At 61.0% G+C, this 111,678-nt stretch carries 114 protein-coding genes and 6 pseudogenes (1 of these 120 cut by a window edge); 51 read left to right on the top strand and 69 right to left on the bottom strand.

Translation table 11 applies throughout. The features are described 5' to 3' along the window. Position 1: 1 nt before the first annotated feature. From B9A95_RS32020 to B9A95_RS10205, 3 genes are all read right to left on the bottom strand, one after another. The gene (locus tag B9A95_RS32020; protein ID WP_139806659.1) at positions 2-280 is read right to left on the bottom strand and encodes a hypothetical protein; all 279 of its coding nucleotides are present in this window, start codon (positions 278-280) and stop codon (positions 2-4) included. Between the two features lie 102 nt (positions 281-382). Beyond that, positions 383-1,045: a hypothetical protein gene (locus B9A95_RS10210; protein WP_084047026.1), complete on the bottom strand. Its 663-nt coding sequence runs from the start codon at positions 1,043-1,045 to the stop codon at positions 383-385. Beyond that, positions 1,042-1,407 carry a RusA family crossover junction endodeoxyribonuclease gene (locus tag B9A95_RS10205; protein WP_084047024.1) on the bottom strand — a complete coding sequence of 122 codons (366 nt, stop codon included), beginning with the start codon at positions 1,405-1,407 and terminating at the stop codon, positions 1,042-1,044. Before B9A95_RS10205 ends, B9A95_RS10210 begins: the two co-directional genes overlap by 4 nt. Before the next feature lie 766 nt (positions 1,408-2,173). Here B9A95_RS10205 and B9A95_RS37050 point away from each other — a divergent pair. Continuing rightward, complete coding sequence (locus B9A95_RS37050; RefSeq protein WP_425429933.1) at positions 2,174-2,617, top strand: DUF7669 domain-containing protein; 444 nt, start codon at positions 2,174-2,176, stop codon at positions 2,615-2,617. A gap of 5 nt (positions 2,618-2,622) precedes the next feature. Here the strand turns inward: B9A95_RS37050 and B9A95_RS10190 are convergent, their stop codons facing one another. The 3 genes from B9A95_RS10190 to B9A95_RS10185 all read right to left on the bottom strand — a co-directional run bounded on the left by B9A95_RS10190 (position 2,623) and on the right by B9A95_RS10185 (position 4,637). Next, positions 2,623-3,006 (bottom strand): hypothetical protein, encoded by a 384-nt coding sequence (locus B9A95_RS10190; protein ID WP_084047018.1) that lies wholly within the window; start codon positions 3,004-3,006, stop codon positions 2,623-2,625. Between the two features lie 1,120 nt (positions 3,007-4,126). Further along, entirely contained in the window at positions 4,127-4,258 is a 132-nt protein-coding gene (locus B9A95_RS36185; protein ID WP_281255840.1) for a hypothetical protein, read from the bottom strand. Positions 4,259-4,403: 145 nt separating this feature from the next. Beyond that, entirely contained in the window at positions 4,404-4,637 is a 234-nt protein-coding gene (locus tag B9A95_RS10185) for a hypothetical protein (RefSeq protein ID WP_139806657.1), read from the bottom strand. A gap of 2,827 nt (positions 4,638-7,464) precedes the next feature. Here B9A95_RS10185 and B9A95_RS10175 point away from each other — a divergent pair. Further along, on the top strand, positions 7,465-7,713 hold the full coding sequence (locus tag B9A95_RS10175) for a hypothetical protein (RefSeq protein ID WP_139806656.1): 249 nt from the start codon (positions 7,465-7,467) through the stop codon (positions 7,711-7,713). 79 nt (positions 7,714-7,792) lie between these two features. Beyond that, positions 7,793-7,999 carry a hypothetical protein gene (locus tag B9A95_RS10170; protein WP_084047010.1) on the top strand — a complete coding sequence of 69 codons (207 nt, stop codon included), beginning with the start codon at positions 7,793-7,795 and terminating at the stop codon, positions 7,997-7,999. A gap of 615 nt (positions 8,000-8,614) precedes the next feature. Here B9A95_RS10170 and B9A95_RS36180 read toward each other — a convergent pair. Together B9A95_RS36180 and B9A95_RS36175 are read right to left on the bottom strand one after the other, a co-directional pair. Continuing rightward, positions 8,615-9,025, bottom strand: coding sequence for a transposase (locus B9A95_RS36180; protein ID WP_281255845.1), 411 nt, complete (start codon positions 9,023-9,025; stop codon positions 8,615-8,617). An 84-nt stretch (positions 9,026-9,109) separates the two neighbouring features. Continuing rightward, the gene (locus tag B9A95_RS36175) at positions 9,110-9,565 is read right to left on the bottom strand and encodes an IS630 transposase-related protein (protein ID WP_281255839.1); all 456 of its coding nucleotides are present in this window, start codon (positions 9,563-9,565) and stop codon (positions 9,110-9,112) included. An 870-nt stretch (positions 9,566-10,435) separates the two neighbouring features. On the opposite strand from B9A95_RS36175, the pseudogene B9A95_RS37045 reads away from it, so the two are divergent. Further along, positions 10,436-10,696: pseudogene (locus B9A95_RS37045) on the top strand (transposase); the annotation flags it as partial. A 138-nt stretch (positions 10,697-10,834) separates the two neighbouring features. Further along, positions 10,835-11,059, top strand: a complete 225-nt coding sequence (locus B9A95_RS35305) for a hypothetical protein (protein ID WP_245808238.1) — start codon at positions 10,835-10,837, stop codon at positions 11,057-11,059. A gap of 1,024 nt (positions 11,060-12,083) precedes the next feature. Here the strand turns inward: B9A95_RS35305 and B9A95_RS10150 are convergent. Together B9A95_RS10150 and B9A95_RS10145 are read right to left on the bottom strand one after the other, a co-directional pair. Further along, positions 12,084-12,416 (bottom strand): recombinase family protein, encoded by a 333-nt coding sequence (locus B9A95_RS10150; protein ID WP_084047002.1) that lies wholly within the window; start codon positions 12,414-12,416, stop codon positions 12,084-12,086. A gap of 31 nt (positions 12,417-12,447) precedes the next feature. Then, entirely contained in the window at positions 12,448-12,762 is a 315-nt protein-coding gene (locus B9A95_RS10145; protein ID WP_084046999.1) for a hypothetical protein, read from the bottom strand. Between the two features lie 997 nt (positions 12,763-13,759). Between B9A95_RS10145 and B9A95_RS10135 the strand changes: the two genes are divergently transcribed. From B9A95_RS10135 to B9A95_RS10125, 3 genes are all read left to right on the top strand, one after another. Then, positions 13,760-14,731: a sensor domain-containing diguanylate cyclase gene (locus B9A95_RS10135; RefSeq protein ID WP_170928560.1), complete on the top strand. Its 972-nt coding sequence runs from the start codon at positions 13,760-13,762 to the stop codon at positions 14,729-14,731. Between the two features lie 491 nt (positions 14,732-15,222). Continuing rightward, a complete protein-coding gene (locus B9A95_RS10130) occupies positions 15,223-15,708 on the top strand; it encodes a hypothetical protein (RefSeq protein ID WP_084046991.1) in 486 nt (161 codons plus the stop codon). After that, on the top strand, positions 15,705-15,899 hold the full coding sequence (locus tag B9A95_RS10125) for a hypothetical protein (RefSeq protein WP_084046988.1): 195 nt from the start codon (positions 15,705-15,707) through the stop codon (positions 15,897-15,899). The genes B9A95_RS10130 and B9A95_RS10125 overlap by 4 nt, the downstream gene beginning before the upstream one ends. 383 nt (positions 15,900-16,282) lie before the next feature. Here the strand turns inward: B9A95_RS10125 and B9A95_RS10120 are convergent, their stop codons facing one another. The 3 genes from B9A95_RS10120 to B9A95_RS10115 all read right to left on the bottom strand — a co-directional run bounded on the left by B9A95_RS10120 (position 16,283) and on the right by B9A95_RS10115 (position 20,268). Next, the gene (locus B9A95_RS10120) at positions 16,283-19,096 is read right to left on the bottom strand and encodes an AAA family ATPase (protein WP_084046986.1); all 2,814 of its coding nucleotides are present in this window, start codon (positions 19,094-19,096) and stop codon (positions 16,283-16,285) included. 646 nt (positions 19,097-19,742) lie between these two features. Further along, the gene (locus tag B9A95_RS32015; protein WP_139806654.1) at positions 19,743-19,952 is read right to left on the bottom strand and encodes a hypothetical protein; all 210 of its coding nucleotides are present in this window, start codon (positions 19,950-19,952) and stop codon (positions 19,743-19,745) included. Positions 19,953-20,073: 121 nt separating this feature from the next. Continuing rightward, entirely contained in the window at positions 20,074-20,268 is a 195-nt protein-coding gene (locus tag B9A95_RS10115) for a hypothetical protein (RefSeq protein ID WP_084046984.1), read from the bottom strand. A gap of 34 nt (positions 20,269-20,302) precedes the next feature. Between B9A95_RS10115 and B9A95_RS32010 the strand changes: the two genes are divergently transcribed. Together B9A95_RS32010 and B9A95_RS10105 are read left to right on the top strand one after the other, a co-directional pair. Further along, positions 20,303-20,746: a hypothetical protein gene (locus B9A95_RS32010; protein ID WP_139806653.1), complete on the top strand. Its 444-nt coding sequence runs from the start codon at positions 20,303-20,305 to the stop codon at positions 20,744-20,746. 1,515 nt (positions 20,747-22,261) lie between these two features. Further along, positions 22,262-22,705, top strand: coding sequence for a response regulator (locus B9A95_RS10105; RefSeq protein WP_084046979.1), 444 nt, complete (start codon positions 22,262-22,264; stop codon positions 22,703-22,705). Between the two features lie 108 nt (positions 22,706-22,813). On the opposite strand, the gene B9A95_RS10100 is transcribed toward B9A95_RS10105, so the two are convergent. Further along, positions 22,814-23,023, bottom strand: a complete 210-nt coding sequence (locus tag B9A95_RS10100) for a hypothetical protein (RefSeq protein ID WP_084046976.1) — start codon at positions 23,021-23,023, stop codon at positions 22,814-22,816. Between the two features lie 203 nt (positions 23,024-23,226). Here B9A95_RS10100 and B9A95_RS32005 point away from each other — a divergent pair, with 203 nt between their 5' ends. Continuing rightward, positions 23,227-23,631 (top strand): response regulator, encoded by a 405-nt coding sequence (locus B9A95_RS32005; protein WP_139806652.1) that lies wholly within the window; start codon positions 23,227-23,229, stop codon positions 23,629-23,631. A gap of 193 nt (positions 23,632-23,824) precedes the next feature. Here the strand turns inward: B9A95_RS32005 and B9A95_RS10090 are convergent, their stop codons facing one another. Further along, on the bottom strand, positions 23,825-25,816 hold the full coding sequence (locus B9A95_RS10090; protein WP_084046970.1) for an FAD-dependent oxidoreductase: 1,992 nt from the start codon (positions 25,814-25,816) through the stop codon (positions 23,825-23,827). A gap of 204 nt (positions 25,817-26,020) precedes the next feature. Continuing rightward, positions 26,021-26,269: a hypothetical protein gene (locus tag B9A95_RS10085; protein WP_139806651.1), complete on the bottom strand. Its 249-nt coding sequence runs from the start codon at positions 26,267-26,269 to the stop codon at positions 26,021-26,023. A gap of 103 nt (positions 26,270-26,372) precedes the next feature. Between B9A95_RS10085 and B9A95_RS35295 the strand changes: the two genes are divergently transcribed. Beyond that, complete coding sequence (locus tag B9A95_RS35295) at positions 26,373-27,578, top strand: hypothetical protein (protein ID WP_245808237.1); 1,206 nt, start codon at positions 26,373-26,375, stop codon at positions 27,576-27,578. Between the two features lie 454 nt (positions 27,579-28,032). On the opposite strand, the pseudogene B9A95_RS37040 reads toward B9A95_RS35295, so the two are convergent. Next, a pseudogene (locus tag B9A95_RS37040) lies at positions 28,033-28,119 on the bottom strand (ABC transporter permease); the annotation flags it as partial. Between the two features lie 21 nt (positions 28,120-28,140). Beyond that, entirely contained in the window at positions 28,141-29,706 is a 1,566-nt protein-coding gene (locus B9A95_RS10070; protein ID WP_084046960.1) for an ABC transporter substrate-binding protein, read from the bottom strand. 614 nt (positions 29,707-30,320) lie between these two features. Here B9A95_RS10070 and B9A95_RS10065 point away from each other — a divergent pair. Then, positions 30,321-30,503 carry a hypothetical protein gene (locus B9A95_RS10065; protein ID WP_139806650.1) on the top strand — a complete coding sequence of 61 codons (183 nt, stop codon included), beginning with the start codon at positions 30,321-30,323 and terminating at the stop codon, positions 30,501-30,503. 965 nt (positions 30,504-31,468) lie between these two features. Here B9A95_RS10065 and B9A95_RS10060 read toward each other — a convergent pair. Both B9A95_RS10060 and B9A95_RS10055 read right to left on the bottom strand, forming a co-directional pair. Next, positions 31,469-32,458: a serine hydrolase domain-containing protein gene (locus B9A95_RS10060; protein WP_084046955.1), complete on the bottom strand. Its 990-nt coding sequence runs from the start codon at positions 32,456-32,458 to the stop codon at positions 31,469-31,471. An 816-nt stretch (positions 32,459-33,274) separates the two neighbouring features. After that, positions 33,275-34,153 (bottom strand): EamA family transporter, encoded by an 879-nt coding sequence (locus tag B9A95_RS10055; protein WP_084046952.1) that lies wholly within the window; start codon positions 34,151-34,153, stop codon positions 33,275-33,277. 103 nt (positions 34,154-34,256) lie between these two features. Here B9A95_RS10055 and B9A95_RS10050 point away from each other — a divergent pair, with 103 nt between their 5' ends. Next, complete coding sequence (locus B9A95_RS10050; RefSeq protein ID WP_084046949.1) at positions 34,257-35,174, top strand: LysR family transcriptional regulator; 918 nt, start codon at positions 34,257-34,259, stop codon at positions 35,172-35,174. 70 nt (positions 35,175-35,244) lie between these two features. On the opposite strand, the gene B9A95_RS33535 is transcribed toward B9A95_RS10050, so the two are convergent. After that, positions 35,245-35,418 (bottom strand): hypothetical protein, encoded by a 174-nt coding sequence (locus B9A95_RS33535; protein WP_170928558.1) that lies wholly within the window; start codon positions 35,416-35,418, stop codon positions 35,245-35,247. Between the two features lie 246 nt (positions 35,419-35,664). Between B9A95_RS33535 and B9A95_RS10045 the strand changes: the two genes are divergently transcribed. Continuing rightward, entirely contained in the window at positions 35,665-35,847 is a 183-nt protein-coding gene (locus B9A95_RS10045; RefSeq protein ID WP_139806649.1) for a hypothetical protein, read from the top strand. 480 nt (positions 35,848-36,327) lie between these two features. After that, positions 36,328-37,626, top strand: coding sequence for an IS701 family transposase (locus B9A95_RS10040; RefSeq protein WP_084046943.1), 1,299 nt, complete (start codon positions 36,328-36,330; stop codon positions 37,624-37,626). A gap of 642 nt (positions 37,627-38,268) precedes the next feature. On the opposite strand, the pseudogene B9A95_RS37035 reads toward B9A95_RS10040, so the two are convergent. From B9A95_RS37035 to B9A95_RS31995, 6 genes and pseudogenes are all read right to left on the bottom strand, one after another. Beyond that, positions 38,269-38,328, bottom strand: a pseudogene (locus B9A95_RS37035) (GlyGly-CTERM sorting domain-containing protein); the annotation flags it as partial. A gap of 137 nt (positions 38,329-38,465) precedes the next feature. Beyond that, positions 38,466-39,239, bottom strand: coding sequence for a 5'-3' exonuclease (locus B9A95_RS10025; RefSeq protein WP_084046938.1), 774 nt, complete (start codon positions 39,237-39,239; stop codon positions 38,466-38,468). A gap of 187 nt (positions 39,240-39,426) precedes the next feature. Next, complete coding sequence (locus B9A95_RS35290; RefSeq protein ID WP_245808236.1) at positions 39,427-39,759, bottom strand: hypothetical protein; 333 nt, start codon at positions 39,757-39,759, stop codon at positions 39,427-39,429. 545 nt (positions 39,760-40,304) lie between these two features. Further along, the gene (locus B9A95_RS36170; protein WP_281255838.1) at positions 40,305-40,439 is read right to left on the bottom strand and encodes a hypothetical protein; all 135 of its coding nucleotides are present in this window, start codon (positions 40,437-40,439) and stop codon (positions 40,305-40,307) included. Positions 40,440-40,468: 29 nt separating this feature from the next. Then, positions 40,469-40,726, bottom strand: coding sequence for a hypothetical protein (locus B9A95_RS10015; protein ID WP_084046936.1), 258 nt, complete (start codon positions 40,724-40,726; stop codon positions 40,469-40,471). Continuing rightward, positions 40,723-40,935: a helix-turn-helix domain-containing protein gene (locus tag B9A95_RS31995; protein WP_139806648.1), complete on the bottom strand. Its 213-nt coding sequence runs from the start codon at positions 40,933-40,935 to the stop codon at positions 40,723-40,725. Before B9A95_RS31995 ends, B9A95_RS10015 begins: the two co-directional genes overlap by 4 nt. 543 nt (positions 40,936-41,478) lie before the next feature. Here B9A95_RS31995 and B9A95_RS10005 point away from each other — a divergent pair. Further along, a complete protein-coding gene (locus tag B9A95_RS10005; protein WP_084046931.1) occupies positions 41,479-41,697 on the top strand; it encodes a hypothetical protein in 219 nt (72 codons plus the stop codon). Positions 41,698-41,756: 59 nt separating this feature from the next. Here the strand turns inward: B9A95_RS10005 and B9A95_RS10000 are convergent, their stop codons facing one another. From B9A95_RS10000 to B9A95_RS09990, 3 genes are all read right to left on the bottom strand, one after another. Next, positions 41,757-42,857 carry an SGNH/GDSL hydrolase family protein gene (locus B9A95_RS10000; protein ID WP_084046928.1) on the bottom strand — a complete coding sequence of 367 codons (1,101 nt, stop codon included), beginning with the start codon at positions 42,855-42,857 and terminating at the stop codon, positions 41,757-41,759. Further along, positions 42,854-43,972, bottom strand: coding sequence for an acyltransferase family protein (locus B9A95_RS09995; protein WP_170928556.1), 1,119 nt, complete (start codon positions 43,970-43,972; stop codon positions 42,854-42,856). The genes B9A95_RS10000 and B9A95_RS09995 overlap by 4 nt, the downstream gene beginning before the upstream one ends. A 378-nt stretch (positions 43,973-44,350) precedes the next feature. Further along, entirely contained in the window at positions 44,351-45,391 is a 1,041-nt protein-coding gene (locus B9A95_RS09990; RefSeq protein WP_084046924.1) for a chemotaxis protein CheB, read from the bottom strand. A 334-nt stretch (positions 45,392-45,725) separates the two neighbouring features. On the opposite strand from B9A95_RS09990, the gene B9A95_RS09985 reads away from it, so the two are divergent. Continuing rightward, positions 45,726-45,965, top strand: a complete 240-nt coding sequence (locus B9A95_RS09985) for a hypothetical protein (RefSeq protein ID WP_084046922.1) — start codon at positions 45,726-45,728, stop codon at positions 45,963-45,965. Positions 45,966-46,299: 334 nt separating this feature from the next. On the opposite strand, the gene B9A95_RS31990 is transcribed toward B9A95_RS09985, so the two are convergent. Continuing rightward, entirely contained in the window at positions 46,300-46,578 is a 279-nt protein-coding gene (locus B9A95_RS31990; protein WP_139806647.1) for a hypothetical protein, read from the bottom strand. A 598-nt stretch (positions 46,579-47,176) separates the two neighbouring features. On the opposite strand from B9A95_RS31990, the gene B9A95_RS09975 reads away from it, so the two are divergent. The 4 genes from B9A95_RS09975 to B9A95_RS09960 are packed head-to-tail and all read left to right on the top strand — an operon-like array spanning position 47,177 to position 49,047. Next, positions 47,177-47,992: a phosphotransferase family protein gene (locus B9A95_RS09975; RefSeq protein ID WP_084046916.1), complete on the top strand. Its 816-nt coding sequence runs from the start codon at positions 47,177-47,179 to the stop codon at positions 47,990-47,992. Positions 47,993-48,034: 42 nt separating this feature from the next. Next, on the top strand, positions 48,035-48,517 hold the full coding sequence (locus tag B9A95_RS35285) for a transposase family protein (RefSeq protein WP_139806646.1): 483 nt from the start codon (positions 48,035-48,037) through the stop codon (positions 48,515-48,517). Further along, entirely contained in the window at positions 48,441-48,839 is a 399-nt protein-coding gene (locus B9A95_RS09965) for a transposase family protein (RefSeq protein ID WP_084044997.1), read from the top strand. Before B9A95_RS35285 ends, B9A95_RS09965 begins: the two co-directional genes overlap by 77 nt. 25 nt (positions 48,840-48,864) lie before the next feature. Then, entirely contained in the window at positions 48,865-49,047 is a 183-nt protein-coding gene (locus B9A95_RS09960; RefSeq protein WP_084046908.1) for a hypothetical protein, read from the top strand. Positions 49,048-50,101: 1,054 nt separating this feature from the next. Here the strand turns inward: B9A95_RS09960 and otsB are convergent. Both otsB and B9A95_RS09945 read right to left on the bottom strand, forming a co-directional pair. After that, positions 50,102-50,821, bottom strand: a complete 720-nt coding sequence (gene otsB, locus B9A95_RS09950; RefSeq protein ID WP_084046904.1) for a trehalose-phosphatase — start codon at positions 50,819-50,821, stop codon at positions 50,102-50,104. After that, positions 50,818-52,191: an alpha,alpha-trehalose-phosphate synthase (UDP-forming) gene (locus B9A95_RS09945; protein WP_084046901.1), complete on the bottom strand. Its 1,374-nt coding sequence runs from the start codon at positions 52,189-52,191 to the stop codon at positions 50,818-50,820. Before B9A95_RS09945 ends, otsB begins: the two co-directional genes overlap by 4 nt. Positions 52,192-52,589: 398 nt before the next feature. On the opposite strand from B9A95_RS09945, the gene B9A95_RS09940 reads away from it, so the two are divergent. The 4 genes from B9A95_RS09940 to B9A95_RS09925 all read left to right on the top strand — a co-directional run bounded on the left by B9A95_RS09940 (position 52,590) and on the right by B9A95_RS09925 (position 56,265). Then, positions 52,590-53,210, top strand: coding sequence for a hypothetical protein (locus B9A95_RS09940; protein ID WP_139806645.1), 621 nt, complete (start codon positions 52,590-52,592; stop codon positions 53,208-53,210). Positions 53,211-53,982: 772 nt separating this feature from the next. Next, entirely contained in the window at positions 53,983-54,777 is a 795-nt protein-coding gene (locus B9A95_RS09935; protein ID WP_084046898.1) for a thymidylate synthase, read from the top strand. A 10-nt stretch (positions 54,778-54,787) separates the two neighbouring features. After that, positions 54,788-55,300 (top strand): dihydrofolate reductase, encoded by a 513-nt coding sequence (locus B9A95_RS09930; RefSeq protein WP_245808235.1) that lies wholly within the window; start codon positions 54,788-54,790, stop codon positions 55,298-55,300. A gap of 179 nt (positions 55,301-55,479) precedes the next feature. Then, positions 55,480-56,265 carry a metallophosphoesterase family protein gene (locus tag B9A95_RS09925; RefSeq protein WP_245808234.1) on the top strand — a complete coding sequence of 262 codons (786 nt, stop codon included), beginning with the start codon at positions 55,480-55,482 and terminating at the stop codon, positions 56,263-56,265. A gap of 243 nt (positions 56,266-56,508) precedes the next feature. Here B9A95_RS09925 and B9A95_RS09920 read toward each other — a convergent pair whose 3' ends face one another. Further along, a complete protein-coding gene (locus tag B9A95_RS09920; RefSeq protein ID WP_084046894.1) occupies positions 56,509-57,051 on the bottom strand; it encodes a hypothetical protein in 543 nt (180 codons plus the stop codon). 458 nt (positions 57,052-57,509) lie between these two features. Here B9A95_RS09920 and B9A95_RS33530 point away from each other — a divergent pair, with 458 nt between their 5' ends. From B9A95_RS33530 to B9A95_RS36160, 4 genes are all read left to right on the top strand, one after another. Beyond that, positions 57,510-57,674 (top strand): hypothetical protein, encoded by a 165-nt coding sequence (locus B9A95_RS33530; RefSeq protein WP_170928555.1) that lies wholly within the window; start codon positions 57,510-57,512, stop codon positions 57,672-57,674. Positions 57,675-58,134: 460 nt separating this feature from the next. Continuing rightward, positions 58,135-58,869 (top strand): MBL fold metallo-hydrolase, encoded by a 735-nt coding sequence (locus B9A95_RS09915; protein WP_084046891.1) that lies wholly within the window; start codon positions 58,135-58,137, stop codon positions 58,867-58,869. A gap of 443 nt (positions 58,870-59,312) precedes the next feature. Next, on the top strand, positions 59,313-59,768 hold the full coding sequence (locus B9A95_RS36165; RefSeq protein ID WP_281255837.1) for a hypothetical protein: 456 nt from the start codon (positions 59,313-59,315) through the stop codon (positions 59,766-59,768). Positions 59,769-59,852: 84 nt separating this feature from the next. Then, on the top strand, positions 59,853-60,263 hold the full coding sequence (locus B9A95_RS36160) for a transposase (RefSeq protein ID WP_281255844.1): 411 nt from the start codon (positions 59,853-59,855) through the stop codon (positions 60,261-60,263). A gap of 538 nt (positions 60,264-60,801) precedes the next feature. Here the strand turns inward: B9A95_RS36160 and B9A95_RS09905 are convergent. From B9A95_RS09905 to B9A95_RS09890, 4 genes are all read right to left on the bottom strand, one after another. Continuing rightward, positions 60,802-61,756 (bottom strand): IS630 family transposase gene (locus B9A95_RS09905; RefSeq protein ID WP_139806467.1). Its coding sequence is split into 2 segments (ribosomal slippage): positions 60,802-61,404 and positions 61,406-61,756, totalling 954 coding nucleotides; the frame shifts between segments, so codons are not numbered across the junction. A 123-nt stretch (positions 61,757-61,879) separates the two neighbouring features. Then, the gene (locus B9A95_RS09900; RefSeq protein ID WP_084046888.1) at positions 61,880-62,584 is read right to left on the bottom strand and encodes an N-acyl homoserine lactonase family protein; all 705 of its coding nucleotides are present in this window, start codon (positions 62,582-62,584) and stop codon (positions 61,880-61,882) included. Positions 62,585-62,650: 66 nt separating this feature from the next. After that, a complete protein-coding gene (locus B9A95_RS09895; RefSeq protein WP_084046885.1) occupies positions 62,651-63,214 on the bottom strand; it encodes a dihydrofolate reductase family protein in 564 nt (187 codons plus the stop codon). A 65-nt stretch (positions 63,215-63,279) separates the two neighbouring features. Next, on the bottom strand, positions 63,280-63,693 hold the full coding sequence (locus B9A95_RS09890) for a VOC family protein (RefSeq protein WP_084046882.1): 414 nt from the start codon (positions 63,691-63,693) through the stop codon (positions 63,280-63,282). Between the two features lie 694 nt (positions 63,694-64,387). On the opposite strand from B9A95_RS09890, the gene B9A95_RS09885 reads away from it, so the two are divergent. Continuing rightward, on the top strand, positions 64,388-64,954 hold the full coding sequence (locus tag B9A95_RS09885; protein WP_139806644.1) for a DUF2239 family protein: 567 nt from the start codon (positions 64,388-64,390) through the stop codon (positions 64,952-64,954). Positions 64,955-65,199: 245 nt separating this feature from the next. On the opposite strand, the gene B9A95_RS09880 is transcribed toward B9A95_RS09885, so the two are convergent. Genes B9A95_RS09880 through B9A95_RS09855 form a run of 6 tightly spaced genes read right to left on the bottom strand, consistent with a single transcriptional unit; the run spans position 65,200 to position 70,052 of the window. Beyond that, entirely contained in the window at positions 65,200-66,318 is a 1,119-nt protein-coding gene (locus tag B9A95_RS09880; RefSeq protein ID WP_139806643.1) for a vWA domain-containing protein, read from the bottom strand. Between the two features lie 2 nt (positions 66,319-66,320). Continuing rightward, positions 66,321-67,325, bottom strand: a complete 1,005-nt coding sequence (locus B9A95_RS09875) for an ATP-binding protein (protein WP_084046878.1) — start codon at positions 67,323-67,325, stop codon at positions 66,321-66,323. Continuing rightward, a complete protein-coding gene (locus tag B9A95_RS09870; RefSeq protein ID WP_084046876.1) occupies positions 67,322-67,906 on the bottom strand; it encodes a hypothetical protein in 585 nt (194 codons plus the stop codon). The genes B9A95_RS09875 and B9A95_RS09870 overlap by 4 nt, the downstream gene beginning before the upstream one ends. A gap of 15 nt (positions 67,907-67,921) precedes the next feature. Next, entirely contained in the window at positions 67,922-68,476 is a 555-nt protein-coding gene (locus tag B9A95_RS09865; protein WP_084046874.1) for a DUF2239 family protein, read from the bottom strand. Positions 68,477-68,481: 5 nt separating this feature from the next. Further along, positions 68,482-68,832: a GIY-YIG nuclease family protein gene (locus tag B9A95_RS09860; protein ID WP_084046872.1), complete on the bottom strand. Its 351-nt coding sequence runs from the start codon at positions 68,830-68,832 to the stop codon at positions 68,482-68,484. Then, positions 68,829-70,052: an MFS transporter gene (locus tag B9A95_RS09855; protein ID WP_084046870.1), complete on the bottom strand. Its 1,224-nt coding sequence runs from the start codon at positions 70,050-70,052 to the stop codon at positions 68,829-68,831. The genes B9A95_RS09860 and B9A95_RS09855 overlap by 4 nt, the downstream gene beginning before the upstream one ends. A gap of 709 nt (positions 70,053-70,761) precedes the next feature. Here B9A95_RS09855 and B9A95_RS34550 point away from each other — a divergent pair. The 3 genes from B9A95_RS34550 (at position 70,762) to B9A95_RS09850 (ending at position 73,184) form a co-directional block, all read left to right on the top strand. Further along, positions 70,762-71,079: a hypothetical protein gene (locus B9A95_RS34550; protein WP_212648296.1), complete on the top strand. Its 318-nt coding sequence runs from the start codon at positions 70,762-70,764 to the stop codon at positions 71,077-71,079. A gap of 4 nt (positions 71,080-71,083) precedes the next feature. Continuing rightward, positions 71,084-72,095, top strand: a protein-coding gene (locus tag B9A95_RS34545) for an IS630 family transposase (protein WP_212648295.1) whose coding sequence is annotated in 2 segments (ribosomal slippage) — positions 71,084-71,554 and positions 71,556-72,095 — 1,011 coding nt in all. Because the reading frame shifts where the segments join, the coding sequence is not laid out codon by codon here. 119 nt (positions 72,096-72,214) lie between these two features. Further along, positions 72,215-73,184 (top strand): IS630 family transposase gene (locus B9A95_RS09850; RefSeq protein ID WP_139806410.1). Its coding sequence is split into 2 segments (ribosomal slippage): positions 72,215-72,568 and positions 72,570-73,184, totalling 969 coding nucleotides; the frame shifts between segments, so codons are not numbered across the junction. Positions 73,185-73,481: 297 nt separating this feature from the next. On the opposite strand, the gene B9A95_RS09845 is transcribed toward B9A95_RS09850, so the two are convergent. Continuing rightward, the gene (locus tag B9A95_RS09845) at positions 73,482-74,780 is read right to left on the bottom strand and encodes an IS701 family transposase (RefSeq protein WP_084046868.1); all 1,299 of its coding nucleotides are present in this window, start codon (positions 74,778-74,780) and stop codon (positions 73,482-73,484) included. Between the two features lie 1,001 nt (positions 74,781-75,781). On the opposite strand from B9A95_RS09845, the gene B9A95_RS35280 reads away from it, so the two are divergent. Further along, on the top strand, positions 75,782-76,114 hold the full coding sequence (locus tag B9A95_RS35280) for a transposase (RefSeq protein ID WP_245808233.1): 333 nt from the start codon (positions 75,782-75,784) through the stop codon (positions 76,112-76,114). A 145-nt stretch (positions 76,115-76,259) separates the two neighbouring features. Here the strand turns inward: B9A95_RS35280 and B9A95_RS09835 are convergent, their stop codons facing one another. Together B9A95_RS09835 and B9A95_RS33525 are read right to left on the bottom strand one after the other, a co-directional pair. Beyond that, positions 76,260-77,270: a transposase gene (locus tag B9A95_RS09835; RefSeq protein ID WP_212648294.1), complete on the bottom strand. Its 1,011-nt coding sequence runs from the start codon at positions 77,268-77,270 to the stop codon at positions 76,260-76,262. A gap of 142 nt (positions 77,271-77,412) precedes the next feature. Then, positions 77,413-78,036 carry a hypothetical protein gene (locus B9A95_RS33525; protein WP_084046867.1) on the bottom strand — a complete coding sequence of 208 codons (624 nt, stop codon included), beginning with the start codon at positions 78,034-78,036 and terminating at the stop codon, positions 77,413-77,415. 182 nt (positions 78,037-78,218) lie between these two features. On the opposite strand from B9A95_RS33525, the gene B9A95_RS09825 reads away from it, so the two are divergent. Continuing rightward, on the top strand, positions 78,219-78,773 hold the full coding sequence (locus B9A95_RS09825; RefSeq protein ID WP_084046864.1) for an RNA polymerase sigma factor: 555 nt from the start codon (positions 78,219-78,221) through the stop codon (positions 78,771-78,773). Next, positions 78,770-79,465 (top strand): anti-sigma factor, encoded by a 696-nt coding sequence (locus B9A95_RS09820; protein ID WP_084046862.1) that lies wholly within the window; start codon positions 78,770-78,772, stop codon positions 79,463-79,465. Before B9A95_RS09825 ends, B9A95_RS09820 begins: the two co-directional genes overlap by 4 nt. A gap of 187 nt (positions 79,466-79,652) precedes the next feature. Here B9A95_RS09820 and B9A95_RS09815 read toward each other — a convergent pair whose 3' ends face one another. From B9A95_RS09815 to B9A95_RS35275, 3 genes are all read right to left on the bottom strand, one after another. Then, positions 79,653-80,099 carry a CHRD domain-containing protein gene (locus tag B9A95_RS09815; RefSeq protein WP_084046859.1) on the bottom strand — a complete coding sequence of 149 codons (447 nt, stop codon included), beginning with the start codon at positions 80,097-80,099 and terminating at the stop codon, positions 79,653-79,655. A 34-nt stretch (positions 80,100-80,133) separates the two neighbouring features. Then, positions 80,134-80,871 (bottom strand): cupredoxin domain-containing protein, encoded by a 738-nt coding sequence (locus tag B9A95_RS09810; RefSeq protein ID WP_084046856.1) that lies wholly within the window; start codon positions 80,869-80,871, stop codon positions 80,134-80,136. 150 nt (positions 80,872-81,021) lie between these two features. Continuing rightward, positions 81,022-81,258 (bottom strand): hypothetical protein, encoded by a 237-nt coding sequence (locus B9A95_RS35275; RefSeq protein ID WP_170928533.1) that lies wholly within the window; start codon positions 81,256-81,258, stop codon positions 81,022-81,024. On the opposite strand from B9A95_RS35275, the gene B9A95_RS09805 reads away from it, so the two are divergent. After that, a complete protein-coding gene (locus B9A95_RS09805) occupies positions 81,164-81,457 on the top strand; it encodes an aldo/keto reductase (protein WP_139806641.1) in 294 nt (97 codons plus the stop codon). The two genes, B9A95_RS35275 and B9A95_RS09805, sit on opposite strands and share 95 nt — an antisense overlap. A gap of 343 nt (positions 81,458-81,800) precedes the next feature. On the opposite strand, the gene B9A95_RS33515 is transcribed toward B9A95_RS09805, so the two are convergent. Beyond that, positions 81,801-81,962: a hypothetical protein gene (locus B9A95_RS33515; protein WP_170928552.1), complete on the bottom strand. Its 162-nt coding sequence runs from the start codon at positions 81,960-81,962 to the stop codon at positions 81,801-81,803. A 623-nt stretch (positions 81,963-82,585) separates the two neighbouring features. Between B9A95_RS33515 and B9A95_RS09800 the strand changes: the two genes are divergently transcribed. The 3 genes and pseudogenes from B9A95_RS09800 to B9A95_RS37030 all read left to right on the top strand — a co-directional run. Continuing rightward, positions 82,586-85,669, top strand: coding sequence for an ATP-binding protein (locus B9A95_RS09800; RefSeq protein ID WP_170928551.1), 3,084 nt, complete (start codon positions 82,586-82,588; stop codon positions 85,667-85,669). Continuing rightward, complete coding sequence (locus B9A95_RS09795; RefSeq protein ID WP_084046852.1) at positions 85,666-86,079, top strand: response regulator; 414 nt, start codon at positions 85,666-85,668, stop codon at positions 86,077-86,079. The genes B9A95_RS09800 and B9A95_RS09795 overlap by 4 nt, the downstream gene beginning before the upstream one ends. A 671-nt stretch (positions 86,080-86,750) precedes the next feature. Next, positions 86,751-86,831 (top strand): annotated as a pseudogene (locus B9A95_RS37030) (hypothetical protein); the annotation flags it as partial. Positions 86,832-86,866: 35 nt separating this feature from the next. Here B9A95_RS37030 and B9A95_RS34540 read toward each other — a convergent pair. Continuing rightward, positions 86,867-87,064, bottom strand: coding sequence for a hypothetical protein (locus B9A95_RS34540; protein ID WP_139806639.1), 198 nt, complete (start codon positions 87,062-87,064; stop codon positions 86,867-86,869). Between the two features lie 26 nt (positions 87,065-87,090). Here B9A95_RS34540 and B9A95_RS09785 point away from each other — a divergent pair, with 26 nt between their 5' ends. The 5 genes from B9A95_RS09785 (at position 87,091) to B9A95_RS09775 (ending at position 90,385) form a co-directional block, all read left to right on the top strand. Continuing rightward, complete coding sequence (locus B9A95_RS09785; protein WP_170928550.1) at positions 87,091-88,362, top strand: serine hydrolase; 1,272 nt, start codon at positions 87,091-87,093, stop codon at positions 88,360-88,362. 231 nt (positions 88,363-88,593) lie between these two features. After that, positions 88,594-88,902 (top strand): hypothetical protein, encoded by a 309-nt coding sequence (locus B9A95_RS31985; protein ID WP_139806638.1) that lies wholly within the window; start codon positions 88,594-88,596, stop codon positions 88,900-88,902. After that, a complete protein-coding gene (locus B9A95_RS31980) occupies positions 88,899-89,159 on the top strand; it encodes a hypothetical protein (RefSeq protein ID WP_139806637.1) in 261 nt (86 codons plus the stop codon). Before B9A95_RS31985 ends, B9A95_RS31980 begins: the two co-directional genes overlap by 4 nt. A gap of 487 nt (positions 89,160-89,646) precedes the next feature. Further along, positions 89,647-89,868 (top strand): DUF805 domain-containing protein, encoded by a 222-nt coding sequence (locus B9A95_RS31975; RefSeq protein ID WP_139806636.1) that lies wholly within the window; start codon positions 89,647-89,649, stop codon positions 89,866-89,868. Between the two features lie 79 nt (positions 89,869-89,947). Further along, entirely contained in the window at positions 89,948-90,385 is a 438-nt protein-coding gene (locus B9A95_RS09775) for a hypothetical protein (RefSeq protein WP_425429930.1), read from the top strand. A 447-nt stretch (positions 90,386-90,832) separates the two neighbouring features. Here B9A95_RS09775 and B9A95_RS09770 read toward each other — a convergent pair whose 3' ends face one another. Beyond that, positions 90,833-91,777 carry an IS110 family RNA-guided transposase gene (locus tag B9A95_RS09770; RefSeq protein WP_084046840.1) on the bottom strand — a complete coding sequence of 315 codons (945 nt, stop codon included), beginning with the start codon at positions 91,775-91,777 and terminating at the stop codon, positions 90,833-90,835. Between the two features lie 923 nt (positions 91,778-92,700). On the opposite strand from B9A95_RS09770, the gene B9A95_RS09765 reads away from it, so the two are divergent. Next, the gene (locus tag B9A95_RS09765; protein WP_084046839.1) at positions 92,701-93,078 is read left to right on the top strand and encodes a methyltransferase domain-containing protein; all 378 of its coding nucleotides are present in this window, start codon (positions 92,701-92,703) and stop codon (positions 93,076-93,078) included. A gap of 464 nt (positions 93,079-93,542) precedes the next feature. Here B9A95_RS09765 and B9A95_RS09760 read toward each other — a convergent pair whose 3' ends face one another. From B9A95_RS09760 to B9A95_RS09750, 3 genes are read right to left on the bottom strand one after another with little or no spacing between them, the layout of a single operon-like run. Continuing rightward, entirely contained in the window at positions 93,543-95,138 is a 1,596-nt protein-coding gene (locus B9A95_RS09760; RefSeq protein WP_084046836.1) for a flavin-containing monooxygenase, read from the bottom strand. A 36-nt stretch (positions 95,139-95,174) separates the two neighbouring features. Next, positions 95,175-96,023, bottom strand: coding sequence for an SDR family NAD(P)-dependent oxidoreductase (locus B9A95_RS09755; protein ID WP_084046834.1), 849 nt, complete (start codon positions 96,021-96,023; stop codon positions 95,175-95,177). Beyond that, positions 96,020-96,856 (bottom strand): alpha/beta fold hydrolase, encoded by an 837-nt coding sequence (locus tag B9A95_RS09750; protein WP_084046831.1) that lies wholly within the window; start codon positions 96,854-96,856, stop codon positions 96,020-96,022. Before B9A95_RS09750 ends, B9A95_RS09755 begins: the two co-directional genes overlap by 4 nt. Before the next feature lie 175 nt (positions 96,857-97,031). On the opposite strand from B9A95_RS09750, the gene B9A95_RS09745 reads away from it, so the two are divergent. Next, positions 97,032-98,030, top strand: a complete 999-nt coding sequence (locus B9A95_RS09745; protein WP_084047148.1) for a transposase family protein — start codon at positions 97,032-97,034, stop codon at positions 98,028-98,030. A gap of 504 nt (positions 98,031-98,534) precedes the next feature. On the opposite strand, the gene B9A95_RS09740 is transcribed toward B9A95_RS09745, so the two are convergent. From B9A95_RS09740 to B9A95_RS09730, 4 genes are all read right to left on the bottom strand, one after another. After that, positions 98,535-99,737 (bottom strand): MFS transporter, encoded by a 1,203-nt coding sequence (locus B9A95_RS09740; RefSeq protein ID WP_084046829.1) that lies wholly within the window; start codon positions 99,735-99,737, stop codon positions 98,535-98,537. A 111-nt stretch (positions 99,738-99,848) separates the two neighbouring features. Beyond that, positions 99,849-100,511 carry a MerR family transcriptional regulator gene (locus B9A95_RS34535; RefSeq protein ID WP_212648293.1) on the bottom strand — a complete coding sequence of 221 codons (663 nt, stop codon included), beginning with the start codon at positions 100,509-100,511 and terminating at the stop codon, positions 99,849-99,851. Between the two features lie 171 nt (positions 100,512-100,682). Beyond that, entirely contained in the window at positions 100,683-100,814 is a 132-nt protein-coding gene (locus tag B9A95_RS36155) for a hypothetical protein (protein WP_281255836.1), read from the bottom strand. 93 nt (positions 100,815-100,907) lie between these two features. Further along, positions 100,908-102,797 (bottom strand): tetratricopeptide repeat protein, encoded by a 1,890-nt coding sequence (locus B9A95_RS09730; RefSeq protein ID WP_084046826.1) that lies wholly within the window; start codon positions 102,795-102,797, stop codon positions 100,908-100,910. A 486-nt stretch (positions 102,798-103,283) separates the two neighbouring features. On the opposite strand from B9A95_RS09730, the gene B9A95_RS09725 reads away from it, so the two are divergent. After that, entirely contained in the window at positions 103,284-103,490 is a 207-nt protein-coding gene (locus tag B9A95_RS09725; RefSeq protein WP_084046825.1) for a hypothetical protein, read from the top strand. A gap of 723 nt (positions 103,491-104,213) precedes the next feature. On the opposite strand, the gene B9A95_RS09720 is transcribed toward B9A95_RS09725, so the two are convergent. From B9A95_RS09720 to B9A95_RS09700, 5 genes and pseudogenes are all read right to left on the bottom strand, one after another. Further along, the gene (locus B9A95_RS09720) at positions 104,214-104,765 is read right to left on the bottom strand and encodes a DUF6428 family protein (RefSeq protein ID WP_084046822.1); all 552 of its coding nucleotides are present in this window, start codon (positions 104,763-104,765) and stop codon (positions 104,214-104,216) included. Positions 104,766-104,972: 207 nt separating this feature from the next. Further along, positions 104,973-105,299, bottom strand: a complete 327-nt coding sequence (locus B9A95_RS09715) for an ArsR/SmtB family transcription factor (RefSeq protein WP_084046820.1) — start codon at positions 105,297-105,299, stop codon at positions 104,973-104,975. 60 nt (positions 105,300-105,359) lie between these two features. Further along, the gene (locus tag B9A95_RS09710; RefSeq protein WP_281255835.1) at positions 105,360-106,070 is read right to left on the bottom strand and encodes an NAD(P)-binding domain-containing protein; all 711 of its coding nucleotides are present in this window, start codon (positions 106,068-106,070) and stop codon (positions 105,360-105,362) included. A gap of 40 nt (positions 106,071-106,110) precedes the next feature. Beyond that, positions 106,111-106,404, bottom strand: a pseudogene (locus B9A95_RS37025) (FAD-dependent oxidoreductase); the annotation flags it as partial. A 435-nt stretch (positions 106,405-106,839) separates the two neighbouring features. Then, a complete protein-coding gene (locus B9A95_RS09700; protein ID WP_084046815.1) occupies positions 106,840-107,298 on the bottom strand; it encodes a MarR family winged helix-turn-helix transcriptional regulator in 459 nt (152 codons plus the stop codon). Between the two features lie 90 nt (positions 107,299-107,388). Between B9A95_RS09700 and B9A95_RS35265 the strand changes: the two are divergent. Both B9A95_RS35265 and B9A95_RS35260 read left to right on the top strand, forming a co-directional pair. Further along, a pseudogene (locus tag B9A95_RS35265) lies at positions 107,389-107,682 on the top strand (N-acetyltransferase family protein); the annotation flags it as partial. 49 nt (positions 107,683-107,731) lie between these two features. Then, positions 107,732-107,875 (top strand): GNAT family N-acetyltransferase, encoded by a 144-nt coding sequence (locus B9A95_RS35260; protein ID WP_245808248.1) that lies wholly within the window; start codon positions 107,732-107,734, stop codon positions 107,873-107,875. A gap of 767 nt (positions 107,876-108,642) precedes the next feature. On the opposite strand, the gene B9A95_RS09690 is transcribed toward B9A95_RS35260, so the two are convergent. The 4 genes from B9A95_RS09690 to B9A95_RS09675 all read right to left on the bottom strand — a co-directional run. Then, positions 108,643-109,416, bottom strand: a complete 774-nt coding sequence (locus tag B9A95_RS09690; RefSeq protein WP_084046813.1) for a transposase — start codon at positions 109,414-109,416, stop codon at positions 108,643-108,645. A gap of 28 nt (positions 109,417-109,444) precedes the next feature. Further along, on the bottom strand, positions 109,445-109,786 hold the full coding sequence (locus B9A95_RS09685; RefSeq protein WP_084046811.1) for a YciI family protein: 342 nt from the start codon (positions 109,784-109,786) through the stop codon (positions 109,445-109,447). A gap of 488 nt (positions 109,787-110,274) precedes the next feature. Then, on the bottom strand, positions 110,275-110,943 hold the full coding sequence (locus tag B9A95_RS09680) for a hypothetical protein (protein ID WP_084046809.1): 669 nt from the start codon (positions 110,941-110,943) through the stop codon (positions 110,275-110,277). Between the two features lie 282 nt (positions 110,944-111,225). Then, positions 111,226-111,678, bottom strand: the 3' end of a protein-coding gene (locus B9A95_RS09675; protein WP_281255834.1) for a winged helix-turn-helix domain-containing protein. 2,208 nt of this gene lie beyond the right edge of the window; only the last 453 of its 2,661 coding nucleotides appear in the window; its start codon lies off the right edge, out of view; it ends in the stop codon at positions 111,226-111,228.

Genomic DNA, 111,678 nt, shown 5'->3' with positions numbered 1-111,678 from the left:
ATCATTTTTCCAGTTGTTGCCATGTGGCCATCCCAACAATATCTGCAATGAAGCTGTGGGCAACTTTTGCATCTGTTGCAACTGAGCCGTCCTCATTCTTCATCTGAAGCGCAACTATGTCTGCCCCCAGATGAATTTCTACACTGTAGGACCATTCATCCACAGACTCTCCAGGATTTCTATTGAAGGGATTACGCCTCAACTGTAAGCGTGTTACCGCTCGAGGGTTGATGACGTGCTCTCCAACAAAAATCCATCCATTGAGACCAGTGACTTTCATGTCATTAGTGTAACCGTGAAAAAGGCACCCGCCCGGGATGCCTCGACTCTTCTTGGACTCTACAAAAGCGCTAGCAGAAATGCGCCAGATTAACAACTACTACTAGTCAATCTCTGCAGCTCTTCTTGCATCACGTGGAGGGGGGTGCTCCGCCGGCTCATCGCGCAGTTGAACTGCCAGCGTCAGGACAGCGATGGCATAGCTCACAGCCCGCTCACGATGCCGCTTCCAACGCCCGCCTTCCCGCACGAGGCTCGCCATGCATACCTGCCGCTCGTGCCGCGGCTTGTCGAGCATCTTGCCGAGCTGTTTTTGCTCTGGCACCGGGCTCCGGCTCATCGTGGTGATCAAGGTGCCCACCTCGCCCTCTGTGAACTCTCCGGCAGATGTCTGGAGGTAGCGCGTCGGCATGGGCGTGTTGCTCCCCAGTGTCAGAAACTCTGGCCCGTCTTCTGACGGCTCGTAGTGGAAGCTATACGGAATTTCCACCTCCCGCACGTCCCAGCCTCGCAAAGCTTGATACCAGCGTTCGGCATACTGCCGCGCTTCCCTGGCCTGCGTGCGGCCGCTGGTGAGCGCCTGAATGGTCTGCCGCGGGGTGAGCTTCTTACGTCCGGCCCGCTGCTTGGCTGTAGCTGCCCGGGCTTCCTCCGCCTGACGCTGGGCAGCTTTCTGAGTAGGTGTCTGGAGGGCCGCCACGATGAGGTCCTCCGTCTTGAACTTGGACACGGCCACCTCCTGGGGGCGTGAAGGGGCGAGGGTCATATCGTCTCCAGGCGCACGAACATGCCCGGCGTATCCGACTGGGTGGCCGTTACGCTCAACGCCCGCACCCGGCAGTCATCCATGCCCAACGCGTCGAAGAGCGCGTCTTCCAGCAGCTTCACAGCGTTCGAGAGATCCCGGCGGCGCGGTTCGCCCGCCTTCGTCTCCCAGTGACCGTGGAACTGAAGCGTGAGGGCCAACCGCCCCCGCGCAGGCAGAGCAGGCCGTTCCTGCAGCACCAGGTGCTTGACGTGGGCCTTGAATGCGCGGCCTTCCGGCGTCAAGGTCCGCCCACCGCCCCGACGGTTGAAGTAGGCGTTGTTCAGCGAGAGGGCTTCACCCGGAATCCAGAGGGAGAGCATCACGCGGCCTCCCTCTGTTGCCGGGAAAGGTACTCGCTCAACTTCTCCGCATACGCCGTCCGCATCCGCATGAACGTGGCCAGACGGTCAGAGAGGGAGGCGGTCACGACGTATCTCCAACCATAGAAAGAGGCGCAAATGCGCCTCTGAGAGACGCCGCCACGTGCTAAGAAGAAGTGCCGAACGCCAGTACCATGTCGCCCAAATTTAGAGCGCTGAACTTTGTGGGTCTGGCCCTCCTCCTGATAGGTATGTGGATTGTCCAACGCCCATGGGACACAGTGGCTTTCCCCTTGCGGCTTGTCGGCATCATGGCATCCATCGTAGGCCTGCTGATATTTAACCTGTTCATTTACCGAATGCTGCGCGGACGACCAGTCGCGCCGTTCATAGGGGTCCCACTCGCGCTCTACACAATTTTTTTTACCGTGATTGAACTTTTGGCCGTTTGGCATTGAATGTAGGGGTGACAGCGAGGGCGTCACGAGGCACCGCCTTCCTGCCCGGCCTGGGCGAGCGCGGCGCGGGTCAGAAGATCCATCTGGTCAGCAACTTTCAACATGGCAAGCACCTCAAAAAGGAGTGATGTCGAGATCCGTCAGCGCACGTTTCGTCGCCCTGTTCAGGTACAAGACGGCCAGCGCGCAGCAGTGAAACGCCTCGCTCAACCCCGCGGCTGCGCCAGTAGGCGTAGATGCTCGGCGGGTAGGGCAACACAGGGGTGATGGTCTGGAAGTCGGGTATAGCGGGCGTGTAGACGCGTGACATGACTGGGGAACTTAGTGTGGCCGAAGCGGGAATTGCCGGTCCAGGCGATTGCGCTGGTTTTTCCGGCTCTAATAGACCGCGTCGTGCTCGCGTGGCCCCACGCACAGCGACGTCCGGGATGTGCGCGAGGTACGCCTCAGCCGCCTGCCGAGCACGAAGCACCGCCCGTCCCACCACGACGCTGCACAATCGACTTGTGGTCAGCTGTCGGGACGAAATTCTGGAAGTCGCGCGGATACTCAGTCAACGACAACCCGATCAGACTTTCCGCGTAGATGACGTTGTGACGGCCATGGTAGATCGAGGAACCAAGTTCTTGGAATCCACGATCCAGTACCACGTCATGGTCGTGATGTGCGTCAACGCCAAGGGCCGAGACGCAGGCAAATATCCCGACTTGGAACATGTCGCGCGACGGCGCTACCGCCTCGTTCAGAAATGAGTACCTTACAGCGCACCGCCTTCCTGCCCGGCTTGGGCGAGCACGGCGCGCTCCCTGTCCGTCAGGCCGTACATACCGTCATTGGCAAACGGGCCCGTCTTGCTGATCGGGTCCCTGTGCAGTTCAGTCCCCAGGGCCAGCAAGGTGTGCGTGTTCATGTTGTGCTCGGAGGGCGCGTAGGTGCTGCGTCCGTCGCAGTAGCGGCGAGAGTAAAAGTGCAGCTTGATCGCCACCTGTTCCACCGCCCCTACCCGCTTCCGCAGCCGCTTGAGCTCCTCCGCCTGGCCCAGCACGAGGCGAGCGAGGGAGAGCGAATGGGTGAGGAGCTTCCAGGGGCCCAGGGCGACGCCCTCGTGCTGCACCGCACCCTGGCTGTCGGCGGACGTCAACTTTAACGTCGGTGCAAAAGCCCTGGCGCGGAGAAACGGACGCCACCGAACTGCTCCACCCTGCCGCCTGCCGCCCATGCCTCCACAGTCGCTTGAGCGTAGGGTACGTTCCCGTCAGACGTCCAATCCTTTTTGCATTCACCTCCTTTCTTCCTGGCTGCGAAGCAGAGGACAAGTCCCATTTCGGGGCCAGTCCAGAGAGCCTTCTACCTCCTTTTGGAATATATAAATTCAGTCTCTGACGCCCGGCTCCCCACCTCCCCCTCGCCGTCCTCGCGCCCTTATTTTGGCTCTGCATCCCTGCTTGACCCCAAGCTTTCGCCCCCTGTCTTTCCCTCGTCCTGTGGACCGTACCCCTCCGCCACTCGGTATGTCTTCAGCACTCCCTTGATTGCTGGGCTTCTGCCAGGGCCCGCAGCCTGTGCACACCCAGTGGTGGGGATGATTCCTGTAACGGGCGACTCACGCATCCTTCAGTGCGGCTGGCGTGGCGCGTGCAGGAGCTACCGGGCGAACGGTAATCCGTACTGCTGCGGTGTACACCTCGCCGACAACCGTCCTAACGGGCACCCTGACCGCGAACGGTATGCCCTGAAGGGTTGAGGGTGTGGCGGACGTTCGTCTCAAAGCTCAACGGAGCCAGCCGATTCTGAGTATCTATTGGAAAGTTGACCTCTGGCAGGGCAGTCATAAGGTGGGGCTCCTGGCTGGCGACAGCCCTTCGAAGAGGATGACCTGGGGACCCTCCAGGAAAGCTGCGCTTTCATCTGGAGGGTTCAGCGGAAGAACCCAGAAGTGTATGAAGTGAACCCAATCGAGCGGACCGCAGGGCAAGTCACATGTGGGTTGTGGTGGAGTGGGCGGCAAACCCAGCGGGTGGAGCGTAGCTCACGCTGGAATGCAGTCGGCGGCGGTTGTACAGGTCCGCAATAAAGAAATTGATGTGTCGCCGGGCATCGTCCAGATCGACGTACCTCTTGCAGGTCGACCTCCCCCCGCTTCAGCGTCTTGTAGAAACTCTCCATTTTGGCGTTGCCATAAGGGTAGCCCGTCCTGGACATGCCTCGCGGACCACCAGCGGTCCACGTACGCTTGGTCCGCATATCGCACCCCCTGGTCATCAGTGGTGCGGCAGACCAGGCGCAGGGCAACGCGCTTGCGGCGCGTTGCCCTGCGCTACCAACGGCAACTTCGCGTCCAGAAACGCTGGCATGGACCAGCCCACGACCTCACGGGTAAAGCTGTCCAACATGCAGGCCAAGTCGATAAAGCCTTGCTGAACGCGTATGTAGGTCAGATCTGGCAGGCAGATCTGATTGGGCCGTACCGGAACGACTTCACGCCGCAGTTTGGGAAAGCGTTTCTCGCTGTGGTTGGAATCCGTTGTCGCCCTGCATTTAGCGCTTGGCGCGGCACAAGAGCCGGCGTTCCCGCATGCCACGCTTGTGATTGACCGGACGGCCTCGCCTTACCAACTCACGGGTGATACGCCGGTATCTGTTTCCGTTGAACTCCTCCATCACGGCCTCAATGTCCTGGGACAATGCCTGATTGGCGTCCACTTCCTCCCGGCCCTGTTGTTCGTAGAACCACGAGCGACTGACCCCATTCAACTCGCACAGACGACGCACCGACTCCTGGAGATGCGCGACTCACGCATCCTCGATCATTTGATGTCTTTTTCCGAACGGTACGTTGCCAACGACTTTTTAGGATTGTGTTTTCCAAGGACGACGGCCTACAGAACCGCTCCAATTCGGCGATCCGTTGTTCCAGCCCTTGACCGGGCTTGGCTTGGTCGGTGAAGGCCGCCTCTCCCAACCCGCCCTCCTTCTGCCAGCGGTGGATTAGAGAGCGTGTTCGCGGCAGAGCTGGGCGGTTGTCTTTTGACCCCGCTCATTTGATTCACGATGTCAAGCTTGAGCTCACGGTTGTGGGTGCGTCCGGACATACGGGCTCCTTCGGTGCCGTCAGCCTACGGGCTGACGGGGACGAAATGCTTGGCCTCTTGGTCCAGTCCTCAGGGGTCAGTCCAGCTGGAGTAAGGAGGAACGGAACGCCTGGGGGAAGCGGGGTCTGCGAAGTCGCGCCTCCCGCTCTCCTCCTGGTCCGGATACAGTTGTTCGAAAAGAGCCCGCCGAGGATATAAGGAGGCCGGAGTGGGAGCCAGGGGGTCAGGGATACGGACGGAGACGTCTTGATGGCTCCGTGATTGTATATATTACCTTTTGACGCTTCCAGTGTTGTTACCAGGAATCCACCCGGTACACCCGATTCCCTCCCGATTACCCCGTTCTTGGGCTGAAACACTACGGCCTGTAGAAAGCTGCCCTGCAGGCGACCGCACCCTCATGGGCAATCCAGAGGGGCAAAAAACCCTGGTAGCTGCCACCTTCAACTCCGTCTCGTCAGGTTCACCGTGGCAATCGACGGCATGGAGGGCACCAACGTCTACACGTCTGTGCAGCGTGCAGCGCCGGGCGTGTCCTTCACGTGTGTTGAGGACAGTCAGGCAACCGAGAATGGCGCCTGTTGAGTTCAAGGCAGCGTTGGTATGCGAGTTTGGATCCGGCCTTTCGGCACCCTTGTATTCGGCGACACCGCGCCTGGCTCTCCGTTGGGTGGGGGTGCAGATTCAGCTCTGGTCACCTCGGGCTGCCTTTGTCGGAGCGGCACCTCACCCGACCGCGTGATACACGCCCTCCACCCGCGTTATACAGACTTTGTCAGCGTTGACCTGGAGATCCGGAAAGCCTGCGAAGGTGTCGCGCGCTTGAGCAATGAAAAAAATGGCAAGCTGCTGTGTACGTTGGCACGCAGTTTTTCACACCCTTCAGGAGGCAAGGATGCGTCGAGCATGATGGGCGAGTGCAGGGCTGCTTTGGAGTTCCGCGTTGACATGTTTGCCCCCCTTCCCCTTCCTGGAGCTGAGGGTGCTTGGCAAGCGCTCTCAGCGGGGCAGACCCACGCGGTGCTGTGTTCGTCTGGGCAGGCGTGCAGCGGACTTGCGAGGGCTAGGTAGGGCTGGAACCGGACCAGCTGGCACGGCTGCTGGCGTGGGCGAACGGTGCACGTCCACAGCGACGGAGCGACGTATGGACGGTCCAGATCCGGAGCGATCGGAAATACACCGTTCGGGCGTCCTCTGGAGGCAGCGTTTTCACGCTGGGAAGACAACCAGACGGCCACTGAGACTGTGGAAGACGAACTGAGCGCTGCGCTGGAACGCACGCGAAGTGGACCCGTGGGGAGGGCGCAGCGCAGCGCTGCCCTAGGTATCTACAACACGGCGGCCTTTGCCCCCGCGGGCTGTGAGGTGCACTGGCGGGTAGGGGTAAGGACCAGAAGGGTGCCCATATGCGCAACGAGGTCCGTACCCCCAGCCTACAGTTCACGGTGGTGCGGACCAGCGACGGGACACTCCGGGCCGACAGCAACAGTCCGAGGGGCGCGCGCGCGCCCCTCGGACTGTGTGGGCGACTGCCAGTACGTGTTGCGCGCGGAATAAGTGACGCTGAGACAGGCAACCCTGGGCAGAACTTCCCCAGGGTTGCAGCCCGGAGCTGGTGACGTTGAGACGGGGCTGGGCGGCACCAGGACGGCCCTCGGTGCATAACCTTGACGACCTTGGCGTCAAGCAAGGCGTTGCAGATGCGGATGGAGGACGTCTCGTCAGAGGCGAGCGTCTTGTTTTGCACTGGAAGGTAGCCCTCCACGCTGAGCTTGGGGCTGAGCGCTTCCCATCCCAACTGGTCGGTCACGCGGTAGAGGTTGCCCACCCGTTTGCCCAGGTTGATTGGGCTGCCCTCGGGACTCCGCCGCTGCGGCATGGTCACGTAGAAGTGCACGTCCCTATTTCCCGTGCACTTGAACATCAGGCAGGCCTGGCCCGTCTACTCGGCATCTGGGAGCACGGTGCTCACGCTCCGCAGGATGTAGAGATCTAGAGATCGCGAAACTTCCAGTCAAACGATGCTGTGCCCTTAATGTGGCGTTCATCCATCTGGGCGTGAGCAGCGGCGGGCAGGCAGAGGCCGAGCGGGGCCAGGCCCAGGGGGAGATGGGGGCTGTCAGCCGGAATAGAGCGGCGCCCCGGGCGTAGCCGGAGGCGTACCAATCAGGGAGGGTTAGAACCGCAGGCCGGGCTGGCGGGGAGGTCGATGGCCATGGTGTAGAGCAGGGTCACGGCGCTCCACGGCCCGAGGGGGGTGACCCGCGGGGGCGGTAGGCCCGCTTCTCAGGAGCGCGGGACTTTCCCCGGGTGCCGGCGGCCTTGCGTGTCTCGCGGACCGTCTTGCTCCTCCTCGGGATTTGTTGTCGGCTTCACGGGTAGGCGTTGCAAGCGGAGCGTTGTGCTTCGGCCTGGTGGCCGGCCCCAGACTGCAGCCTCAACGAATGTGCAGATGCCTGAGCACAACAGTGCGTCCGGTGGGATGATTGGGGATGCACTATCTCGAAATGCCTCAAGCCCATACCGCACTGCACTTCGCTCGCCTCTGGTTTGTCCTCTGCCTGGACCGGGACATGTCGCGCGCTCAGGCCGAAGATTTTGCGATGATGCAGGCGGTAGATCTACTGAGCAACACGATTCGCGATACCGACTCAAGGACAGAGGCGGGATACTGGATTCGGCGTGACCTGCAAAGCCTGCAACCGAACAACGTCAACCCACTGAACCGGGCCAGTCACATCGATACCCGCAGTTGACTGCAACCCACGCGCTCAGGCGTACCTTAGTGCTTGGCTGGTGACAGTAGGTGTCGACGCTCAAGTGTAGGGTGAAGGCATGGACATCCATCAAGAAAAAATGGAAGAGGCGCTGACCAGAGCGCTTACACCGGGCTTTCAAGCCTTACAGGTACTTGACCGTATGAAACGCGATGGAGACCAGCACAACTTCAACCTGTCGGACGAAATGGCCCATGCCAAAACGGCTGCCCAGAAGAATGCCCTCCAGGCGGCCAGGGAAATTATCAGTGCTCTGGAAGGGTAATCTCCACAACACCGTCTCCTTCGCTCAAACGGCAAAGCCCCCGCCGAGCGCGGGCGCTTCCGCTTTATTTCGTCCTTCGACTCAATACCTGAGATTTGCAGTTCTGACTCAAGTGGTGAAAAGCCTGTGCCTGACGACGGCAGTGGACCTGTTTTTCAGAAAAATCATGGGCTGGGCGATGAGTGAACGTCTTCACACGCCACTGGCCACGGCGGCGCTGAACATGGCCCGGTGGGTCACTTGCCACGGGTGTAGGCTTGCAGACCCCTGGGTGATGAGAGAACAGTAACCTGCCCTGGTCGAGGTTCACCTCGACATCCTCGAGCCTGGGAAACCGCTCACCTGTGGCAAGGGACCCACTGGCAGCGAGGGCAACCTGAAGCCAGGCTGCTCCACCACTCCGACCGGGGCCGCCCGTACAGCAGTGGGGTCTACCGACCAGCCTTGGACCGCCTGGAGGCGGTCCAGAGCATGAGCACCAAAGGACAGTGGTAGGATAACACTGTGTAGGAAAGCTTCTTCTCAACTTTGAAGGTCGAACTTGATCTGCGTCAGCGCCGCGGTGGCTGTGCCCACACCGCAGTGACGTGTTCGAGTGGATTAGAGCATTTGACATCAGAAGATGTCGGGGAAGGCGTGCGTGAACCAGCCAAAAACGTCTCGTAGCGAAACGGCGTTCAAAGCGTCCCAAATGCCCTGAAGCAGAGCAGTCCGGTCTCGCCACTCACGGGCACGGACGAGGGCTTTGACTTTAGAGAACATGCCCTGGGTCGGGTTGAAGTCAGGGCTGTAGGGAGGCAGAAACAGGACCATACAATTCCGGGCTTCGATGTGCGTCCGAATGGGTGCACGGTGATGTGCCGAGAGATTGCCCTGCACCACGACCTGTCCTGGGGTCAAAGCTGGGCACAGGATTTCTCGGACGTACCACTCGAAACTCACGCCGTTGACAGCACCGTCCAGGATCAGGGGCGCAAAGGGACCACTCGCCTGCAGCGCGCATACGAAGTTTGGTTCCGTCCCCAGTTGCGGGGGACGGAAGCGACCGCACGCTGTGTGTGGTGCGCGCGACCATAGCCTCGGGTCATGGCCGTGTGGAAGCCGCTCTCGTCAAGAAAGACCAGACGGGCAGGGGTCTGCAGGTACGGCTTCAGGTCGTTCAGGAACTGCTGACGCAGTTCCTCCTTCTGTGCGCACGCGACCCGCGTTTTTTTTGTAGGTGACGCCATGCCGACGGAAGACTCGGTCCACCGTTCGATAACTGATCTTCAGTCCTGTCACAGCTTCCAACTTGCGGGCATGTTCTTCGAGGGTGGCGTCCAAGTCCTCCTCCAGTTGCTGGAGGACTTGCTCATGCTCGCTGTGCACCCGTGGGCGACGCCCAGTCGGGCGCTTCACGTGCGTCAAGGTGCCTACCTCGTGTTTCTTCAGATACAACGCGATCGTTCGCACATCGACGTCGAACGTTTCAGCCACCCGCTGATGGTTCTTCTCCTTCAGCGCCGCTGCGACAATCCGTTCTCGAAGATCAACGCTGTATCTGCGTGCCCCGACCCGCTTCTTCACCCTCTTATGATGTCAAATGCTCTAGAGCATTTGTTTCAAGTTCGCTCTACTCGATCAAAAATGAGTCCTCTTTTTGACAAATGCTCTCAGGTGTTTTACAGCCAGCAACGACGTCACTCGTCGCCCTGCCACCGCTCCCCTGTGGCCTTCGAGGAGCAAACCACCCATCCTGAACTGCGCCTCCTCTAAACCGGCTCTTGCACGCTTTTGGTGCAACCCGTCTGGCCCTGGTGCCACGAAGCATGATGACCATTCCCGACTGGTGGTCCCCTTTGATGTTTCCAGAAAGTCCTCTGGAGATCACCTCTGTCACGTGCAGTGCTGAGCAGCCTCTGATGACCGCTCGGGTCTCCAGCCGTTCAGCAACCTGTCCGTCCTGTCAGACCGTTTCCAGCAGTCTCCCCACAGCCGTTACCCGCGCACGTTGGCCGATTTACCCTGACTCGGGCGTACTGTCCACCCTCAACTCCGTGTCCGAAGGTTCCGCTGTCGGGAGAACACCTGTCTTGGACAGGTGTTCTGTGAAAGGCTCCCCGACATCGCCAAGCGGTCTGCCCGTATGACCCACCGCCTCGCTGCAACTCTTCAGGAGTCAGCTCTTCAAGGTGGGGCGAGCGTCAGTCGGCGCATTGGTCGGATTTGGGGCGTACAGCGTTCCCGCACCACTTATCTCCAGGGTCATGCGGCGCATGACCCCTGTCCCTCCCCCATCATCCCTCAAGCATGTTGGAGTCGACGATTTCACTTCAAGTGGGGAACACGTTACGGCATCCCTGTCATTGACCTGGACACGGGCAAACCTGTTGAGATGCTGCTTGACCGTACAGCGACGACCCTGCCCACTGGCTCCGAGGTCATTCTGAATTCGAAGTGGTGACTCGAAATCGGTCCACAGAATATGCACGAGGCGTTACCAAAGGGGCCCCTCAAGCCCAACACGTCCTGGACCGGTGGCACCTGGTGAAAAACCTGCGCGAGGCGCTGGAACGTCAGGTTCAAAGACCCCGGGAGAGTCTACAGCGAGTGCTCGGGTCGGAGGGGAAGCACACGGTGCTTCCCCTCCATCCTGCTTCAGCAGAACGGTCGAGCCAGGAGGCGACGGAGCGCAAACAAGCACAATATGCCGAATTCTATGCGCAATCCCAACAGGGCCACAGCATCGCCGAGATTGTCCGCACCTCTGGCGTCCACCGGGCCACGGTTTACCGTGCCATTCGCAGTCAGGGACAGGTGAGTCGCAGACGGCATGCCCGGCCCCCAAGCATCCTGATGCCATTTCAAGACCCTCTGGCAGAGCGCTGGGCGTGGGGCTGCCACAACGCCAGTCAGCTCTACCGCGACCTCGTTCAGGCGGGCTATGCGGGTCCAAAACGTCGGGTCAGCCTCTGGGCGCAGGAACGGGTGAAGCCCCCGCACCAACGACGCCGGGCCCGTTCAGAACCCCTGCTGTACGAAATGGGCACCCTCAGGCTGGAGCCAGTCCTCCAGCCCTGACGGTCAAAGCAGCCTCCTGACTGCTGTTCTCGTTCCCGGACGAACTGGAGAATGATCAGCAGGCACTTCTCAAATGGCTCCACGCCTGCCCCCTGTGCCGGACTGGGGAGTTGGTCCATACGTTCCGCACCATGCTGCGAACCCGTCAGGGTGAAGCTTCCACACCTGGGCCGAAAAGGTTATCGCGAGTGGAATGACGGATCTGATCAACTTTGCCAAGGGTCTCCAGCGAGAGGGGTGAGCGCTACAAGCAGCGCTCACCGTGCCCTATAGCAATGTTCCAACCGAAGGCGCAGTCAACCTGCTGAAGACCATTAAGCGGCAGATGTATGGCCGCGCTGGGTTTGACCTCCTTCGGCTGTGGGTCCTCTCGGGGGAGCTGGCTGCACCAAAAGCGTACAAGCGCCTAAACCCTTGCAACTCCAGTATTACCGGCTGATGTCCTGAGACCTGGAGTGTCGGTGAGTGGTCACATTGGCGCTTCTTAAAGAGAAGAGGCAAATTTTTTCGAATCGCTTAAGCTGATGTATGCAATGGACGTATTCTGGCGGACACTCCATCTCCAATCTTGAAGAGCTCCGGGCATTGATTGAGCAATACGATGCCTGGGGACTCTCACTTCCCGAATTTCAGCAGCGGGCGGGGTATCACTCAGATGGGGATGCTGAGTACTCGATCACATTCTCCTGGGGAAATAGAAATACGTCACTGGAAGAGTCGTGGGAGCTGATTCAATACATACACAAGTACTACCAATCCAAGTGAGGCGCGAGTCCTGATGTCCTGACAAATTCTATGCAGGTAAGAGGAAAACAAGTGTCCAGTCAATTTGGAGCGTGATCAGAAGGGACGGCTGCGGATATGCTTGGACAAATGCCCTCAACGGCATGGTGCGTTTGTTGGACGCCCCACCGCCACATGTCCTGGGCCAAGGTGCTATTTGGTCAGACAGGGCAAAGCAAGGCTTCTCATGGACCGCTTCCACACCCAGAGCCGTCAGAGACGAGGCTGACGACAGCTCCAGTCAGGCGTGAGGTCTCCCGAGGACGGACGAGCTCAACGCCCCGAGCACCTCACCTTCAGGGCCCAGAAGATGCAGTGAGGCTTGTTGCACACGAATGCGACGCAACAAGATCTCCATTTGCAAATCATTGCGGCTCAGTCGGTCACTGTCACTGACCAGCAAAACGTCGCTGGGACGCAAACTCTCTACCGCCCGGTGCAGCACTGGACGCTGAAGATGATCTCCGCTGCTCATCTCAATGTAGATGACCTGACAACCAGCAGTCATAAGCCGTGTGGCCTGCGTGAAGGGCAGCTCCAGCAGTTCCGCCGAACGGACGTACCCGATCAACATGAGGTCTCCTGGCTTTTGAGGCGTCTAAACTTCAGGGCGTGGAGTAGAGTTCGCCACCCCACAACTGCACCTCATTCCCGGACTGCTCACCCCGCTGCCCCGCGTCTCTGTCCTTGCGGATAAAACTGGTCAGGACGAAGCGGCTCGGCTCCAGCCCATCAAGGATGTATTGTCCGTGAAAGTCTGTCGAATGTTCTTGCCTGTGCGTCCCACCAGTGAACGTAACCTTCACTTGGGTACCTGCCACTACGCTGGCCTCGCCTGACTCGTGGACGACACCGCAGAAGTGCCGATCGGCTGAGTTGACCTCTCCTTGCCACTGTCCTTTTAAAACCAATGTACTCATATGCTGCTCCTCTTGAACCTCGGTGTGACGGAACAACGCCGAAACCTGTACATCCGTTCGCCTTTGGACGACCCGGTAGTGCAAAACTCGTGTGCGAGTTGCATTGCAGGTTTAGGGGATGAGTGGAGCGACCGCACCACCCATCCGTTCATAACGTCATTCCGGTGAATTACCGCGTTGGTCTTACGCGCTGAGCACAGGAGTATCCAGACTGGAAGCACAGGTGAACATGGCTGCTTCGGCTCTCGCCAGGCCCAGCAACCTCTCCCTCCCGAGGTCCATCTCGGTGGCGCCCTCACCAAGGACGGCTGTACTGATTTCTCGCTGCCACTCTTTTCCAGTCCAGGTGTAGCCGCCGGCTTTGGCCTGGTATCTCAAGGCAAACGCGTCGCCATGAAGGGTCAGATGAACGGTGAGGCGCCCCGGACCTTGCAGGGACGCGGGAGAAAGAGGCATGACGAGTGAATCTGGGGTTGCCGTGCTGACGGGAGGAACTGAGGTCAGTGCAGCGTAGGGTGTGAAATTTCTATCCGTCATGTATTATTTCCGATCTTAAGAATGCAGACGTGTTAGGCAGAGCTATATGATGTGTTGATTTAACCGCATCTCTTATTAGAGCAGATGCTTCGTACTAAAGCCCACCTTCGCGAACTTTGTGAGGTGTTGATATGCTCTCATCTCCAGAGAAAATGTGATTGCCCAGACTGCCCTTTGGAATGACGCAACTCGTCGTTCTTGGACAGATCGGACCTTCCGAATAAAGGTGTCTTCACGCTGTTGAAGCGTGCTTGAGTCAACACACGGGCATGGTAGGGAGGTTACCCCAAGTGGGGCTTAGTTTCTCGCATCGCCTTTCCCCTTCGGCCGACCTTTCCGCACTCCGGCGGGAGGAGGGGTCGCTCCGATGCGACCGAGGTACCCTATGTGGGCCTTCTTTACTCCTTCTCCTCTCCGACAAGCGCCTCATGCGCAACTCCAGCGCTACAGCCTGCTCCTCATGGCGGCGGTTCCCATATTGGCGGTCTTGCTGCAGATCGTGTTGGGAGACACCCACAACCTCAGCTACGGTCTGATTCTCGTCGGGATTGTCGTGATGGCCCAGACCTTGAGCCAAGGGCCAACGCCTCTGGGTCCCCTGCTCCTCCTTCTGTTTCTGCCTCCCTTCCTGGTGGGATTCAACCGCCCAGTGCAAGTGGAGTCGTTGTTCAGTTCAGGCTTCACCGCCTACAGCGCCTTACTGGTCCTCCCTACCGTATTGGCCGCTGTCTCCCTGGGCGTGCGTGGCGTCTTGCTGTTCGCGTTGTACGGCCTCATCATCGGTGGGCTCTGCTTTAACCTCATGCCTCTCGAAGGCATGGCGATCGTCTGGAGTACCGTCACTGCCCTGGTCGCCGGTGGCATGCTGGCGTGGCTCCTGAACTTCACCGAGCAGGCCCTGCAGCGGATGGCGTGCTCCGCACTGACCGACCCCTTGACGCAGTTGGGGAATCGGCGTGCCTTTGAGGCAGCCTTGCTGCAGGCGTGGCAAGCTGGACCGGAACGGGTCGGTCTGGCGTTTGTGGATCTGGACGGCCTCAAAGCCGTGAATGATCAGCAGGGCCACGACGTGGGTGACGCGCTTATCCAGGCGCTGGCCCGGGCGGTGCAGGCCCAGCTTCAGGAGGGTCAGACGGTGTTCCGTCTGGCGGGAGACGAATTTGTGGTGCTGTGCACCCACGGGGACCTCTCGCGCGTCTGGCATCAAATTCGCGATGCTGTCACGCAAGTTCGCCAGCACGGTTTTCCGGATATGGACGTGAGTGTGGGCTTATCCAGTGGAACCACCGCCGGAAGTATTGCTGCTCTGATGCAGCGGGCAGATTCAAGGATGTATGCGGAGAAGCGGCGCAAAGCAGACCGGCGTGCAGCCACCGGGAACAGGGGGACAGTGATCTCCTGGAACGGCATTGAGCGACGAAAAATGCAGTGAACTCCGGAGCCAGCGTGGCTTCTACCGCTTGACGATGCCGGTCAACACCTGAGCGTGGGGGGTGATTCTGTCCCTCCGCCTGGGACTCGTGTCGATGCTGGGGGCACATTGGGGTGCCTGAACTTTGGGTGAGAGAGCCTCCGGAGGGCTGGCCCTTTCGGGGCATGTCTCCCGAGTTCTTAACCCAGCACCTGCCCCGACTGCAGCCGGAGGAGGGCGAGGACGACCTCAACGGGGTTCACGAATGACTCCACACGCCCTGTACCTCTTGATCGGCCTGCCGATCAGCATCAACCGGCCCGCGTTCTCGCTCCATGAACAGATTGCGTGGTACCACCGTTTTTCCAGAGCTGAGCAGGCGCAGGATGTGTTTGAGTACCTATTCCGCGTACTGACCAGCACCGTGCTGCTGCGCTGGCTTTGGCCGCTCTACCCCTCCTCCAAACCATCATGTGGTTCGAGGAACGCGCTACCAGCCAGGAAGGAAAACCTTGAGTCAGGTTATTGGCCCCATCCCAGACGACCTGCGGGAGCTTGCTCTGTCCCGCGCACCCTCTCAAACCCCTGAGGACCTTGAGCGCATGAAAGGCAGCGAGCATCTCCTGCTCGACAGCGGTTTTGCCGCCCACCTCGCCCACATGCTCGATATTCCCAGCCTCAGCCCGGCCGTGACAGAACGCGCGGCCGATGTGGCCACCGCCGTGGAGACCGAGTTAAAGAAGATCCAGGATCTTGTCCCGGACCAGGAACTGCAGATTCTGAAGCGGTACGCGGAAGCCCTGCGGTTCATCGCAGAGGTGGGCTTCTTTCAGTCGCGCTTCCTGATTGAGTACTTGCGGCAGGAAATGGTGGACCGTCCGAGGGCCGGGCGCCTGGGCGTGACGCTCGAGCAGCTGCCCATGACGGTTCAGCTCTTGAAACTCGCCCGGAAGAACAGCGACGGCACCCCCTGGGTGGAAGGCGAGGCCTGGCGATGACCGAAGTGCTGCGGCACAAGAAACGTTGCCAGAGCGAGGACGAGAATCAACCGATCCAGACCGGGTGCGTCGCGGGAACAGGCACCGGCTTCGGTGCAACTGCAGGAGCGGGTGTGGTCTCCCAGGGATTGGCCGGCACCACGGGGGCAGCAGGTGCGGCGACTTCCCGCATGGGCTTGAAGGCCGCGTGAATCTCCACCAGGAAGGGTTGCGTCCCGGCCCACCTCCCCTAGCGTAGGGTCGCCAGCAGGTACGGGAGCGGTGCGGCGGTGTGTTCAGCGATAGACGTGCATATCTTCCGGCAGCCGGAGCGCACAGCTCAAGGCGTAGGGCAGCCGCCGTGGGAGACGTGTCAGTGCCCCTCCCGCGCCGACTGCCTACAGACCAAGCCGGTACAGCGCCTTCCCGAAACGTCCCCTCCAGCTTGGAGCCGGAAAAGGGGAAAGCTGCGCCAGCTCCAGCGCCCGCAGGTCACGCGCAAGACGGTGCAGGAGCGGTTGAGCGGGAGCATAGAGAGAGTCTAGAGGCGGGCAGCGTCACTCGGCGCCGCTGTGGCGTGGCGCCCGGGAGCCGCTTATCCCGAGCCTTCCCCCGTCAGCCACCCCTGCCCCAGCGGGTCGGCGAGCATCCCTACGCTGACCCACTCGCCTTCCGAGTTCGGCGCGAGCTTCAGGCGCACCTGCATGTCCGGATTGAGGACGTAATAGCCCTGCTTGACGCGCTGCCACAGCCGCCGGGCAGGGGTGTACGAGCTGCTCACCTCGGCCCGCGCGAGCACCTGGTTGAAATAGGAACGCTTGCGCCGGGCTTCGGAGAGCACGTTCAGGGGGAAGTGTTCGAGGTTGCCCTGCAGAGCGTTCACGAAGAAGCCGGTGCGCCGCTCGTACAGGTCACGTGGGGTCAGGCCCGGGTAAACCAGTTTCGAGGTGTAGTACGGCAGCAGCGCCAGCATCACGCTCAGAAAGTAGAACTCGGCCCCCTCGTGCCCCAGGCGCACCAGCCGGTCCCCCACCCGCACGTCGAGGGCCGTGGGGCGCAGGCCGTTCCACAGGGAACCGAGGACGTTCCCCGCGTAGTGCGGGTCGCGCATGGCCCGCCCAAGCGCCAGCATATGCGGCGTGCGCCCGTGCAGGTCGGTCTGGGTCACGTCGGCGCCGCGCTCCAACAGGGCGGTGACCATGGCCGTGTGGCCCGCCTCCACCGCCAGCATCAGAGGGGTCAGGTTCTCCAGGGTGCGGTGGTCCACCCCGTAGCGGTCGGTATCCGCCAGAACGGTCCGCAAGTTGCCCGCCTCATAGGGCTTGCGGTACTTGTCCGCAACGGCCTGACGCTGGATACGACGGTCCTTTTCCGAATTGCGGAGGAACGACTGCGCGGGTTTGATCTTCAAACCCGCCAGTTCTTCCAGCAAGCGCTCGTTCAGGCTCAGCAGAGCGTAATCGGTGAGTTCGCGTGCCCGCTTTACATCGCCGGGATGGGCTTGCGCGTCCGCCTGCATCTTTGCGAGGACCGCAGGCGTCCAGACCGACCACGGCACCTCCTTCTGTTGCAAAATCCGGCGGCGGATATCGCGGGCCTGCTCCTTCTTGCCTTGGAGTTCCAGCTTGCGGGCCTCGCGTTCCCAGTCACCCCGCGACGCCTTCTGTCCCCGGAACTGCTCAGCCTCGTCGCCCAGTTCCACTCCCAGCAGCGTTAGCAGTGGGTGACGGGCGTCGGATTCCACCAGGATCACACGCTCCACAGCGCGGGTCACAGCCACGTAAAGGGCATTGACGTAGAACTTGTAGATTTCCAGCGACTTGTCGGCCTTGTCCTTTGCTCGGGCGTAGATCAGCTCGTCCCGTTGCAGGTCGGCGGGTGTGACCCCCTCGGCGATGTCTGTATATGTCTGCCGACTCCCACTGATGAAGTTGTGCAGGATGATGCCCGGATATTCCAGCCCCTTGGCCTCATGGACTGAGAAAACCAGCGGGGTGCCGAAGGCTTTGCGCGCCGCTGCCCGGTCCTCGTCGCGCAAAACCAGCACGGCGTATTCGGTTGAGTCGCGCGTCTGCTCGTCCAGGTGCTTGCGGACGCGGGGCTCATCGGGCAGCAGGGTGACCGAGCCCGGCTCGCCGGTCACCGCCTGCACCAGGAAGTTGCTTTCGCGGTCCACCGAGCCGAAGCGGGCGTGCTTGACCTTCAGCAGGTCGTTCGCCACGCGCGTTACCCGTGATGCGTTGCGGAAGTTGGCCTGCAGCACGTTGACGGCTTGCCGCTCAGCCAGGTCCGGGTCCTTCCACAGCAGCGTCTTGACCGCCGCCCAGGAGAAGAAGTTGGGATGCACGATCTGGTTGGAGTCGCCGCACAGCAGGAACTGCCCCGGCACCCGCAGGGTCCTGAGAATCAGCGCCAGTTGCGCCGCCGTCAGGTCCTGAACCTCATCCACCACCACGAAGTCGTAGGTGGGCTGGACCACCGGCAGGTAACGGGAAGCCACCAGCGAAGCGTCGTACAGCCCGGCCTCATCCAGCCACTTCAGATACCGGGAAAAGAGCTCATGCACGGTGGGCCGCTCCCCCGCACCGTAGATGCTCTGGCGGATGCCCAGGGCGAGGTAATCCGCGCGTGACAGGGGACCGTTGGGTGAACTGCTCAGCACGCCCCGGAACTCCTCGAACAACTGGTGGGCGTCGGTAAACTTCAGGCCAGGCTGCCTCGCCATCCAGGTGCGGAAGTTTTCAAACGCCACCTCGCGGCCCCTGGGCAGGCGAATGGTTCCCAAAAAGTCCGCGAAGGACAGGAACGAGACTTCCTGCGCCGGATTCTCAAAGCCGTGCGCTCCGTACAGCTCAGCGGCACTCTGCGCGAGGTAAGCCGAGAGGGTCACGTACAGCGCCTGCCCGGGCACCTCGCGCAGTTTCTGCAGCGTCAGCGCGGTCTTGCCGCTGCCCGCCGACCCCACCAGGATGAGCGGCGGGGGCGTGCGGTACACCGCGTCCTGGGTGTCGTCAAAGGAAATCACCTTGTCCAGCAGGTGAAACTCCTGCCGAGTGGGGTGCAGGTAGCGCACGGGGGTGGCCCCAGTGGTGGCCTGGGCCACGTCGAACACGGGCAGCTTGGCCTCGTCGATGGTTGCACCTCGCAGAAAGCGCGACTTGTCGTAGGCGTGCTGGTGAATAACCTCTAATGCGAGACAAGCGGTTTCCGGTCCCCGTTCGGTGTTTCGCTTCACGAAGGTCAGCAGCAGGCGGTTGGCGGCATCAAGCCTCGCCCGGTAATAGTTTCCCTGCGCCAGCTTCTTGACATCGGGCGTCTTGAAGTCGTCCCGCTCGATAGCTTCTTGCACCTTGCGGAGCTGCTTCTCGACGTGAGAGGCGTCAAGGTCACGGTAGGTGAGAAAGCGCATGGGCGGAGGATAGCGGGAAGGCGGTGGAGTCGCTCCAGGGGCTGCACAAATGTGGATGCCTGGAAGACGGGGGGCCGGGAAGGTGGAGGAAAGTGAGTTGCGTCCCGCAGCCCCTCACCCCATGACGCCTCTCCTGGCGAGGAGAACGCACAAACACTTTGCCCTGTGAGTTCTGCTCCCCAGATTAAAAAGGCCACCATTGTCGTCCAGGACGCCTTCTTCGATCCGGAAGCGCTCACCGTACTCGTCAAAGGTTTCGGTACCGGTTGATTCGTCACTGACCCGGTGCCACCGCTCTGGCCCGCCCAATGGGTGGGCCAGAGCAGCGTAAAGCGGACCAAAGTGTGCCCTGCGAGGGTCACGCTCTGAAAGCAGCGGACTTCCCGTGAAGCGAGTTTGACACCGCACGTTGCGGCTATCGTTCCAGAGCCCACTTTGCACATGGGCCAGCACGGTTTGATAGAGTCGAAAAACGTCCCCGGTGGCCCGTTTTGTCGTCACAAATAGAGAGTGTCCCTACCAGAGACGCATTCTCATGAAGTTTGTCAGGCCGTCAGGACTGGACCCATTCTGGATGCACCGAAACGACTGCCCACCGAGAAATGTGGCGGCAGAGCGAAGCATGAGGCCGGCCGGGTGATCCGCCTCAGCGGCTAAGGAGTTCTCTGTGGAGGATGTCCTTCTCCTTATCGAAGAGGTCCTCTCCATAACCTGCATCGAGGAGGAAATTTTCAAGGGTCCTCATGGCGAGGTCGGCGGCGGCTTGTGGGGTCATTCCGTCTTTACGAGCCATGCGGTTGTTCATCACGGCCAGCTGTTTTGCTGTTGCCCAGGCCAGTGGTGTGTCTCTACTCATATCTCACCCTATCCCTAAGAAGGTGACTGCACCCATGACCGATGCCCCAATACAACCGGCTGCTGAGAAGTGGGCCGATAGGGCCCGGGGATGAGGGGGCGGTGATCAGGGGTGCAAGCGACTAATTTTTAGGCTCGACATAGAGCTGGGACATACCATTCTTTGTCAACTCCTCGGCCGTGTCTTCGATCAGTCGCAGCTCATCTTCGGATAAAACCTTCTTTTCAGCCAGGACTTGCAGCAGTACCCTGAAGGCATATGCCTGCTTCATTGCTGCTTGGAGCTGCTCCCGGTCCACATAAACTTTGTCGCTCATCCCTCACTCTAGGCCGAAGGAGGTGACCGCATTCATGATTGACCCACCAATACCACCGGCCGCCGGGGAGCTGGGTGCGGCCCTCTCCGGCAAGGACAAGGCGGTCGCCGACACCTCCCGGGTCACCTTCAACATGTGGAAGGCAGGCGTGGCCGAAAAGTACAGCGGGCGCTACCGGGTGTTCCCCAACATCCGCCTGAACGACCTCTTCTACATCTCCGCCCTGTGGCGGCTATTGAGCTGGACGGCGCGAGCGACGACAGTGAGCGCACTACCGGGAAGCGGTGAAAAACGTGGCGTTCCAGTCCGCAGCACTGCCCCTGGTAGAGCTGCGGGCAGATCACACCTGTACCCCGGGGCCTTTCCGGGCGGCACTGGCCCTATACCTGTACCGCGCAACCACAGCGTAAAGCAAAAAAGCCCGCTACCGCCCATGCCGGAGCACATGGGGAAGCGAAAGGCACAGCGGTCATGTTGAGGACCGCAATAAGCACGAGGGGAAGCATGCCGGTGCAACGGTGCCCGTCCCTTCTCCCAGCAGAAAAGCGGAACCCGCCCAGGGCCGGGGCCTGGACGGGTGGGTGAGAACGTGGGAGGGCAGCGCATAAGGAACTGCATGATCATGAGCGTGGCGAACACCACCCCAGTCATCAAAAGCGGCATCGAGAGGGCGCCGCGGCGCCCTCTCGATGCCGTGCCCCTTCTCCCGGCACTTCAGAACCCGGCAGCGGTCGGGGGCACGTCACCCTTGAGCGAACAGCGTATTCCTCCGGGGCGCTGCCTGGACCGGTACGCCCAGGTCGTGAACCAGAAAACAGCGTCTGTGGCGGAATACGCAGAAATCCGTGAGGAATTCCACGGTGAAATTATCCGCCCCAGCGTGCGGAAGGAGACGAACGGGCGTTGGCAGGCCGTCCCGTGGGTGTAGCCTCCCGCTCTGCCACCCCAGCTCGGAAAATCGCCATGATGGTCCCGCCGAAGTACCGAACACCAAGGGGGCCTGCTGTTCTTCAGTTGGAAGGTGGAGGGGGACCCCATGCACGTTTACCCCGTCTCCTTGCTCCTGCCAATGAATGACCCGCCCGCACCCCGGCCCACAGGCGGGCGCGAGGAAGGATGGTGGAAAATGGCAGAGAGCATATCTTAAGAAGACAATGAGAATATGTGGAAAAAACCAAATAGGACTTTTACACTTTTGCTACGTGGATGATCCGGGCAAACGACTTTGGCGTTGAGTTGGAAGAGAACGGTGAAGTCCTGTGAAGCACCTAGCGTATCGACAGGTACGTCAAGCCGAAACGCTGGCTCAAATCGCAGGAGTACGTTGCGATCTGGCAGATGGGTGATGGGCGCTCCCTACGGCTCAGCCGCAGTGACATCACGTATCCCTGGACGCCACAATGGCGCGACGCTGTTCGAGCTGCTGAGCTGCGAAAGGCATAGTGGACTCCCGCCTGCACCGAGGCTTCAGGCGGAACGAGGGGCGAACAGCGGTTGTGGATACGGGGCCCGATTTGGGACGCGACCTCAAGGAGATGTTCCATCCGGGCCAGCCTTGTGAGTGCGGTGAGCACAAACAGCGTCCCAAACTTGAGCGGCTGCCGATAATGGTACTCCGTTGACTGGCGGGAACCTGATGGATGGCGCCCGTGTTTCTGGGGTCAGCGCGGTACGGAAAGAGTGGGAATCCCCCGTGTTCTTCGCCAGCACTTTCAGACTCAACGGAGTACCAATAACTACTCAAGTGCTGCGCTTCCTGCAAGGACCAATAGCTGATCAGCAAACTTAACCAGCTTGAGGGCCAGACCGCCGCCCCGCTCGCACGTCCGTTTTTCAGAAGGTGGACGTTTTCCGTCGGGCCAGAAGTATGCGCCTGGTCCCCACCTGCCCTATTTGACGACTTTAAAGACATCTCGGGTTGGCTCACTGGCAGGATAAGTACGCGCTCCACGTCGAACAAGACTTCGAGTCATAATGGCTGGGTGTGGCAGAGATGACCCGCTTATTCCGTGTCGCCATCATTGACGACAGCCTCCCCGACCTCCTCCTCGCTCAGGAGGCCTTCGAGGGGCTTGAGCACCCTGTGTTTGTGCAGACCTATTCTTCGAGCAGCACGGCAGTGAAAGCCCTCCAACGGGCTGGGGCAACTCTCCCGGACGTGATCTTGCTGGACATCAACATGCCCACCATGAACGGCTTTGACGTCCTTAAAGTCCTGAAGGCAGATGGCCGCCTGAGCCTCATTCCTGTCGTTATGCTCACCACGTCCAACGAAGAGAGGGATGTCCACCAGGCCTACTCGCTGTTCGCAAATTCCTACGTCGTCAAGTCGCCCAGCTTCGGTACGTTCGTTGAGCAGGTAGAGACCTTCGTCGTGTTCTGGAGAAGCAGCCGTTTGGTGAACTGGCCTGAGCGCCTCCTTCCGCCAAAGCCTTGACGCTCTGTGGTAGCAGAAGTTTTCCCCCCGCTTACAGCACAGCCCTCGACAACCTGTGGGAGACCACCGCGTACCACATCGGCGACTCCCCCTCGCCCGATCAAGTGATCAGCAACACCTTGCGTGCGGAGCGCGGCCACACCTGTGCCGGGTGGCCTCGCCTGGGCGCAGGATACGGGCCATGAAGCCGTCGTCGGTGAGGAGTTCCAGCAGGACCTGGGGCAAGCGCTCAGCCAGCTGCCAGCGGAAGTTGCGGAAGAGGCGCTCTACGCCAGGAATGTAGGCGCCGTCCTTCAGCCACACTCCGTATTCGTTCATGCTGCACTTTTTCTCCCAACCCCACGAGAACGTCGGGACGCGGAGTACAGGCTCGAGGCCGAGTTCGTCGAGCCGTGTACCGGGTGGTTTTCTCAAGCAGACGACTGCGCTCCTTCTCCCGTTGTTGCAAGAACGTTGTGAGATAGGGCGCCTTACGCTGCCCTCAACCGAACACCCTTCGTGGTGCGGGCCGAGGTGGAGCGATGAGTCCTTTCCCCGAACATATCCTGATCGTTGGCCCCAGGGCCTTGGATGTCCTGCACCTCTGCCTGCTGTTTGAAGAAGTGGGCTTCCCCGGACAACTCCATACCGTGCCCAGCGTCATGGATGCCAGGGCCTTCTTACAACGGAGAGGACCCTACTGGAAGTCGCCTCCAGTGGACCTGCTCGTAATTGACCTGAGCCTCCCGGCAGACGCCGGTGAGGAGCTGATCCAAACGCTCGCCGCACAACCCCTTCGGCCCTTCATCGTCGCCCTGGTGCCGCCGGGCAAGCAGGCCTCCGCCGAGACGCTCCCCGTCTCCATGAGGTGCCCGCTTGCCCCACATCACCGGGAGGTGCAGGCCATCCTCACTGCCCTGGAGGACGAAGAGAAACTGCGCGCGTGAGGGGAAAGAGGCCGTGGTCCATGCCGTCCGTTCTGGTCCTGAGCAGCGGGGACCCGCCTCCCATCAGGTGCTGGTGGGCCCGGGAAGCGGTAGCGCTGACCTGCTTGACGTCGCCCCGGAGCGCGGGCTGGAAAACGCTGTGCGGGCGGCCGCGGCGTTTGGGCACGGGGCGGGTTTGACTCCGGCCTGGGCCTTACCCCTGACGCGCCGTGAACGCCCCGCTCCCCCCCCAGTTCTGCTCCGGCGCCGCCCTCGCGATAAAGCGGCCCGTGCGCCGGGCCAGGGCCATGCAGGTAATCATGGGATTGACGCCGGACGCACTGGGAAAAGCGCTCGCGTCGCCGATCCAGACGCCGGGCAGGGCGTGCAGTTCGCCGCGCGTGTCGGCCACGCTCGTCTCCGGGTCCCGCCCCATCCTTGCCGTGCCCATCTGGTGCGCGCTGAAGACGGGATGGCCGCCGTGCCCGATAGGCTTGCGCCGCAATCCGGCGAGAAAAGCCTCCAGGCTCTCCCCACGCTGCCAGGGCCGCACGCCCGGCACAAGGGAAAAGATGCGCTCGGCCCCCGCCGCTTCGAGAATGTGAGCGACGGTGGCCTGACCGTGCAGGAAGTTCTCGCGGTCGAGAGGATCGGTGAGGGCGTAGTTCACGACGGCCTCGCCGCCACCGCCCAAGGTCACGCGCCCGTGGCCCCGGTCGCGGGTGAGGTGAATCAGGGTGACGCTGCGGGCATGGTCGGCCATCAGGTCGCGGTGCGCCCGCGCGCCGCCCCACGCTGCCGCCGCCGCAAAGAGGCCAGTGGTGTACTGGGCCGTCTCGATCAGGTAGCCGTACCCCTCGCGCCGACCTGCAAACTCGTCTACCAGGGCCGCCTGCGTCGGTCCCCACCAGTTGCGCTGGTCCTCGGCAAATACGCCTGTTAGCGCTCCGCAGGGGTGCAGGCGGAGGAAGTCGCCTACCGCCGGACCGCCCACCCCGGAGCGCAGCAGCAGGGCGGGCGTCTCCAGCGCTCCGCAGGCGAGGACGAGCTGAGGCGCGCGGACGGTCAACGTCTCTTGCCCCTCCCCCAGCGTGGCGACCAACCCGGCAGCTTGGCCTCCCTCGATCAGAATGCGCTGCGCGCGAGCGCCCTCCACGATGCGCGCGCCGCGGCCTACCGCATCCTTCAGGTACGTCTTGAGCGTGCTCTGCTTGCTGCCCGTCGCGTCTCCGAAGCCGATGTGCCCGGCATGCTGCGGATCGTGCCGCGTGGGGTCAGCGTTGCGAAACGCCCGGCGCGTGCGGTAGCCCAGGGCCTGCGCGCCCTCCAGCATCCGCTCGTGGGTGGCGCTCAACTCGCTGCAACGGTCGTTGGCCGAGATGCGCGTCATGACGGCGTCCACATCGTTCCCAAATGAGGGGCTGTCCAGCCCGTCCAGGCCCAGCTCGGCCCACTCGCGCCGCAAGTCCTCCGGGGGGCGCACGCAGTTCATCCAGTTGACGGCGGTGCCGCCGCCGAGCGTCTGACCCGAGATCAGGGAGACGTTGCCTTCGGCGGTGGAGGTAAAGCCGCCGCGCCAGTATAGGTGGCGGTAGGCCCACAGCTCCGAGTGGCCCAGCTCGGCGTCCGCGTACTGCCGCCCGGCCTCCAGCACCACCACGCGCAGGCCCCGAGCGCTCAGCTCTCCGGCGATCACCCCGCCCCCGGCCCCGGAGCCGACGACCACCACGTCCGCCTCCAGCGTCTCGCCGCCCCGCAGCGTCAGGGTAGGCACGTCACGCTCGGTGTTTCCTCCCGAGAAGGTGGGTCCGGCGTAGCCGAACTGCCGCCAGAAGGGGTTGGCCTGCCCCGGCTCCGTATGGGCATAAGCGAGCATCAGCAGCAGGCGGCGAAGCTGCTCAATCCCCACAGCGGCCTCTGGGCTTAGGCGGGACAGCCCACGCAGGAGGGCTTCGCGCAGGGCGAGGGGCAAGCCGGGCCGCAGGCCCACCCGGCCCAGGACGCCCAGCAACCGCCGGACACCCTCCTGCTCGCTGTGGGGCAAGTCCAGCAAGAAGGCCTCGGCGACCCGGTGCGCGCCCGCTGCGCTGCCCGAGGAGGCGTAGAAGCCGTGGGGATCGTGGGCGCGGGGCAGCGCGGGCACGAAGGTATCGGCCAGGGTGAGCAGGGTGCGGCGCTGCGCGGCAGTGAGGGGCGTGGGCGACATGGGAAACTCCTCCGGGGCGCGAGGGGGAAACAGCGGGAGGGCGGCGCGCTCCCACCCCCAGCCGGAGCGTAGAGCGGGCGGCCTTGCTAAAGGCCCCCAGTCTTGACGAGCGCGCTGAAGCTGTCAACGTGGCGGAGAAGCCGCGTTCCGGCGGCGCCTGCCTCACGCCCAACCGTTCACGGGTGGCCCGCCCCACGTCCTCGATCACTTCTCAAACGCGGGGCACGAGCGCGACTTCGTGGAAGCGGTCCTCCTCACGTTGCTGGGCGGCCAAGCGGCGGGCAGCGTCCCACCGCTGAGAAACTCGGCATTGCCGTACACGTGGTCCCAGTCAGCGTCTGTGGTCAGCGTGTCCACAAACACGGCCAGCCGCTGCGTCAGCACCACGAACACCGCCACCTCCTCGCCCGCACGATAAGCGCGGATGCGGGTATGGGCAGAGGGAGGTGCCAACTCTTCGGTGTGCGTGGGGCTGCGCTCGCGCGGGCACTGTAAAGGGCCAAGGGGCGCTCGGCGCGCCATCCCGCCATCATCCCGCTCCGCCTACGCTCAGGGCATGAAGAGCGCGCGTCCCCCCGTCCTGCGTCCCCTCCTGCTCCTGGCGGTCCTGGGGACGCTTGGCCCCGCTGCCCCGGCCGCCACGGTGCCCGCCGCCCTGACGGGCGAGTGGTATCAGGGGCAGGTCTATCCGGCGGCGGTGTACACGGTTGGAACCAAGGGCTACCTGGACGCCAACGGAGGCTCGAACCGCCTCGTGCTGCGGGCAAACGGCTCGTATGAGCTCGCCCGCATCAGCTCCAGCATGATTCCCGGCACTTTCGGCATGAGCGGCCACATGATCTCGTGCGAGTCGGTTGGCGTGTACTGGGAGCGAGGCACCTTCCGGATATCGGGGCAGCAGCTCACTTTGCACCCCAGCGAGGCGCATGGAGTCAACGGCGCGGCGCCCACGCGCCTGAACGCCGGGTGCGTCCGCTTCGCGGGCATCCGCAACGAACGCGCCAACGCCGCGCCCCGCCCCTACACCTGGAAAGTAGGCGCAGGGGCGCTGCTGCTCCAGACTGGGGACACCAGCCTGGAGTACGCGCGGTCCACCCCGCATCCGCCCGCGTCCCAGGCGAACCCCACGTCCGCTCCGGCAACACCGGCTCCCCGCCCGGCGGCCGCCACCCCGGCCCGGAGCCGCCGGGTCGTGGACCGCCGTATTCACCACGGACGGCGGAACCCGGCTGGACGCCCGCTTCAGCATGGACGACGACCGGGGTGTGGCGGGCGTCGTGTACTCACCCCAGGGCGACGTGCTGGGCTGGGTTCAGGGCCAGAGCGCGTCCGGCACGCTGGTCGTCACGCTCAAGGTCAACGACGACCAGACCGTGGAGCTCCGCACTGCCGGGCGGTTCTCGGGGGAGACCTACGAGGGACGCTTTCAGGCGGTGAACGCCGCTGGGCAGGCGATGGGCGGCGGCACGCTGAAGCTCCAGCGCCGCTAGAACACCTCCCCACCTCCTGCACGCGCCGCCCGCCGCACGAGCGGATGTGGCCGCAGCGCAACTGGCTGAGCAGGTCGGCGGAAAAGTCCGCCCGCGTTGCCACCGCCTGCCGCACACTGGAGTCGGCCGACGGTTGCAGGCCAGAGGTGACGGGAGGCAGGGATGGGCTGCGAGCGCCGCGCGGACCGACAGGTCAGAACGAGGCGTTCGTCCAAGCCCGGTTGGGCCATCACGCGCCACCTCGGGCCGCCCCCCCACGGGCGTGGGGTTAGGGCAGGTTAAGGGATGGAGATGGGGAGGCGAAGGGAACGACTGCGCCAACACGGCGGAACACTTACGCCTCCCGACTTCCCGCACTGCGCGGACAGTACGCCTTTGCGAAATGTGAGGGAGGCGCGGCGGTAGCAGGCAGGCGAGGACCAGCACGTACCAAGCAGCCCCACCGACAACACGCCCAACGTGACTCCTGACCTTTGCCCCGCCTGTGCGTCCCCTGGGGTGTACTGGGTGACTCGGGAGACGGGGGCGGTCGCTTTCCATGTCGCCGAAGTGGAGGCATTTCTGAGAGCACTCCCGGAGGACGACAGCCTGAAATACCAACACTGAAAAGAATCCTTGAAGCCCGGGGCTCTGCGCTTCAAGCCCTCCACGCTGTGCGCCTATGGCGCACATGAACCAGGGCGACCTCCATGCTTGATTCGACAGGCTGGAGCTGCCGGTGATTATGTCCGGCAGGCCCACGATGCCCGGCACCGCCATGCTGTTGAGAGAGGGAATCACACCCGTCTGCACCGCCGAGGCGATCCCTGGGTGTGCCGCGTCCCTCTGTCAGGGTTACTTGCCCCCGACCCGGACCAGGTTGAGGGACCCCACGGTACCCAGCGGCCCGGTAATCCAGTTTTTTACCCGAGCGCGTGCGGCGGCCGGGGCCGCGCTGTGCACGATGGGGAGCCGTACGTTGGCGTTGTATGTCAGTTCCTGGAGTTGTGCGTATATTCCCGCCTTCGTCTGCCGGTCAATTGCCGCGCGGCCCCGGCCCAGCAACGCGTTAATGTTGCCGGGGTCAAAGCCAATATCAACGCTGCCTGCCTTCCCGTAAAAGGCGCTGTAGAAGTTATCGGGGTCGCTGTAATCCCCGCTCCAGCCATACAGGAACATGTCAAAGCGGCCCTTCTGCCGGTCTTCAAGGTACTTCGCCCAGTCCTCGGTCCTCAGGTTCACCTTGATGCCGATGGCACCCAGGTCGGCGGCGATCGCTTCCGCGACAGGTTTGGGCTGCGGGAAGTAGCTGCGGCTGATGGGCATGTACCACAGGTCCACCGAGAAACCATTGGGGAATCCCGCCTCTGCGAGCAGCCGCCTGGCCACAGCCGGGTTGTAGGTCACCCTGGGAATGGTCTTGGCGTTTGCCCAGCTCAACGCTGGCGGCAGCAGGCTGTTGTCCGTGGCACCCAAGTCACCCCAGAAAGCGTCCACGATCGCGGGGCGGTTGACGGCGAAGCGAATGGCCTCACGCACCTTGGTGTTTCGCAGGGCAGGGTGCCGAACGTTCATGTTCAGCAGGCCCACGTTGAAAGCCGGCGGCAACACCAAGCGCAGGTTGGGATCGGCCTTGATTGACTTTGCCACCTGGGGGTCGAGGTTACTCGTGAAGTCGATGGTCCCGGCCCTGAGCTCATTCAGCCGCTGGCTGGGATCCTTGATGAAGCGGAAGAGAAGTTGATCGGCGGTGCTGCGCGTACTCCAGTAGCCTGGGTTGGGTTTCAACACCAGGCGGTCCCCGGTGCGCCAGCTCACGTACTGGAAGGGGCCGGTACCCACCGCGCCGCCCGCTGGGGTGCCGTAGTTCCCCCCCAACCGTTTGACGGCCGACGGCGAGGCGATCCCGAAGTAATCGGTGCCCAGCAGGTCGGGGAAGGCGGTGACGCCGCGGGTGAGCGAGAAACGGACGGTGTTCGCGTTCACCTTGGAGATGCTTTTCAGTAGGCTGCCGCTCTCGCCCTTGTACCCGCCCATCAGCTCACCCCAAATCTCGAAGGTGCCGCCGTAGCGGTAAGGATTCTTCTTGTCCCACCAGCGGTTCACGTTGAAGAGGACGGCGTCGGCGTTAAAGGGTGTTCCGTCGTGGAATTTTACATTCTGCCGCAGGGTGAAGGTCCACTCGGTCGCCGAAGTGTTGCTCTTCCATGCGGTGGCGAGGCCAGGGACCGGTACCGCGGTACCGGGTTGGAAATGCACCAGTCGGTCGTAGATCTGCACCTGCCCCTGAAGGCTGGGGCTGTCACTGGCGTTGCCGGGGTTGAGGTTTACGGGCTCGCCAGGCGCGCCGTAAACCAATGTGCCCGCGGCTAGCGCCTGACCGAGCAGCAGGGTACTGAGCAGGAAAAACAGATTCTTCATCGCGCTCCTCTCATGCGGGGACAGGGCCTTGAGCGCCGCCACGAGGGACAAGTTTTATCACCTGATCTCGCGCAAGACCACGCACATGAAGGAAATCCAGCCATTCGGACTTGGGAAAGCGGTCCCGTGGAATTGGGCAGAACGGCGACCTTTTCACTTCAGGCCAACCGTGGGGGGAGTCGCCCCTGACCGGAAGCGGCTGCAACCACTTTTTTCCCCGGACATCCTCTTGATCACGGCGTCAGTTCGCACCGGTCCTCTGCACCCCGGGTCACGGGGAAAATGGCATGCACGCAGAACGTCCCTCTGGAATTCATACCGATTGATGCCGCGATTAATAAGTCACGCCCTGTTACACGGACTCCGGGAAAGCAGTAACAAGATCAAAAAGCTTACCCTGCCCCACGAATCCGCTGAGTTCTGGGAGATCTACCGCCGGAGTACGTGTGCGGTCGAGCGACGACGCAGCCAGCTGCTCGCCTTCCTGGCGGTAAGCTACGCAGAAGCGCTGCGACTTCCGGGCTATGCCGAGCAGGAAGCGGATTCTCGGTGCCTACCGTGAACGTGGGGTGGGTGGACTCAAGCTTCAGCGGCACCAGAAGAGGGGCGCCCGCATGCCCTTGAGCGACCCCGAACTCCTGCTGCTGCCCCAAACCATTCGGGCAGACACCGCCGCTGGCGGTGTCTGGAATGGCGCACGCGTGCAGTCCTGGGTGCAGCAGGAACTGGGCACAGAGCTGCATCTCAGCCGCTGCGCTGCCGGCTGGACCGCGCGGGATGCAGCCTTCAGCGTGTAGCCTTCAACGGCCCCGGCCTCGACAGCTCAGGGCCGATCAGGCCACCCAGGATGCGTTCAAAAAAAGTCCTCCCCGCCGTGATCCAAGTAGCCCAGGCAGGTCTTGAAGGAACTGAACGACGCCGAGAAGCGGGCATCGAGGAGCACCGTGAGGGGTTAAGGCCCCTGGTGGGCAGGCGCCGGGCCAAGCGAGGCAAAGCGCCCACTGTGCGCGCCCAACACCGTTACGGGTGGCTGTACGTCTGTGCCTGCGTCTGCCCGCAGGTGGGAAAACGCCAGGACGGGCTGTGACCCACGGTCAATACCGCGGCGTTCCAGGGGGAAGAGCCGGGAGACCGTCCTGGTCCTGCACGCCCTGCAGTTGCAGTGCCCGCCGGGCATTCGTCTGGCCGCCTCCCTGTTCCGCAGCGCTGCAACCTGTCAAACGCCTCTGGTCCTTGAGCGGTGCGCTTCTGAAGCATCAACTCTTCCAAACCCCCGAAGCCCTTAGTTGCTCGCCGTGCCGCGTCGCCGTCTGGAGCACCAGAGGGAAGCGCGTTTGCTCCCTCACCCTCTGGTGGCCCCTATAATACGAGACCAAAGTGATTCCCGTATGTGGCAAAGTCGGTGGTGAGGCTATAAAACTCGTCTGTGAATACCCAGTGCGGAGTGGCTCTCATGCACCAAAAGGCGGAAATCACTTTAGTTCCGTATAACCGGTGAACCGGAACGCATAGGATACGGACTGCCACCGGGTCTTGAGGGTCCCTCCCACCCGGTTGCCCAGGACCTGCAAGTTGGTCACGATCTGCTTGAGCCATCCGGTGTCATTCGAGGCGGTCGGCCGGGAGGGGGATGGAGATGTGAGCGGTGACATGCGTTCCAGTTTTCGTTGCGCTGCCTCCTGATGCTCGTGCTCAAGACGGCCCGAACTGATCCTCAGGTGTACGGGCACTCCAGAACGGCGTGCCCTGAGTGTGGCGGCACTCAGAAACTGCCAGGCGCAACCTGAGTTTCTGTCAGGTCATGCCCCACTGCCGGAAGCACGAGTTCTCGAATCACGTAACGGTGATTCGGATGGTCAACGGTCTCACCCGTCATGACGACGACAAGTTGCACTTGTGGGAAAACCGCAATGTACTGGCCGCCCCACCCGGTCGCGTACCACGCTTCCAGTCCAGCCTCCCGCGTGACCCACCACAGGTAGCCGTACCACGCGATCCCTTCCATCCACTCGTACGCCCTCACTTGAGGTTGGATCGACGCTTGCAGCCACGCCCCATCGACAACTGACATACCGTTCCACATTCCACGCTGCAGCACCAGCTGGCCAAACCGCAGCGCATGGAGCGGAGTGAGGTGGACGTAACCCGACCCGAACGGGCGTCCCACCTTGTCGGTCGGCCACGCATGCAATTCGGCCCCGATGGGGTCAAGCAGGCGCGAGCGGAGCGCTGTGTCGAGTCTTTCGCCAGTGGCCCGCGCTAGGACTTCACCGAGCAGGTGCGTACTCGCATTGGAGTAATGGAAGGTGGCACCAGGATCAGCGACGAGCTTCTGGGTTAACGCAAACTTGACCGGGTCATCCGCGGAGAACCACGCGTCGTCGTACGCTGGGTGCGTCAGCTCCGACTGCAGGCCCGCCGTCATCGTCAACAGATGCCTGATCGTCACGTGCCGCCAGCGCAGGTCAATCACGTCGGCAGAGAATTCCGGGAAGAAGTCGAGGACTGTCCCCTGCAGATTGTTGAAGATGCCTCCGCACATGGCACCGAGCAGGCTCTTCGTCACAGACTGAAAATCCTGTGGGTCCGCCGAGGTGCAGTTCCAGTACTGCTCAAGGACGAGTTGCCCACAGCGCGCCACCAGCAGACTCCTCACGTGCGGCAGTCGAGCGGTAACGTGGTCAACGGCGGCTTGAAGCCGTGCAGCATCCATGGCCACGGTGGCTGGAATCAAGCTCGAATTGGGCGTCATTCAAAGAGCGTAGCGTCCCCGGCAAACGGGCGGAACTGCTCCTTGGCGATGGCTCCACTTCCCTGGCTCCCGCAGGAAACGGGGTTTTTCCCGGGCACCAAGTGCTCCCCAGAAGGGCCCTCGCAGCGGCTCTCCCGGACCACCGGTGCGGCGTGCAGCAGGTAGCAGGTGCGCGGGGGGCCAGGACCGCACTGCCTGGCTCAATCTCCAGCAACCGCCGGGCCAGCGAAGCCGGTTTCTCATCTGCCCCTGCGCAGCCCACGCCTCCAGCAGCTCCAGTCCAACCCGACGGGGGACCACGGTGGCACCTGTGCCCATCCAGCACGTGTGCGGGTCCGTTGGACATCAGTTGCACCGCTGTGCCGCGCGCGTGGCCGCTCGCGCTTGCCACGCCTCCACGGGTTGCGGCCCTTCCAAAGGCATGCTCCCGTAAGGCTTCGTCTTCCAGTCCCGAGTGTTGCTGGTGATCATGTGGGTTGGTGGACACCCTGCTGTTCTCCCTGCACGGGGGAAGTCATTCGCGGCACTCCGTCTGTCATCTGAACAGGACGCTCCGGAGAGGGCCGCGCACGCTGCGGCTGCTGGCGTGACGCTGAGGCCACAACGGGAGAAGTCCTGAAGCGCGCCGTGCGCGGCCCTCTCCGGAGCAAGATCAGCGGGAGTCTCACGGTCCTCCTCCCTCCCTGCTACTGTACTGGCGCTCTGACGTCGGGCACCGTGCCCTGCTCGCGCGTGTCCAACCGCTCCGTTCCAACTGCCCCCCGCTTGCCTGTGGCCAGAGCGTTGTGTCCCTGCCCGAAATCCCATGCCGGCTCCTCAGGGTGCTGGACTGTCAATCCGCACCCCTGGGGCCGTCCAGGCGGTTGCTCCGCTCGCCACGGCCACCAGCACCACGGCGGTCCACTGACCCACGGACAACACCTCATGCAGGAAAAGTGTGCCGCACAGCGCCGCCACGGCAGGCTCCAGGCTAAGGAGCACGCTAAAGGTTCTGAGCGGGAGGCTGCGGAGCGCCACGAGCTCCAGCGTGAAGGGAACTGCACTTGACAGCACGGCCAGCGCCGCTCCCGCCAGCACCAACCCTGAAGTCAGGTGGTCCCAGTCACCGGAGAGACCAACGAACGGGAGCGCGGTCAATGTGGCGATGCCCATGCCCACAGCCACACCCGTGCCGCTGGGCAGAACCTGAGATACCCGGCTCCCCAGCACCACGTAGCCCGCCCAGCAAGCACCGGCCAGCAGGGCAACGAGCATGCCCACACCGTCCGTTCCCTGGCCGCTCCAGGGGGTAATCATCGCCACACCGGCGCCTGCCAACGCCACCCAGACCACGTCCAGTGCCCTACGTGAACCCACCACCGCCAGCAGGAGGGGTCCGACGAACTCTAGCGTCACGGCCAGACCCAGGGGAATGCGGGCCAGCGCAAGGTAAAAGAGCAGATTCATGCTGCCCAGCACCATCCCGTACGGAAGGACGGCCCGCCACTGCTCGGGGGTGAGCTGCCGCAGGGAGGGGCGGAAGACCAGGCACAGCAGGAGGGCCGAGAGGCCAATGCGCAACCCAGTTGTGCCGATTGCCCCGACCACGGGGAACACACCCTTGGCGATGGCTGCCCCACCCTGCACGCTCAGGACCGACAGGAGTAGGGCGGGGCCGGCAGGCAGGGTGGGAAGCGGCTGGGCGAGGCGGAGCATGGAGACCAGTCTGGCCGGGTGGGACAGGGCTGCCCACCCGCGTCAGCCGTCGTTGAGGCAGACAGCCACCGGAACTTCCGGGGACCCTGCCATACAGTGGGGCATGACCCACGGACCGACCCTGATCCAGTTGCGGGCGTTCATCGCGGCCGCAGAGGCCGGGAGCTTCGGACAGGCCGCAAATGCCCTGGGTCTGGCCCCCAGCAGCGTCAGCGAGAGCGTGCACGCGCTTGAACAGCTGCGGGGAGAGCCGCTCTTCCGGCGCTCTCCCCGGGGCATCACCCTGACTGCCGCTGGGGAACGTGCCCTGCCGCACGCCCGGCTGGCCGTACAGCACAGTGAAGACTTCACCCTGGCTCTGAATGGGAACGGGGCAGCGCTGGCGGGAACCCTGCGGGTGGCGGCCTACCGCAGCCTCGGGGTGCACCTGCTGCCCCCGGTACTGTCGCTGCTGCGCCGGCGTCATCCGCACCTCCGGGTCCAGATCCTTGACGGCACGTCAGGCGAGGGCGGGGAACACCTCATTGAGGACGGGCGGGCCGACGTGGCCTTTACCGAACTCACCGCTCACACCTCTCTCTTCACCCTGCCGGTGGTCGAGGACCAGCACGTGGTGGTGTTGCCGAAAAGACGCTTGTCCAGGAGCCTGACGTGGGTGGACTTCCAGGCGCAGCCCCTGCTCCTGTTCCCAGCGCATCACGCCTGCAACGCTGAGCTGCACCGCCACCTTCACACATTTCTCACGCCAGACACTGTGGTGGAAGAAGTTGCTGAGGACGAGGTGATGCTGTCGATGGTGGAGCATGGCCTGGGCTGGGCCGTTCTGCCCCACCTGGCCGCTTTGCCCCTCCGGCAGAGCTTGATGACGCAGCCCTTGCCCGTACCCCTCGCAAGAACGCTGGGCGTCGCCATCCAGCCGGGGCGGGCTGGGCTACCGCATACCCGCGCCTTTCTCGACGCCTTGCGGATGTACCGGACGACGCCAGAGTTCGGGAGACTGCAGAAGTTCCTGTCAGAGTAGGGTGGCGAAAAAGGCGGCAGGTACAGACCAGTTCAGCCCAAGGTGGGCCCCTCTACAGGCAAGCGCCAAGTCACCCCACCAGGCGTCCACGTCGTGGGGCGGCCGACAGACCCAGGGTGTACGCCTCGTCAGCTTGTCTTACGGCACCGTACTTATACACGTGCACGCTGCGCTGAAGGGCCGTGAAGAAGCCCAGTACCAGCCGTGGCGTCAACTGCTCCGTGAAATTCTGGAATCCAGTCATGTCCCTTGAGAGCCACGAGAGTCTCCCCCGTGGGGTCAGGCGGGGTTACTTACCTGACATTCTTCATTTTGGGGAAAGGAGGTCCAGAACAGCTTCCCGCCTCATATTGAGGGTGTAATTCAGGGCAGTGACCGTGCCAGACGACTTTATTCTGCCAGGCCCACCTCCTGTTGCCGCAAGCAGCATCGGGGGGCGATCCGCCGCTTTCTCAACCACCAACGTTGGCGTTTACGCACGCTCCTGCAGGTGATGCGCCAACGTACCTTGGATACGTTCCAGGCGTACCTCCGTCGGCACATTGGCGTCCACCGCCAACCCAGGATCATCGTGGAAACCGCATCTATCCCCAAAGAAGGCGTGTTTGCTGAACTGGAGGGCTGGATTCACACCCTGAATGGCATCAGGGGTCTGCACGGCGCGCTGCCGTAGCTCTGTCGCGGGAAGCTCCGCCTGCCCTGGGGCTTCAAGATCTGGCGTGGTCGAGCCACGTCCCCTGTGCCAGGCCCGGCTTTGCGGCTGGTCCGGCAACTCCTCCCGGAAATGCGCTCCACATCCAAACAGCTAGAAGCTGCCAAGATCACGATCCAACTTGAATGACCTGATTTTGGTATTTGCGTAAACACCCGACCCAGAGCCTGTTTTCTTGCTGGTCAGCGGAGAGACCTTTGATCAACTTCGAGCACCCTTCCCGGCTCTCTGCTGCCAGGCTGGATCTGGAATCTCGGAACTGGGGATGCGGCTACCTCGTCATCAATAAACGTCCCACACGTACTTCTTCAGCCTGTTTGTTCGCTCGCCACAGAACCAGACCTTCTATTTTGGATGGGCATCTTTTCACCCTCTAGCTGTACTTCGGGGAAATTCAGGAGGAACTAGGGAGGCCAGCATCGGTGATGCTGGCCTCCTGCTATGCCACGTTCTTTGCCCCCTTGGACCCGACATTTTCCCACCTGGTTCGCACCCTTTCTGACGCACTTTCGCCACCGTGCAGGGCGCACTTGGGCACCGTTGTACGTGCGTGGACTGTGCAGCGGTGCGTCCCGGAAAAGCATGCAACCTCTGGCTGCTGTGGTGGCTCCTGGAAAAGAAGACCACCTCCAGCACTTCATCACCGACAGTCCCTGGCCAACTCGTCCCCTGGAAACGCTGCTGGCCGAGCGGGCCCAGCAAATGCTTGGAGGCAAAGACGCCGTCTTGATCATTGACGATACCTGCCTGACCAAATTTGGGACGAAATCCGTGGGGGTTGCTCGCCAGTATTCGGGACAGGTGGGCAAGATCACGTCCTGTCAGTGTCTGGTCTCCCTGACCTTAGCCCAGCACGAGGTCCCTGTTCCCCTGGCCCTCCGGCTCTTCCTGCCACAGGACTGGACCAGCGATCCGGCGCGTCTCCAGGCTGCTGGTGTTCCAATGGAACACCAGCAGCCACAGACCAAATGGGCGTTGGCACTCCAGGAACTGGACCGGGTACGCGAACACGTCACCTTCGGCATGGTCTTGGCGGACGCTGGGTATGGCGTGACGGCTCAGTTCCGCCATGCCCTCACCACGCGCGGACTGCTGTGGTCGGTGGGTGTGACTCGCACACAGACGGTCTATCCCAAGGACGTTCGCTTAATCCCTATCCCCAAGTTCTTTCGTGGCAGAAGACCCAAGCACCCCACCCCCTCCGAAGACCGGCAATCGGTGGAGGACGTCCTCAAAGGTGCTGCATGGCAGCACCTGGTGTGGCGACACGGGACCAAGGGTCCCCTCTCAGGACGCTTTGCCGCTGTGTACGTGCGTCTCGCCGATGGAGAGGAAAATGCCCAGGGCCAGCACCTTCCCGGGCAGGCGGCCTGGATCATCCGTGAACAGCGACGGGGAGAGGAACGCAAATACTACGTCTGTAATCTCCCCGAGAACACCTCTCTCTCTCGGCTGGTTGAGGTGACCAAGCGCCGCTGGGCTTGCGAGTTGACCCACCGGGAGCTGAAGGACGAAGTCGGTCTGGACCACTTTGAGGGCCGTTCCTGGCAGGGCCTCCATCACCACGCCGTGCTTTGCATGCTGGCCCTGACCTTCCTTCAATGGTTGCGATTGACCCAGCCCGATGACCTCAAAGGTGACACTGTCCCCGCTATTCGAGCGGAGGTGGCAGGGGACCTGCCCCTGCCACCTCCGTGCCAGCAATGCCGCGCCTGCACAGCTTTATTCAGCGGTCCCTGAATTTCCCCGAAGTACAGCTAGCGTCTTCTCGTGGACGCCGGGTGGCCACCACGGTCTTCTTCTCTGAAATCTGGCGTTGGGGCTCCATTTTACGGTGGGGATGCGGGCGGACCGCGCACGGTCAGCGTGTCAAAGACATCACGGCGCCGCTGCGCCGCGTCTTCCTCCAGGGTCTCCCGGACCTTCCCTTGCGGCTGTACTGGGTTTGGCTTCCCGCCAAACGGGGAGAACGGCAGGAACAACGCTTTCTTGTGTCCTCCAGGTTCACAATGCCCAGGACCGCGAAACACAGGGCGGCGTAGGTGGAAGATTGAAGCGCTCTTCAAAACGTTGAAGAGTCGCTTGGCCTGCCTGGGGTGCGCTCACTCGGTGGGCCCGCATGAAGTGTGCCGTATGGATGCCGCTTTTTGAATTTGAGAGGGCACGAGAACAGTTTTTTACCGTCTCGAACGAGGAACGACGGCATGCTGCTTAAAGTGAACGACGTCAATCTTCCCGGTCCGCCTACCAAGGCCTGTGGTATAGCGATGGGGCCTGATCGCTGACGTCCCGCAAGAGCATGCCAATATTCTCTGCCGGCACGCCAGCAAGTGGTGCTGTACCACGCTCAAGGACGATGAGGCGTGCCAAGCTCTGGTGGCCTCAAGGGCGCCTCAGGAAGTGCGCTCCACCCAGTAGGAAAATGGCCCACCAGTTCCAAGCGGCTCATTCGCTCATTCTCCGTCGCCATCCTTGCGCCCATGTCACTGGATGAGTGGAACGGTTTGCGTGTTCACAGGCCAACACAGCCAGGTCCGGTGCCTTTACCACCGCGTTGACACTCGCTGCCGCAGACAAGCTCACTCCTCGCCACGGGGTTTGCGGGGGGCGCCTGAACTTCCAGCGGTGGCGGTGGAGATGCGCCGTACAGGTGCGGTACTGACCAACCGGGTCAGTTGCATGGCGGCGTGAATCGCTTCAGGCGTTGTCTCCTGTAAGCCGGCCTGCGTGGTCCGGTCGAATGACCCCAGTTCGCTGTAGACCCCTTCCACCGTCCCGCAGCGCGCCACGACCTTCTGCGCCCGTGCGGGCCCCACGTTCCGGACACCAGGGATATTGTCCGATTCGCACCCGCACAGCGCCTTATACAGCGCGAAGCGCTCACGTGGAAATCCGTACTTCGCCTCGTAGTCCATTTGGGTAAACCGCTTACGGGTGCCTGGGCTGTACACCTGCACCTCGTCCCGCACACACGCGTGCAGGTCGGCGTCGGTCGTCACGATCACGACATTCCCTGGTGCACGTTCCGCAAGTGTAGCCATCACATCGTCTGCCTCATGGTCCGGTGCTGCTGCGCAGATGCACCCGAGCGCCCCCATCAGCTCCGCACCCCGCCTCAGCAACGCTTCAAGTTCCGGCGGTTTGCTTCCCCGCTGTCCCTTGTACGTGGGTTCAAGCCGCTTCCGGAAATTCGACGGAGAGTCCAGGGCCGCGATCACGTGCCTGGGCCCAAACACATGCTGGTACTCACGCAGTCGGTCACGCAGCACGTTCTGAGGGTGAACGCCGCCTGTGGCGAAGTAGGCCCGGACAATCAGGTTGCTGGCGTCTAGCAGCAGGTCAGGCGCGGTCATGGTTGTGGAATCTTTCGTCGAGCAAGCCGCATGATCACTCCCTACAGTAGCGGCATGTCGGGGAGTGGGCCCCAGATCAGGTTGGTGCAGGTGAAGGGCGTACTGGACGACTTACTGAAGAGCCATCGTACATGTCGGAGTACCCAACGTGAGTGGGCATGGGGGCTTTCAGTGCGTCTGAAAAAGGTCAGGGTGGACCTTTGGCCGAGCGGCGGACCATCAAGCGGATCCTCACCTCGTAGACAGGGTTCTCCGCTGTCTCCGGCAGCGCTTCATCGTCCCCGGCCATGCGCCTGGATTTCCAGGGCCAGGCAGAGGTCCGCTCGACGACCCAGCGGCGTTTCAGCACCACATCAGCACCACGAATCCCGCGGGCACCTCCACACGTCGTGGAGGTGCGCCTTTCGGTGCCCAGGTGCTTTGCCGGCCTGACCAGGGATTCCAGCGTCCAGCCGAGAAACGTTCCCTGTTCTCCTGCCAGTTTTCCGGTGTATCCCGCATCCGCCCACGGGTGCTTCATTCGGGGAAAAACATTCGGCGCCCCCTCGCAGGAGGAGGACCGCGCCCGCGCGGGGGAAGGACGTCCGCTTCATGCACTTTGATCGCCATGACGAGGCAGGGCGTATCCACGAGCAGATCACGCTTCCGTCCATTGACCTTCTGACCGCCGTCGTCACCACGTGGCCCCCCCGCCTCGGTGGTTATGACCGATTGGCTGTCAATCATTCCAGCACTTGGTGTCTCAGGGCGTCCTTCTCGCACCCGGACGACCTTCACGCAATTTGGTCTGCAACGTTTCCCACACGCCTTGCCGCCTCCACATCCTGTGCGCGTGGTCGGTTGTTTGCCAGGGGGAAAGATCGTGAGGCCGTCGCCTGCCAGGCCACGACCTCCGCGGAGGACGGAGAAGATGCTCTCCAGAATTTCTTGCAAAGACCACTTGCGCGGTCGACCCACAAGCAATTCAGGTGGGGTCAGCGGCTGGAGGACGTTCCACCTCCGCCCCATCATCCCTCCATCCTCTAATCAGGCAAAACCCGCTCCAGCACGTTTTTCAGTCGCACTTTAGCGCATGGCCCAGATCATTCCCAGCACGAGCAACGCTGCTGGGACGCCGAACCATTGAGCCGCCTCTTTGCTTGGCCAGAACAGCCAGCCGATCCCAAAGGCAGCAGCCCAGATGCCGGTGAGGATCAGCATGGTCCGCATTGAGGGGGGTTTGGGCGATTTCATTGCCTTGCCAGCAGGGCATGCATCTCTGCCCGCCGCTGTCGCCCTTTCTCGGTGATGACGGATGTCCCAAAGGCGCGACCGTCACGGGTCGTGAGGCGATCAGCGACGAGAAGACCGGCCTCACCGAATGCCGTTTTGGGCTTGACCTCCTCGGGGAGAAGCGCCATCCGGTCCTGGAGACGAATGGGGCCGTCTGGCATGACGGCAATCATTTGATCGATGGTCTGGAGCCCAGCCTTCTGGCCGCCGGTCACTGCTGCGCCTTCGGCCGGACCACGATTTCGAGACCAAGCATGTCGAGGGTCTTTCCCACCCATTCCCGGGGGAACGCCTTTTTACCAGAAAGGGCCTGGGTGACTGACGGCTGCTTCACGCCCAACGCTTCTCCTAATCGTGCCTGAAACCCCCGAGGTTGCTCAGCAACCTTCTGCCGGATCGTCGCTTCAAGTTCTGACCATTCCATTCTGCCAGCATACATAGGCTTTTAGCTATTGACAACACATATCCAAAAGCCTATTATTTTGGCAGAGTAGGGCGCCAACCCCGCGAAAAGCAGCTGCTCTTCTGACTCCATCACCTGTGAGCAAAAGGAGAACCATGAACATTACCACCCCCTGCCAAAACAGTCGCCGACGAAGCCCGCGTTGCCGACCTTGAGTACAGCGTGATTCGCGCCGCCCAACTCGTGACGCTGGGGTGGGACCACGACGGCAACCCGAGTACGATCGTGGACGACGAGAACATGAACTTCGTGGAGGCCTCCCACCTGCTGGGCCGCGCTTCCCACGTCGAGAAAAGAAGTCATCCTGCCCACGCCCGCTCTCATCGGGAACCCCACGGCTCACCAGGGGCACCGCACCCTCGGCCGCCTGGGCGACTGCAGCCACTCCGCCCTGGCCAGCGAGGTGCTGGGCCACACGGTGACCAGCCTCGCGGCGCTCGCGGCAGAGGACGCGGCCACGGTGCGCAGCTACGCCTTCGGGCAGCTCGGCCTGGAGGTGGCGGCGTGAAGCAGCTTGAGTTGATGGGCGTGACCCTCGCCGGCTGGAAGGCCGGAGGCATGGTTCACCTGGCGGCGGCCGCCGAAGGAGAGGATGCGGAGATGCGCGCCTCCCTCCTCACGGCGCTGCTCGAGTTGAAGGGCATGACGGTGGAGGTGGCACCGTGCCGGGCCACCGACGGGAGCCTGATCCTCGTGAACGTGAACGCCGAGGTGGCCGCGTGAAGCGGGCGCGCATCGTCTCCCGCTCGGCCTTCCCGGTGCCAGTGGGCACACGTCCTTCGTTAGGGGCTGGGGCAGCCACCCTGGCTTGCGGGCCACCGGGGCAGTCCAGCGCGTTTGAGGACCTCGAGCCACCGTGCGGCAGCTTCCCGGTGACCCACCAGGTTAGGATGGAGGCCGTCGGTTGTGCGGATGCGCCACGTAGACGTGTCTACGAAGGTGCTGCCCGTATGCTGGGCCACCCACTGTGTATCGGCGGCGTGGGCTCCGTTTAGAGCGGCTTCCAGAAAGACAGGAGCCCTCGGTTGTGCGCGGTGCAGGCGGCGGATTAGCCTTTCCAATGCCTCGCGGTACTGAGCAGAGTCCGCTGCCACATCGTTGACCCCTTCGCCGATTACCACGGCCTGGAACGCTGGCAAACGGGCCGGCCGTTCCTGCGCCCAGGCCTGCATGTACTCGGGAGCTGCGGGAACGCCGCCGCTGCCACCCCGGGTCACGCCCACGGCTCCGAACGCCGCGATATACGGCTCTGCACCCAGCGCCTGTGTGGCGAGCGTGGGATAGGCGAGACTGGCAGCACTGTTCACTGACGTGCTTCCACCCTGCTTGCCGCGCGCCAGGATGCCCGCAAAGATGCTCGTTCCAATCCACAAAACGGGAGGACACGGACTTTGCCAGGGCGTAAAGCGCGCAGTGGTTTCTGGAGTGGACAGGGAACGGAGGGCCAGTCCCGCCTTTTTTTGCCACAGAGGATCGTGCTCGTGGATGCCATCGACAATCAGACGAAAGCGGGTGATTCGCTCCGTTGGAAGGTTCGAGGCGAGCAGGAGACGCGAGTTGCCCTGCATTGGGACGGAGAGGCGGCGTTCGGGTTTCTCCTCCTGAAGGAGGACCAGCGTGGGAGACAGCGTGCTGGCCGGTGAACGAACAAATTCGGCCCAGACGGCAGAAGCCCCCGTAACTTCAAACTGAACTCCGCTGCCCTGGTTGATGGTCAGGGCAGCGGTGCCGCCGGACACACGTTCTGGAAACCAGCGTCCGAAAAAGTGAACCTGGGTGACCGCCGGTATATCCACCCAGTTCGGGGGCCTCCAGGCGACTTCCCAGAAGGAGAGTGCAGCCAGAAGGGTCACGAGGGTGGCCAGACCACGTCTGTTCTTCATGCCTGGTTTCGACGAAAGGGCCGGGTGGTTGCGCGTCCACGCTCAATGGCACGGCGTTCGACATACTCGTATCCCAGGTGCGCCACGCCGAGAGTCAGTGCAAACGCTGTGAGGATCAGGACAGGCAGTGGCAAGAGGCCAGCGCCCAATCGAACTACGACGGCCAGGACAAGCGCGTGATACAAGTACAGACTGAAGCTGACGCGGCCCAGCCACAGCAACCCGGGCCGTTCCAGCCACAATTGCCAGCGCTTCCACCCCAGGGCCAGCACGATCAGGAGCGCCGCACCCAGCAGCACGGCGTAGTCGTTCAGGGCCAAGCGGCCGAGGAGGGGCTGCGGCGCGTATCCGTACCACTGCACGGGAATGATCAGGAGGGCCAGCAGCAACAACGCTGCGCACATGGCGTCGTTCAGTCGAGTAACCCAAACCGTGAGGGCCTGGCGGTGGTGCGAGAGGACTGCGCCGAGGACAAACATGGGAAGGTAACGGAGAAGGCCGCGAAAGACGTCAGTACTGTATGGCGACGCCGTCCAGTACCACCCTATGGAAAGGGTCCCCAGTGAGACGATGATCAGGGGGCGCTGACGGGCCAGGAGCAGGACCAGGGGCAGAAGCAGCGACACCCACATTTCCCACTTAAGGCTCCAGACCACCGGGATATAAGTAGAGTTCATGAGGTCCATGGAGCCCAGCATCAATACATGTTGTGCGTAGGCGTCAACTGACGCTCCTTTCCAGATGGCATTGAACCAGGTGCTGGTACCGCTGACATCTTTGGCGCCAATGAGCGCGGCAGAGCAAGCTGCTAGAGAAACGGCCACCATCATCGGCACCCAGATTCTCCACAGTCGACGGACAATAAACTGTTCCATGTCGAATTGCAGGCCCTGCCAGCGGGGTAAGACCAGCACGAAGCCTGAGAGGACAAAAAAGAGGCTGACTGCTTCACTGCCTGCCCATAGGAGGTGCAGAGGAGAGTAGAGCAGAATCCCGACCCACCCCCCCGCCGTTTCTGGATAAGGATAAAAGGCAGGAAGGGCCACCAGGTAGTGGTGGACAACCACGATCAGGGCGGCCAGACCACGCAGGCTGTCCAGAGCTGGGTAACGCATGAGAACAGCATATCGTTCCCAGTTTTGGAAACCCTCGCCCGACACAATTCCACCATCTTTGCGACGTTGATGCCCAGGTCGCGAGCCGTGCCTGGGAGGTTGCCTCTGGTTCGGGCGAGTTGCACTGCATCTCCCCCGAACCCGGCGGTATGAACTCTGCAGTTCGTCATCATTGCGCATTCAAGTGGACGAGGCTTCATCTCCTCCTGCGGAAAACCGAGTCACCCTCACCTCGCTACTTTGCGCCCAACCGGCCGGACAGCGGCACGCCACCCAGCGCCTGAAAGAGAAGAGGGTGGGCTTAAAGCCCACCCCTTGAGGAACATCATGATCAGAACGTTTCACTATTCGAACGCACTTGCAGCTCAGGAACGCGCTTCAGTCGTCCGCCGTAGCCTGCACAACCTTTTCCACACTCAGCCGCTCCTGACCCAGCGCCAGATCCCGAATGCTTTCGCTGGTCGTCAATACCTCGTCGGCTTTCGTAAAGAGTGCCTGTGCCTGATCCAACTGCCCAGCCTCCTTGCACTGCTCGCCCAGCGTACGCAGCAATATCGCTTCTTCCTCCATTGCACGAAGCATCTGGTAAGCCTTGTCCTCCACGCTCTTGGAGACTTCCGAGAGCAGTACGTTTCCGGTATACGCGTGCCCGGTATGGCAACGGTACCGCATAGTCTTGCCCTCTTTGATCTGTACGAGGACACCGTGACATTCCGGGCAGGTGAGCAGCGAGGGTACTCCGAGTTTCGTCACTCCAAGCTTGAGCGCACTGTCCTGCTGAGCAATGCCCACTTCAATCTCCAACCGCTGAAGCTCTTCGTCATTCATAACGTTCGTTTCCCTCCCCTCATGCATGTTCCGAACCAGTCCATTGAGCAAGGGTGCCAGATCAATCAGGGGGACGACATAGTCAACGTCTACGGCCTCCAGTGCACTTCGGGGCATCGAGTCGAATTCAGCATCCAGCGGATCTTGCACGATGGCGATTCCGCCGCGCCGCTTGATGTTGTAAAGCCCTGAGCTGCCATCATCAAGCATTCCCGTCAACACGACGCCAATCGCCTGAGGCCCGTACAAGTAGGCTGCCGAGCGAAACAACGCGTCAATGGACGGGCGGGAACGGTTTTCCTTGGGGCCCTTGGTGACCGCGACGTATCCAGGCTCCACGAGCAGATGATGGTTGGGGGGCGCGAGGTAAATTACTCCAGACTGCAGGGCTTCTCCATGCTGAGGGTGACGGGTAGGCAGGGGACCGGATCTGCCAAGGATCTCCGGCAACAGGCTGGGGTGATCTGCCTGCAGGTGCTGGACGATCAGGATGGGCGCGGGAAAGTCCGGGGGCAGTTGGCTGCAGAGCTTCTGGAGTGCAGGGATGCCACCGGCAGAGGCACCGATGACAATCAGGGGTGACTGCGGCATATCTAACGAGTATTCCGCAAGGTGCCGAGTAGGCTCCCAATTTCCAACAGACTCCAAAGGACGGAAACAATCGTGAGTTTTACAGGTGTACTGGGGTGATGCCATCCACCCATTCCGCAGCCCCTGAGGAACGCGCAGACCTCGCCAGCTTGGAGTTCCGCATCCGCTCCGGCCGGCAAGACGTCGTGGCCGTTGGGAGTCCCTGCTGACCATCCGAGAGCGCCAGCTGTACCGCGCCGATCACAAGACCTTCGGGAACTGCTGCGAGGCCGTGTGAGGCTGGCCCCAGCGGCGCGCCGAACAACTGACCGACGCGGCGCCAACACCGCAGGCGATGACAGGCGTTGCTTTACAGCCGGAGAACGAACCGCAGGCCCGCGAACTGCGCGAGGCGGCGAAGACCGTTGAGACGTTGGATCCTGAAAAGGTGGTGGCCGTCGTCAAGTACCTGAAGACGGTGGCTGGCACGAACAAGCCCAGCGCCAGTCAGGTGAAGGCCGCGGCCGAGGTGGCGGCAGCCACCGGTACGCATGGAGGGTGGCTCACCAAGAGACCGGGGCAGAGCCCTGCATGAAGTGACGGGCGAGCAATGGGCAACAGTTCTGGTAGAGAACGTCACCTCTGGGACGTACGAACAGCTGCAGCGGCAGCACACCGCGGAGAGCGGTAGAGCTGCACTACCCGGCAGGGTGGACGGACTGGTGCACGACCTACGCCGCCCAGCACCTGACCTCCACCCAAGAGCTGCGCACCGTGGTGAAGCAGGACGCGAGCGGGAATCCGAAAGCGCAGGCGCGGATCATCGATACCGAGACGCACGCGACAGCGGCGTGTGGTGATCCGGCGAACTGGCTCAAGAAGGCCGTGACGAATCTCGTTGAGGAAGTGAAGGGCTGGTTGTCAAGTCTTCAGTGCGAAGTTTGGAGGTCGTGCAACTCCTGCACCAGCTGGGCCGCGTCGCACGCCGTCAGCCCTCCAACAGCTGTAGGCGAGGGATTGACCTCGGTGGTACGCGTACCTTCTCCAGACGGCGAACAGGCAACAGGCACTTTGGCAGGTACGGTCACAACTGCTGGAGGGGGAGTGTCGCTATGGTGCGGGAGATGTTGAACGCCACTCCACACCGCCGGGATCACGAAAGAGAGCAGGGTGAGGCCCAGGTGGATGGGCAGGCGCTTCGAGGACATATCTCCAGCTTGCACCGCTGCTTCTTGCTGTTCTCTGGCAGCGGCGGACAGCCGTGAACCCCTTCCCGACTGGGCAGGCCGCCGAGGCATACCCTACGCACATTGACCTGACTCTGTTGGAGGACACCTGGGTTCGGCCGGGAATAGAGCATTTGTCCGAATTCCGCCGTGAGTGGAAGGGCATCCCTCACGGCTTCATTCTTCCCACTGGTCGTTCAGATTCGCTCGCTCTGCTCGGTCAAAAAGAAGTGGTTTTTTTGACAAGTGCTCTAAACAGCGCTACCAGATTGGCCGTAACTTGTCCTACCCTCTTAAATCACGTCAGGCAGCACCTTTCTTCACTCCTCAACCGGCCCGACGGCCTCCCCTGCCTCGCGGTTGAGGGCGTCCTTGTCTTGCAGCAGTTGCTGGATGGTGACAGCGAGTCGCAGGTTATGAGGTTCTGCCGCCGCGCCGTCTTTTTCCAGCCCTGGACACGCTCCATAAGGGAGTCGTTCTCCTTTTCCAGACTGTGGTTTTTCCGTTGGAGCAAGGCGGTCTTCGTTTGTGACTATTCAGCACGGTGTGCGGGGCTGTCCTGAAGCGTCACAGTAAACCTATGGACAGCAAAACGAAGAACCGAAAAACCCGCGAGCAGATTGCCGCCATGGCTGCTCGAGCCTTTAATGGCGTCCCCCTTGCCAATGATGATACCGCCGTACGGGAACTCAAAGACGGCTGGTTCAACGCTGCCTTTGAGGTGCGGCTCGCCGACGGCCGCGAAGTCGTCCTCAAAATCGCCCCCCCACCTGGAGCGGAAGTCATGCAGTATGAGAAGAATATTATGGCCTCAGAGGTCGCCGCCATGCGCCTTGCTCGGCAGAACCCGGCTATTCCTGTCCCCGAAATCTACTTTCACGACCAAGCGAAGGATTTGTGTGACGCCGAGTATTTCTTCATGGAGAAAGTGGACGCGGACACCCTGAAGCACGTGAAGAGCACCTTACCGCCCGAGACATTAAGTGAAGTCGAACAACAGATCGGCGAAATTATCCGCGAGGTCAACACGTTCGCCGGCACGTACTTCGGGTATGAGGGCAACCCCGAATTGCGAGCACCAACATGGCGAGAAGCCTTCCTCAAAATTTTTGAATCTGTCCTGAAAGACGCAGAGCGCAAGAAGGTCGAGTTTGACTTTGGGTATGACGAGTTTCGTGGGGTGATTCTGAAACATCTGGCTGCGCTGAACGAGGTCACGACACCCTGTCTGATTCACTGGGACGCCTGGAGCGCCAATTTCTTCGTAAAGGAGGGCCAGGTGGTCGGCCTCATCGATTTTGAGCGTTCACTGTGGGCTGAACCATTGATGGAGGCGCAGTTTAGGCCCCTCTTTGGGGAGGGCATCACTAGACCTCTTGCGAAAGTCGTAGGCTAAGCTGGGAGGGTGGAGCGAGACCGTCTGACACGCACGCTGAAGATGAATCGCAAGCAGTTCCGTCGACGCACCGGGGTCTACCCGGAAACGTTTGCTGAGATGGAAGAGGTGCTGACCCTACGCGAAGGACAGAAAAAGAAATCAGGCCGCCCCGCCGCGCTCAGCGTGGCGGAACAACTGCTGATGACCCTGGAATTCTGGCGCGAGTACCGGACCTTCGCCCACCTGGGTGACGACTGGGGTGTGCACGAAGCCACCGTGCATCGCACGGTGGAACGCGTGGAAGCGGCTCTGATTGCCAGTGCACGGTTCCAGCTGCCCAAGAAACGCGTGTTTCAGGAAGCACAACTCGTGTACAGCATCGTCGCGGTCGATGCTTCCGAAGTGCCCTGTGAACGGCCCAAAAAAGCAGCGCGCGTGGTACAGCGGCAAGAAAAAGCGGCACACCCTGAAATTTCAGGTGCTGATGTGCACAGTGACGCAGCGCATCCTGGGCACCGCCACGAGCGCTGGGGCGGTTCATGACCTAAAGCTGTTTCGTCAGTCAGGCGTTCGTTTTCCTCACCAAACGGCGCTTATTGGAGATGCAGGGTATCAGGGCCTGTGGAGAAGCCACAGGCACGCCCTTACCCCCCATAAGGCGACGCAGGCGTCGCCTCTGTCCGCGGAGCAGCGCCAGGACAACCGTGTCCTCGCGCATACCAGGCAGGCAATCGAGCATATGATCCGTCGCATGAAGATCTTCCGTGTGCTGAAGGGCGTGTACCGACATCGGCGGCGTCGGTTTGCACTCCGGGTTCAGCTCATCGCAGCGCTGTGCAACCTCACCCAAGCCTGCCGATCGTGACTTTCGCAAGAGGTCTACTCAGCAGATGCACGGATACGGCAAGACGGAATTTACTTTGGCCGAGCAGCAGCGCTCCCACCTCTACTCCCTGCACCTGGCACTGGTCATGCACGTGGAGTGCTATTACCGCAACTATGACACTGATGGCATCTTTAACTTCTCGCGGGAGTTCATTCGCAACATGATGAGCTGGCTGTTGGACAACTGAAGACCCCTTGTAAAGTTGACGGTGCGGAGTCCGTGACTGCTTGGCAGGAATATAGCTGCCTTGCTAAGCAGTCACGTTCAGACATTCCGAAGCCCACCGGAATGCGACGTTGGTCGAGCATACTTACAGGCTTGAAGAGGCGACATGCTCGAAGGTCAGTTTTAAAATGGTGGACCAGTGACTCCGCAAGCACCACACCAACCATAAAAAATGCCGGTTGTCTGCGAACGAAGTGAAGAGCAGAGACAGCGGTTTCTCCATGACCTGACTCCGCATCTCACTCATCCAGAACAACTGGTCCTCCTCGACGAAAGCTGCTTCAGCACAGCGATGATCCGTGGCTACGCACCTGCTCATCGTTCTGAGGGGACCCATGGCCGTGTTCCCGTAATCTCGGACATAACCAGATCTTGATTGGTGCCCTACAACTTACGGGCCAGGTGATCCCGGTTTTCTCGAGCGGGGCGGTCAACGGTCCATCGTTCGAGCGGTAAATCTACCATCTAATCTGGTCCACCTTATATTCACTACCAATCATTACCATTAACCATATAGCATCTTACCATTGGGGGTTCGCTTGAACATTCATTGAGGTACAGGGCCGTCGGCTCTTGTTCCTTCTATCTTATAGTCTGGTCTTCAATCCTATTGAGGCGGTGTTCTCCAAGATCAAAGCAGTCGTAAGAGCACAGTCTTTCCGAACAGCCGACGGCCTCATACCGGCCACTGAAGTCACCCTGAAAGCCGTTCGTGCGCATGATCTCCACGACCCGTGCCACCAGGCTGACCCTTTGGCATCTTTACGACAAATACCCTAAAGCAGTTGAATTCTCGGCCCATGCATGATTACCAGTGGGTCACTTGCCACGGGTGTAGGCTTGCAGACCCCTGGATGATGAGAGAACAGTAGCCTGCCCTGGTCGAGGTGAACCTCGGCATCCTCGAGCTTGGGAAACCGCTTACCTATGGCAAGGGACCCACCAGGTTCTGAATCGGCGGCACTGCCCGTGCACCGCCTCACCGTGCCCAGGAACAGGCGGCGTAGGGGCTGCGGTCAACTCTTTTCCCCTCCCCCCCAGGCGCGCAGCAGCGCCACCACCTCTGTCGGGCCACCGACCCGGAACTGTGCCTCGGTCTCCCCCTCCCCCACCTTGACGGTCACGCCACCCAGTTTCCGTAGGGCCGTGAAGCCTTCCTCGTCGGTCAGGTCGTCACCGATAAAAACGGGCAGGAGGTCGGAACGCTCCTGGGCCAGGCGGACCACAGCGCGGCCCTTGCCAAAACCTGCCGGACGAAACTCGCGCACCTTCTTCCCGGCGATCATCTCCCACCCGGGGGGGAGGGGCAAGGCAGCCAGCTGGGCCTCGACTCCAGCCTGCTGTGTTCCCAGTACCTCGCGGTAGTGAACCGCCAGGGTCCAGCCCTTGTGCTCTTTACGAAGGCCAGGCACCTCTGGCAGGGCTTCAGTCAGGGAGCGCAGGGCCTGGACGTCGGGCGGCGCCGTTTCCTCGCCGGGCCACTCCATTCCGTGCAGACCGATCACGGGCAGGCCCGGCAAAGTCAGGAAGGCGGCGGCTTGCTCCGCCTGGCGGCCCGTCACGATGGCGGCGTGGTGGTGGGGGTGCGCGAGAAACTGGGCCAGCGCCTCCCGCGCTCCGGGTTCAGGCACAGCGTCCTCGGGTCGGGGCACGATGGGGGCCAGCGTGCCGTCATAATCGCAGATCACCAGCAGGGCGCGCTCCGCCAGGGCCAGAAGTTCGGGCGACAGCGTCATGGCGCGGCGATGTCCCGCATGAACTGCTCGGCCCAGGTCCGCAGGTCGCTTTGCCGCAGGCGTTCGCGCAGGCGCTGCAAGCGGGCCTTCTTCTCGCTCAGCGGCATGTTCAGGGCCTGCAACAGCACCTCGGTCAGACCTTCGGGGTTGTAGGGATTGACCTGCAGCGCCTCGGGCATTTCCTCGGCGGCCCCCGCGAAACGGGACAGGACCAGCACTCCATCGCGGGCGCTGGCCGTAAACTCCTTGGCCACCAGATTCAGGCCGTCGCGCAGGGGCGTGACCAGCATCACGTCGGCGGCGCGGTAGTGGGCGACGAGTTCTTTTCGGTCGATGCCCCGGTAGATGTACTGAATGGGGGACCAGCCGTCGCGGGTGTGCTTGCCGTTGATGCGTCCCACCAGGCCCTCCACCCGCGAACGCAACTGCCGGTAGGACTCGACCTGCTCGCGGCTGGGCACCGCGATCTGAAGCAGCGTGACCTTTCCGCGCGCTTCCGGGTGCCGGTCCAGAAACGCCCCAAAGGCTTCCAGGCGTTCGGGAATGCCCTTGGTGTAGTCCAGGCGGTCCACCCCAAGCAGAATCTGCGTCTGCAGGGTGTGGCGGAGGCGTTCGGCGGCGTCCTCCACATCCGGCCTGGCAGCCAGCTCCTCGTAGGTGCTTACCTCGATCCCGATGGGACGGGCAACCACGCGCGAGGGCCGGTCTTTCCAGCGCACCGTGTCACCCTCGGTCTCTGCGTCCAGCGCCCGGCAGCAGGCCGCCTGAAAGTGCTCGACATACTCGCTGGTGTGCATGCCGATCAGGTCTGCACCCAGAATGCCGTCCAGCACCTCACAGTCCCAGGGCAAGGTTCGGAAGACCTCAGGCGCGGGCCAGGGAATATGCCAGAAAAAGCCGATGCGGGCGTCGGGTAGTGCCTCACGGATCATGCGGGGTACCAGAGCCAGCTGGTAGTCCTGGACCCAGATGAGATCACCCTCCCGGTAGCTGTCCACCGCTGCCTCGGCAAAGCGGCGGTTCACGTTGACGTAGGCCTGCCACTGGTCGGCCTGGTAGCGCGTGCGCTCGATAAAATAGTGGCTCATGGGCCACAGGGCGCGGTTGGAAAACCCATGGTAAAAGTCCCGCACCTCGGCGTCGCTCAGGCGCAGACGCTTCAGGCGGTAGCGGGGGTGGCCCTGGGGCAACTCCACCTCGGACACCTCGGGGTGCTGCTCGCCCCAGGCAATCCAGGTACCGCCCGCATGTTGCAGCGCCGGGTCCAGCGCAGCGGTCAGGCCCCCAATGGACGGCATCCACGTGAGGTTCTCCTGCTCATCCCGCTGCGGGGCATACGGTTCACGGTTGGAAATGACAATCAGACCCATGGGTGTCCTTTCGGGCGCGGGAGCGGGCCACGCGGCGTACTCCCCACTGCGCCAAGCACATTAGGGCGGCGCCTGCGCTCATGCCTGATATGACCCTTGGCCTTCCGGTCACGTTCGCTTTCCTGCCTGATCGTTTCCCCTTGACCCCACCTCCCCCGACGACGGCTAGAGGAGCGCGCCAACACGGGGAACATGGGGTTAGAGCAGTCCTTCAGCGGAGGTAAGGGATGATGGATGCCAAGAGCGTGGCGCTGCTGATGTGCCGGGACTGCCAGGGGACAAGACAGACAAAGAGAACAGGCAGGTCAACCAGAACGGCGTCCAACCGTGTAGGGGAAAGCGTCCGGGAACAATCACCGTCTGATTAAGGGCTGATAAAGATTGCCTACCGTGGCCCCGTGTCCATTCTCTCGCGCTTTCTCTCCCTGACACTCTCTCTAACCCCTATCGCTGCATCTGGAACAGTTCGCGCAGTCGGAATACAAGGCGAGATCCGGAACTTCTCCGCCTGGGAGGCCAGCAACGGCGCAGGTAAAACGCTGGTGCTCCTGACCAACCTCGCCCAGGGCAAGATCGTCGGCCTCGGAACCCTTGAGGGTCCCCGCTTCAACCTCACCGTCCCCCAGAGCTTCAAACCGGACCTCCATCCCCTTGGTGCCTGCCCTGGCGTCATCAGCAACCCGAGTGAACCCAACACCTATACCGCTGAGCAGTTGATGCTGTTCTCCGCTGAGCACAACACCGTAGTCCTGATCATGCAGGCCGACCGCCTCTACGAGCCCACCCGTCGATCCCAGTGGCTATACAGCGACCGAATTGCGACTGTCAAGGGCCGCTGCACGGGCCTTAACACGTACTACGACCTCACGCTCCGTGCAGGTTGGAACGCAGTGATGACTGTGAGCGAGTCGGGAAGGTTCTCTGTGAAGAACGCCTCCCTGAGTCTCCCCTACTGGGTGAGCACCAAGCCGCTCACGCCCGCTCGCACCCTGTTCCCCAAAATCTTCGGCAGCAGGTAAGTACGGGTTGCGTCCGTTTCGTGAACACACCGGAAGACCGCCGGTGTGCTTCCCTCCACACCCGGAACCCGTTTTTCTCCTTCTCGCTCTGCTTGGACTGAATAGCTCCGCAAACGATTCGATTGGAGTCGGTATAGTGGTACTCCGTTGAGTCTGAAAGTGCTGGCGAAGAACACGGGGGATTCCCACTCTTTACGTACCGCGCTGACCCCAGAAACACGGGCGCCATCCATCAGGTTCCCGCCAGTCAACGGAGTACCAATAGGTAGCGTCCGGGAGAAGCGTAGGGGATCAGACGCCTTGCCCCTTCCCTCCTCCTGAAGATGGGACCACGCTCCGCCGCCTGGTGTGGGCTTCCGGCTCGTTGCCCTGCCAACGAAAAAGGTACCTCGCCCTGTGGAACGTCCACCAAGGCCTTTCGGCTCTCCAGACCGAAGCGCTTGGCCCCCCAGATCGGGTCTGCCGGACAAACGGGCTCCATCAGCAAGGCGGTTTGGCCCCTGAGATCCTGAGTGGTGTTCGGACAAGACTCGAGAGTGGCGAGTGGACTTGGAACGTATATTCCCCAGCCGTCTATGTCGGTTTGCGGCAGCCGTTCCTGTCACGCTCTGCGTTAGCGTGCATCTGACGCTTGTGGTTGCGCCGCTTTCACAGATATTCGGGAGATGGTGATCGCGCAAGCGCCAGACTTCAAGACGATTGACCTTATAGAATCCAGAGGAATGGGAGCGTGCCCCCTCCCAACGCCAAGCACGCCAGGAGACCCTCAACCTTGCAACCGTACCTCGACCTGCTCCGCCACATCCTCGACTCCGGCGTCGACACACAAGACCGCACTGGAACCGGACGCCGACGCGTCTTCGGATACCAGATGCGCTTCGACCTCGCCCAGGGTTTCCCACTCGTTACCACCAAAAAAATTCACTTCAAGGGGGTGGTGCATGAGCTGCTGTGGTTCCTCCAAGGCAGCAGCAACATCCGGTACCTGCAGCAGCACGGGGTCAACATCTGGGACGCCTGGGCAGACGAGCACGGTGAACTCGGCCCCGTGTACGGCGTGCAGTGGCGCAGCTGGCCTGATGGGCGGGGCGGCACGATCGATCAGATCTCGCGTCTGATCCAGGGGCTGCGCGACAATCCCTACAGCACGCGCCACCTCGTCACCGCTTGGAATCCGGCAGAAATTGAGGACATGGCCCTACCCCCGTGCCACACGATGTTCCAGTTTTTCGTCTCGGAAGGCCGCCTGAGTTGCCAGCTCTACCAGCGCTCCGCGGACGTGCCGATTGGCGTGCCGTTCAACATCGCCTCGTACGCGCTCTTGACGCAGATGGTCGCGCAGGTGGTGGGACTGAAACCCGGCGAGTTCATCCACACCTTCGGCGACGCGCACATCTACCTCAACCAGATGGACGGCGTCCGCGAACAGCTCACGCGTGAGCCCCGTGCCCTGCCACACGTTCGGCTCAACCCGGACGTGCGTGACCTCTTTGCTTTCCGCTGTGAGGACCTGCAGCTGCTGGGATACGATCCACATCCGCACATCAAAATGCCCGTCTCGGTGTAGGGAGGTTCTGTTGAAGCTCACCAACCCCCGCCTGAGCTTGGTCGCCGCCATGACCACGCCAGGGCGAGTGATCGGGCGCGGCCTGGAACTGCCCTGGCGCCTCCCTGAGGACATGAAGCACTTCCGCCGCCTCACGCTCGGCAAACCAGTGATCATGGGCCGCAAGGTCCACCAGGGCATCGGCAGGCCCCTCCCAGGCCGCCACAACATCGTGCTCACCCGCGACCACGCGTATGAGGCGCGCGGATGTACCCTCGTGTACACGCCTGGAGACGCCCTGCAGGCCGCTGGGGACGCGCCGGAAATCATGGTGATCGGTGGGGCCGAGGTCTACAGCTTGTATCTCGACCAGGTCAGCCGCATGTACCTGACGCTGGTTCACACCGATCTGGAGGGGGACACCTTCTTCCCTCCTGCTGGAGAGGCCCAGGTAGACCTCTGGAAGACCCTGGGCCGGGAATTTCGGCCAAAAGATGAACACCACGCGTATGACATGACGTTCCTTACGCTGGCGCGCGCCTGACTCTGGCAGAGGATTTGGGTCACTACGCCTGGGGGAAGACCGGGTGATGGCAATGGGCTTTACCAGATTTGGACCTCCCTGGGGAAACGGTGCCGGTACAGTTTCCGGTTGGTCCCAGCTCAGCGGGCTACCGAGCTCAAGTTGCCACAACCGGGGCTCCTGACTCCTTACCATCTTTCTTGAATTCTTCGCTGGTCCGCTATCATGTTCTTGTGCGGCTCCTGGTGCTTTCTGACATCCACGCAAACTATCCGGCCCTGGATGCAGTCTTAAACGACGCTCAATCCCGGAGTTTCGACCGGGTGATTCATCTGGGAGACGCCCTTGGGTACGGCCCTCATCCTGTTGAAGTCGTGACTGCGCTGCGCGACCTCGGCGCCACATGCATCCTGGGGAACCACGAACACACGATGTTGACGTACGTCGACAACCGACGTACGAGCCAGGACAAAGAGTTGGCCCTGCCGCTCACATGGCAGCTGTCACAGTTGTCCAAGCTTGACCTCGCGTTGATCCGGTCCTGGCCAGATGGAGTGGACGACTCCCCCTTAGGCGCGCGTTACCGCCACGGTACGCCCGTTAGCATGGATACCTATACCGATTCGGTGAATGCTGCGCGCGACGCCTTTGCCCGGTGGCAGGGCCGCCTGGGTTTCGTGGGCCATACGCATACCCCCGCCGCCTACGCCACGCTCAAGGGGCCGGTGGGCGACTGGGTGAAGGTGCGGACTTTTCCCGAGGGTGGGAGTTACCAGGTACCACGGGGCGCCCGAGTCATTCTCAATCCTGGCAGCGTGGGTCAACCGCGAGATGGCAATCCACACGCGAGTTACGGCATCTACGACAGTGTCAGTGAAGTCTTCGAGGTTTTCCGGGTGCCTTACCCAGTCGCGCTTACGCAGAAAGCTATGCGGGAGGTGGGCCTCCCTGAGAGGCTCGCTGCCCGGCTTGCTCTAGGGCAGTGATGAACGCTCCTCATGTTGGAGTGCTCGAACAACCGGAGATGACCGCGAAAGATAGTGCAGGGAATTCCGGACAACAGCAGCCCACGGAAAGGGACACAGCCGCAACTGCCTGTGTCCCTTCCGCTATCCCTTCTGCTCCGCAGGGGGGAAACGGACCAGGATGCCCTGCTGGTGTGGCTGACCCGGCAATGACGACAGGGCTCAGGCCAAGCAATACCCCTCTTCATAGGATTAAACGACGCCTTAGCGCTTAGGGAGTAGGGCATGGAGCGCACCGAGGAGGACGTCCGCCGGCCGATCAGTGTCGCTCATGTATGTCCCGTTGGGCGTGGTGAGGGACACTTCATGTGAGGCACGCAGGTGGGATGGGAGCAGGGGTGTGACGTGGAGGACGGTGGCGCCCCGTGGGGCAGGCAGGAGCGGGCCAATGGCGATGGTGGCCCATTGGTGCAGGTGGGCCGCTTGCACTTCTGTGAGGTCCGAGCCGGGCGCACGCTGTCCAGCACGTTGGAGGCCGTTTGAGGTTTGGTTGGCAGCGGTAGGCCAGAGCAGCGGCGCAAGCTCGGCGATCAATTCACCCATGGTGACCAGGTTGCCGCGAACGTCATACAAGTGACGGCGGTTAAACACAAACAGCGTGACCCGGTCTGCGCCATACGCCGTTAAGGCGGCGGCTGTAGGTTCGTCGACTGGAAGCCGTGCAGCACGGACACGCCCTTGGGCCTCCTGCTGCTGGATCAGAGCAATGAGGCGCGCTTCGGGCATTTCAGGAGGGGGAAGGGTCATCGCAGCCTTTCTATAGATGAGGGGCTATACGAATGATGTATGGCGTAGAGCGGGAGACCCAGAGGAGCATGACGGGGCCTCGGCATATGCGGGCAGGGTATCAGGGCTGGCGCTTCTCCACAGCCCCCTCCATTCCCTGTAGACAAAAAAGGCACCCACCAAGGTGTGCGCCGCGAGAGGGGACATTCATTCCACTTCGCCAACCTGGCCTACAGCTGACGCCAGCCCCACGCCCCTCATCGTGTCCCAGGGAGCCGCGTCCAGTTTGAGGATGGGCCAACGCCCCGTTACTACTCAGCGTAAGGCGGGACGACATGCTGAGCAGTGACGGTCTGCGTTACTCAGGGCGGAGCATGCCAAACAGTTCCGGGCGGAAATGCATGACCTCCTCAGCCGTCCTGAACCTCGGGGAAGGACGGGCCTCGTCACCGCCTGGACCGTCTTGCTGGGGATCAATCATGAAGTCTGTCCTTTTCGAGCGTATCCACCCGCGAGAGTTCGGCCACAACTCCAGCGAGACCGCCTGCCAAGTCCTCCGGGGCGACCTCCTCAAGGATCAGCCAAGCACCGCCACTCCAGGCCCTACAGGGACAGTTCTGCTCGCCGCGCCGGAGCAACGGTGACATTGATATCCTTCTCCCAAAGCGAGGGGCAACGCCCCTATTTACACCCTGCCACCTGGACTCCCGATCTGGACGGCATATCCTGCATGAGGACCACGTGGGTGTCCACGGGCACCAGGGCGCCCAACCCACGCGTCACGCTCGCGGAGGCCAGCAGGTCTTTTAGGAGTTATACGCAAGAGTGATTCTCACGCATATAGTTATGAGAGTCATATCTATTTAAGTCCTCCCAGACGTGATCTATATCCTCATCACACATCTAGCCACATACAGGAATCACTTTGATTCCGTATTGGGTGCCTTCAGTGACGAGGCGCAGGTACGGTTCACCCTTTGAATCCAACTGCCGCGGGTACTTGCGCGCCAACAGTTGCGAGAAGCTTGTCACGGTCTTCCAGGCTTCTTGCAGGTCGACGTTATGGGTGTCAGGGATTGGGCGAACCGGTGGTAGCCTCTGCCCATGGCAGAGCCGATCAAGATGAGTGAACACGTTTACGCCCTGCCCATCGGTGCAGTCCTGATGGGCACACCAACCACCATCTTTCCGGCCCTGATCCTGGATGAGGCCCACGGGGCCACGCTGGTAGACACCGGAATTCCAGGGATGGAAGGCCTGTTCCAGACCGCGCTGCGAACCCTGAAACTTAGCTGGACCGATGTGAAGCGGATTATCGTGACGCATCACGATCTCGACCACATCGGCTCCCTGCCGGCCATCTTGGCGGCCTCTGGCGCTGAAGTGCTGGCCCTGGAGGCCGAGGTGCCGTACGTTCAGGGGGAGAAACCGGGCCAGAAGCAGCCTTCTCCAGAGATGCTCGCCAGCATGCCTCCTGAAATGCAGGCCGTTTTCGCCAACCCACCAAAGGCCCACGTCACTCAGGTGCTGCACGATGGCGAGGTGCTTGACTTTGCGGGCGGTGTGAAGGTCATCGCCACTCCTGGGCATACGGTGGGCCACCTGAGCTTATATGTTCAGCAGGACGGTGTATTGATTACCGGAGATGCGATGACCAGTGCTGGCGGGCAGCTGAACGGGCCGGTGGCGCGCATGACGCCTGACATGGGTCAAGCGCTCAAGAGCGTGCAGAAATTGGCCCAGGAGTCAGCGAAGGCGGTACTGACTTACCACGGTGGACTGGTATTGGAAGACGCTGCTGCGCAACTCGTGCGGGTGGCGGCAGAGGCGGACAGCTAGGATCTGAGCTCAGTACGACAAACGTTCGGTCCGGGCGATGCCCCGTCAGCCCTTCAGGGTGCAGTTACCCTTCGGCTTTTTGGGATTCATACACGTATGACTTTATGCCTTTTCGACTAACCCAGATTCCTTCAGGAGGAAGACTTGACTGATCGTCACGCTCAACATCCCAAGGACGGCTGAGAATAGTCCCAGCATCATCGCCAACAATCCAACCGCTGCGGTCAGTCCAATAGATACGAATGTTTAAATATGTACAACTTTGTACATATTTAAATAGAGGATGACTCTCGTACTAAGCTGTTATCTCCTCACTGCTCATCACAACGTGGACTGTCGTGCTGAGCAGTCCCGACGTCCCAAAGCACGTGTCATGCTATTTAAGCGCTCTCTAACCTACAGTCTGGTTTAAATGCTCTTAGGGCATTTGACATAGTAAGAGGATGAAGAAGTGGGTAGGGGTACGCGGATACGGCGTCGATCCTCGAGAACGGATTGTCGCAGCGGCGCTGAAGGAGAAGGACCATCAGCGGGTGGCTGAAACGTTCGACGTCGATGTACGAACGATCGCGTTGTATCTGAAGAAACACGAGGTAGGCACCTTGACGCACGTGAAGCGCCCGACTGGGCGTCGCCCACGGGTGCACAGCGAGCATGAGCAAGTCCTCCAGCAACTGGAGGAGGACTTGGACGCCACCCTCGAAGAACATGCCCGCAAGTTGGAAGCTGTGACAGGACTGAAGATCAGTTATCGAACGGTGGACCGAGTCTTCCGTCGGCATGGCGTCACCTACAAAAAAAACGCGGGTCGCGTGCGCACAGAAGGAGGAACTGCGTCAGCAGTTCCTGAACGACCTGAAGCCGTACCTGCAGACCCCTGCCCGTCTGGTCTTTCTTGACGAGAGCGGCTTCCACACGGCCATGACCCGAGGCTATGGTCGCGCGCACCACACACAGCGTGCGGTCGCTTCCGTCCCCCGCAACTGGGGACGGAACCAAACTTCGTATGCGCGCTGCAGGCGAGTGGTCCCTTTGCGCCCCTGATCCTGGACGGTGCTGTCAACGGCGTGAGTTTCGAGTGGTACGTCCGAGAAATCCTGTGCCCAGCTTTGACCCCAGGACAGGTCGTGGTGCAGGGCAATCTCTCGGCACATCACCGTGCACCCATTCGGACGCACATCGAAGCCTGGAATTGTATGGTCCTGTTTCTGCCTCCCTACAGCCCCGACTTCAACCCGACCCAAGGCATGTTCTCTAAGGTCAAAGCCCTCGTCCGTGCCCGTGAGTGGCGAGACCGGACCGCTCTGCTTCAGGGCATTTGGGACGCTTTGAACGCCGTTTCGCTACGAGACGTTTTTGGCTGGTTCACGCACGCCTTCCCCGACATCTTCTGATGTCAAATGCTCTAGACAGGAGAAAAACGAGGTTTTCACCTGGGTAAAATCGACGTCAAGGAACAGCTTCCCGCACGCCCCAATTACACAGGGCCAGCAAAACCTCGCCATCAGGTCCACCGGGAAGTTGAGCGCGAACTTTTCCGACAGAGCGGGTGACGTCCAATCCCTGTACTGTTTTTCAAGGACAGCAGCGTGGGTAGGGCCTAGAGCATTTGTCCGAATGACGCCGTGAAGGATGACCTTCCACTCACGGCGCCATTCTCCCCAATGCGCCTTCAAATTCGCCCACCCTGCTCGGTCAAAAAGAAGCCTTCTTTTTGACAAATGCTCTAAGGTGGGCTCAGGCCCCAGCCCTCAGTTATCCTTGATCAGAAAGAGGGTAAACACCAACTTCGAATTTCAAAGACCATCACCGGGTGCAAGGATTGCCCCGCTGGCAGCAAGGAACACTTCTGGCATGTACACCTGGATGGCGAAGACGTCACCTCGGAGCTTTGCCTCCGAGCCCCTTGGAAGGCTGAACCTAGAGCATTTGTCATAAAGATACGGAGGGATAAGCATGTCGGAACCAGGCGTTGATGTCCTGTGCACGAACCGCCTGCAAAGCGGCTCCAATGGCAGAGATGAGGCCGTCGACTGTTCGACAAGCCTTCGCTCTGACGGCCGCCTTGACCTGAGAGAACATCAGCTCGATAGGATTAAAGTCTGGACTATAAGGCGGAAGGAACAGGATCCGACAACCCTGTGCTTCAATAAGTGTTGGAACAGACGCTCGATGATGAGACGACAGGTTGTCCATGACAACGACCTGTCCTGGCTGCAGGATAGGACAAACCAAATGGCGGATGTACCATTCAAACGATGGACCGTTGACGGCACCAGTCAAAACGAACGGGACCATCGGTCCCGTAAGTTGTAGAGCACAAATCAAGGTCTGGTTGCGTCCGTGATTCCTGGGAACATAGCCATGAGCTCGCTCAGTCCTGTGCGCACGCGCGTATCCTCGTGTCATGGCGGTGTGAAAGCCACTCTCATCCAGGAACACCAGCTGTTCTGGATGAGTGAGATACGGAGCTAAGTCATTGAGAAACTGCTGTCGCCTTTCTTCACTTCGCTCGAACGCGACCAAAGTTTTTTTTACGGGTGATGTGATGCTTGCGGAACACTCGATCCACAGTTTTGAAGCTGACCTTCAACCCTGTCGCTTCTTCGAGCATGCGAGCATGCTCGATCAATGTCGCGTCGTCATGCGCCTTGAGTTGTTGCAGCAGTTGCTGTTCGTGTAGGGGTGTGACCCGTGGGGGACGACCAGAAGACCGACCCACCTCGTGCAACGTTCCCAGGCGCTGCTTTTCCAGATAGGTATCTACGGTTTCGATGCGCATTCGGTACAACCGGGCGACCTCTTTCCGAGTCTGACCGCCTTCGACCGCCGCGACCACCCGTTCCCGCAGATCCAGACTGTACCCTCGCCCCCCAACAGCTTTCATGCTCTCATTATGACAAGTGCTCTAAAGGTCGCTCCTTCTTCGGCATTCGCGCAGCGAGCGACGTGGCTGCTCAGCCACGCTGGGCCAGCGTGGCCAGCCCTCTCCTTTAGGCGGACTCCCTCCTCAGTCGAAATACTCCGGCAACTTTTTCAGGCCTTCCCACTGCGCTCTGTCATGCCCAAAAATGACGAGGCCAATCTGCTCGCGCTCCGTTAGCTCAAGCAGTTTCACTGTACTGGCGCGAATCGCTTCGGCGTCCGGATTTTTTCCATCGTCCTGCCCGTTACGGCTAAAGTCCTCGCCGAAGGGGACCGCGTCAATCGGCAATAACGTCGCCCCCGTTTTAGGCAGGCGCACCAGCACCGATTGATGTCCCGGTACATGTCCGCTCGTCTCAATCAGTTCCAGCCCTGGAAGCAGTTCCGTGTCTCCGTGCACCAGCCGAATACGGTCCATGGGCTGATCCCATTGAGGGCGATTGGCTACAAAACGTGGGTTGCTCTCAGCATCTAGATGATGCAAGCGTTGAACAACATACTCAGCTTTCGTAAACGCCGCATGTCTTCCTGAATGATCGATGTCATAATGCGTCGAAACCACCATATGGATATCATCCGGCTTTAAACCAATGCTCGCCAACTGCTCGACAACGTCTTGCCCATTTACAAAGTCTGACGCTTCTTCGGGAATAAATTCTGGAAGACCAGTGTCAATCAAGATATTTCTGTTGTCATCCGTCTGCACGAGGTAGCAAACAATTGGAATCTGATACTCCGGCATCGATCCAACCTGCATCAGATAAAGGCGCTTCACCGCTGTCTGGTTCATCCGTTCCTCCCTGAAATTGAATGTGTTCTTACTGAATGGGCTTTCCTACCTCTTGCCAGTCCAGCTTCAAGCACCCGCTGGAGCAGAGATTGGAGAGGGTGGCGCGTAGGTCAACAGGACCACGCCCGCGCCCAGTTCCCTGGAGGCGGCGAGTTGCAACGTCAGTTTGTCCGCACCTGTAAAGAACCGCTTGCCCCGTCCCGCCACCACGGGGTACACCAGCAGGCGAAGTTCGTCCACCAGGCCGTGCTGCAACAGGGTTTGTGAGAATGTCCCGCTGCCATACGTCAGGAGATTGCCGCCTTCCTGCCGTTTCAACTGCACCACCTCCGCGATCACATCCTCACCCAGCGCCACGGCGTTCCATTCCAGGGTGTCCAGCGTGGTTGTGGCCACAAACTTCGGCAGGCTGTTCATCCTCTCGCCGAATTCCCCTGTCTCTGTCGCAGTCGGCCAATACTCCGCGAAGCCCTCGTATGTCACACGACCCAGCAGGAGAGCATCACTCTCAAAAAGTTCACTTTGCTTGAACTCGCCAATGGCTCGACTGGAAAAGCCCTGCTGCCACGAGGTGGGATTTTCCATGACACCATCGAGGGACAGGAACTCAGTCACGATCACCTTACGCATAAAGTCTCCTTTGCTGCTTGTGAGGGGCCATTTTCCGGCACCCTGGCCCGATCAATGGAAGCCTTTTAGTGCCGGTTGCCGATCTGTTGAATGCCCCATCCATTTCCATCGGGATCGTTGAAGAAGAGGAAGCCAACGTAATTCAAGTCCTCACCTGGCGCGGCCGGGCGTGGGCCCGTTGGCCCAATGACCTGGATCTCCCCAACCTTTACGTTCCGCTCCAGGAGTTGGGCGCGAGCGGCCTCCAGATCGCGGACCACCAGTTGGAGGCCGTGGAGGGACCCCGGGGTCATTCGGGACATCCCTGTCCCCAGAACGATTGAACACCCTGAGCCTGGAGGCGTGAGCTGGATCACCCGCCGAGTCTCGCTCACTTGCGTGTCGTGATCCACGGCGAAGCCCAAGGCATTAGCGTAAAAGGCACGAGCACGTTCAACGTCACTCACGGGAACCACGACCACCTCAAGCGTCCAGTTCATGCTTCTTCCTCCCCTGTCCACCTTCTGGTTCCTGGTTGAGGACCTGTGTTGAAAGGCTTTGCACCCTCCATAACCCGGAGGTGTGGCACGGTCGATCGTGAACAAACCCCTCGGATGACACTGCCAGTCGACTCCCCTATCACCAGACCAGATGTCCGCTGTGCGCGCTTCCATACCCTCGCCCACAAAGTTTTGCCTCCACCTTCATCTGCCCTGTCGCTTATGCCGTTAAGCCTCCGTGCTGGTGCGGCTGTAACAAAGCACCTGAAGGTTCTTTTGTTCACGACGTAATTGTATCAGACGTCAGGTTTGAGTGGACAATGTCCCTGGAAGGTACGGCCCTCCATTCCACCCTCTTGACGCTGCTCCCCAAAACCAGTGGGCCGCTTCATCTTCGCAGAGTTCCAGGACACAATCTTATGAGGCTGGAGCAAGACGGCCAGTTGCAGGGTGAGGAGGAAACCTATTCGACCCCGCTCGCGCGGTTTCACGGCTCTGTCAGACCAGTGACCGTACCCCAATACCCCTTCTGTGGGTTGATGCGTTTGGGGCCAAACAACGGCGGTGACCCAGCGGCACAGCCCAGCAATTGCCACACACAAGCAGGTGCAGATGCTCGCGAGGGCTTTGCCAACTGATCTGCAACTTGCCTCAGCCTTTTTGACAGCACAATATTACCGGGATAAAATCAAGTGTGAACGGGTCCTATACTGCTTTCCTCGGCTCACGCCGGCTCGTTACGGGCGCACTTTCTGACGTCCTTGCCCGTGTGAAGTCTATGCCGTCCGACCCCAACGCCGAGCTCCTTATTTTTGAAGATAGAACGGGTCAAAGCGTCGATTTCGATCTGCGTGGCGACCTCCAAGACGTGCTCGCTCGCGCTCAACCTGAAGCAAAACCGCCTGGACGGGGACGGCCTAAACTTGGCGTCGTCTCCCGCGAGGTGACGCTGCTGCCCCGGCACTGGGAATGGCTCGAAGCGCAGCAGGGTGGCGCCTCTGCCGTCCTGCGCCGACTTGTGGACGAGGCGCGGAAGCAAGACCCCAGCGCCGAACGCGTGCGTGCTGCCCAGGGGGCTGCTGACCGCTTCATGGCCGTTCTTGCCGGTAATCTGGCCGGTTATCAAGAGGCGTCGCGCGCCCTGTACGCCCGTGACGCTTCCGCTTTCAAACACCACACGCAGGGCTGGCCCGAGGATGTGCGCGAGCACGCCTTATCCCTCGCCGCGCCTGCGTTCACACCTGATCCCCCCAGTGCCTGAGCAAGCGTCCAGGGAGCAAGCGGACGGTCAGCATCAGTCGTCTGCCCCTGATGTTGTCCTTAAGTGCTGAGGCGAGGAGGAGTTGGTTCAGCAAAGGCACCGCGGCGCTGCCGTTGAAGCAGCGCGGCGGCAGGAGTTGAAGGGACAGGGCTGCATTCCCTCGCAAGCCGACGCGAAGGTCACGAATGGCAAAGTACAGGCAGGGTGGTTGCGGACCCCGAGGTGGGGCTTACCGATGCTGTGTCTCAGGTCGGAGGACCAAGCCGCAGCACTTCACCAAAAGGAAAGAGGTCGTCGGGCGCGCCGCCGTCAGGCACAACCCACACCACAGGCGCGTGAGGAGCTTCCGGCGGGAAGCGTCCGTATCCGTCCGTGAGGTAGACGATGAGTTCCGTTCCCTGAGCTGCAGCCGCGAGGGCAGGGCGGAAGTCGCTGCCCCCACCACCTTTGGGTGGGGGGAAGGGGGTACTCCCACTCAAGTCGTGTGGACCATGTACCTCTGCGTCCGCGTAATACAAACTGGCGTGCAGGTGCGGGTACACGCCGGTAATGCCGCGAACTTCCGTCAGCAGCGTCCGCAGGCATGAGTTCGTCACGCTACCAGAGGTGTCCACCACGACCACGAGCCGTAGCGCGTCCTCCTCAAGCGCTTCCAGGTAGAGGCGGCGACCGATGAAGCGCCTGTCAAACCCACCGAAATCCACGGGGGAGCGGACCAGGAAGCGCCACAGCCGAGCCTTCCAGTCGAGTTGGGCGATCTCCAGACCGTCAAGTTCGCGCTGCAGGCCGAGTCCACCCTCACCCCCGCCACCCCCCAGGGCCTTGGCCGCACGGGCCAGCGCGCGTACCCTCGCCCAGGGCACGCCGCTTCCCGTTCCGCGCCCGTTCCCCTCCCGCGGCGTGTTGCTCGGCGGATCGCCGATCAGGTCGTCCGTCTCAGTGACGCTCTCTTCAGGCCGGTGTTCCAGAGCGGCGTACACGTCCTCTACCCGCCGACCTTCGAGGAGAAGCGAGCGGCCGGTGACAGGCAGCCCTGCGTTCGCCACCAGGCCGTGGACGACGATGTCGGCCGCTCGGTTCCAGCGCTTGGCGTCGCGCCCACCGCGCCGCGGTCCATGCTCGAGCGCGAGGTGGAGCACCTGGTGCAGCAGGAGCGCGTCGAGTTCCGCCGCCGGAAGTGTGGCGGCGAGTTCGGGGTGGATGTAGACGCGGTGCCCGTCTGTCGCTGCGCGCGCCACGCTCCATGACGGTAGGATCTCGGCGTGGAGCGTGAGCGTGGCAAAGAACGGAGAGCGCCCCGCGAGGCGTCGGCGGGAAGCCGCGACGAGACCTTCGAAGGCGGCCTCAGCGGGGTGCACCGTCACGTTCAGGCCTCCTGTCCGGTGAGCGTGCGGTGCACGAGGTCCGTGAGGGCGGCGTCACGCTCCATCAGCTCCGTAAGGGCGGCGAGCTGGCCGGTTGCCTGAAGGCGGCCAACGAGGTGCGTGACGAAGAGTTGCGTCCACTCTGGGCTGGCGGCGGTGAGCCACCCAAGCGCCCGTGCGGCACGGTCGGCGTCGCCGGCGCGGTCCGCGAGGGCAGTGACCGTGGCGTAGGAAGCGCTGGGTTCGGCTGGGAACACCGCATTTGTCGCCTCACCCGCGAGGACGCGCTCCAGGTCGGGGAGGGAACCGTACAGGTGCGCGAAAGCCATGAATTCTGCCGCCGCCCCCTCCCCGATGGCGGGCGCAACGTCGAGGTCCGCTGCGTGCAGGTCCGAGGCCACCGACCAGCTGCGCGGGCTGGGCCACGCGGGTCTTGCAGGGTCCAGGGCGTGCAGCAGTTCCGAGCGATACATGAGGAAGGCGATGACGTGCGGGTGGATGCGGGCAGCGTGGGCATAGGCGCGCCAGGCCGCGAAATCGGGGCGCACTTCGAGGTGCACAAAGCGGTTGGCAAGAGGCGCAGGCATATCAAAGACGCTGGCGCGGTCCTCCTTGCGGTTTCCGGCGGCCCACACGAACCAGCCGTCCGGTAACGCGTAGCTGCCGACGCGGCGGTCGAGGATGAGTTGCTGCGCCATGCCCTGCATGGTGGGCGGGGCCATGTTGAGTTCGTCGAGGAACAGCACACCACGGCCCGAGCGGGGCAGGAACTCTGGGGGAAACCAGCGGCTCACGCCGTTTTCAGCGACAGGGAGTCCGCGCAGGTCGGTTGGGGCGAGCTGGGAGAGGCGCACGTCGGTAAATTCGAGTCCAAGTTCGCGCGCGACCTGCGAGACGATACTGGATTTGCCGACGCCGGGGGGTCCCCAGATCATGGTGGATACGGTGAGGTCCCGGCGGACGAGGGCAGAGAGGTAACCGTGCAGTTCTTGTGGCGAAAGGGTCATGCGGACTCCTTTGATGAACGTGCGGCGGCACGCACAAGCGGATGCGGATCATGGGTTAGGGTGCTGCGCACCGCACCGGGCAGCTCTGGGCGCGCGGCAACCGCGCGGCGCACACCGTAATCGGCGTCACGTGCGAACTGCGCAATGAGGGGCAGTGGCAGCGCGGGCTGCCGGGCGATGCGGGCGCGCACATCCCAGTTGTCACTGCGGGCAAGGGTACCGAGGGCTTCCCACGGGAGACCATTCCGGCAGGCGAGGGCGCCCTGAACGTCTGGGTCAGGGTGGCGAGCGGCGAGGACAAGGAGGGCGTCCGGCGCACCCGGGCACGCGATGAGGGCGAGCAGGGCCGGGGCGGGCCAGCGGGCCACATCAGGCGAGCGGGCAAGGAGGACGAGGGGAAGCGCGGGGTTGTGCAGTACTTCTTCGGGGTGATCGGCAGCGAGCGCACCAAGAACGGTCACCGGAGTGTTGGGATGGCGGGCGACGGCGGCACGGATGAGAAAATCCTCATGGTGGGCCAGGGTAGTCAGCTCCTCGGCGTTCGCTTGCGCGATTGGCAGAGGGGACTCAGAGGTCAGCATGGAAAGCTCCGTGGGTCAGGAGGCGCCGGAGATGAAGGCTGGGGCGGCGAGATGGAGGGCGTGCGCACGTATGTCGTCGGGCCAGTCGCGGGTGAAGCGTTCGTACTCCTCCTCCTGTCCGGCATACAGGGCCCTGGACGCGGCCTGGTAGTAGGGCAAGTTGCCGGCGAGGGCCGTCATAAAGTGCTGTGCGGCCTCCTGCGCGGCCTGAGCACGGGAGGTATTCCGCTGCATCGCTTCGTCCATAAGGCGGCGCAGGACAGCGCCGGACCCTTCGGGTTGATCGTTCAGCCAGTCCCAGTGACGTGGCAGCAACGTGACGCTGCGTGGGGTGCGGACGGGGCGAGCGCCAACAGGAGGTGGATCGGGCAGAGCCCGGCGGAGGATGTCTTCCACGTTGCCCCGCAAGTCGAAGTCGGTGGTGCGGCCGTCGCCGTCGTTCACCAGCACGAGGGGGAAGTTCGGGGCGAGGCCGCTGAGGCGAACAGCGAGGTGGGCAAGTACGTCAGCGAGCGGCGCGGTGATCAGGCGGCGCTCGCCGTAGAACGCAGTGTGGGTGGACTGGGTCATGGGCGTCAGTAACACTGCTCGGGCGGCAGGGCGAGCCGGTCACGCCACAGGTCGAGAAGTTCTGCGAGGTCGTCGGGCGCAACCTTTCCCGAGACGTCCGGCTCAATCTCGTCGAGCACTTCGAAGAGGAAGGCCGCTTCACCGTCGGCATTCCAGTCAAGGTGGACCGGGTTGAGGTTGTGACCTCCGGTTTTGAAGGGCGATTCGAGCCGCGTCGTCAGGTGGAACTGGATACGGTTAAGCATTCCCTGGGCGTGGGTGCTGGCCCCGAGCAGCGTGCGTCCGGAAGGCAGGTGGGTGATGCGGTACACCCCTGCCCGGGGTGTGAAGGCGTGGGCACGGCGTGTGTCGGTCATACAACTTCTCCTTGCAAGGCGGGATGGGTGCGGGTGGCAGCGAAGACCGCGAGGCCTCCGAGGAGCAGCAACGCGGCGGCGAAGTAGGCTGCGCCTGGCACGAATGGGGTGGCGTGTGGGGACGCGAAGTGCGAGAAGAGGGCGGTGGCCGCGAGCGGCCCGGCAATGGCACTCAGGGAGGTCAGGCCGGCGAGGGCACCCTGCACGCTGCCCTGGGCGTGGGTCGCAGCCTTGTTGGTCGTGAGGGCTTGCAGGGCAGGAGCGGCGATGCCCGAAAGGGCACCTATGGGAAGGGAGGCCCAGAGCATCCAGGGCGCTGAGGCGAGGCCGTACATGACGTACGCGGCAACGCCGGTGAGGAGTCCGAGGGTGACGGTCCGTTCCGGACCCACCTGACGAAGAACCCGCGGCAGCACGGCGACCTGCACGGTGGCAGAGAGCACACCGGCTAGAGCGAGGGCGAGGCCATTGGTCGCCGGGGTCCAGCCGTAGCGCACGGCGCCGTGTAAAACCCACGTACTGGTGAGGAACTGCGAGGCGAGGCTCACGAGCAGCACCACGGCCGCGAGAACAGGCAGGCCAGGGAAGTGGTTGAGGATACCGAGGGCACGGAGGGGCATGAGCGTCCGGGGGTCGAAGGGTGCGGGCTCAGCGCGGCGGGATTCAGGCAGGACAATGAGGCCGTACAGGAAGTTCAGGGCCGCGAGCGTGGCGGAGACCAGGAAGGGAAGGCGCAGATCAAGGCTGCTGAGAAGGCCACCGAGGGCGGGGCCGATGATCAGGCCCAGGCCGAAGGCGGCGCCCGCGATGCCAAAGTTCCGGGCGCGGTTTTCAGGGGCGCTGACGTCAGCGATGTAAGCGTTGGCGACGCCGATGGTGGCCGCTCCGATGCCACCGAGGGTACGCGCGAGGAGGAGCCACATCAGGGACGGCGCGAGGGCAGCGAGGATGTACGAGAGGGCAGTGAGAAGGGTTGAGAGGAGCAGGACAGGGCGGCGTCCGAAGCGGTCGGAAAGGGCCCCGAAGATCGGGGCGGCGAGGAGTTGCGCGGTTGAGAATAGGGCCACGAGGATACCGAGGAAATGGGGCGCGGTGAGGGGATCGCTTGTGAGATGGGCGACCAAGACGGGTGCGACGGGGATGATCAGGCCGAGGCCGATCATGTCGAGCGCGAGGGTAACGAAGATAAAGGGCAGGCCGGGGGAGCGGGGGGTGGGCATGGCAACTCCTGAGTTGGGACAAGGGTGGGCGGCCGCACCGACAGGAGCAGGCGCAGAAGTGTGACGCGGGTGATCTCAAGTGACGCGCGAATGAACGGGCGGAGAGACAACACTGCTGTGGACCCCCTGGCGGTGCGAGGAGGGCGCTGCGAGGTATCAACCCCGTGTCATCTACGCCGGAATATTACCCTGGTATAAAGCACGCGTCAATACCACCCGGGTATAAAGACAAATGGCGTATCAGGTCCGCTGCTCCTGGTCGCGGCTTGAGCCACATCCGCGCTATGGACCGGGCAGGAGCACCAACGGGTGGGTCGCTGCCAGAGGCAACTGGTCTGTACCTTTGCAACGCCTGCAGGAGCATTTCCCCACAGCAAAGACAGCGCGGTGGTCGCGGAGGGGTGGACGAAGCGCCACCCCGGATACGGGCTGGTGTTCACCCCAGTGCTGACTCTCCCGGAAGCCCTCAACCGTACGTACCGGTTCCGGCTCGCCCTGAAGCCAGGGCTGCTCGAACCTGGTATGAATTTTAGTCGTTTGGTACGACAATCAAAGCTATGCCGCTTAAACTGTAACATCTCAGAAGGGGCAGCATCGCTATTCTCCAGACGTGTGTCGCGCCTTCCCCCTCCTGATGGGGAGGGCTGCGCTCGCAACCTCACCCGAGCGGTGGGAGGACAAGTTCGGCCGTTTTCAGCTGGAGGGCTGCGTGAGCCGCAGCAAGACCGTGACCTGTCGGCTGACCTATACCGTGACCAAAACGGAAACCATGGGCGTCCACATCTGCACGTCCGACATCTTTGCCTATCTACCCAACCGCTCATTTCTTAGACCCAAAAAGGCTTCTAACGGTGTGGACACCGTGCAAGTCGGATGCACGCCTTATGTTCCGGGCCTGCGGAACGTCCCGCTGGGCCTGACCATCGAGTTTGAGGAGCCGTCGCCGTTCCGGTCATTTCGCGCGCTTCTGATCGCAGGCCACCGTCTTATTGATACCGGCTTGAATCGGAGACGAGTGGTAGGCTGAGGTCATGGTGCAGGTCTGGCGACCCTCAAGGCTGAGCCGCGCGCAACTCGAAGAACGACGGCTGTATGTGCAGCAACTTCTCCAGGATCCTGAAGTGACCGACCGCGTCATCGCTGAGACCGTCGGTGTTGCGGAAAGTACGGTCAGGACCTGGAAACAGCGACTCCGAGAACGAGGCAGTCTGGAGGCGACGCGGGCCACTGGTCCTCGGCGTCGCCTCACTGCTGAACAACTCAAGCAGCTCCAAGCCCTACTCGAGGCGGGTTCGAAGGCCGCGGGGTATAAGGATGAGCGCTGGACAACCTCCCGCGTGCGGGAGGTGATCGGGGTGCAATTTGAGGTGTGGTACCACGTCGATCACGTGAGGAAGGTACTCCATCAGCTGGGCTTTAGTCCTCAGAAGCCCGATCCACGCGCGATGGAGCGTGACGAACAAGCCGTTCAGACTTGGGTGCAGACCGTCCGACCCGAGTTGGAAAAAAAAAGTCGCTCAGGGCGCAACCCTGGTCTTCGTTGACGAGAGTGGCTTCAGCCTGAAACCCACGGTCACGCGGACTTGGGCTCCACGTGGCCAGACTCCCATCATTCACGCCAAAGCCGGGTGGGACAAGCTCTCTACCCTGGGTGCAGTGACGACCCGTGGTCAATTTCTGCAGCACACCATACCAGGAGCCGTTCGAGGACCTCAGGTGCTGGCGTTCTTTGAACATCTGCTCCGACATATCAAAGGCGACTTGATCGTCGTCTTGGACAACGCTCGCATTCATCATACAAAGGCCCTCAGAGCCTTCGTTGAGCAGCAACAGCGTCTCACCATCCAGTACCTGCCCCCATATGCCCCGGAGCTCAACCCGATCGAGCACCTTTGGGCCTATGTCAAAGGGCACCTGCTCGGCAATTTCTGCCCCAAAGACCAGGGCGAATTGAAAGATCGCTTGAACTTCGCCTGGCGTCGCCTTCGCGCCTCACAACTCCCCGCCAAGCTCACCCATGCCTATTGCTCGTCTCAAACCTAAGCCGGTATCAATAATGATGTTCAGATCCGTCCGGTCAAGTAATCCAGATTCTGCTCACTGAGATTTTTCTCAGACGATCAAACGAGATCGGCGTCTAGAGTATTTGACATAATAAGAGGATGAAGAAGCGGGTAGGGGCACGCGGGTACAGCGTCGATCTTCGAGAACGGATTGTCGCAGCGGCGCTGAAGGAGAAGGACCATCAGCGGGTGGCCGAAACGTTCGGGGTGGATGTGCGAACCGTTGGGTTGTATCTGAAGAAACACGAGGCGGGCACCTTGACGCACGTCAAGCGTCCAACAGGGCGTCGCCCACGGGTGCAGAGCGAGCATGAGCAAGTCCTCCTCCAGCAACTGGAGGAGGACTTGGATGCCACACTCGAAGAACATGCCCGCAAGTTGGAAGCCGCGACGGGACTGAAGATTAGCTACCGAACGGTAGACCGAATCTTCCGTCGGCATGGCATCACCTACAAAAAAAACGCGGGTCGCGTGCGAACAGAAGGAGGAACTGCGTCAGCAGTTCCTGAACGACCTGAAGCCTTACCTCCAGACCCCAGCCCGTCTGGTCTTTCTTGACGAGAGCGGCTTCCACACTGCCATGACTCGAGGATATGGTCGCGCGCACCGGACACGGCGTGCGCTCGCTTCCGTGCCCCGAAACTGGGGACGGAACCAAACGCTCGTCTGCGCGCTGCAGGTGAGTGGTCCCTTCGCTCCCCTGATCCTGGACGGTGCAGTCAACGGCGTGAGTTTCGAGTGGTACGTGCAAAACATTCTGTGCCCTGCACTGACCCCAGGACAGGTCGTGGTGCTCGACAACCTCTCGGCACATCACCGTGCGTCCGTTCGGACGCACATCGAAGCCCGCGGTTGTATGGTCCTGTTTCTGCCTCCCTACAGTCCCGATTTCAACCCGATTGAAGGCATGTTCTCTAAAGTCAAAGCCCTCGTCCGCGCAGGTGAATGGCGAGACCGGACCGCTCTGCTACAGGGGATTGGGGACGCTCTGAACGCCGTTTCGGTACGAGACGTTTTCGGCTGGTTCACCCACGCCTTCCCAGACATCTTCTTATGTCAAATGCTCTAGAGGGTGAAAAGATGCCCATCCAAAATAGAAGGTCTGGTTCTGTGGCGAGCGAACAAACAGGCTGAAGAAGTACGTGTGGGACGTTTATTGATGACGAGGTAGCCGCATCCCCAGTTCCGAGATTCCAGATCCAGCCTGGCAGCAGAGAGCTGGGAAGGGTGCTCGAAGTTGATCAAAGGTCCCTCCCCTGACCAGCAAGAAAACAGGCTCTGGGTCGGGTGTTTACGCAAATACCAAAATCAGGTCATTCAAGTTGGATCGTGATCTTGGCAGCTTCTAGCTGTACTTCGGGGAAATTCAGGGACCGCTGAATAAAGCTGTGCAGGCGCGGCATTGCTGGCACGGAGGTGGCAGGGGCAGGTCCCCTGCCACCTCCGCTCGAATAGCGGGGACAGTGTCACCTTTGAGGTCATCGGGCTGGGTCAATCGCAACCATTGAAGGAAGGTCAGGGCCAGCATGCAAAGCACGGCGTGGTGATGGAGGCCCTGCCAGGAACGGCCCTCAAAGTGGTCCAGACCGACTTCGTCCTTCAGCTCCCGGTGGGTCAACTCGCAAGGCCAGCGGCGCTTGGTCACCTCAACCAGCCGAGAGAGAGAGGTGTTCTCGGGGAGATTACAGACGTAGTATTTGCGTTCCTCTCCCCGTCGCTGTTCACCGATGATCCAGGCCGCCTGCCCGGGAAGGTGCTGGCCCTGGGCATTTTCCTCTCCATCGGCGAGACGCACGTACACAGCGGCAAAGCGTCCTGAGAGGGGACCCTTGGTCCCGTGTCGCCACACCAGGTGCTGCCATGCAGCACCTTTGAGGACGTCCTCCACCGATTGCCGGTCTTCGGAGGGGGTGGGGTGCTTGGGTCTTCTGCCACGAAAGAACTTGGGGATAGGGATTAAGCGAACGTCCTTGGGATAGACCGTCTGTGTGCGAGTCACACCCACCGACCACAGCAGTCCGCGCGTGGTGAGGGCATGGCGGAACTGAGCCGTCACGCCATACCCAGCGTCCGCCAAGACCATGCCGAAGGTGACGTGTTCGCGTACCCGGTCCAGTTCCTGGAGTGCCAACGCCCATTTGGTCTGTGGCTGCTGGTGTTCCAATGGAACACCAGCAGCCTGGAGACGCGCCGGATCGCTGGTCCAGTCCTGTGGCAGGAAGAGCCGGAGGGCCAGGGGAACAGGGACCTCGTGCTGGGCTAAGGTCAGGGAGACCAGACACTGACAGGACGTGATCTTGCCCACCTGTCCCGAATACTGGCGAGCAACCCCCACGGATTTCGTCCCAAATTTGGTCAGGCAGGTATCGTCAATGATCAAGACGGCGTCTTTGCCTCCAAGCATTTGCTGGGCCCGCTCGGCCAGCAGCGTTTCCAGGGGACGAGTTGGCCAGGGACTGTCGGTGATGAAGTGCTGGAGGTGGTCTTCTTTTCCAGGAGCCACCACAGCAGCCAGAGGTTGCATGCTTTTCCGGGACGCACCGCTGCACAGTCCACGCACGTACAACGGTGCCCAAGTGCGCCCTGCACGGTGGCGAAAGTGCGTCAGAAAGGGTGCGAACCAGGTGGGAAAATGTCGGGTCCAAGGGGGCAAAGAACGTGGCATAGCAGGAGGCCAGCATCACCGATGCTGGCCTCCCTGGTTCCTCCTGAATTTCCCCGAAGTACAGCTAGGATCCTGCACCCGCCGCTACAGTCCATGACACGTTGATGCTTGATGCAGAGCCATTCGTGACGACGATGGTGGAAACGGGGGGCGAAGCGAGGACGCGTCTAGATTCGCCTGCACTGTATATGTCTCCCCTCAATGGTTGTGGTGGCGCTGTATGTTTCTGCAGCTGGTGGATTCGCGTTTAGATCAGTGGCGTACTTTGCTCTCCCCGTGTTGATGGTGAAGCCAGGATCAGGCGCACCTCCATTCCAACCGGAGGGTCCAGTAATGTCCACATCTGCTCCGCGTGGGGGCGCACTCCCATCTGGGAGGCATGGTCGGAAGGGTCACGACTTAAAGTGCGACTGAAAAACGTGTAGGAGCGGGTTTTACCTGATTAGAGGATGGAGGGATGATGGGGCGGAGGTGGTGCCCGCGTCACGCGGGCGTGACCTCCCCAAACGACCTCACCGATGCCGGGTGGAACGTCCTCCAGCCGCTGACCCCACCTGAATCGCTTGTGGGTCGACCGCGCAAGTGGTCTTTGCAAGAAATTCTGGCGAGCATCTTCTCTGTCCTCCGCGGAGGTCGTGGCCTGGCAGGCGACGGCCTCACGATCTTTCCCCCTGGCAAACAACCGACCACGCGCACAGGATGTGGAGGCGGCAAGGCGTGTGGAAAGCGTTGCAGATCAAATTGCGTGAAGGTCGTCCGGGTGCGAGAAGGACGCCCTGAGACACCAAGTGCTGGAATGATTGACAGCCAATCGGTCATAACCACCGAGGCGGGGGGCCACGTGGTGACGACGGCGGTCAGAAGGTCAATGGACGGAAGCGTGATCTGCTCGTGGATACGCCCTGCCTCGTCATGGCGATCAAAGTGCATGAAGCGGACATCCTTCCTCCGCGCGGGCGCGGTCCTCCTCCTGCGAGGGGGCGCCAAATGTTTTTCCCCGAATGAAGCACCTGTGGGCGGATGCGGGATACACCGGAAAACTGGCAGGAGAACAGGGAACGTTTCTCGGCTGGACGCTGGAGATCGTGAAGCATCCCTGGTCAGGACAGCAGAGCACCTGGGCACCGAAAGACGCACCTCCACGACGTGTGGAGGTGCCCGCGGGATTTGTGGTGTTGAAACGGCGCCGGGTCGTGGAGCGGACCTTTGCCTGGCCCTGGAAATCCAGGCGCATGGCCAGGGACGATGAAGCGCTGCCGGAGACGGCTGAAAACCCTGTCTACGAGGTGAGGATCCGCTTGATGGTCCGCCGTTTGGCCAAAGGTCCACCCTGACCTTTTTCAGATGCACTTTATTGATCCCGGCTCAAGTTCGGGACGCCGGGTGTGCTCATCCCTCTGAGAAGCATTGCCCAGATGGAACATCTCCTCGATACCGCGCCTCACATCAAGGCCGGTATCAAGACTGACATCTTGCAGTTTAGGTGGAGGACGTCAGAAGTGCGTGCTGGAAGGCATCAATAGCATCAAGTTCGAGTTGGAGGGCTCTACGACGCACTTCGGAGACGAACGAGAACCGTACGGTACTCGCCAGGTCGCCCCAGTCCGGCCACGAGTGCGGCACACTCACAGGCAGGTCGAGGTTCTGAACATGGCACAAGAGAAAAGCCATGCCTGATAAGCACCACCAGCGCAGCACGCCCTGCTTGCTGTGCTGGGCGAAGCGTTCAAGCCCAAAACGTCCCTTGACCGTCTTGAAAAAGGCTTCGATCCGCCACCGGCGTTTCCCCACCCGTGCCAGGTACTTGCCGCCCAAGTCGAGATTCGACATGACAAAGCGTTGCTCCGGCTCCTTGTTTCGGTACAGCCAGACCCAGGAGACACACATCGCCTGGTCAAGCCCTGTGGGCTTGACCAGGCTCCCCCGTACCATCAGGTCGCGGAGCTGGCGGCTATCTTCGAGCTTGCGGGTACAACGCACGCCCACGACGATGTCCAACCCCCGAGTCAGCACGCCTTGGATGAATTCGGCACTCTCAAAGCCCCCGTCTGCGTGCAGACGAGGCCGACGTTTCCCCTTCAGCAACGTGGCAGGGACTGTTCGGAGCAACTTCAGGGCGAGTTGTGCGGGGGAAGGGGATCCCTTCCCCCGCCAGACTTGAAAAGCCCAGGGGAGACGAAGCTCCCCACAGCACAGGTACAACACCACCAAGTGAACGCCGTGGACGCTGTGGTAGGTGTGGACCCAATCGGCAAGTTCAACGAACTTGCCGGTCTTTTCCAGACTGGTGAGATCCACCAGCAGTTCCAGCCGGGGGCGCTGATGGGGTTGCTGTCGCCATAGGTCCTGCAACGTCTCTAGAGCGTGCTGACGCATGACTCGGCACAGCTGACGGGTGTTCCAATTCGCATGGTTGAGAAAACGGCTGAGGGCCGAGGGGGATTTGACGGTGGCGCGTTCCGGCAGAGGTCTGCCGGAACCATCCAACAACAGGTCCAGGAAGACTTCAAACGATTCCCGGTGCTGCTTGCGGGCAAAGCAGCGCAGGATGTCAGAATACAGACGTCTGGAACGCGGTTCTTTGGGTTCACACCCCACTATGGGGCCAAAAGCCCGTTCCAGACGACCTTTTCTAAAAGTGCAAGATGTCAGAAGAGAGAGGAAGCGCACCAGGACACGCGCTTGATTCCGGCCAGAACCCCTCCAAGCAAGGTTCACCCACGACAGGAGAGATGGCAACCGAGACGAAGAAGAGAAACGTGCCGTCGCCCCAGACTCTCCCCTCTTGCAGGAACAGATACCGGTCGCCGATCACCCAATACCGCATCTGACCGCCGTCTACCCATACGACGGCCCCCTGGTCGTACTCTGGTGTCCAGGGAATGCCATCAATGACTTCATCTTCCCGGGCTTCTCTCTGTTCTTCATCGTCGTCGGTGGTCACGACCGACTCCCAGTGGACCGGGGTATGGCCCAGAGGTGCACCATACCGGGACTGCAGTTGAGCCAGGGCGGTCTCAAAGTACGCTTCATTCTCGAGCTGCATGGCGATTTCCTGATCCTGGGTCAAGTCAGGGTCGTGGTCGTAATCCCCAGAGTCCTGATTCAGCTGAATGACTTTGCGCTTTGGGCCCGAGCGGAAAAAATTGGAAACGTTGTCAAAATTCGTCTGCTGAAGCGTTGCGCCCACTTCTGGTAGGAAGGGAGAGCCCAATTCGGAATCCACTTGGTCCAGAGCTTCTCTGAGGTATTCCATAGATTCGGCCAGTCTACAGAGGCCCTTGCCAGGAGTTTCCTTCGGACTGGCGCGGCGTGCACCTGTATGGCATCCAAATGCAGGCCGCCGCGCATACGGGAGGTATGCCTGCCCCACCTCGCCTGGTCCCCACCTTTGGTGGCCACCGGCTGAGAGAGACAGAGGCATGGCACACTGCGCGTATGTCCGGCCCACCGGTCCCCACCGAGGAGACGCACCACCTCATCGTTCAACTTCAACTGGGCCATGACGGTGCCCTGAAGGCGTTGTACGACCAGTTTTCCGGCGTGACCTTCCGCGTGTGCGTACGGATGCTCACTTCGACTGAAGATGCCGAGGAGGTCCTTCAAGACACCTTCTTGCGCCTGGAAGCGCAGGCCAGCAAGTACGACCCCATGCGCGGCACGGTCCAAACCTTCGTGTTGACCATCGCCCATCATCTGTGCCTGGAGCGGCTCCGTACACGCCGCTCCAGACCCCAGGGTCAACCCGGAGCTTTTGACGACGCCGCCTTCGACCTGCTGGCCCGCCCCTCTTCCCGGGATCCATTGGACCAGGCCCTGGTGGAGGACGCGCTGCGTTCGCTTCCGGACACGGACCGGAAGCTGCTGGAAGACATGTTCTTCGGTGGATATACCCATGCTGAGCTGACCGCCCGAACCGGTCTTCCCCTGGGCACGGTGAAGAGCCGCTTGCGACGGGCGCTCCTCAAACTTCGCGAAAGGACCCTTCCATGACCGCCCCTCACCCGTACAGCCTGTTGCCTGGGTACGTGCTGGAAGACCTTGGGGCGCAGGCGCTCGAGGAAGTCGAACTTCACCTTCTCGGGTGCGCCTCATGCCGAATGGAGGTGGCCCGGCTCCGGGACGCCATGTACTCTCTGGCGGATGACCTGCCCTACCTGGCGCCGCCGAGCGGAACTTGGAGCCGCATCCAGGCGCGGCGTCAGACGGGCCCAGCCCACCTCGAACTTCCACCGCTGGTGCCCAAATCGAAGGATTCACGGCTTAAAGGCAGGTGGTGGGCCGCGGCGGTGGCGGTGACGCTGCTTGTGGGCACGGTGACGCCACGCGTTCTCCCGGCGGTGTCACGGCAGGTACAGGTTCAGCGGTGGGAAGCACAAGGGGCAACGCGGCTTTCCCTCAGATCGCAGGACGGGCAGGTCTTCGGTGCCTTGCTCGTCCACCCGGAAGGACGCGCCCTCGTGGTCCTCACGCAGCCCCCTCCCCAGGGACAGGCATATCAGGCGTGGGGCCGCCTTGCAGATGGCCCACGGGCGAATGTCCCCGTCAGCCTGGGTCTCACCGAAGGGACCGTGCTGCAGGTCGACTGGCGCGGGTACGCATTGGTCGGCATCAGTCTGGAACCGCACGGAGGAAGTTCCGCTCCAACACGGCCACTGGGACGTGTGAAGGTCCCAGGGGTTTAAATGTTGAGGCGAGGTCCAGGCGACTGTGCCTCTCCCGATGGTGAAGTTGGAATGCAGTGCCCCTGCCATACCGCTGCGTGTGAGTAGGGGTTTGTCGCGGCGCGAGTTTCCCTCGCGTGCGTTCACAACCTTCAAGCGAAAGGGTGGAACGCCCCTGACAGGGGCGCTCCACCCTTTCGCGGTGGGCTCAGCCCTTGGTCATCTTCACCGGGGCACAAATGGGCACCACACTGGGATCGCTGGCGTAGTGGACGTTGATGTAGGCGCCCATATCGCCCATGATCTTGGTCATATCGCCTTTGACGGTCACGCTGGCGTTGCCATTGGCATCTGCCGAGAAATTGGGGAATCCGAGCGTCACCGGTCCGCTCGAGGCGCAGGGATCCGTGCTCGATGCTGGACCAAAGGCGTGGTAGTGGGCGATATACGCTTTTCCAGGCGTGAGGCCTGAGAGGCTGAGTGTGGTGCTGACCATACTCCCGTCCATGGTGGCCACGGCACGGCCCATGGCCGCTGGATCGGCAGCGTTGGGGTTGTGCTTGAAATTGTAGGTGGTGCCCTGACCCATCATCATGCTGCAGGAGCCCAGCAGGGTGGCCGTGAACAGTCCCAGAACACTCTTTTGTACGATCATACGTTCCTCCTCAGGGTGAAGCGTGGACACCGCCTTAGCGGTTGGTCACCGTTATCATCGCGCTCATTCCATCGTGGTACGAGCAGTAGTAGGTGTAGGTGCCGGGGGTCTTGAAGGTGTAGCTGAACGTGTCGCCTGGCCGGAGGTCTTGGGATTGGAGCTCCGCAACCTGAAGTGAAAAAATGTTATGTGTGACCTGGCCAGTGTGACTCCAGCTCACAGTCGTTCCGACAGGAACCGTTAAATTCCGGGGTTCAAACGTGTTGTCACCGATCGTCACGGTTCGCTGTGTCGCTGGGCCGATGACGGGTTTTGAAGTGGTGGGCGTGGTGATACCCTTCGCCACCGCGGCGCAGAGGGGGACGTCACTCAGGTCAGAAGCCAGGTGGACGTTGACGTAGGCTCCTGCATTGCCCTGAATGCCTGTTGGACCGGCGCGTAGTGTGACCCGGGCGTTTCCCTGTGCGTCAGCGGTGAAGGCGGGGAAACCGAGAGCAATGGGCCCCTCGGAAATGCAGGAGTCGCTGCCCGCTGGACCGAGGGCGTGGTAGTGGGCAACGTACGCACGGTTGGGGACGAGGCCGCTGAGGGTCAGTATGGATTCCGACTGCAGAGTGGACCCACTCCTGACGCTTAGAACTCCAGTGGCAACGCTGTTCGCACTGACCATCCTTTGAAATGGATAGGTTTGAATTGGGCTGGTTTCGGCAGAGGCTGCGGTCAGGAGTCCAGCGGTCCAGAAGAGTGCGAGGAATGTCGGTGGAACAACCATGGTGATCCTCCGGTGGAAGGCGAGGCGTGAGTGGTCCTTTCATTTACCTGTATGCGCGCCTTGCTTGCCTGGATGCAGGCCAGCGGCTCAACAGGCTTTATAAAAACTTAATAATTCGAGTGGAGGCCTGGCGCGGCGTTTCGCTGCACCTTAGGTGTCATGTTCGGCCTCCACCACGAAGCCGCGCAACGTAGTCAACTTGCTCAGTGAGATCAGCTTCAAGACCAGGAGGTTTGCCAGACGCACCAGCGTGAGCCTGGCAGGACGGGCATGCAGGTGTTGGAGACCGGTTATGGTGCCCGGGCCAGCACTGGCAATGCCTGGGGGACCGGCGTCGCTCCACGTGGTGGAACGGGCGCCCGAACTGGGTGTGAACTTTATCGACACCGCCGATGTGTACGGCAATGGGCACAGCGAGGCATTGGCTGCCCAGGCCCTGCAAGGCAGGCGCGACCGGATGATCGTGGCAACCAAAGGCAGGTTGATGGGGTTATCAGGTCCGCTAGGAGCCGGAAGACCTCATGCGCCGCAGGCGGCGCCTACAACGGCTCGACTCAACCCGTCGTCTGTCAGTGTGCGTCACTGAACATCCTCTGGATGCGGCAGTCACTCCCCCACCACCTGAAACGCCGTTCTTCCATACATCCCGCCTTGGAAGCCCGGCGCTGTGGGGACCACCGCACGTCCCTGAGCGTGAAGGGCAACAACGCCTTCCGCTTGGCTTCCGAGACCTGCGAGAGTAAGGCCACCGCGGCCTGAGCGAGAACCGAGGCCGCGCCTGACTGATGGCCGTGCTGATTTATTCGTACGGTCAGCCCGGCGCTGTTCAAGCTTGAGCCATATACCCGACCACAGGGCATAGATGTGAAGAGTGGAGTCAGACTCTGGCCTGAAAACAGGACGCCAGCCCTTCCGCTCCTACCCTTCTTTCAACTCTCTAGCCCCTGGAGGTCGAAGTGCTCAACCTGACGCTCCGGTGGGTACCTGGCACCCTGAACCGTGTCCAGGTCAATCACTCCACCGCCGCCCATGAAGTTCTCCTGAGCTTGATCGCCCGCGAACTCGGCCGTCCAGCCATAGACGCTCTGCATCTCAAGGGCCTATACCGTACGTCCGTCTCACCAAGCAGTTCCCCGCTGCCCGTTGAAGTCAACGCAGCCGCCTGATCCGTGCTGCAGAGCAGTCGACGTCCCCTTCCTTTGGCACGGCCGTGTGGTCCGCATCCCGGTACCCTGAAGGTTGGGGATGCGCAAGATCATGCGTGCGGACGCATTCTTCGTGAACGTCAACCTCCATGACGACCTCAGTTTGAGGGGCAAAGCGGGCGCCGTGGCGTATCACGGTCCCCGGAGCGTTGTCACGACCGACACGTACGAAAGGCACGGGGAGCGCAGCACCTTGCGTCTCTGGGGCGTTTACCCGCAATGGGCTGCTGGGTCTCTCAGGCGCTCAGTCGCTTGCGCTTGTGGATGCCCCGCTCTTCAGAGCGGGGAGAATTCCCGTATCGACTCCTCTGTGCCCACCCTGAAGAATGATCGAGATCATGTTGGCGAGTGGAAGGATGTGCCAAAGATTTTGAAGGGGACAAAGGTGTCCCGGTCAGCCAGGAGGTGCAGGGAAAGCGGGCCTGTCTCCCCCATTGCCTTGTCTCAACGCCAACACAATGGGGGACAGTCCAATCTGCTCACCCAGCGCTATACGCTGCGTCAACACGATGACCGGATCCGCGCCTGCCCCTTTCCCCCTCGCTTACACAGACTTCGACGACTTCCCTGACCCCTTTGTCCTCCTCGATGAAAACTGGTCGGTCATCTTCGCCAATCAGGCGGCGGCTCAACTGCGAGGACTCGGCAGCGCTGACCTGCTTGGCCGTCGTTTTCAAAACTTGTTTGCGATCGCTCCAGGCAGTGACCTCGATGTCGTCACTCGGCGCGTCATGCAAACCCGTACGGGTGAAACCTTTGAAACCTATTACCCCACACTGGGGGTATGGGCACAAGGCCGCATCTTTACGTTTCGCAAGGGCATAGGCGTGCTGTATCAAGACGTGACCAACAAGAAGCGGGCCGAGTTGCGCCAACAGGCGCTGTACCAGATCACCACGGAACTGAGCAGGGCACTCGCCACTGAAGATGTCATTGAGATTATTCTTCGCCGCGCCGTTCCTGCCACGAATGCCACCAGCAGTGCGGCGGGCGTTCTCAGCCGCGATGGGCAGACAGTGCAGCTGCTCGGAGCCCAAAACTACAGTGCTGAGCTCGAAGCTCGGCTGGCTCGCTTCCCTGTCACCCTGGACATTCCAGGTGCTTACGTGAGCTCAACGGGCGAGGCGGTGTTCGGCACAGCGCAGGAACTGGAGTCCCGTTTCAGCGCCTTTCGTGAAATTCGACCGGAAGGTCTGGCGAGCATGGCTGTCTTGCCCCTTCAGACCTCTGGAAGAACATTTGGTTTCCTCGCCCTGGTGTTTGAGGAAGCGGAACGCACCTTCGACGACGGGGAGCGGCAGTTCTTGATGGCGCTCGCAGGGCAGTGCGCGCAGGCGGTCGACCGGGTTATCCAGTTCACGAGTGCCCACGAGGAACTGCGCGCCCGGCAAGCGAGTGAAGCGGCACTCGCTACAGAACGTGCCCGACTCGCTGCAGTTTTGGAGTCTCTTCCGGTCGGCGTCGTTATTGGGGAAGTTCCCAGCGCCCGCATCGTCATGGGCAACGCCAAGATTGAGGAGATTTTTGGTCATCAGGTCATCTACGCGCAGAACCTCGACGAGTACCGGGCGTGGACTGGCTACCACCTTGACGGCCGTCAGATTGAGCCGCACGAGTGGCCCCTCGTACGCGTTGCGACCAGCGGGGAGACGACGAAAAACGAGCAGATGTACTACGTCCGCCCTGACGGAGCGCGGCGAGTGATCGACGTGACCTCTGCGCCCATCAAAGCCGAGGATGGTTCCGTTATTGCTGGCGTTGTCGTCATTGACGATGTGACCGAACGGAGAGCGACCGAGCAGGCTGTACGTGACCTGAACGTCTACCTGGAGACGCAAGTGCAGGCGAGAACGGAAGAACTTGTCGCACGTACCCGCTCGCTTGAAGCGTTTGTGGATTTTACAGAAGCAGCTGGTACGGCCAGCGACGTCCACTCCCTGTTTCGCCACGCGCTCGGCGTATTCCGCAGCTTCTTCAACGGGTGTAGCGCCGCGTACTACGAGCGTGACGGTTACCTCTGGCGGGCGCAGGCCTGGACGGAAGATATAGCGCCGGAGGTCATAGCGAGCATCACGGGGGGGATTGCGGAGGACGCGCCAGCCTTCTCGCGAGCAGCCATAACGAAAGAACCTGTCTTCGTGGATGGTTGGGACCCTACGGTTGAACAGGTGGCGGCCACTGACGAATACGGCACCGTTGCGCTGTACCCTCTACTCGTGCAGGGTGAAGTGCACGCCATACTCGCTGTGGGACTCAAAAACGCACTGCAGTGGAGCGAACGGGACCAGGCCGTGGTGCGCGCCGCTGGACGCAGTCTGAACCTGTCGGTCGAGCGCGCCGATATCACCGTGCGGCTGGAAGCGCAACGCGTAGCGCTCGAAAACCGTACCCGAGTACTGGAAGCGTTTGGAGAGCTTACCCGTGATCTTGGGACCTTTGACGACCCAATGGCGCTTATTCGGCGTGCGCAGGAGATAGTGCTGGGTCTACTCCCCGAGGGCTTCGCGCCGTACTACGAGCGTGAAGGCAACCTGTGGCGGTTGCGCTCTCAGGTCGGAGACCGGCGAAATCCGACCATGCAACAGATTGTCGATAAGGGCCTGCCCTACGAATCGCAGTCCATGCGCATTCCATTCGAGACGGGTGAGGCGTACTACCAAGACGTGTACGACTACACCGAGGACCACTTCCAGATTGACTGGGCACAGATCGGAGCGGTAGCGAGCCTCCCGGTGAACGTTGGGGGGCACGTGCAAGGTGTGTTCTGCGTGGCGCTGTTTGGGCAACGGGGCTGGACAGACGCGGACCGGGCCTTGTTGGAGACTGTGTCAAGGAGCCTGGGCGTGGCATTGGAAGCGGCCCGCAGTACAGCTGCACTCAAACAGCGGTCACTCGAGTTGGAAAGGAGCAACGCCGAGTTAGAACGTTTCGCGTATGTGGCGAGCCACGACCTTCAGGAACCTCTCCGAACAGTCACGAGTTACGCTGATCTGCTGGGAATGAGATATTCAGGACAACTCGACGGCCGCGCAGAGAAGTACTTGCAGTACATTACTCAAGGATCAGGGCGAATGCGCAGCCTTATTCACGACCTGCTGGCCTACTCGCGCCTGTCCAGCCCAGCCGCCGAGCGGGCGCAGGCAGACGCCAAAGATGCGTTTTTACGGGCCACGGCCAACCTGGAGACCACCATCCGTGAGGCGGGCGCCGTGGTCACGGCGGGTGAAATGCCGGTCGTGCAGGTGGATGAGGGGCGGTTAACGCAGGTCTTTCAAAACCTCATTGGGAACGCTATTAAATTCAGGCGCGAAGGTGTCCCACCCGCTGTGCACGTCCACGTCAGGCGTGAAGGGGCGTATTGGCACTTTACCGTCGTGGACAATGGTCTCGGTATTGAGCCAGAGTACGCCTCTCGAATCTTCCAGGTCTTCCAACGCCTTCATACCCGGGAAGCGTACGAAGGCAATGGAATCGGACTCGCCATCTGCCAGAAGATCGTGGAGCAGGCGGGGGGACAATTGTGGGTGGAATCAGTTCCTGGTGAGGGCAGCACGTTCCACTTCACCCTGTCTGCCGGAGGAAGCGCAGCATGACACTTCCGGATTTGGTACTGGTGGTAGACGACAACGCAGCAGACCTAGACCTTGCGGTGGAAGCATTCGCCGAGGTAACGCCACACCTTGAGGTCATCGGAGTCACCATGGGATCAGAGGCGTTATCATTCCTGCAAGGACCGGACGCCTCACGCGTTGGGTTGGTTTTGCTGGATCTCAACCTTCCCCGGATGCACGGATTTGAGGTGTTGCGCGCGCTTCGCGCTTTGCCAACGCTCGGTGGGTTGCCAGTGGTAATGTTGACGACGTCCGAGGCGGGAGAGGATTTGCAGCGCAGCGAAGTGCTCGGAGCGAGCGCCTACGCGCATAAGCCTGTGGAGTACCGCGGGTACCTCAGACTTGTGCAGGACTTGGTGACCTCCTGGCTACCGAGGGAGTCTGGGCGTTAAGACCCTACCCGGAATCTGGTTTAGAGCATGTGTCAAAGTGCGGTCTTTTTTTTGACCAGCCCCGGCGAGCGAACTGGAATGGGCATGGGGGAGAATGGGGCGCCTTGAGGGGTGCCCTTCCACGCGCGGCGCCATTCGGACAACTGCTCCAAGTGGTGCGCTGGGAGCAAGTTCGCGCCAGAGGATGAGGCAAGCGCTCCGCTCGACAACCCAAGAGGCCAGGTGAGCCTTGTGGACGAGTTGTGCCTTCTTATTGCAGTCGGAAACCAGCCTTGGGTAGATCTTATACGGAATTAAAGTGATTCCTGCGTATGGCTAGATGTCTGATGAGGATACAGATCACGTCTAGGAGGCCTTAAATAGACATGACTCTCATACCCATGTGAGTGAGAATCATTATTCTGAGTCATAAGGATTCGAGTCAATAACGGATTGACCCAAGTGGAGCGAGCAGGAAAACGGTGACGGAGAGGCGCGAAATCACCAAAGCGAAGCGGAGGGGACGGAATGGATTATCTCCACACCGTATCAGGTGGGCCCATCACCAGCCGAAGGGTTCTTGCCGTGGCTATTCAGCAGCCAGTGAATATCCGAGTGGAGTGGGATAAGGTGAGGCCATCTCGAACGTAACCTGCCTCAATTGTGAACGCCTCCAAGCGCGTATCCGGGAGTTGAAAGCGCAGCTCGCGCGAACCAGCAAGGCGCCCAATCAGCCCCCGATTCGGGGCCACGGCTGGCAGAAGAAGCTCAAGAGCGAACGCCAGAAAGGCGTTCGCTCTTCTGGTGGTCAGGTCGGACACCCAGGAACCACCTTGAAGATGAGCGTCTCCCCCGGTTTCTCGCTGATCGCCACGGCAAGGTCAGCGGCGTCCTGCAAGGCGCGGTTCACACCCTGACCCAGCCCTGGCCTCACATAAGCCGCGTCGCCCCCAAGGTCTGCCGCATCTTCATACGTCGCTCGCTCCACCATCAGGGAACATGTCAAACCACATTCTCCCTTACAGGACTTCCGTGTTGAAAGTTACCCTCGCCTTCCTGACACCCACGCCCGTCCCCGACTTGGCAGCCACCCACACGGTCCACACTGCCGACACCCTATACCACCTTGCCCAGACCTCCCACACGACGGCCGCTGAACTGCAACGCTTGAACAACCTCACGCAGCCCGGCCTGCACATCGGCCAGACCCTGGTCCTTCCACGGCGACCACGAAGTCCCTCCCTTCGACGACCCCATTCCCCACAACGGCGAAGACGGCCTCTTCTTCGCCGCCTACCCGGTGTGGCGATCCCGTCCAGGCCGCCAACCTTCCATCTCCGTCCCTTCGTGACGGGAGACGTGTCGTTCTACATTGCCGTCTATGACCCGAAGACCCTGATAGCCCAGCGGGCCTATGCCACTGGCGGGGCCAACACTCTCTATCCACTCGCAAGCACCTTTAAGACCCCTGTTGTTCGGGCTGCGCTGCGCGACGTTGATGCGGAGCGGCTCTCGCTCAACACGCCGCCAACCACCACGACAGCCAACCGCTCCCTTGAGTCCTACAGCAGCGGCACTCACCCCCTGTCCTACCTGCTGGACCGCATGATCAGCAAAAGCGAGAACACAGCGGCCGACATCGTCTTCCGGACCGTGGGCCCGGAACGCGTGGCGCAGCAAGTGCATGCCCTGAGTCCCTGCACCAGTATCCTGATCACCACCAAAGCGTGGCGGTCCATCCAGGGGGGCATGCTGCCCGCGCAGAACCGCAGCACCCTCCTCAACGCCGCACAGGTATACCAGGCCCTGCCTTGGGAGCAGCGGGTAGCGTTTGCGAGCAAGCTCAATGCCGCCAGCCTGCGGGTGCAGGCTCCACAGCTCTCCCACCAACTCGACGCCTATTTCGCTGGACCGAATTACGATCCACGCCTGGACGTCGCCGTACAGAACAGCAGCACGGCCCACGCCTACGCTGATCTCCTCGCCCAACTCCTGAGCCGTCCTGGCCGGACGCCAGGAAGAGCTGCCCAACTCCGCAATTTCTACGCGCCAGGCTGCTGCCACCCGGGCACGGACCGCGTGACCGAGAAGCCTGCCGTTCCCGTCACGTACTGGGGCTCTAAAGGTGGGATCGGCTGGGGGAACCTCAACCTTACCGGCTTCATCCAACTGGTTGACGGACGCATCCTGACCTACACCTATTTCAACCACGGCAGTCAAGTGAAAGACGCGCTCGCCATTCGCCCGCGGATTTTCAAGCTGGTTCCCTGGATCAACAGCCTGCCGCCCAGCTTGACGAGGTAACCTCAGGCCGTTTTTGCCGAGGCGTCACCTCATCGGTACGCTGCACAGCCTGTCCGGCCACGTGTTGATCTGAGCGCCCGCGGGCTTCGGCACCTCAATCCTTCTCCGCGAGTTTGACGCCACAGCCGCCAAGGTGACCCCCGTCACTGCCCATCCAGACATAAGGTCACCGACCTGTTGCCCCATCCTTCTCACCTGTTGATGGATGAAGTCTGGCGGCTCCTGGCAGACGTGACCGAAGACCTGCTGCTTCAAGGGGAGGACGCGGGCATTCGCCTGATCCTCGACCCGTGTCATGTCCGCCGTGCTCCCGTGCAACGCCTCTTGCGGCACAATCACACCTCAATCCTTCATGCCGAACACCCGGCGTTCAGTGAGGCTGAACCCGTCCATCACTTTCGTTCCAGCGGGCGTGACATTTTTCAGCGCACCCAGGATTGGCCCGTACCCGTCGGCCACGCGCTCGATCTCAATACAATCTGGACGCGCACTTCGAAGATCTTCTGGGCTTCTTCCTCTTCGGTTGCCTGTCAGCCATGACTGCTGCCGATGCGGTGCGGCTTCCTACCCGCCGTGTGGTTCACCTGGACCGCGCATGTGGTGCCGAACGAGGTGGAACGTGCCGGCAGCTTGCAGGTGGCAGCGATTCTGGGTGGCATGACCCTGAGGGCGGTGTAACCCTGGACCACATTGGCATCCCAGGATTGTTGACAGGCAGTGGCCTGGCCCTGCTGCTGGGTACCCTGGTCATCGTGTGCGGCTGGAAGGAGCGCACCCGCACAGCCGTATTCGGTTAAAGCGTTCCCGTTGAGTCCTTCCAACTCCTTCCCGAGCAGGTCTAGTTGCATACGTTCGAACAGGCAGGCGATTCATCCTCAATTTCTAAGCCCCAAGGCGGTCCGCAGACGCCTTTTGCGGGTACGCGCAACCTTGGCGCCCCTTGTCCGTCACTCCAGCTTGAAATCCCGCATCTTTTGCGAACTGAAGATACATTTTTGGTAGACCATCGGAGCGTGTAGAACTGCCATATCCCTCACACAGGGAAGGGGAGAACCCTGAGGCAGGATTACTGGACCTTCCTGGGGATAAATCTCCTGATCGTCCTGCTGTTGCAAGTCTTGTTCTCGTGTTCATGACCCCTTGTCTGCGAGGGGAGGTGCCCGTTCCTACAGGAGTCCTGGGTCTGGGTTTGCGCCTGCTGCTCTACACCTGATCATCGTGCTAGCCACTGCCGTGCAGGTTCGGGGATTGCATGACACGGGACGCAGTGGCTGGTGATACGCCATGATCCTCGTTCCTTTTGTCGGTGGTGTGTTGCTGTTCGTGTTCCTGGCGATGGACATCCTCGCTGGTACGAACAAATGGGGAGCGAATCCGAAAGGAATCCAGCTGCCTCAAACGCAGGCTTGGTACGCCGCCTCCCAGACGGGAAAGCAAGGAGAAGAGGATGCCCCGAACGGAGGGCACCCCATGTCGGTTTTGAGACGTCCCCAGAATCAAGGCTAGAGAGGCCTTAAGCTTGAAGACATTTCATAGGGTCATGTAGTACGCTTACTCCGTGCCATTTTCTAGACTCAGTGAGCAAGTGCAGAAGCTATCGACCCCCCAACAGAGTGATGCCTTCGTCAAGCGGTTCCGCGATGCGGTCCGTGAAGGGGAGTTCGATGCGATTGACCTTCCGGAGCGGTTCACGCTTCCGAAGAAGTTCAAGCGTCGTGGAAGCGAGGAGACGTACGAGAAGGACATGAAGGACATGGTCTTCGAGACGTCCGCCAAGTTTGACAAGTGGTTCGAGGGCGTGGACCAGGAGCTGGCCGCAGCGCCGCAACGTGGTCGCGGGAAGCCGAAGCTCACGGTAGAGAATCTTGAGGAAGGCGTGATCGACTTCAAGGCCCTCGCGGAAGAGACTCGCCGGAAGTTACAGAACAGCTACGAGAAGGGCCAGAATCTGGGCAACTCCCGCAAGAGCAAGGCCGCACCTGCAAAACCTGCTGCAAAGCCCAGACGCACCACCAAGAAGTAAGTTGCGAACAGGAAATCCCCGCGAGTGACGCGGGGATTTTTATCCATCTGCTCAACCTGCGTGCTAACCATTCAGAATAAGTAAGGCGATAGTGCCCAGGAGTGACTTGCGACGCACTTGACTGCTCACAATCGGGGAAATTCGTGACTGCTCAGCACAAGCTGGACTGGTGCGTTGAGCAGTAACCTTTTGCCCTCGTGATGCCCATAACCCAGACGGCACAATAAAGACCGGATGGGTTCTCAAGACCTGTTGCGCAGTAGCAGATCAAGTTTACGAAAACGCCGTCTGAGTCAACCAAAACCAACCCAGATTGGCTTTGGGTCAAAAAGAGGGGCTTTTTCCCTACGCAGACGACGTTTCTGGAGCCTCGCCTCCTTACTGCGCAACAGCAACCGTGTGGGAAGTCAAGGGGTGCCGTGGCGCCCCATGTCTGACCCGGCGTTGTCACACCGTGCCATCCACGAGACGCCACGGCACTTGAGAACGAACAATGGCATTCAGGATGACCAGCAACTTACGCATACACGCGACGAGCGCCACTTTTTTAGGTTTTCCCTGTGCAACCAGACGCTGAAAAACATCCCGAAGTACCGGGTTGACACGAATTCCGGTGACCGCCGCCATGTACAGTTTGGTCCTCACCTCCGCGCGTCCTCCCCAGATGCTGCGTCGCCCTCGGGATTTCCCGCTGTCTCGGTTGAACGGTGCCAATCCAACCAGGGCGCTCAGTTGTTTGCCAGAGACTTGGCCGAGCTCAGGCAACTGGGCAAGCAACGTCAACGTGACGACCTGACCCACACCGGGAACGCTCATCAGAAGGTCCCGCTGAGCACGCCACTGCAGATCGGTCTCCATCAGTGCCTTCAGTTCCTGATCCAGCTCACTCTGGCGTTTCTCCAGAGAGGTGATGTGTGCGTGCAGATCTGCACGCACCGCTTCCGCCCGTACGGAGTGAAGGCGGTTTCGTTCCATGACCAGCATGTCGACGACTTGTCGTCGACGGTCGACCAGGTCTCCCAGTGCACGAACCCGCTCCTCAGGTACCTTCCGAGCTGGAGGCCGGACCATCTCCGCAAACAAGGCCAAGAGCATGGCATCCAATTGATCTGTTTTGGCCAGTCGACCTGTTGCTTTGGCGAAGTCGCGAACTTGACGCGCATTGGCCACGACGACCCGAACACCTTGTTGGACCAACGCCAGGACCAGATCCCGCTCCAACCCACCCGTCGCTTCCAGCACAACCAAAGTCGGTTCGAGTGCTTTCAGGCGATCCGCAAGTCGTGCGACACCTGGAATCGAGTTCTCCTCAGCAAAAATTTCTCCAGTGGGACGAATCGCAACATCAAGGCGAGCTTTGCAAACATCGATACCGACGAAGATGCTCTCCACTTGAGTTCCCTCCCTCGGGGCATCCCAGCGCCGCCCTTCCTTGCCTATGCGAGCTCATCCTCACGCAACCGTTCGGGCGCTGAACTGGGGAGAAGCAAGACGGCGAGCTTTGCTGTTGCACGGCCTCGTGGCCGGGGTCTTCATCGGTCTACCGTCCTGCGCCCCGCCACGAACATACAAGGTCTTCAGTCTACCTCTACGGGCTTGAACCTAGGCGAAAGGTTGTTCGGGTCTCCGGTCCTCCCGTCACCCAGCTGCTCCACCTTCATCCTGGGAGGGTCCGCTACACACAACCATTCACGCTAAGGGTGCGCTTTCTCTCGACAGTTACTATGACGAGAACGCTGCGTATCACCTTGCCTTCGGGTTCTCACTGAGCGAGAACTTCGACGGTGCTCAGTCTGGATGAGACTGCTGCCCTCTGCGGAAACGGTAGTCTGACGCACGTGGACTTCATAATTGGCAGCACCAGCGTAGACGTGGGTGGGATCACTTGGGATCACTGCTGATGGCGCCCGCGAGCCGCTTCTCCGCAGCGGAGAGTGGGCTTTTTAAGAATGGTAGGACACCGACTGTGCCTGCTCAGCACAGCAACAGCTTTCGCGCCAAGTAGTCACGGAAATTGCATTCATCTTTTACGGCATGGCCGGTAGCTATTCAGTACAAAAGCCACCTTGTAGTAAATAGGTCCGAATTGAGAGTGGAATAGTTTTATAGATGATGCATATCTGCTCAAATTCCCTGGTGGAGTAGCTGTTCTAGTCTATAGAAGCTCAATTCAGAGAACCATCAAACTATTTCAACAGATACAAACTGACCTCGCACAGTTCGCTCACCTACGGGATATGTCATCACCACGACGTGATATTCAGTAACGAGGAGGGGGTGATCCGTGAAAAGATCTCTTCCGATACGCTATATACGTGACCGTGGGCCACCAAGATGCTCTGCTCTCCGATCTTTCTGGGCAACACTGGCCGTATCGTCCCCTGCCGAACGCTCTCGATCTGCCAATCAACAGCGCCATCCCCGATATCGGTGTTGGTGCAGGCCAGCTCCTGATGTACTTACACGAGCGTGGCCATCAGGGCATACGAGTGGGGCTTAATCCTGTCCCTGGCCCTGCCGTGCTCTGCGGTCAAGCTGAGGCACTTGCCTTTCCAGATGCGTCCTTCGAAGTGGTTCTTTTCGTCCGCAGCTTATTTCACGTTACTGATTCAGCCCAGGCCCTCCATGAAGGGATACGAGTTCTCCAGGTGGAAAGCTGGTGGTCGCAGTACAGGGCAGAGCGCACCTGGTGATGTTCTGGTTCCTCTTTGGCCCTTCTCGGAAGGGAATGACCTCATGACCCAGAGCGTTTTGCAACAAGGGGGCCTTGAAACAGCACGTCAGGACATTGATTTGGCTGTAAGCTTGTCTCCTGAAACCATCCGTGTCATCGCCCAGACGTATGCTCTACCTGAGCTCACCTGACCGCCTCCATCTGGCCGTGTTCGTCATTGTTAAGTGAGGACGGGGTGGTACAACAGCACTCTTCCACCCGTGTGCTGGGTCCACCAGTTCAGCCGCACCACCGATCCGATCAGTCTGGGCCAACTGGAGAACTTCGCGTGTACGCGCTTTCCATGTGTTTATGGCGTCATTCACGCCGTCCATCAGAACCATTTCAACACCTATCTTAGCGGCGGCTTCTATAAATGGGTGGCGCCAGAACAGGCCCACCAACGAGTGGGCCGATTGATAGCAGGCACGTCCTTGGCGACGATCAGGGCGAGCCAGGAGTGTGGCTTCGAGTGAATCTGAGCGTCCCGTCGTTTAGGGGGGAGAGTTGAATGGTGTAGCGGTCGAGCAGGTAGTTCTGGTACACCTGCCACGGTCTCCTGGACCCCTGCTTGGGCAGAGCAGCCGCGCCACGGGCCACATACCCTGAACTAAAGTCCAGCAGCGGCCGCTCTTCAACCGATGGATCTGCTCTGGGGGCCACGACCTCGTACCCCCGCTCGTCCATGTAAATCAGGAGGCGGGAGACATAATCTGCTGTGAGCTCCGCTTTGAGTGTCCAAGACGAGTTTGTGTAACCGAATGCGTACGCAAAATTCGGCACACCGGCCAACATCATCCCCTTATAGACCATGGTCCGGGAGACGTCCAGCGGCCGACCATCGAGCGTAAACCCAATGTCGCCCAGCACGTTCAGCTTCAGTCCAGTGGCCGTCACGATGATGTCTGCCAGCAATTCCTGACCGCTGGACAGCCGAATGCCAGTTGGGGTGAAGGTTTTGATTGTGTCGGTCACGACCGACGCCTTGCCGGTGCGGAGCGCCTCGAACAGATCACCGTCGGGCACGGCGCACACCCGCTGGTCCCAGGGTTGGTAGCTGGGCGTGAAATGACGTGGGTCAAACCCGTCCCCGATGCGATCTGCAGCGGCCTGAAGCAGCCTCTGTTTGAACAACTCGGGTTTCTTCCGGGCAACCTGGTAGTACAGAATGCTGGTCAACACGTTCCTCCAGCGGGTCAGGCTGTGGGCAGCCCGAGCGGGCAGCCAACGGCGCAGCTTGTGGGCGGTTTCATCCAGCAGGGGCCGCACGGCCACGTAGGACGGCGAACGTTGCAACATCGTCACGTGCGCGGCCCGGTCCGTCAGGGCGGGGATGAGCGTGACGGCGGTCGCGCCGCTGCCAATCACCACAACGCGCTTGCCGGCGTAGTCAAGGTCTTCCGGCCAGAACTGCGGGTGAACAATCCGCCCCCGGAAGGACTCCTCGTTCGGGAAAGCCGGGCGGTGGCCTTCATCGTAGCTGTAATACCCACTGCACAGGAACAGGAATCTTGCCTTACGGGTGAACGCGTCGGTCTGGCCCTGCCCGCCCTGCGCCTCGGCCGTGACGGTCCACAGCCCCTCTCCTGAGGACCAGACGGCAGTCTTGACCTTGTGTCCGAAACGGATGCGCTCCGTGAGGCCCACCTCGTCAGCCGCCTCCTGAATGTACTGGCGGATGTCGGCGCCGTCTGCAATGGATTTTCGGCCGAGCCAGGGCTTGAAGCTGTATCCCAGCGTGAACACGTCAGAGTCTGAGCGCACACCCGGGTACCGGAACAGGTCCCACGTACCGCCAATGGCGTGACGGGCTTCCAGAATCTCAAAGCGTTTCCCGGGACTCTTTGCGAGCAGGTGCCGCGCCGCACCTATGCCGGAGAGGCCCGCGCCAATGATCAGCACGTCCAGTGGTTGCGGGTCAGTGGAGGGGATCAGGGCACGCTGACCTCCGGACCGCGGGGCCGCCGCTCGCCTTGAAATAAGCCACAGTCCCCCCAGGGCGAGCGCTCCTGCGGTGAGCAGCCACCTGCGTTTGGGCATCTCAACTCCTCCTTGCCCCATGGGCGCGGGCACGCGTCATTGCTTCACCTTGTACCGACCAGGCAGCAGGCGATTGATGACTGACCAGTATGTCGCTGGTAGGGTACGAACAAGAACGTCAATGGCTTTCGCGTCGCTCCCCACCAACACGCGTGGGGAGCGACGTTCCACGCCGAGCAGGATGAGCCGGGCTGCTTCGGCGGGATCCAAGCGGAGCAGCCGGTTCAAGCTCTCCCGCTGGGCAGCGGCCTCCAGGGCGGTTAACCGAACACCGCTGCCCACGCGGGCACTGTTGGCAATATTGGTCCGGACACCCCCGGGGTGGACGACCGTCACCCCGATCCCGTGGGGTGCCAGTTCATGCCGCAGCACTTCCGTAAATCCCCGCACCGCGAATTTGCTTGCCGCGTAGGCGCTCTGACGGGGCGGCGCCGCAATCCCATACAGGCTCGACACGTTCACAATGTGCGGACTGAGCTCCGCCCTCAGGGTGGGCAAGAACGCCTTGCACATCGCCACGACTGCCCGGAAGTTGATGCTCTGCACCCATTCAAACTCCTCCAGGCTGATTTCGTCGAAGGTGCCGCCGAGAGCCACACCTGCATTGTTGATCACCAGGGTGATGCGGCGGTGCTGGCGTAGGACGTCCTCAGTAAGTTCAGGGATTGCGTCCGTACGGCCGAGGTCAAATGCGTGGGTGGTGACCTGCAGGTCAAGACGCTGCCGGCGCAATTCGCCGGCAACCCGTTCCAGACCTTCACGGTTCTGGTCAATCAGCGCGAGGTGGCTCCCACGCCGGGCGAGTTCGGTGGCGAGGGCCAGTCCAATGCCACTGGCGGCGCCGGTCAGGATGGCCACGCCACCAGGAAAGACGTATGGGTTCATGCGTTCTCTCCCATGAAATTGAGTACCACCGCGTTGAATTCCTCAGCGCGTTCAATTTGCGGCAGATGGCCGGTCTGCGGGAAGAGGCGAGTCCGTGCGTGCGGATACACCGTGCTGGCGTGACCGAGGTGTGTGGCCGGCAGGATCTGATCCTGTGCTCCCCAAACAATCAGCGTAGGCAGCTTCATTTGCGCGAGTTGCTGCGTGAGGGTGGCTCGCCACCCAGCGTGCACGCCCCGCCACCCGCCCAGGTACCGCGCCACGCTGAGGTAGGACCGGGCGCGGTCCGGCTGCCCAGCCAGGAACTGGGCGTGCGCCCCGCGTTCCGGGGTGGCGAATTTCGGGTCGTGGAAGAGACTTTCGACCACGCGAGCACTGTTGCGGGGGTTGGGGGTCATCATGCGTTCACCCAGTTTGGGGATCGACAGGAGGCGCAGGGCCACCGTGACTTCCTGACCGAAGCCAGCACTGCTCACCAGAACGAGGGTGCGGACCTGCTCGGGATACATGGCGGCGAACTGCTGCGCCACGGCCCCACCCAGGGAGTTGCCGATCAAGGTGACGGGCCGGGTTTCGCCCACTGCTGCGAGGTAATGCTTCACGAAGCGGGCCAACCCAGGCAGCGTATACGGCACGTCCGGCTTGTCGGTGAGGCCGAAGCCAATCAGGTCGGGCACATACACACGGTGATGCGCCGCGAGGGCAGGGACAGTTTCACTCCAGTCTTCCAGACTGCGTCCGATGCCGTGCAGCAACACGGCCGGGTCGCCGTTGCCCTGAGTCACGTGCCGGGTCCGGACCTGGCCCACGTTGAGGAACTCCGGTTGGTTCATGGGACCTCCTGTTTGCCAGGGTGTCAGTATGCGAGTAAAAGCTTCTCTTCTCAACTCACGTCTCCAGGAAGTGAGACGGCGTGCCTGCGAAGAAAAAATTGAGAAATCAGAGAAAGAACTCGCATTTCTCAAGACTCGTTGCGCAGTAGAGGGGTAAGGGGGAGAATGGAGGGTGTTGCGCGTCGAGCGACTGAGGCAGCGGCCCCGTTCCTTTGAGTCTTTCTGTGGGTTGAGCCCAAGTGAATTTCAGGAGTTGGCGACCCAGCTTGAACCCCTGTGGGAGAGAGCCCATCGCCGCTCCCTCCTGCGGGAGGGACGGCAACGCCGGATTGGAGCAGGGCGACAGTTCAAGCTCGATGTGCCGCATCGACTCCTGATGACGCTGGTCTATCTGCGTCATTACCTTCCGATGCATCTGTTGGGCGTCCTGTTCGAGATGGATACAGCGAACGTCTGTCGCAACATCCATGCCCTACTTCCGCTCCTGGAGCAGGCTCTGCCTGCTCCTCTGCGGGCACGAACGCTCAACATCCAGAAAAAGGCAGCTGAAGGTGCGAAACCAGTCCGTCGGCTCCGTACCCTGGAGGACGTTCTGGAAGCCTTCCCTGATCTTGCTGACCTGATCGTCGATGGGACAGAACAACCCCGAGGACAGCCGAAAGGAAAGAAGGGTGATGGAGCAGGGAAAAAGGCAGTGGGACGCCCGAAAGACAAGAAGAAGTTCTACAGCGCGAAGAAGGGCACCCACACCCTGAAGACCCAGCTCACGGTCACACCCGAAGGTCAGATCGTCCATCTGAGCGCCACGGCTCCCGGTCGCCTCCACGACATAAAGCTCCTCAGGCAATCAAGATTGCTGCCTCGACTGCCCCGAGGCAGCCGTCTATGGGGCGACCGAGGCTATACCGGACTGGAAAAGCTTTGTCCGCAGCACGAAGTCATCGTGCCCAGGAAGCGACCCAAAGGGGGCTGTCTTTCCTTGGAGGACCGGGAATTGAACCGGCAGATTTCCAAGGTCAGAATTGCGGTGGAGAACGCGCTGTGTCGGGTGAAGAAGTTCCGAGTCTGCCGCGAGTTCTACCGCAATGATCCCCAGCGGCATGGCTTGTTCTGGGGATGCGTCACCGGTCTGGTCAATCTTCGCCTCGCCTCACGAGCACCACAACTTACCTGACGACGCCAGAAGGGGGCAGGCGAAGGGTAGACCCTTCGCCTGCCCCTTTCCCTCTTAACTACGCAATCGATCTTCAATAGAAGGCAACCCCAACAGGAACGCAGCCGGCGGGCGGCCGAACGCCTGGTGAGCGCCGCCACGCAGGTGTTTATAGAAGACGGTTTCGACACAGCCATCACAAACCGTATTGCCCACGTGGCTGGCGTCTCTGAGAGCGGCTCTATCAGTTGTTCCCCAACAACTCTACCCTTCTAACCGAACTTCAGCCCATCTGGACGGCGTTGACGGGGTGCCTGTGCCACGGGCCTCCTGGAGAGCGGGGCGGAACCGGTCGAGGTCCCCGCCGGTGGTGAAAGCGGCGATGGAAATGGGGGCGGCTTGCGTGGGTGTCCGGGTCTGGGCTTCGGTCATGATGTGGCCTTTTCAGGAGGGGCGACAACGCAGCCCTGGATCAATGCGATGTGGGGTGTTGCCCAAAACGCTGTTGTCTTGCCGTATTCCTCCTCATCTGGCGGGCCGGTTCACCGCGTCCAGGTGCGGTCGTTGGGCCAGCCACACGAGCAGGACGACGACGATCAGGAGGGCCGCGACGAGGGTCACGGCAATCCACCCGCCATGTGTCCATAGGACCCCCGCCAGTGCCGAGCCGACTGCACCCCCGATAAAGTTGTTCGTCACGAGCGCCGCGTTCAGTCGGCTGCGGGCCGCAGGATCCACCGCGAGCACACGCGTCTGGTTCAGCACATTCGCCGTCTGGATCGCCACATCGATCAGCACCACGGCCACGAGAATGAGGGCAATGGAGTGGACCCCGAGCGCCGCCAGAAGCAGCGAGGCGAAGACGAGCAGCAGCGCGCCGCCGGTGGCGGGGACGGACCACCCGTGGTCGTGGAACCGTCCGGCGCGCTGCGCCGCGAGCGCCCCGGCCAGCCCAGCAAGACCGACAAGCCCAATCTGGGTCAGGGAGTACGAGAAGGGGGGCGCGCTCAGCAGGAATGTCAGCCCCGTCCAGAACATCGTAAAGACGGCGAAGACGGCCGCCGAGATCACCAGGGTGACCTGCACGGCACGGTGCGCTTTGATCACCGTAAAGATGGAGCGGAGGAGTTGACCGTAGGGCACCCTCGCGCGTGTGGGAAGGGGTGGCAGCGTGCGGGCGAGCAGGACCATCATGACCGCCGTGATGGCAGCGGCAACGACGTAGATGGCGCGCCACCCGAAGGCGTCCGCGATCAGCCCACTGATGGTGCGCGACGCCAGGATGCCAGTGAGGATGCCGGAGGCGACTGTTCCCACGGCGTGCCCCCGCTGGTCGTCCCGCGCCAGGTCCCCGGCGAGCGGGACCAGGAGTTGCCCCGTGACGGTCGTCAGGCCGACGGCGGCGAGGGTGACCAGCAGGACCGCGAAGGTGGGGGCGAGCGCGGTAGCGCCCAAGGCCACCGCGGAGCACGCGAGGATCGCAGGAATGAGGCGGCGCCGGTTGAGGGTGTCACCAAGCGGGACGACCAGGAACACCCCAACCGCATACCCGATCTGGGTGACCGTCACGAGGAGCCCTGCGGCGGCGGTACTGATCCCCAGCGTGTGGGCGATGGTGGCGAGCAGGGGTTGCGCCCAGTAGAGGTTGCCGACTGCGGCGCCGCCCGCAATCGCAAACAACAGGGTGAGGCCGCGCGTCATGCCTACCGGTTGGGTGGTGGGCGTCATAAAAGCCTCCGGAAGTCGGGCGGGTGGCGAAAGGACGCTGGCGTTGTGGGTGGGGTCTTGAGTGCCCTGAACTTGCACCTTGACGTTAACGTCATATCCCAGGAAAGAAAGTCAGCGTTCAGCCTGCGCAACTACCCTGCGCATGTGGGCGATATTGTCCTTCAACTCCGCCTGGAAGCGTTCGAGATCGCCAATTCTCTGTTGGGTTTCCGCAAGGTGGTGTTCGAGAATGGCGAGGACCGCGCGCTTGCCCTCAATGCCGCGAGGATCGGTGAAGTACAGGTCGATAACGCCGCGGATCTCTTCGAGGTCGAGGCCCAGGCGCTTGAGAATGGCGATCTTACCGAGGCGGGCGAGCGCTTCAGGGGGGTAGAAGTGAAAGCCATTGCCTTCACGCTCGGCGCTCAGCAGGCCGAGACCCTCGTAGTAGCGCACGGTACGTTGCGTGACGCCTGCGCGCTTGCTGAGTTCGCCGATGAGCATCCGGTCCGTGGTCACTTTCACCCCTACCATGACGTTAACGTCATGGTAGGGAGTGTAGGACAGAGGTGGCCGTGGGTCAAGCAAGGCATTATGTACAGCGCAAGCAAGCGCCGGTGCGCGGTGGCGTTCGTCATTCGGCAGATCTGCCGTCTCCCCGTTGATGAATCGGTCATACACTCCGGCCGTAGGGAAGAAGGTGATGTCGCGCTTGACAGCGGCGGGAATGACGCCGCCAGCTTTCGTCTTGCCAGTGGCCTGCTCGGCGCTGGCGCTCAGGCCCACCGCGCCCATTCCGAAGTGTGGAGACCGCCAGGTTACGGCCCAGGGTTCACTTCCTCGCAGTCCAACCGTCATCCGGCTCCTCTTCGGATCTTTGTTTTCCGTGCCAGCACAATGTCCGTGTCCATGCACCGTGGGCGGCCAAATTCCGCTACGAAGCCGTCAATGTGGTGCTGCACGCTGTCAATGGTGAACCGCCCAACGCTTACCAGGTGGGTTGTCTTCAGCAATGCGCACCTGGATATTCACGATCTCCAGGTGCGCGATGAGCTGCTCATCAATGTAGTGAGAGAGGCCTTGAGCAGGCTTGCTCAAAGAGCTCTCCTGAGATGCTGTTGTCTTTGTTTTAGAAATCAAAGATGAACGTGACCATTTAGCACCAGCGCCGTTCTCGTGCTAAATAGGAAGTTATTTCATAGATGTCGAAGTGGGTAGGGTAATACTAAAGACTGCTCCGCTTCCAAGTTTTGACACTGCAGATACCCGGCCTCCGTGTCGAATTACAATACGCCGCACCGTAGCAAGACCAATCCCGGTCCCTTCAAACTCATCTTCAGTATGTAATCGTTGAAAAACTCCAAAAAGCTTGTCGGCTTGCTCAGAATCAAATCCTACGCCGTTGTCACGCACATGCACTGTCCATTCCCCATCGCCTTTCTCGGCATATATCTCTACGAAAGATTGTTCTCGCGTCCGACTGTACTTTAAAGCATTTGATAGGAGATTAACAAATACTTGTCGAATCAGTGTTTCATCCACTTCTACCAATGGCAGACTTTCTATCTTCCAAGTGACACGGCGTCCTTCCAAACCGGCATTTAATTCTTCTTGAATTTCGTGAACCAGAGCATTTAAGTCCACCAGTTTAGTCTCAAGGGGGTCGCGGGACTGACGGGCCAATTTGAGGAGGGCGTCAATCAAAGTGTTAAGACGCCGGATAGCTTCTTCAATTAGGTCTAAATACCGATCAGCACGCGAGTTGCCATCTGCTTTCAAGAGCCTGCGTAGTAAGCTGGCAAACCCTTGTATCTGACGAACGGGCCCCCGCAGATCATGCGAAATAGTGTAACTAAACGCGTCCAGCTCCTCATTAACACGCTTTAACTGCTCATTTAGTATCCGTTGATTCTCAGCTATTTCCCTTGTTTTGGCTACGTCGTATTGGATCTGAAGTGCCTGAGCCCGGCGTGATTGCGCCTCGTTAAATAACTCCTGTTCAACTCGACGCGCCTGGCGGGTGTGCCGCAACGCACTCTCGTAATTTCCCGTCCTTTCGTATTCAGTACTTAGTAAATCATGAACTTCCCGCTCTTCTGCTTTCAATTTAGTGGCTAGCGTCAATTGCAAGGCCTCCTCCAGCACTTTTTGGCCGCCATTAGAAAGAAGAGCTCCATGATGCATCAGGAGTTTCACTTGGGCCAGAGGGTGGTTGACCGTTGCCGCAAGGCGTAACCCTTGTTCGTAGTGTTCCAGAGCGAGGGGAACGTCTCCCAATGATTGAGCAACCAAACCCAGGCTGTCTAGTGCCAGCATTTCAGTAAGGTGATCACCGAGGTGGCGGGCAAGTTTGAGCGACTCCTCCAGGAGGGGCAGCGCCTCGGCCTCCCGGTTTAGTTGGCGCAACGTTTCTGCTGTGTTATGTAGGAACGTTGCCAACAACACGTGTCCAGCACGCTCACGAACGAATTCTAGCGTCTGACTATGATATTCCAGGGCATGTTCCTGCTGCCCCATTTGTCGATACAATGACGCTATGTTGTTTAGAGTTGATGGGATGTGTTCATCAGCTGGCGCGTATGCCGTCAACGCCTCCAGAAAAAATTCAAGAGCATTCGAATAATCGCCCAATTCGTTGGCTATAATACCCAGATTATTCAGACATGAAGCCAGACAAACATGGTCACCTGCGGTTCGACTTAATGCTGCAGCACATTGTAAGTACTCGGCTGCAGCCGAGTACTGGCCCTGAACACCGTAGATATTTCCCAGCAGGCGCAAAGTCCAAGCTTCATCACTTGGACTACCGAGTTCACGAAATCCAGTAAGAGCTTCATTCGCATGTAGAAGAGCATCGGAAAAATGCGAAAGGCGCCATTCGACTGTCGCAAGTTGCAGTAAACTTTGTGCCACACATCTATCATCATCTTGTTGCCGAGCCAAGGAAACAGCCTTCTCAAGAACTGGAAGGGCGCGATCCCACTCACTCAGGCGAGAAGCTTGATTAATAAAGTCTTCCACTGATAATTCTTGTTGATCTGGGTTTTCTTCATGATCTAAATCCGAGGGGAGATGATCCATATCGTGGTCTCCTTAACAAGCAAAACAAGATGTAAAGAAGTCATTGTCATAGTTCTTGCAGTTTGAGCAGGCGTCGTCAGAGATACCTCCACTCTACCTGCTCAGCCAAGTCCAGGCTGCCCGGCGAGTAATCACAGAAAAACATCAACAAGGCACTGATGCATACGCGTGCTAGACGATCATTTTAAAATTTCCCCCACGTCGGGCGCAACGTTTGAGGAGAGGGGATGGTCGCCAGGGACCAGGAGGTGTGCGTACGCGCTGAGGCAGCGTTGCCTGAGGGAGGGCCATTGGTACGCACCTTCGAAAAGTCGCGCTACTGCACAACTGAGCGTGCAACATGCTCCGCTCTCGCCGTGCAAAAGCGCGATTAGGAGAGGAAGGGTCAGATGGCCGCAAACAATCGTCAAGTATAGCTTCATCAAATGGAAGTTATGGCTTTACATCTTGTCATTCTTGGTTTACTCTTTGCTCCAGGAGGGCCGTATGTACCAGTACCAACCCGAGTACAGCCAGGAACGCCTCGCCCAGTACCACCTCGAAGCCCAACAGAACCGCATGGCCGCCATCGTGACCCTGCCCTTCCGCGTCCGCGTTGCCCAATGGCTGCGGGATATCGCTTGCCGCCTGGACCACGCCCGGGTTAACGAGGACACCTCAGCGACTCCCCATTTCGTTTCTTCCTCGTTCTAAGGCCCGTGAGGTTATCCAGGCGTGATGCCAGTCAATTCCAGCAGAGAATTTAAAACTGGTATGGAACGTGTACCCGGTCTTTTGCTCCAACGCGACATATTTGGCATCGATGTCCGGGTTATGCAACGCACCATTCCTCAGGTCCAAGCGCAGACCATGAAGCAGAACACGCAGCTGAACCGATCATTCCCCAACCCATACGCAGGGTGTCGCGTTTGTGCGGCTCGCATCACGGTGATCACCACGCCCTCTCGACGAAGCGTGTGAATTGGCATTGGCAGCCAGTCCAGCTACGTTCGGCCTGCTCGGCCACGCTCCAGGTTCAGTGAACACAACGGCTTCTAAGCGCGCCGCAAGCTTTTCTGCGCACGCCTATCGCGCTGATGATCCGCTTGATCGCCCGAGTGTTCGCGTACCCCGAACTGCCTCCGTAACAGAGGCGCGCTTCAGCGTGAACGTGCACAATTGCGTCCGTGGCCCGGGGCGGGTGGGTGAGGAACCGGTGCTCCACCAGTTCCAGAACCGTTTTCCCGGGCTGCGCCACCAGAAAGTCCGCTCCCGCAGTTTGCGCTTGATGTCGCGCGTGTACTTCAGGGCGCCCGGCCACTCGCTCTCCCCCAGCGTGACGTGCACCACCAGGACCTGCCAGGCCGCCGTATCCCACCGCCGTGAGGACGGCCAACGCCCCTACAAGGGAACGCTGGCCGACAGGAAGTTAGAACATCAGCTTAGGGAGATCAGTTCGGCGGGCGCTGGGCTACAGCAGCTGCCCGCGGGAGCACATCCCTCGCTGCTCCCACTCTCGGTGACAGGTGTACCGCAGGTGTCCCCGGCCTTGCACTGCACCCCAGGTGTGCGGAGGTGAACGATGACGCATTCAGGAGTGTTCTCGATGCGAGAGACGCGGTACTGCACCGCGGGAATGGAAGTGTTGCCATACTCGAAGCGCACTTCGGCTTCATCACGTACGGGGATGTGCTTAACCACGCGGTCGTAGATGGCCAGGAATTTGCGATTGGTCATGAATCCGGCTCTGGCTTCCTCTGCAGAACCGTCCATCAGTTGGATGACCGTCTCGCGCCAGGCGTTGGCGTGGCCTCCGCAGTCCACCGCTTCGATGGTAACGGTTTTGACTTCCGTGACGTGGTAGCCCGCAGGCACGAGGACTTCGCCATTTAGGTGAAACTGAAGAGGCCGCTGCGGCTGGGCGCGAAGCTCACGGAGAAGGGCAAGGGTGGTGCTGCTGCTGGTAAGGCCGGGGATCTTCTGCATCATGACTCCTTATTGATGATTTTCGATGTGGCAGGCAAAAAAATCAGCAGGTGGCGCAGGGAATGCTGCCCGCAGGCGTGGGCGTCCTGACAGCTGTCCTGCGGACAGGTGAGGCAATTCGCCGGGCGAGGAGTGCGCAGCGTTGCTGCTGGGCTTCTCGGAGCAGGTCCTGCTGGCGCTGAGCGAAGTTGCTATCCGTAGCGAACGAGTTCAGACAGCCTCCTCGTGTCGTTCTGATACAGCAGCAAGCAGTGCATTGAGGGCGGTGCGGGCGATGAGCATGCCTTGGGCACTGAGGGTGTAGTACGTCCACTTGCCGCGCTTCTCGGCATTCACGAGCCGAGCATCTACGAGGATTTTCATGTGGTGACTGGTGGTGGGTTGTGAGAGGCCGAGGATCTCCTGGACGTCGCAGGTGCAGACGCCCTGACCGGTGGAGCAGCAAGCGCGGTCAGCCGTGGCAATGAAGTGCAGCGCCTTGAGGCGGTGTACGTCTCCGAGCGCCTTGAATATTACTGCCGTCCCATCGAAATCCACGGATTTAAAGTAGCCCCTTCATCCAAGAACGTCAATGGGTTGCTGCTGCAGGACGCGTCCTCATCCTCGTTGAGAGAATGCCCGCGCCAGATGCTGCGTCACCACTTCAGCGTCGGGTCCAGCCCCCCGCAACGTCGCAGACGCCACTGCCCGCTGCCCGCTCAGCCCCACGTAGTACAACCCGGGGACAGTCAAACTCACTCCCAGCCGCTGTACAGGCTCTCCACGCGTACCGAGCGCACCCGTCCCGAACAAGAACCTCAAGTTTGGCCGGTACCCCGTGGCAAAGACCACCGCGTCCACCGCCTCCTGCTGCCCTCCGGGCCATACCACGCCCTGACGGGTAAACCGCTCAAACAGAGGCCGCTGATCCACCTGGCCCTGCAGAAATGCTGCCCGGTACACCCCAGGATCAAGCACGTTGCGGGGAGAAGGGAGCCGCGAGAGATGCCCGAGCTTCAACTGATCCACCCTCGCCCAGGTGATCCAGTCATGGACATCACGCCCGAAGGGACGCTGAGGCGTGAACTTCACCAGCGTTCGTGCCGCCAGGCTCACTCGTGCCGTCCCAGACAGTTCCACCGCGATCTGCACCGCAGAGTTCGCCGCACCGACCACAACGACCCGCTGTCCAACAAAGGCTTCAGGCCGCTGGTATTCGAGGGAATGCAGCGCCCTTCCCTGGAACTGCTCCTGGCCAGGGAGATCGGGGATGAATGGGTGTCGGAAGGTCCCAGACGCGGCCATCAGCCGCCCATACCCGGAATCCATCGCCGTCCGGTAGAACCTGCGTCACCTCAGCGGTCGTCTCCACCGGGAAGTTGAAATGCGCAGCATACGCCTCCAGGTAGGCGACCACCTCATTCCGGGTGGGGTAATGCTCCGGATCACCTGGGAAGGGAAAACCCGGGAGGGACGCATGACGCGCAGGAGAGAACAACTTCAAGCTGTCGTAGTGTAGAGGCCATGACCCGACCGGCCGTGGGGCGGCTTCCAGCACCAGGAACCGCAGCCCGCGCTGCTGAAGGTGATACGCCGTGGCCAAACCCGCCTGCCCCGCACCAATGATCAGGGCGTCATACCGCAGGGTTTTCCTATGAGACATTTGGGCCTTGGCGGAATGGCAACTGCATGACCACCGCAGAGACTGGACACGCCCCCTGAAGCTCTTGTGAGGCGAACACGTTCTGAGGCAGCTCATGACGCGGTATGCGCATGAAGCCGAATCTGGGAATGGAGTGCTCCGCCGTGTTGGTCAGCAGCACCAGGCTTTCCACCCCGTCCCCGTCTGCTTGCCAGGCCATCCCTTGGACAAGGGCCTGGCCTCTGCCTGTTGCCCGCTGTTCGTCCTGGACGGCGACGGAACCCAGGAGCCCGGGTTGGCCATGACGCTCCCTTGAAGCCATGGCGACCACCTCGGAGTCCTTCACCGGAAGGAAACAGGGGTCAAGTTGATTGTGTATGCCCGATAGAAGGAGGTGCGCTGCGACTGGCAGGGTTTCGGTCTGCCGGGCATCCTCTGCTCCCGCCTGCCTGAACGTTAGGTTGTCGCGCATATCACCCCCTCTCCAACCGTGGATTCGGCTTCCAAAGCATCAACAACGAGTTCGAGGGCGCGCAGTACACCCCCGTGTTCCTCAGGAGGAATATGCTGGAGCAGGCGCATGGACTGGCGGAGGAGTTCCTCATCCAGGGCGTGGACCTGCTGTTCCCCCTGGGTGGTGAGGGTCAGTTCGACCGTTCGTCGGTCGATCTGGCTGGGCTGCTTGTGGACGAGGTCGACCTGAACAAGCTCATCGACGGTGCGGCTGAGCCAGCCCTTGTCGATGCCGAGGTGGCGGGAGAGGTCAGCGAGCGTGAGACGGCCTTCTCGGCTCAGGGTGGTTAGTACCTGGCAACGGGTGAGGCTGTGGATTCCGCAGCAACTGGCAGTGTGCTGCTGAAGGGCAGTGTGGAGGCGCGAGATGCGGCGTAGCAAGTCTCTGGCATTCTGGGTCATGCGACTCCTTTCGTTGACCTTGACAACGATCCGAGGAGACAGTACATCTGGGACAGAAACGTTGTCAATCGCAACAAGAGGAGTTGACTCATGACGAACATCACCGCACGGCCTACCACCCTTGCAGACGCCCCCTTCATCGCCCACATCTACACCCAGGGGATCGAGGACCGCGGCAGCACCTTCGAGACCCGGCCCAGAACAGCCGAGGACATCCTGAGCTGGTTCGATGGTCAGCACCCCATCGTTGTGGTGGAGCGGGACGAACAGGTAATTGCGTTCGCCAGCACCAGCACGTACCGGCCCCGGGACTGCTACGCGGGGATAGCGGAGTTCAGCGTGTATGTCCAGCGAGAGATCCGGGGGACTGGAGCAGGGAAGGCTGCGGTGGATGCCCTGATACCTGCCGCTCGTGCGGCAGGATACTGGAAGCGTGCTCTCACGCGTCTTTCCCGAGAACGTCGCCAGCCGCCGCCTGCTCGCCTCACTTGGCTTTCGGGAAGTCGGCACCTATGAGAAGCACGGCCAACTCGAAGGGGTCTGGAAAGACGTGGTGATCGTCGAGAAACTGCTGTGATGAGGCTGCTCTTGTGCTGCCACGGAGAATGGCGCCCGCACCCTGAACCCTCTGCACTTCAAGGACATGGAGCCGCACCGTTCCGAAGACCTCGTTTGGCAGCCTGCCTACAAGCACCGAACCTAGACCAACATTGACTCCACCGGCTGTGCGACGCAGATAACAGCAATGGTATCCGGGCCTTTGACAGCGTTCCGCTCACAGCACTTCCTGAGGACGGCGAGGATCCACCGCCACTTCCCAACCGGGCCGCCTGCAGACCACCGAGTGCAAGTGGGAGAAACAAATCACGCCGAAACAGGTGGAAGGGTGTGTGCAAAAAACGATTGGGGGCACGGAGATGCCTTAGGAGTTCATCCCCGCGGCAGCCTGCGACTTCAGCAAAAAATCCTACGACGCTTTCTGGGCCTCGGTAGTCGGAACGGGCGTGCAGGAGTTCCACCTCTGGGGCAAAGCGGGACTGGAAGACCTGCTATTTCAGGCGAAGAATGATCATCCACTCTTCGCGCACTTTGAACTTGGTCTGCAAATGCGAAACCGATTGAAACCAATCGAACTCCGCGTCCTGCAGGAGCGGGTGAGGAGAATTGAAAGATTTTAGAAACCCAAGAGAAGGTGGACAAAAAAAGTCCCGTTGCTTGATGCTTTCGACTAATGCCGTCCGTTCTTTAAGATATTGTCGGCTTTAATAAATATCCTCGATCGGGGATCCATACTTGCTATTTAAATACGTATTGTGCCCGCATCTCGACTATTTGGCACGCCGTTTAGGGCTGAGCGAGGTTATGGGCGAGGACGGCCAGGACGACGCGGAGCCGGAGAGAGGGAAGTGTTTTGGTCTGAACGGAGCGAATTTGAGCTTCGACCAATTGTGAAAAGACGGTTTCAATGCGTTTGCGGAGCTTTGGGTGGCGGTCTTGCCGCCACCCGTTGTCATAGCGGGTGTTTTTCTTGGGTGGGAACAGGTCGCCCAGGCAGCAATAGCCCTTGTCCCCAATGATCTTTGGCCCGCCGAACTCAGGCCACCTCCGGTTCAACTCATAGCTGACGGTGGTGTCGTGAAGATTGGCGGGTTTGAGGAGGTACTGGACGATCTCCCCTGCGGGTGTCACCCAGGCATGCAGCTTGTACCCGTACACGTCGCCCTGGGTCCCAAACCCCCATTTCGCTCCCGGGAACTTGCACCGCTTGCCTCGTTTCGGGCGACACACCGGGAGCGGCATGGAGTCAATGATCACTTCTGCACAGCGTTTGGCGGGGCTGACCAAGGCTTCGAGGCGTTCCAGCAGACGCACGCTTCGCATGTACGCCTGGGGGTAGGAGGGAAGACCGACGCGGTCTTCCCTCAACATGTTCCACCAGATCGAGCGATACGGCTGCTTGAACACGAAGCGAGCGAGCAAGAGGGCCACGAGCAGGGCATCCGTCAGCTTCTGATGCTTAAATCGCTTCAGATCGCTGAAGTGCCGCTTCGCCCAACGGTGGAGCTGACGAATCACCGCACGACGACCTAAACTATGATGGTGACGGTATCTGCACATACCGTCTCCATTTTTCCTCGTCTCCGTCCTACTCGGCTACCCCAGCCTCAAGCCCTAAACGGCGTTTGGCATTGACTGCTTGTGGCAGTCCATTAAACACGCTGTACCATGGATTTGCCGAAGCCGTCATGATTCCTGGAATAATGGCTGGATCATTTAGAATGACCATTTGTGCTGCCTCCCGTGTAGTTGGTTGTAAAATTACCAGTCCACCGGAATTGTCGGTATACGGTCCGCCCGCGAGGACAACGCCTTGATGATGAAGTTGCGTTATATAGGCGAGATGAGGCTGTAGTGGCTGTTCAAAGACGGGGTGGTTGGGCAACCAGGCTGGGCCAGGAACGTAGTGAATCACAAAATGCTGGCTCATCGTTTCTCCCGGTGTTGCAGTGAGACTTAAGCGTGGTCACAGGTCTCCCCTGTCGACTCTGGCACATAGACCCACCCAGGGCAAAGATCTGCCCTCACCGATTCCCTGAAGACCTCCTCCCCACCACGGTGCAGGGTTAGGCATGTGGCATTCCGCCTATAGAGGGCAACTTCCTCCAAGTCCATGACGTCCTCGTTGAGGTTATGTCCTGCCGCAAGGGAGGAATTCCCTCGGGTGTCACGGCGAAAGAGGGGAGGCCATTTGCCATTGGTCCCGCCCCGATGCTTTGGCTTGGTACAGCAGGGCGTCCCCTCCCTGCCGCAGGCAGTGTCGCTGTAGAGAAAGAGAACACGGGAGTTGCCAATGGGGGACCTTGAGCAGTTGTCGAAACCGCTGCGGTTGCAGCGGGCAGGGGAACACACGCTGCAAAGCCCAGCACCGTGAGAGGTTCAGCCCGGCCGTAGGTGGGAGAATCTACCGCGCACTGATCAGAGGGCTGCAGACTGCCGGTTCAGGGGCGTGGTATCCAGTTGTTGGCGCCCCCTCCAGAGTGCCAGCCCAAGCCAGATCAGGCTCACGCCCATGGGAACGGCGGCAATGCGCTGGACGGGATGTGGTAGGAACGACACCGCGAGGGGGGATAGCGCGGCGATGACGAGCAGCGCACCCGCCCTGCGCGGTAGGAGCGCTGCGCGTAACGTCGTGATGCCCAGGAGACCTGCGCCGAGCATGTACAGCACTCCGGAAAGCGGGCCGACAGCAGCGAGTGGGCCCAGCTTCATGCCTCCCGGTTGACCGCCGAAGATGCCGAGAAAGGCCCCAACGAAGTGGGGATCTTGCGCTACTAGCAGCGGCAGGATGAAGGTTTCGACGAAGGTGAAGGCCGCGACGAGGATCAGCCAGGTAAAGAGGAGCAAGAAGCCCAGGAAACCGCTCCAACCGGTACGTTCTGCCTGGTGCATGTAAACAGAGGTGACGCCGAGCAGCCCCAGGATGGCCATCAGCAGGGTCAACCCGTGAACCACTGCCCAGCGGAGCGTGGTAACGGCGGTGAGCACTTCGGCCGGATGGAGCATCTGGACCAGGATAAACAGCAGTCCGCATGCGGCAGCGGCCAAACCGCCATTCTGAATCAGGCCCTCTTTTGTAAAGGTCATGGGTGTTCTCCTCACACAGCCCCTTTTCGGAACTGTGAAGGCAAAGTAGGTCGGGATGTGGTGACGCGGCGTCACCACATCTGGTGACCATCAGCGGCGTTGTGCCCTGTCGAGTACACCTGGCGGTGTCAACACATCCTCTGATCGGGACTGGGGTTCATCCGTGATGAGAGAGCGGGCCAACCCGAGCGGACGCGCAACGCTGCGCAGCACGAGCGGGAAAAACGGTGACGCAGAGGCGCAAAATCACCGGAGGATGTAACGAATTTTCCGCAATCCTTATCAGAGGATGCCGAGTTCTTGCGCACGACGAACGGCACTTCGGCGGTTGCGTACGCCGAGCTTGCCGTAGATGTGTTGGGTATGCGTTCTGAGCGTGTTGAGTGAGACTCCAAGTGCGCGGGCGATGTCGGGTCCGCCCAAATCCGTGGTCAGCCACTTGAGAACGCTCAATTCGCGCGCACTCAAGCCTTCACCTGTAGGTTGGACCCTGCCGCCTTCACCCTCAAAGGGGCGGAACGCGGCAAGCAGGCCACGGGTGTAGGCCGGGAGGATTCCACGCTTCACCGCGCGGTGGAGCAACGGAACCAGCCGGGAGCCTCCGCTCAGGAAGACCCGGATGTGGCCTTCAGGCTCGGCCAGCTCGAGGGCGCGTGCCAGTGGAACGAGCGCTGTCGCCGTCCCGGACTCGTCGTCTGGGTCGTGGGCCAGTGCCTGCAGGGTGAGGATTTCAAT

Source organism: Deinococcus hopiensis KR-140, from assembly GCF_900176165.1.
Taxonomy (GTDB): domain Bacteria; phylum Deinococcota; class Deinococci; order Deinococcales; family Deinococcaceae; genus Deinococcus; species Deinococcus hopiensis.
Note: the sequence above shows the minus strand (reverse complement) of the source record. Positions and strands in the feature narration are given on the sequence as shown.

Coding starts and splice junctions, on each gene's coding strand:
- B9A95_RS32020 (WP_139806659.1), bottom strand. CDS start 280: ATGAAAGTCACTGGTCTCAATGGATGGATTTTTGTTGGAGAGCACGTC.
- B9A95_RS10210 (WP_084047026.1), bottom strand. CDS start 1,045: ATGACCCTCGCCCCTTCACGCCCCCAGGAGGTGGCCGTGTCCAAGTTC.
- B9A95_RS10205 (WP_084047024.1), bottom strand. CDS start 1,407: ATGCTCTCCCTCTGGATTCCGGGTGAAGCCCTCTCGCTGAACAACGCC.
- B9A95_RS37050 (WP_425429933.1), top strand. CDS start 2,174: ATGACTGGGGAACTTAGTGTGGCCGAAGCGGGAATTGCCGGTCCAGGC.
- B9A95_RS36185 (WP_281255840.1), bottom strand. CDS start 4,258: ATGTTGGACAGCTTTACCCGTGAGGTCGTGGGCTGGTCCATGCCAGCG.
- B9A95_RS10175 (WP_139806656.1), top strand. CDS start 7,465: ATGCCTCAAGCCCATACCGCACTGCACTTCGCTCGCCTCTGGTTTGTC.
- B9A95_RS10170 (WP_084047010.1), top strand. CDS start 7,793: ATGGACATCCATCAAGAAAAAATGGAAGAGGCGCTGACCAGAGCGCTT.
- B9A95_RS35305 (WP_245808238.1), top strand. CDS start 10,835: ATGCCATTTCAAGACCCTCTGGCAGAGCGCTGGGCGTGGGGCTGCCAC.
- B9A95_RS10150 (WP_084047002.1), bottom strand. CDS start 12,416: ATGTTGATCGGGTACGTCCGTTCGGCGGAACTGCTGGAGCTGCCCTTC.
- B9A95_RS10145 (WP_084046999.1), bottom strand. CDS start 12,762: ATGAGTACATTGGTTTTAAAAGGACAGTGGCAAGGAGAGGTCAACTCA.
- B9A95_RS10135 (WP_170928560.1), top strand. CDS start 13,760: ATGGCGGCGGTTCCCATATTGGCGGTCTTGCTGCAGATCGTGTTGGGA.
- B9A95_RS10125 (WP_084046988.1), top strand. CDS start 15,705: ATGACCGAAGTGCTGCGGCACAAGAAACGTTGCCAGAGCGAGGACGAG.
- B9A95_RS10120 (WP_084046986.1), bottom strand. CDS start 19,096: ATGCGCTTTCTCACCTACCGTGACCTTGACGCCTCTCACGTCGAGAAG.
- B9A95_RS32015 (WP_139806654.1), bottom strand. CDS start 19,952: ATGAGTAGAGACACACCACTGGCCTGGGCAACAGCAAAACAGCTGGCC.
- B9A95_RS10115 (WP_084046984.1), bottom strand. CDS start 20,268: ATGAGCGACAAAGTTTATGTGGACCGGGAGCAGCTCCAAGCAGCAATG.
- B9A95_RS32010 (WP_139806653.1), top strand. CDS start 20,303: ATGATTGACCCACCAATACCACCGGCCGCCGGGGAGCTGGGTGCGGCC.
- B9A95_RS10105 (WP_084046979.1), top strand. CDS start 22,262: ATGACCCGCTTATTCCGTGTCGCCATCATTGACGACAGCCTCCCCGAC.
- B9A95_RS10100 (WP_084046976.1), bottom strand. CDS start 23,023: ATGAACGAATACGGAGTGTGGCTGAAGGACGGCGCCTACATTCCTGGC.
- B9A95_RS32005 (WP_139806652.1), top strand. CDS start 23,227: ATGAGTCCTTTCCCCGAACATATCCTGATCGTTGGCCCCAGGGCCTTG.
- B9A95_RS10090 (WP_084046970.1), bottom strand. CDS start 25,816: ATGTCGCCCACGCCCCTCACTGCCGCGCAGCGCCGCACCCTGCTCACC.
- B9A95_RS35295 (WP_245808237.1), top strand. CDS start 26,373: ATGAAGAGCGCGCGTCCCCCCGTCCTGCGTCCCCTCCTGCTCCTGGCG.
- B9A95_RS10070 (WP_084046960.1), bottom strand. CDS start 29,706: ATGAAGAATCTGTTTTTCCTGCTCAGTACCCTGCTGCTCGGTCAGGCG.
- B9A95_RS10065 (WP_139806650.1), top strand. CDS start 30,321: ATGCCCTTGAGCGACCCCGAACTCCTGCTGCTGCCCCAAACCATTCGG.
- B9A95_RS10060 (WP_084046955.1), bottom strand. CDS start 32,458: ATGACGCCCAATTCGAGCTTGATTCCAGCCACCGTGGCCATGGATGCT.
- B9A95_RS10055 (WP_084046952.1), bottom strand. CDS start 34,153: ATGCTCCGCCTCGCCCAGCCGCTTCCCACCCTGCCTGCCGGCCCCGCC.
- B9A95_RS10050 (WP_084046949.1), top strand. CDS start 34,257: ATGACCCACGGACCGACCCTGATCCAGTTGCGGGCGTTCATCGCGGCC.
- B9A95_RS33535 (WP_170928558.1), bottom strand. CDS start 35,418: ATGACTGGATTCCAGAATTTCACGGAGCAGTTGACGCCACGGCTGGTA.
- B9A95_RS10040 (WP_084046943.1), top strand. CDS start 36,328: ATGCCACGTTCTTTGCCCCCTTGGACCCGACATTTTCCCACCTGGTTC.
- B9A95_RS10025 (WP_084046938.1), bottom strand. CDS start 39,239: ATGACCGCGCCTGACCTGCTGCTAGACGCCAGCAACCTGATTGTCCGG.
- B9A95_RS35290 (WP_245808236.1), bottom strand. CDS start 39,759: ATGAAGCACCCGTGGGCGGATGCGGGATACACCGGAAAACTGGCAGGA.
- B9A95_RS36170 (WP_281255838.1), bottom strand. CDS start 40,439: ATGCTGATCCTCACCGGCATCTGGGCTGCTGCCTTTGGGATCGGCTGG.
- B9A95_RS31995 (WP_139806648.1), bottom strand. CDS start 40,935: ATGGAATGGTCAGAACTTGAAGCGACGATCCGGCAGAAGGTTGCTGAG.
- B9A95_RS10000 (WP_084046928.1), bottom strand. CDS start 42,857: ATGAAGAACAGACGTGGTCTGGCCACCCTCGTGACCCTTCTGGCTGCA.
- B9A95_RS09995 (WP_170928556.1), bottom strand. CDS start 43,972: ATGCGTTACCCAGCTCTGGACAGCCTGCGTGGTCTGGCCGCCCTGATC.
- B9A95_RS09990 (WP_084046924.1), bottom strand. CDS start 45,391: ATGCCGCAGTCACCCCTGATTGTCATCGGTGCCTCTGCCGGTGGCATC.
- B9A95_RS09985 (WP_084046922.1), top strand. CDS start 45,726: ATGACAGGCGTTGCTTTACAGCCGGAGAACGAACCGCAGGCCCGCGAA.
- B9A95_RS31990 (WP_139806647.1), bottom strand. CDS start 46,578: ATGTCCTCGAAGCGCCTGCCCATCCACCTGGGCCTCACCCTGCTCTCT.
- B9A95_RS09975 (WP_084046916.1), top strand. CDS start 47,177: ATGGACAGCAAAACGAAGAACCGAAAAACCCGCGAGCAGATTGCCGCC.
- B9A95_RS35285 (WP_139806646.1), top strand. CDS start 48,035: ATGAATCGCAAGCAGTTCCGTCGACGCACCGGGGTCTACCCGGAAACG.
- B9A95_RS09960 (WP_084046908.1), top strand. CDS start 48,865: ATGCACGGATACGGCAAGACGGAATTTACTTTGGCCGAGCAGCAGCGC.
- otsB (WP_084046904.1), bottom strand. CDS start 50,821: ATGACGCTGTCGCCCGAACTTCTGGCCCTGGCGGAGCGCGCCCTGCTG.
- B9A95_RS09945 (WP_084046901.1), bottom strand. CDS start 52,191: ATGGGTCTGATTGTCATTTCCAACCGTGAACCGTATGCCCCGCAGCGG.
- B9A95_RS09920 (WP_084046894.1), bottom strand. CDS start 57,051: ATGACCCTTCCCCCTCCTGAAATGCCCGAAGCGCGCCTCATTGCTCTG.
- B9A95_RS33530 (WP_170928555.1), top strand. CDS start 57,510: ATGAAGTCTGTCCTTTTCGAGCGTATCCACCCGCGAGAGTTCGGCCAC.
- B9A95_RS09915 (WP_084046891.1), top strand. CDS start 58,135: ATGGCAGAGCCGATCAAGATGAGTGAACACGTTTACGCCCTGCCCATC.
- B9A95_RS36165 (WP_281255837.1), top strand. CDS start 59,313: ATGAAGAAGTGGGTAGGGGTACGCGGATACGGCGTCGATCCTCGAGAA.
- B9A95_RS09900 (WP_084046888.1), bottom strand. CDS start 62,584: ATGAACCAGACAGCGGTGAAGCGCCTTTATCTGATGCAGGTTGGATCG.
- B9A95_RS09895 (WP_084046885.1), bottom strand. CDS start 63,214: ATGCGTAAGGTGATCGTGACTGAGTTCCTGTCCCTCGATGGTGTCATG.
- B9A95_RS09890 (WP_084046882.1), bottom strand. CDS start 63,693: ATGAACTGGACGCTTGAGGTGGTCGTGGTTCCCGTGAGTGACGTTGAA.
- B9A95_RS09875 (WP_084046878.1), bottom strand. CDS start 67,325: ATGACCCTTTCGCCACAAGAACTGCACGGTTACCTCTCTGCCCTCGTC.
- B9A95_RS09870 (WP_084046876.1), bottom strand. CDS start 67,906: ATGCTGACCTCTGAGTCCCCTCTGCCAATCGCGCAAGCGAACGCCGAG.
- B9A95_RS09865 (WP_084046874.1), bottom strand. CDS start 68,476: ATGACCCAGTCCACCCACACTGCGTTCTACGGCGAGCGCCGCCTGATC.
- B9A95_RS09860 (WP_084046872.1), bottom strand. CDS start 68,832: ATGACCGACACACGCCGTGCCCACGCCTTCACACCCCGGGCAGGGGTG.
- B9A95_RS09855 (WP_084046870.1), bottom strand. CDS start 70,052: ATGCCCACCCCCCGCTCCCCCGGCCTGCCCTTTATCTTCGTTACCCTC.
- B9A95_RS09845 (WP_084046868.1), bottom strand. CDS start 74,780: ATGCCACGTTCTTTGCCCCCTTGGACCCGACATTTTCCCACCTGGTTC.
- B9A95_RS35280 (WP_245808233.1), top strand. CDS start 75,782: ATGAAGCACCTGTGGGCGGATGCGGGATACACCGGAAAACTGGCAGGA.
- B9A95_RS33525 (WP_084046867.1), bottom strand. CDS start 78,036: ATGGAATACCTCAGAGAAGCTCTGGACCAAGTGGATTCCGAATTGGGC.
- B9A95_RS09825 (WP_084046864.1), top strand. CDS start 78,219: ATGTCCGGCCCACCGGTCCCCACCGAGGAGACGCACCACCTCATCGTT.
- B9A95_RS09820 (WP_084046862.1), top strand. CDS start 78,770: ATGACCGCCCCTCACCCGTACAGCCTGTTGCCTGGGTACGTGCTGGAA.
- B9A95_RS09815 (WP_084046859.1), bottom strand. CDS start 80,099: ATGATCGTACAAAAGAGTGTTCTGGGACTGTTCACGGCCACCCTGCTG.
- B9A95_RS09810 (WP_084046856.1), bottom strand. CDS start 80,871: ATGGTTGTTCCACCGACATTCCTCGCACTCTTCTGGACCGCTGGACTC.
- B9A95_RS09805 (WP_139806641.1), top strand. CDS start 81,164: ATGGTGCCCGGGCCAGCACTGGCAATGCCTGGGGGACCGGCGTCGCTC.
- B9A95_RS33515 (WP_170928552.1), bottom strand. CDS start 81,962: ATGCAGAGCGTCTATGGCTGGACGGCCGAGTTCGCGGGCGATCAAGCT.
- B9A95_RS09800 (WP_170928551.1), top strand. CDS start 82,586: ATGACCGGATCCGCGCCTGCCCCTTTCCCCCTCGCTTACACAGACTTC.
- B9A95_RS09795 (WP_084046852.1), top strand. CDS start 85,666: ATGACACTTCCGGATTTGGTACTGGTGGTAGACGACAACGCAGCAGAC.
- B9A95_RS31980 (WP_139806637.1), top strand. CDS start 88,899: ATGACTGCTGCCGATGCGGTGCGGCTTCCTACCCGCCGTGTGGTTCAC.
- B9A95_RS31975 (WP_139806636.1), top strand. CDS start 89,647: ATGATCCTCGTTCCTTTTGTCGGTGGTGTGTTGCTGTTCGTGTTCCTG.
- B9A95_RS09760 (WP_084046836.1), bottom strand. CDS start 95,138: ATGCCCAAACGCAGGTGGCTGCTCACCGCAGGAGCGCTCGCCCTGGGG.
- B9A95_RS09755 (WP_084046834.1), bottom strand. CDS start 96,023: ATGAACCCATACGTCTTTCCTGGTGGCGTGGCCATCCTGACCGGCGCC.
- B9A95_RS09750 (WP_084046831.1), bottom strand. CDS start 96,856: ATGAACCAACCGGAGTTCCTCAACGTGGGCCAGGTCCGGACCCGGCAC.
- B9A95_RS09740 (WP_084046829.1), bottom strand. CDS start 99,737: ATGACGCCCACCACCCAACCGGTAGGCATGACGCGCGGCCTCACCCTG.
- B9A95_RS34535 (WP_212648293.1), bottom strand. CDS start 100,511: ATGGGCGCGGTGGGCCTGAGCGCCAGCGCCGAGCAGGCCACTGGCAAG.
- B9A95_RS09730 (WP_084046826.1), bottom strand. CDS start 102,797: ATGGATCATCTCCCCTCGGATTTAGATCATGAAGAAAACCCAGATCAA.
- B9A95_RS09725 (WP_084046825.1), top strand. CDS start 103,284: ATGTACCAGTACCAACCCGAGTACAGCCAGGAACGCCTCGCCCAGTAC.
- B9A95_RS09720 (WP_084046822.1), bottom strand. CDS start 104,765: ATGATGCAGAAGATCCCCGGCCTTACCAGCAGCAGCACCACCCTTGCC.
- B9A95_RS09710 (WP_281255835.1), bottom strand. CDS start 106,070: ATGGATTCCGGGTATGGGCGGCTGATGGCCGCGTCTGGGACCTTCCGA.
- B9A95_RS09700 (WP_084046815.1), bottom strand. CDS start 107,298: ATGACCCAGAATGCCAGAGACTTGCTACGCCGCATCTCGCGCCTCCAC.
- B9A95_RS09690 (WP_084046813.1), bottom strand. CDS start 109,416: ATGTGCAGATACCGTCACCATCATAGTTTAGGTCGTCGTGCGGTGATT.
- B9A95_RS09685 (WP_084046811.1), bottom strand. CDS start 109,786: ATGAGCCAGCATTTTGTGATTCACTACGTTCCTGGCCCAGCCTGGTTG.
- B9A95_RS09680 (WP_084046809.1), bottom strand. CDS start 110,943: ATGACCTTTACAAAAGAGGGCCTGATTCAGAATGGCGGTTTGGCCGCT.